The sequence below is a fragment of the Spartinivicinus marinus genome (genome assembly GCF_026309355.1).
Lineage (GTDB): Bacteria > Pseudomonadota > Gammaproteobacteria > Pseudomonadales > Zooshikellaceae > Spartinivicinus > Spartinivicinus marinus.
Genome location: NZ_JAPJZK010000001.1, coordinates 3779663 through 3895005, shown reverse-complemented (window position 1 = coordinate 3895005; position 115343 = coordinate 3779663). Strand labels below are relative to the sequence as shown.

Annotated in this window: 108 protein-coding genes, 2 tRNA genes and 1 other RNA gene (1 of these 111 cut by a window edge); 38 read left to right on the top strand and 73 right to left on the bottom strand. The window is 41.9% G+C overall.

The window, feature by feature from the left end; all coding sequences use genetic code 11:
• Positions 1–335: 335 nt before the first annotated feature.
• Positions 336–1637: a tyrosine--tRNA ligase gene (gene tyrS, locus OQE68_RS17740; RefSeq protein WP_180570340.1), complete on the bottom strand. Its 1302-nt coding sequence runs from the start codon at positions 1635–1637 to the stop codon at positions 336–338.
• A 287-nt stretch (positions 1638–1924) separates the two neighbouring features.
• Between tyrS and OQE68_RS17735 the strand changes: the two genes are divergently transcribed.
• Positions 1925–3550 (top strand): peptidoglycan DD-metalloendopeptidase family protein, encoded by a 1626-nt coding sequence (locus OQE68_RS17735; RefSeq protein ID WP_219340152.1) that lies wholly within the window; start codon positions 1925–1927, stop codon positions 3548–3550.
• On the top strand, positions 3547–4668 hold the full coding sequence (locus OQE68_RS17730) for an anhydro-N-acetylmuramic acid kinase (protein ID WP_180570341.1): 1122 nt from the start codon (positions 3547–3549) through the stop codon (positions 4666–4668). The genes OQE68_RS17735 and OQE68_RS17730 overlap by 4 nt, the downstream gene beginning before the upstream one ends.
• 71 nt (positions 4669–4739) lie before the next feature.
• Here OQE68_RS17730 and erpA read toward each other — a convergent pair whose 3' ends face one another.
• The 4 genes from erpA to argC all read right to left on the bottom strand — a co-directional run bounded on the left by erpA (position 4740) and on the right by argC (position 7538).
• On the bottom strand, positions 4740–5093 hold the full coding sequence (gene erpA / locus OQE68_RS17725) for an iron-sulfur cluster insertion protein ErpA (protein ID WP_180570387.1): 354 nt from the start codon (positions 5091–5093) through the stop codon (positions 4740–4742).
• Positions 5094–5241: 148 nt separating this feature from the next.
• Positions 5242–5724 (bottom strand): bactofilin family protein, encoded by a 483-nt coding sequence (locus tag OQE68_RS17720; protein ID WP_180570342.1) that lies wholly within the window; start codon positions 5722–5724, stop codon positions 5242–5244.
• Positions 5708–6487, bottom strand: a complete 780-nt coding sequence (locus OQE68_RS17715) for a DUF6776 family protein (RefSeq protein ID WP_180570343.1) — start codon at positions 6485–6487, stop codon at positions 5708–5710. The genes OQE68_RS17720 and OQE68_RS17715 overlap by 17 nt, the downstream gene beginning before the upstream one ends.
• A 16-nt stretch (positions 6488–6503) precedes the next feature.
• Entirely contained in the window at positions 6504–7538 is a 1035-nt protein-coding gene (gene argC, locus OQE68_RS17710; protein ID WP_180570344.1) for an N-acetyl-gamma-glutamyl-phosphate reductase, read from the bottom strand.
• A gap of 176 nt (positions 7539–7714) precedes the next feature.
• On the opposite strand from argC, the gene OQE68_RS17705 reads away from it, so the two are divergent.
• A complete protein-coding gene (locus tag OQE68_RS17705) occupies positions 7715–9484 on the top strand; it encodes a chloride channel protein (protein WP_180570345.1) in 1770 nt (589 codons plus the stop codon).
• A 21-nt stretch (positions 9485–9505) separates the two neighbouring features.
• Positions 9506–9934: a protoporphyrinogen oxidase HemJ gene (gene hemJ, locus OQE68_RS17700; protein WP_180570346.1), complete on the top strand. Its 429-nt coding sequence runs from the start codon at positions 9506–9508 to the stop codon at positions 9932–9934.
• 61 nt (positions 9935–9995) lie between these two features.
• Here the strand turns inward: hemJ and OQE68_RS17695 are convergent, their stop codons facing one another.
• Positions 9996–11237, bottom strand: a complete 1242-nt coding sequence (locus OQE68_RS17695) for a tetratricopeptide repeat protein (RefSeq protein WP_180570347.1) — start codon at positions 11235–11237, stop codon at positions 9996–9998.
• Positions 11238–11646: 409 nt separating this feature from the next.
• Positions 11647–12024: a hypothetical protein gene (locus tag OQE68_RS17690; RefSeq protein ID WP_180570348.1), complete on the bottom strand. Its 378-nt coding sequence runs from the start codon at positions 12022–12024 to the stop codon at positions 11647–11649.
• A 228-nt stretch (positions 12025–12252) separates the two neighbouring features.
• Between OQE68_RS17690 and OQE68_RS17685 the strand changes: the two genes are divergently transcribed.
• Positions 12253–12960: a hypothetical protein gene (locus tag OQE68_RS17685; protein ID WP_180570349.1), complete on the top strand. Its 708-nt coding sequence runs from the start codon at positions 12253–12255 to the stop codon at positions 12958–12960.
• A gap of 19 nt (positions 12961–12979) precedes the next feature.
• Here OQE68_RS17685 and OQE68_RS17680 read toward each other — a convergent pair whose 3' ends face one another.
• Positions 12980–14464, bottom strand: coding sequence for an AAA family ATPase (locus tag OQE68_RS17680; protein WP_180570350.1), 1485 nt, complete (start codon positions 14462–14464; stop codon positions 12980–12982).
• Positions 14465–14625: 161 nt separating this feature from the next.
• Here OQE68_RS17680 and OQE68_RS17675 point away from each other — a divergent pair, with 161 nt between their 5' ends.
• Positions 14626–14967 carry a histidine triad nucleotide-binding protein gene (locus OQE68_RS17675; RefSeq protein ID WP_180570351.1) on the top strand — a complete coding sequence of 114 codons (342 nt, stop codon included), beginning with the start codon at positions 14626–14628 and terminating at the stop codon, positions 14965–14967.
• Positions 14968–14992: 25 nt separating this feature from the next.
• Positions 14993–15643 carry a 2-polyprenyl-3-methyl-6-methoxy-1,4-benzoquinone monooxygenase gene (coq7, locus tag OQE68_RS17670; protein WP_180570352.1) on the top strand — a complete coding sequence of 217 codons (651 nt, stop codon included), beginning with the start codon at positions 14993–14995 and terminating at the stop codon, positions 15641–15643.
• A 116-nt stretch (positions 15644–15759) separates the two neighbouring features.
• Here the strand turns inward: coq7 and OQE68_RS17665 are convergent, their stop codons facing one another.
• Positions 15760–16182, bottom strand: coding sequence for an OsmC family protein (locus tag OQE68_RS17665; RefSeq protein WP_180570353.1), 423 nt, complete (start codon positions 16180–16182; stop codon positions 15760–15762).
• Between the two features lie 243 nt (positions 16183–16425).
• Here OQE68_RS17665 and crp point away from each other — a divergent pair, with 243 nt between their 5' ends.
• Positions 16426–17067, top strand: a complete 642-nt coding sequence (gene crp, locus OQE68_RS17660; protein WP_180570354.1) for a cAMP-activated global transcriptional regulator CRP — start codon at positions 16426–16428, stop codon at positions 17065–17067.
• A 107-nt stretch (positions 17068–17174) separates the two neighbouring features.
• Here the strand turns inward: crp and trpC are convergent, their stop codons facing one another.
• The 5 genes from trpC to rpe form a co-directional block, all read right to left on the bottom strand.
• On the bottom strand, positions 17175–17978 hold the full coding sequence (trpC, locus tag OQE68_RS17655; protein WP_180570355.1) for an indole-3-glycerol phosphate synthase TrpC: 804 nt from the start codon (positions 17976–17978) through the stop codon (positions 17175–17177).
• Between the two features lie 3 nt (positions 17979–17981).
• Positions 17982–19028: an anthranilate phosphoribosyltransferase gene (gene trpD / locus OQE68_RS17650; RefSeq protein WP_180570356.1), complete on the bottom strand. Its 1047-nt coding sequence runs from the start codon at positions 19026–19028 to the stop codon at positions 17982–17984.
• A gap of 10 nt (positions 19029–19038) precedes the next feature.
• A complete protein-coding gene (locus OQE68_RS17645; protein ID WP_180570357.1) occupies positions 19039–19623 on the bottom strand; it encodes an anthranilate synthase component II in 585 nt (194 codons plus the stop codon).
• Positions 19624–19636: 13 nt separating this feature from the next.
• On the bottom strand, positions 19637–21115 hold the full coding sequence (trpE, locus tag OQE68_RS17640) for an anthranilate synthase component I (RefSeq protein ID WP_180570358.1): 1479 nt from the start codon (positions 21113–21115) through the stop codon (positions 19637–19639).
• A 324-nt stretch (positions 21116–21439) separates the two neighbouring features.
• The gene (gene rpe, locus OQE68_RS17635; RefSeq protein WP_180570359.1) at positions 21440–22114 is read right to left on the bottom strand and encodes a ribulose-phosphate 3-epimerase; all 675 of its coding nucleotides are present in this window, start codon (positions 22112–22114) and stop codon (positions 21440–21442) included.
• Positions 22115–22284: 170 nt separating this feature from the next.
• Here rpe and OQE68_RS17630 point away from each other — a divergent pair, with 170 nt between their 5' ends.
• Positions 22285–23445 carry a DUF3530 family protein gene (locus tag OQE68_RS17630; RefSeq protein ID WP_180570360.1) on the top strand — a complete coding sequence of 387 codons (1161 nt, stop codon included), beginning with the start codon at positions 22285–22287 and terminating at the stop codon, positions 23443–23445.
• Here the strand turns inward: OQE68_RS17630 and djlA are convergent.
• From djlA to OQE68_RS17615, 3 genes are read right to left on the bottom strand one after another with little or no spacing between them, the layout of a single operon-like run.
• Positions 23403–24242, bottom strand: coding sequence for a co-chaperone DjlA (gene djlA, locus OQE68_RS17625; protein ID WP_180570361.1), 840 nt, complete (start codon positions 24240–24242; stop codon positions 23403–23405). The two genes, OQE68_RS17630 and djlA, sit on opposite strands and share 43 nt — an antisense overlap.
• A 13-nt stretch (positions 24243–24255) precedes the next feature.
• Entirely contained in the window at positions 24256–24963 is a 708-nt protein-coding gene (gene murU / locus OQE68_RS17620) for an N-acetylmuramate alpha-1-phosphate uridylyltransferase MurU (RefSeq protein ID WP_180570362.1), read from the bottom strand.
• Positions 24960–26024 carry an aminoglycoside phosphotransferase family protein gene (locus tag OQE68_RS17615; protein WP_180570363.1) on the bottom strand — a complete coding sequence of 355 codons (1065 nt, stop codon included), beginning with the start codon at positions 26022–26024 and terminating at the stop codon, positions 24960–24962. The genes murU and OQE68_RS17615 overlap by 4 nt, the downstream gene beginning before the upstream one ends.
• A 268-nt stretch (positions 26025–26292) precedes the next feature.
• On the opposite strand from OQE68_RS17615, the gene OQE68_RS17610 reads away from it, so the two are divergent.
• Genes OQE68_RS17610 through OQE68_RS30565 form a run of 8 tightly spaced genes read left to right on the top strand, consistent with a single transcriptional unit; the run spans position 26293 to position 34980 of the window.
• Complete coding sequence (locus OQE68_RS17610) at positions 26293–29112, top strand: LPS-assembly protein LptD (RefSeq protein WP_180570364.1); 2820 nt, start codon at positions 26293–26295, stop codon at positions 29110–29112.
• A 2-nt stretch (positions 29113–29114) separates the two neighbouring features.
• On the top strand, positions 29115–30401 hold the full coding sequence (locus OQE68_RS17605) for a peptidylprolyl isomerase (protein WP_180570365.1): 1287 nt from the start codon (positions 29115–29117) through the stop codon (positions 30399–30401).
• On the top strand, positions 30398–31396 hold the full coding sequence (gene pdxA / locus OQE68_RS17600; RefSeq protein ID WP_266195768.1) for a 4-hydroxythreonine-4-phosphate dehydrogenase PdxA: 999 nt from the start codon (positions 30398–30400) through the stop codon (positions 31394–31396). The genes OQE68_RS17605 and pdxA overlap by 4 nt, the downstream gene beginning before the upstream one ends.
• Before the next feature lie 15 nt (positions 31397–31411).
• Complete coding sequence (gene rsmA, locus OQE68_RS17595) at positions 31412–32212, top strand: 16S rRNA (adenine(1518)-N(6)/adenine(1519)-N(6))-dimethyltransferase RsmA (protein WP_180570366.1); 801 nt, start codon at positions 31412–31414, stop codon at positions 32210–32212.
• A gap of 27 nt (positions 32213–32239) precedes the next feature.
• A complete protein-coding gene (apaG, locus tag OQE68_RS17590) occupies positions 32240–32623 on the top strand; it encodes a Co2+/Mg2+ efflux protein ApaG (protein ID WP_180570367.1) in 384 nt (127 codons plus the stop codon).
• A gap of 17 nt (positions 32624–32640) precedes the next feature.
• Positions 32641–33462: a symmetrical bis(5'-nucleosyl)-tetraphosphatase gene (locus OQE68_RS17585; RefSeq protein ID WP_180570368.1), complete on the top strand. Its 822-nt coding sequence runs from the start codon at positions 32641–32643 to the stop codon at positions 33460–33462.
• A complete protein-coding gene (gene glpE / locus OQE68_RS17580) occupies positions 33459–33788 on the top strand; it encodes a thiosulfate sulfurtransferase GlpE (RefSeq protein WP_180570369.1) in 330 nt (109 codons plus the stop codon). The genes OQE68_RS17585 and glpE overlap by 4 nt, the downstream gene beginning before the upstream one ends.
• A gap of 22 nt (positions 33789–33810) precedes the next feature.
• A complete protein-coding gene (locus OQE68_RS30565; RefSeq protein WP_180570370.1) occupies positions 33811–34980 on the top strand; it encodes a tRNA nucleotidyltransferase/poly(A) polymerase-related protein in 1170 nt (389 codons plus the stop codon).
• 30 nt (positions 34981–35010) lie between these two features.
• Here OQE68_RS30565 and OQE68_RS17570 read toward each other — a convergent pair whose 3' ends face one another.
• Genes OQE68_RS17570 through tsaD form a run of 3 tightly spaced genes read right to left on the bottom strand, consistent with a single transcriptional unit; the run spans position 35011 to position 36994 of the window.
• The gene (locus OQE68_RS17570) at positions 35011–35538 is read right to left on the bottom strand and encodes a 2-amino-4-hydroxy-6-hydroxymethyldihydropteridine diphosphokinase (protein ID WP_180570371.1); all 528 of its coding nucleotides are present in this window, start codon (positions 35536–35538) and stop codon (positions 35011–35013) included.
• Positions 35539–35553: 15 nt separating this feature from the next.
• On the bottom strand, positions 35554–35913 hold the full coding sequence (folB, locus tag OQE68_RS17565) for a dihydroneopterin aldolase (RefSeq protein ID WP_180570372.1): 360 nt from the start codon (positions 35911–35913) through the stop codon (positions 35554–35556).
• 49 nt (positions 35914–35962) lie between these two features.
• Entirely contained in the window at positions 35963–36994 is a 1032-nt protein-coding gene (gene tsaD, locus OQE68_RS17560; RefSeq protein WP_180570373.1) for a tRNA (adenosine(37)-N6)-threonylcarbamoyltransferase complex transferase subunit TsaD, read from the bottom strand.
• A gap of 211 nt (positions 36995–37205) precedes the next feature.
• Here tsaD and rpsU point away from each other — a divergent pair, with 211 nt between their 5' ends.
• The 10 genes from rpsU (at position 37206) to OQE68_RS17510 (ending at position 51708) form a co-directional block, all read left to right on the top strand.
• Positions 37206–37421 carry a 30S ribosomal protein S21 gene (gene rpsU, locus OQE68_RS17555; RefSeq protein ID WP_163832384.1) on the top strand — a complete coding sequence of 72 codons (216 nt, stop codon included), beginning with the start codon at positions 37206–37208 and terminating at the stop codon, positions 37419–37421.
• Positions 37422–37470: 49 nt separating this feature from the next.
• Positions 37471–37920 carry a GatB/YqeY domain-containing protein gene (locus tag OQE68_RS17550; protein WP_180570374.1) on the top strand — a complete coding sequence of 150 codons (450 nt, stop codon included), beginning with the start codon at positions 37471–37473 and terminating at the stop codon, positions 37918–37920.
• A 101-nt stretch (positions 37921–38021) separates the two neighbouring features.
• Positions 38022–39845 carry a DNA primase gene (dnaG, locus tag OQE68_RS17545; RefSeq protein WP_180570375.1) on the top strand — a complete coding sequence of 608 codons (1824 nt, stop codon included), beginning with the start codon at positions 38022–38024 and terminating at the stop codon, positions 39843–39845.
• Positions 39846–39972: 127 nt separating this feature from the next.
• Complete coding sequence (gene rpoD, locus OQE68_RS17540) at positions 39973–41805, top strand: RNA polymerase sigma factor RpoD (protein WP_180570376.1); 1833 nt, start codon at positions 39973–39975, stop codon at positions 41803–41805.
• A 187-nt stretch (positions 41806–41992) separates the two neighbouring features.
• Positions 41993–42400: a YjfI family protein gene (locus OQE68_RS17535; protein ID WP_180570377.1), complete on the top strand. Its 408-nt coding sequence runs from the start codon at positions 41993–41995 to the stop codon at positions 42398–42400.
• Positions 42401–42412: 12 nt separating this feature from the next.
• Positions 42413–43051: a hypothetical protein gene (locus OQE68_RS17530; protein ID WP_180570378.1), complete on the top strand. Its 639-nt coding sequence runs from the start codon at positions 42413–42415 to the stop codon at positions 43049–43051.
• Between the two features lie 36 nt (positions 43052–43087).
• Positions 43088–43423, top strand: a complete 336-nt coding sequence (locus tag OQE68_RS17525) for a hypothetical protein (protein WP_180570379.1) — start codon at positions 43088–43090, stop codon at positions 43421–43423.
• 15 nt (positions 43424–43438) lie between these two features.
• Positions 43439–44071, top strand: a complete 633-nt coding sequence (locus tag OQE68_RS17520) for an OB-fold-containig protein (RefSeq protein ID WP_180570380.1) — start codon at positions 43439–43441, stop codon at positions 44069–44071.
• 39 nt (positions 44072–44110) lie between these two features.
• Entirely contained in the window at positions 44111–46228 is a 2118-nt protein-coding gene (locus OQE68_RS17515) for a flotillin family protein (protein ID WP_180570381.1), read from the top strand.
• Between the two features lie 101 nt (positions 46229–46329).
• Positions 46330–51708, top strand: coding sequence for a DNA repair ATPase (locus OQE68_RS17510; protein ID WP_266195766.1), 5379 nt, complete (start codon positions 46330–46332; stop codon positions 51706–51708).
• Between the two features lie 62 nt (positions 51709–51770).
• Here the strand turns inward: OQE68_RS17510 and OQE68_RS17505 are convergent, their stop codons facing one another.
• Both OQE68_RS17505 and OQE68_RS17500 read right to left on the bottom strand, forming a co-directional pair.
• Positions 51771–52559: a hypothetical protein gene (locus tag OQE68_RS17505; RefSeq protein WP_180570383.1), complete on the bottom strand. Its 789-nt coding sequence runs from the start codon at positions 52557–52559 to the stop codon at positions 51771–51773.
• Entirely contained in the window at positions 52556–54256 is a 1701-nt protein-coding gene (locus tag OQE68_RS17500) for an Hsp70 family protein (protein ID WP_180570384.1), read from the bottom strand. The genes OQE68_RS17505 and OQE68_RS17500 overlap by 4 nt, the downstream gene beginning before the upstream one ends.
• 441 nt (positions 54257–54697) lie before the next feature.
• Here OQE68_RS17500 and OQE68_RS17495 point away from each other — a divergent pair, with 441 nt between their 5' ends.
• Positions 54698–55078, top strand: coding sequence for an ABC transporter substrate-binding protein (locus tag OQE68_RS17495; protein ID WP_180570385.1), 381 nt, complete (start codon positions 54698–54700; stop codon positions 55076–55078).
• Positions 55079–55183: 105 nt separating this feature from the next.
• Positions 55184–56224, top strand: coding sequence for an IS481 family transposase (locus OQE68_RS17490; RefSeq protein ID WP_180572032.1), 1041 nt, complete (start codon positions 55184–55186; stop codon positions 56222–56224).
• A 137-nt stretch (positions 56225–56361) separates the two neighbouring features.
• On the opposite strand, the gene OQE68_RS17485 is transcribed toward OQE68_RS17490, so the two are convergent.
• A complete protein-coding gene (locus OQE68_RS17485) occupies positions 56362–58971 on the bottom strand; it encodes an ankyrin repeat domain-containing protein (protein WP_180570297.1) in 2610 nt (869 codons plus the stop codon).
• A 498-nt stretch (positions 58972–59469) separates the two neighbouring features.
• Between OQE68_RS17485 and OQE68_RS17480 the strand changes: the two genes are divergently transcribed.
• Entirely contained in the window at positions 59470–59910 is a 441-nt protein-coding gene (locus OQE68_RS17480; RefSeq protein ID WP_180570296.1) for a lysozyme inhibitor LprI family protein, read from the top strand.
• Between the two features lie 69 nt (positions 59911–59979).
• Here the strand turns inward: OQE68_RS17480 and OQE68_RS17475 are convergent, their stop codons facing one another.
• Together OQE68_RS17475 and OQE68_RS17470 are read right to left on the bottom strand one after the other, a co-directional pair.
• Entirely contained in the window at positions 59980–60288 is a 309-nt protein-coding gene (locus tag OQE68_RS17475; RefSeq protein ID WP_180570295.1) for a hypothetical protein, read from the bottom strand.
• Entirely contained in the window at positions 60281–60667 is a 387-nt protein-coding gene (locus OQE68_RS17470) for a hypothetical protein (RefSeq protein WP_180570294.1), read from the bottom strand. The genes OQE68_RS17475 and OQE68_RS17470 overlap by 8 nt, the downstream gene beginning before the upstream one ends.
• 256 nt (positions 60668–60923) lie before the next feature.
• On the opposite strand from OQE68_RS17470, the gene OQE68_RS17465 reads away from it, so the two are divergent.
• Positions 60924–61289, top strand: a complete 366-nt coding sequence (locus OQE68_RS17465) for a PilZ domain-containing protein (RefSeq protein ID WP_180570293.1) — start codon at positions 60924–60926, stop codon at positions 61287–61289.
• On the opposite strand, the gene OQE68_RS17460 is transcribed toward OQE68_RS17465, so the two are convergent.
• The 25 genes from OQE68_RS17460 to rlmE all read right to left on the bottom strand — a co-directional run bounded on the left by OQE68_RS17460 (position 61290) and on the right by rlmE (position 90389).
• Positions 61290–62939, bottom strand: a complete 1650-nt coding sequence (locus OQE68_RS17460; protein ID WP_180570292.1) for a sigma-54-dependent Fis family transcriptional regulator — start codon at positions 62937–62939, stop codon at positions 61290–61292.
• Between the two features lie 208 nt (positions 62940–63147).
• Positions 63148–65778: a type VI secretion system ATPase TssH gene (gene tssH, locus OQE68_RS17455; protein WP_180570291.1), complete on the bottom strand. Its 2631-nt coding sequence runs from the start codon at positions 65776–65778 to the stop codon at positions 63148–63150.
• Positions 65779–65929: 151 nt separating this feature from the next.
• Positions 65930–66943 (bottom strand): type VI secretion system baseplate subunit TssG, encoded by a 1014-nt coding sequence (tssG, locus tag OQE68_RS17450; protein ID WP_266195764.1) that lies wholly within the window; start codon positions 66941–66943, stop codon positions 65930–65932.
• A complete protein-coding gene (gene tssF / locus OQE68_RS17445) occupies positions 66907–68688 on the bottom strand; it encodes a type VI secretion system baseplate subunit TssF (RefSeq protein WP_180570289.1) in 1782 nt (593 codons plus the stop codon). The genes tssG and tssF overlap by 37 nt, the downstream gene beginning before the upstream one ends.
• Before the next feature lie 12 nt (positions 68689–68700).
• Positions 68701–69117, bottom strand: coding sequence for a type VI secretion system baseplate subunit TssE (tssE, locus tag OQE68_RS17440; RefSeq protein WP_180570288.1), 417 nt, complete (start codon positions 69115–69117; stop codon positions 68701–68703).
• Between the two features lie 86 nt (positions 69118–69203).
• The gene (gene tssC / locus OQE68_RS17435; protein ID WP_180570287.1) at positions 69204–70688 is read right to left on the bottom strand and encodes a type VI secretion system contractile sheath large subunit; all 1485 of its coding nucleotides are present in this window, start codon (positions 70686–70688) and stop codon (positions 69204–69206) included.
• Between the two features lie 25 nt (positions 70689–70713).
• The gene (gene tssB / locus OQE68_RS17430; RefSeq protein ID WP_180570286.1) at positions 70714–71214 is read right to left on the bottom strand and encodes a type VI secretion system contractile sheath small subunit; all 501 of its coding nucleotides are present in this window, start codon (positions 71212–71214) and stop codon (positions 70714–70716) included.
• A 68-nt stretch (positions 71215–71282) separates the two neighbouring features.
• Positions 71283–72935, bottom strand: a complete 1653-nt coding sequence (tssA, locus tag OQE68_RS17425; protein WP_180570285.1) for a type VI secretion system protein TssA — start codon at positions 72933–72935, stop codon at positions 71283–71285.
• A 25-nt stretch (positions 72936–72960) separates the two neighbouring features.
• A complete protein-coding gene (locus OQE68_RS17420) occupies positions 72961–73764 on the bottom strand; it encodes a SapC family protein (RefSeq protein WP_180570284.1) in 804 nt (267 codons plus the stop codon).
• 261 nt (positions 73765–74025) lie between these two features.
• On the bottom strand, positions 74026–74316 hold the full coding sequence (locus OQE68_RS17415) for a PAAR domain-containing protein (protein WP_180570283.1): 291 nt from the start codon (positions 74314–74316) through the stop codon (positions 74026–74028).
• Between the two features lie 427 nt (positions 74317–74743).
• Positions 74744–76831, bottom strand: a complete 2088-nt coding sequence (gene pnp, locus OQE68_RS17410) for a polyribonucleotide nucleotidyltransferase (protein WP_180570282.1) — start codon at positions 76829–76831, stop codon at positions 74744–74746.
• A 293-nt stretch (positions 76832–77124) separates the two neighbouring features.
• Complete coding sequence (gene rpsO / locus OQE68_RS17405) at positions 77125–77391, bottom strand: 30S ribosomal protein S15 (RefSeq protein WP_180570281.1); 267 nt, start codon at positions 77389–77391, stop codon at positions 77125–77127.
• Positions 77392–77538: 147 nt separating this feature from the next.
• Positions 77539–78480 (bottom strand): tRNA pseudouridine(55) synthase TruB, encoded by a 942-nt coding sequence (gene truB / locus OQE68_RS17400; protein WP_180570280.1) that lies wholly within the window; start codon positions 78478–78480, stop codon positions 77539–77541.
• Positions 78481–78483: 3 nt separating this feature from the next.
• On the bottom strand, positions 78484–78900 hold the full coding sequence (gene rbfA / locus OQE68_RS17395; protein ID WP_180570279.1) for a 30S ribosome-binding factor RbfA: 417 nt from the start codon (positions 78898–78900) through the stop codon (positions 78484–78486).
• Between the two features lie 26 nt (positions 78901–78926).
• The gene (gene infB / locus OQE68_RS17390; protein WP_180570278.1) at positions 78927–81479 is read right to left on the bottom strand and encodes a translation initiation factor IF-2; all 2553 of its coding nucleotides are present in this window, start codon (positions 81477–81479) and stop codon (positions 78927–78929) included.
• A gap of 26 nt (positions 81480–81505) precedes the next feature.
• A complete protein-coding gene (gene nusA / locus OQE68_RS17385; protein WP_180570277.1) occupies positions 81506–83002 on the bottom strand; it encodes a transcription termination factor NusA in 1497 nt (498 codons plus the stop codon).
• A 58-nt stretch (positions 83003–83060) separates the two neighbouring features.
• Complete coding sequence (gene rimP / locus OQE68_RS17380; RefSeq protein WP_180570276.1) at positions 83061–83516, bottom strand: ribosome maturation factor RimP; 456 nt, start codon at positions 83514–83516, stop codon at positions 83061–83063.
• Positions 83517–83666: 150 nt separating this feature from the next.
• A tRNA-Met gene (locus tag OQE68_RS17375) sits at positions 83667–83743 on the bottom strand.
• A gap of 74 nt (positions 83744–83817) precedes the next feature.
• Positions 83818–83903 (bottom strand) — tRNA-Leu (locus OQE68_RS17370).
• 2 nt (positions 83904–83905) lie between these two features.
• Complete coding sequence (secG, locus tag OQE68_RS30890; protein WP_180570275.1) at positions 83906–84421, bottom strand: preprotein translocase subunit SecG; 516 nt, start codon at positions 84419–84421, stop codon at positions 83906–83908.
• On the bottom strand, positions 84422–85168 hold the full coding sequence (gene tpiA / locus OQE68_RS17360) for a triose-phosphate isomerase (RefSeq protein ID WP_180570274.1): 747 nt from the start codon (positions 85166–85168) through the stop codon (positions 84422–84424). It abuts the gene before it with no gap.
• Positions 85169–85275: 107 nt separating this feature from the next.
• Entirely contained in the window at positions 85276–86619 is a 1344-nt protein-coding gene (gene glmM, locus OQE68_RS17355; RefSeq protein WP_180570273.1) for a phosphoglucosamine mutase, read from the bottom strand.
• 41 nt (positions 86620–86660) lie between these two features.
• Complete coding sequence (gene folP, locus OQE68_RS17350) at positions 86661–87497, bottom strand: dihydropteroate synthase (protein ID WP_180570272.1); 837 nt, start codon at positions 87495–87497, stop codon at positions 86661–86663.
• Positions 87498–87564: 67 nt separating this feature from the next.
• Positions 87565–89505, bottom strand: a complete 1941-nt coding sequence (gene ftsH, locus OQE68_RS17345; protein ID WP_180570271.1) for an ATP-dependent zinc metalloprotease FtsH — start codon at positions 89503–89505, stop codon at positions 87565–87567.
• Between the two features lie 263 nt (positions 89506–89768).
• Complete coding sequence (gene rlmE / locus OQE68_RS17340) at positions 89769–90389, bottom strand: 23S rRNA (uridine(2552)-2'-O)-methyltransferase RlmE (protein ID WP_180570270.1); 621 nt, start codon at positions 90387–90389, stop codon at positions 89769–89771.
• 261 nt (positions 90390–90650) lie between these two features.
• On the opposite strand from rlmE, the gene yhbY reads away from it, so the two are divergent.
• Entirely contained in the window at positions 90651–90956 is a 306-nt protein-coding gene (yhbY, locus tag OQE68_RS17335; protein WP_180570269.1) for a ribosome assembly RNA-binding protein YhbY, read from the top strand.
• A gap of 48 nt (positions 90957–91004) precedes the next feature.
• On the opposite strand, the gene greA is transcribed toward yhbY, so the two are convergent.
• The 7 genes from greA to grpE form a co-directional block, all read right to left on the bottom strand.
• On the bottom strand, positions 91005–91481 hold the full coding sequence (gene greA / locus OQE68_RS17330; protein ID WP_180570268.1) for a transcription elongation factor GreA: 477 nt from the start codon (positions 91479–91481) through the stop codon (positions 91005–91007).
• The gene (gene carB / locus OQE68_RS17325) at positions 91474–94698 is read right to left on the bottom strand and encodes a carbamoyl-phosphate synthase large subunit (protein WP_180570267.1); all 3225 of its coding nucleotides are present in this window, start codon (positions 94696–94698) and stop codon (positions 91474–91476) included. The genes greA and carB overlap by 8 nt, the downstream gene beginning before the upstream one ends.
• 59 nt (positions 94699–94757) lie before the next feature.
• Positions 94758–95888, bottom strand: coding sequence for a glutamine-hydrolyzing carbamoyl-phosphate synthase small subunit (gene carA, locus OQE68_RS17320; protein WP_180570266.1), 1131 nt, complete (start codon positions 95886–95888; stop codon positions 94758–94760).
• 302 nt (positions 95889–96190) lie between these two features.
• Entirely contained in the window at positions 96191–96994 is an 804-nt protein-coding gene (dapB, locus tag OQE68_RS17315) for a 4-hydroxy-tetrahydrodipicolinate reductase (protein ID WP_180570265.1), read from the bottom strand.
• A gap of 11 nt (positions 96995–97005) precedes the next feature.
• Positions 97006–98160: a molecular chaperone DnaJ gene (gene dnaJ, locus OQE68_RS17310; RefSeq protein ID WP_180570264.1), complete on the bottom strand. Its 1155-nt coding sequence runs from the start codon at positions 98158–98160 to the stop codon at positions 97006–97008.
• A 132-nt stretch (positions 98161–98292) separates the two neighbouring features.
• Positions 98293–100215 carry a molecular chaperone DnaK gene (gene dnaK / locus OQE68_RS17305; protein WP_180570263.1) on the bottom strand — a complete coding sequence of 641 codons (1923 nt, stop codon included), beginning with the start codon at positions 100213–100215 and terminating at the stop codon, positions 98293–98295.
• A 146-nt stretch (positions 100216–100361) separates the two neighbouring features.
• Positions 100362–101000 (bottom strand): nucleotide exchange factor GrpE, encoded by a 639-nt coding sequence (grpE, locus tag OQE68_RS17300; RefSeq protein WP_180570262.1) that lies wholly within the window; start codon positions 100998–101000, stop codon positions 100362–100364.
• 289 nt (positions 101001–101289) lie between these two features.
• Between grpE and recN the strand changes: the two genes are divergently transcribed.
• Complete coding sequence (gene recN, locus OQE68_RS17295; protein WP_180570261.1) at positions 101290–102972, top strand: DNA repair protein RecN; 1683 nt, start codon at positions 101290–101292, stop codon at positions 102970–102972.
• A gap of 102 nt (positions 102973–103074) precedes the next feature.
• Here the strand turns inward: recN and fur are convergent, their stop codons facing one another.
• Positions 103075–103476: a ferric iron uptake transcriptional regulator gene (fur, locus tag OQE68_RS17290; RefSeq protein ID WP_180570260.1), complete on the bottom strand. Its 402-nt coding sequence runs from the start codon at positions 103474–103476 to the stop codon at positions 103075–103077.
• Between the two features lie 91 nt (positions 103477–103567).
• Between fur and OQE68_RS17285 the strand changes: the two genes are divergently transcribed.
• Positions 103568–104026 carry an outer membrane protein assembly factor BamE gene (locus tag OQE68_RS17285; RefSeq protein ID WP_180570259.1) on the top strand — a complete coding sequence of 153 codons (459 nt, stop codon included), beginning with the start codon at positions 103568–103570 and terminating at the stop codon, positions 104024–104026.
• Positions 104027–104150: 124 nt separating this feature from the next.
• Here the strand turns inward: OQE68_RS17285 and OQE68_RS17280 are convergent, their stop codons facing one another.
• From OQE68_RS17280 to OQE68_RS17270, 3 genes are read right to left on the bottom strand one after another with little or no spacing between them, the layout of a single operon-like run.
• On the bottom strand, positions 104151–104465 hold the full coding sequence (locus tag OQE68_RS17280; RefSeq protein WP_180570258.1) for an RnfH family protein: 315 nt from the start codon (positions 104463–104465) through the stop codon (positions 104151–104153).
• The gene (locus OQE68_RS17275; protein ID WP_180570257.1) at positions 104458–104889 is read right to left on the bottom strand and encodes a type II toxin-antitoxin system RatA family toxin; all 432 of its coding nucleotides are present in this window, start codon (positions 104887–104889) and stop codon (positions 104458–104460) included. The genes OQE68_RS17280 and OQE68_RS17275 overlap by 8 nt, the downstream gene beginning before the upstream one ends.
• Before the next feature lie 45 nt (positions 104890–104934).
• Positions 104935–106305 (bottom strand): sodium-dependent transporter, encoded by a 1371-nt coding sequence (locus OQE68_RS17270; RefSeq protein WP_180570256.1) that lies wholly within the window; start codon positions 106303–106305, stop codon positions 104935–104937.
• Positions 106306–106481: 176 nt separating this feature from the next.
• On the opposite strand from OQE68_RS17270, the gene smpB reads away from it, so the two are divergent.
• Together smpB and ssrA are read left to right on the top strand one after the other, a co-directional pair.
• Positions 106482–106958 (top strand): SsrA-binding protein SmpB, encoded by a 477-nt coding sequence (gene smpB, locus OQE68_RS17265; protein ID WP_163832326.1) that lies wholly within the window; start codon positions 106482–106484, stop codon positions 106956–106958.
• Positions 106959–107022: 64 nt separating this feature from the next.
• Positions 107023–107393, top strand: a transfer-messenger RNA (tmRNA) gene (ssrA, locus tag OQE68_RS17260).
• 252 nt (positions 107394–107645) lie between these two features.
• Here the strand turns inward: ssrA and OQE68_RS17255 are convergent.
• Complete coding sequence (locus tag OQE68_RS17255; RefSeq protein WP_180570255.1) at positions 107646–108005, bottom strand: helix-turn-helix domain-containing protein; 360 nt, start codon at positions 108003–108005, stop codon at positions 107646–107648.
• Between the two features lie 224 nt (positions 108006–108229).
• Here OQE68_RS17255 and OQE68_RS17250 point away from each other — a divergent pair, with 224 nt between their 5' ends.
• Complete coding sequence (locus tag OQE68_RS17250) at positions 108230–108487, top strand: hypothetical protein (RefSeq protein WP_180570254.1); 258 nt, start codon at positions 108230–108232, stop codon at positions 108485–108487.
• A gap of 104 nt (positions 108488–108591) precedes the next feature.
• On the opposite strand, the gene rbp is transcribed toward OQE68_RS17250, so the two are convergent.
• A complete protein-coding gene (gene rbp / locus OQE68_RS17245; protein ID WP_180570253.1) occupies positions 108592–108864 on the bottom strand; it encodes an RNA-binding regulator in 273 nt (90 codons plus the stop codon).
• Between the two features lie 293 nt (positions 108865–109157).
• Here rbp and OQE68_RS17240 point away from each other — a divergent pair, with 293 nt between their 5' ends.
• Entirely contained in the window at positions 109158–109346 is a 189-nt protein-coding gene (locus OQE68_RS17240) for a hypothetical protein (RefSeq protein ID WP_180570252.1), read from the top strand.
• Positions 109347–109356: 10 nt separating this feature from the next.
• Here OQE68_RS17240 and OQE68_RS17235 read toward each other — a convergent pair whose 3' ends face one another.
• From OQE68_RS17235 to OQE68_RS17190, 10 genes are all read right to left on the bottom strand, one after another.
• A complete protein-coding gene (locus tag OQE68_RS17235; RefSeq protein ID WP_255490995.1) occupies positions 109357–109845 on the bottom strand; it encodes a DNA adenine methylase in 489 nt (162 codons plus the stop codon).
• Positions 109763–110101: a DNA adenine methylase gene (locus tag OQE68_RS17230; RefSeq protein ID WP_255490993.1), complete on the bottom strand. Its 339-nt coding sequence runs from the start codon at positions 110099–110101 to the stop codon at positions 109763–109765. The genes OQE68_RS17235 and OQE68_RS17230 overlap by 83 nt, the downstream gene beginning before the upstream one ends.
• Positions 110102–110251: 150 nt before the next feature.
• Positions 110252–111094: a hypothetical protein gene (locus OQE68_RS17225; protein WP_180570251.1), complete on the bottom strand. Its 843-nt coding sequence runs from the start codon at positions 111092–111094 to the stop codon at positions 110252–110254.
• Between the two features lie 85 nt (positions 111095–111179).
• On the bottom strand, positions 111180–111605 hold the full coding sequence (locus OQE68_RS17220; protein ID WP_180570250.1) for a hypothetical protein: 426 nt from the start codon (positions 111603–111605) through the stop codon (positions 111180–111182).
• Between the two features lie 81 nt (positions 111606–111686).
• Positions 111687–112082: a GFA family protein gene (locus OQE68_RS17215; protein WP_180570249.1), complete on the bottom strand. Its 396-nt coding sequence runs from the start codon at positions 112080–112082 to the stop codon at positions 111687–111689.
• Positions 112083–112226: 144 nt separating this feature from the next.
• On the bottom strand, positions 112227–112763 hold the full coding sequence (locus OQE68_RS17210; protein ID WP_180570248.1) for a hypothetical protein: 537 nt from the start codon (positions 112761–112763) through the stop codon (positions 112227–112229).
• Between the two features lie 235 nt (positions 112764–112998).
• On the bottom strand, positions 112999–113934 hold the full coding sequence (locus OQE68_RS17205; protein WP_180570247.1) for a contractile injection system protein, VgrG/Pvc8 family: 936 nt from the start codon (positions 113932–113934) through the stop codon (positions 112999–113001).
• A 26-nt stretch (positions 113935–113960) separates the two neighbouring features.
• Complete coding sequence (locus OQE68_RS17200; RefSeq protein ID WP_266195457.1) at positions 113961–114164, bottom strand: tail protein X; 204 nt, start codon at positions 114162–114164, stop codon at positions 113961–113963.
• On the bottom strand, positions 114133–114540 hold the full coding sequence (locus OQE68_RS17195; RefSeq protein ID WP_266195759.1) for a phage tail protein: 408 nt from the start codon (positions 114538–114540) through the stop codon (positions 114133–114135). Before OQE68_RS17195 ends, OQE68_RS17200 begins: the two co-directional genes overlap by 32 nt.
• Positions 114537–115343 carry the 3' portion of a phage tail tape measure protein gene (locus OQE68_RS17190; protein WP_266195758.1) on the bottom strand. Its footprint extends 1323 nt past the window's final position, so 807 of the gene's 2130 nt are visible here — the last part of the coding sequence; its start codon lies beyond the right edge, outside the window — the gene reads right to left on this strand; it ends in the stop codon at positions 114537–114539. The genes OQE68_RS17195 and OQE68_RS17190 overlap by 4 nt, the downstream gene beginning before the upstream one ends.

The window sequence follows — 115343 nt, the reverse complement described above, 5'->3', positions numbered from 1 at the left end:
AAGATGTTTTTGAAAAGTTTTTTCAGCGTTAACCTCGGTTCGAAAACCTCCGGCAGCTGCTGTCTTTCCTGCTCATCTCCAGTCAGTGGCGGTGCATTCTACTGATTGCCCGATTTATGTCAAGCTTATTCTTTCAAATATTTTTCAGCTCAAAAATATAAGGTTTAAATGCCTGCTTCAACACATATAAGCAAGCATTTATATATCTACTGATAGTTTTAGCTGGAAAAATAAGCACCACCTGGATAGGCGATGACTGCTTCTTTAACTTGATAAAGCTCATCAACTTTGAGCTTATTAAAGAGTCTATAGCACAGTATTTTAAGTATAATCCGTTACTGCCAACATACCAAATGAAAAACCTTTTTTCCTCTCTTGAGTAGATGGTACTTACCATACATACCAGAAGCCTTGGATATTACTGCTTCCTGATCAGCCACTTTTAGTCCATTTACACTAATAGCATTCTCTTTAATAAATTTGCGCGCTTGCCCAACAGTAACCTGTCCCCTTGGCGTCAAAGCCAAGCCAGTATCGACCAATAGCTCTGTCAAAGGTTTGCTATCATCATTAATAACAGTAGCAGGCATACCATCAAGCGCTAACTGACTTAAATCACTTTCAGATAGGTTAGAAATATCGCCAGCAAAAAGCGCATCAGAGATTCGCTTCGCTGCAACAACTCCTTCCTCGCCATGAACTAGCTTAGTAACCTCTTGAGCAAGAATACGTTGGGCAGACTTAGCCCCTTCAGCCTTAGCATCTTCATCTTCTATTGTTTGGATTTCTGCTTCAGATAAAAAGGTAAAGTATCTTAAGAATCGATACACATCTGCATCTGCAGTGTTAATCCAAAACTGGTAAAAAGCATATTGAGAGGTTTTTGTTGGGTCTAGCCAGATAGTACCCGCTTCAGTTTTACCAAACTTAGTGCCATCAGCTTTAGTAACTAACGGTAAAGTCAAACCATAAGTTTGCGCTTGATGCATCCGACGAGCTAGATCAATACCCCCAGTAATATTTCCCCACTGATCACTGCCGCCAATTTGAATCGTACAATTATGCCGCTTGTATAACTCAGCAAAGTCATAAGACTGCAAAATCATGTAAGTAAATTCAGTGTAAGATATGCCTGAGCCATCACGATCTATTCGCTGCTTTACTGACTCTTTCGCAATCATTGCATTAACAGAAAAATGCTTTCCAATATCTCTTAAAAAGGTCAGGACATCTAAATTTTGAGTCCAATCCAGATTATTCACAACTTCTGCCGAATTCCAGCCACAATCAAAATCTATAAACTGACTTACTTGCTGCTTAATTTTATCTGTCCAGCCAGCAACAACGTCAGGTGTATTAAGCTTTCGCTCTGCTGCCTTAAAACTAGGATCTCCAATCAATCCAGTTGCACCACCAACTAGGGCAAAGGGTTTATGCCCAGCCTGCTGAAAACGCTTTAACGCTAATAAGGGAACCAAACTTCCGATATGCAAACTATCTGCAGTCGGATCAAAACCACAATAAATAACTCTTGGTTTTTCATTCATATGATCAGCCAGCTCTTCTGCTGCTGTCATTTGAGCAACCAGCTGCCTACGTTCCAAGTCGTTAATCAGCGCATTTTGACCATCTGCCATTGTAATACCTTAGTTACAAACACTGAGCACCCCTTCTCCCCTGATAATACACTTGTTTTGTGACAACATTAGCTAGGAAAGCGAGCACTATTAATTAAATCAAAATTTGTTTGAATAGAGTAAAGAACAGAATAGTAACAAAAAAATCAAAGGAGTTGGTGAGAAAGTCTTTTGGACTCTGCAGGAATTTCTTGATAAAAATGCAGTCTTACTCTATCACTTAAAGAAAAATTGATTATAGAGTAAACACTTAGCCCCACCCTTGCATAAAACACTGTAAAAAAGTCATGAATAAGATTGATTCTGCACGTAGCAAGTGGCAGCGCTTCCCTAAGCCTCACTTGGCAATAGCTTCGACAGTTGCACTAGGGGTAGCGCTTTCGCTACTAAATGCACCCGCAGAGGATGAGCCCCTGGTTGGCAACAACAAGCATACTTACTCTTTAACTATTGATGGAAACACAACTAATGAAGCATCCCCCGCTATAGCAAACAGTACTGAAGCAAACACGACAAAAAAAGGCATAACTAATACAAAAGTTGTGCAATCACCTGAAAAAGAACAGGCCCCACTGGTCTCTTCAGAGCACTCCCCTGTAAAAACAGCAGTAGTAAAGCATAATTCAATTCAGCAAACTCCGACCAACTCCTCATTTACAGAAGGAGATGATTTACCCTCCACTATAGATTTAACTGAGCCTAACGATGAGTCTGTAAAGCACTTATTAGCTGTCAGCTCTGTAAATACTCTTGAAGCGACACAACGCTCAATAGCAGCCAGCCAAGATAGTTTTATTCACTCAACTAAAGATAAGAAACTGTCTTACATAGTGAAAAAAGGTGAGTCACTTTCAACTATTTTCAAAAAACAAGGCTTCAGCAGCTCAACGCTCTATAAAATCGTCTCCAGCAGTAAAGAAGCCAAACGGCTCGCGAATATAATGCCAGGGCAACAGCTGGAGTTTTTTATCAGCCCAGAAGGTGATCTCAAACAGGTTAAGTATGTTCGCAACAACCTCGAAAGCTTAATAATTACCAAAGTAGATAACAGCTATCAAACTGAGGAAATTATTCGCAAGCCAGCTATTCGGCAAAAGATATTAGCAGGTACGATCAGTTCTTCGCTGTTCAATGCTAGTCAAAGAGCAGGTCTACCCCACCGCTTAACGATGCAACTTGCTAATATTTTTGCATGGGATATCGATTTTGCCTTAGACATTCGCAAAGGTGATCATTTTAAGGTCATTATTGAAGAAAAGCATTTAGACGGCGAAAAAATTGGAGTTGGCAATATTCTGGCCGCAGAGTTCACCAATCGAGGAGAAACTTTCAAGGCTATTCGCTATACCGACTCAGATAATCACGCCAGCTACTATACACCTGATGGATTAAGCATGAGAAAAGCCTTTATTCGTACGCCTGTCGCATTCAGCCGAATTAGCTCCCGCTTTAATCCAGGTAGACGCCACCCAATCCTGAATAAAATTCGCTCACACAAGGGCGTTGACTATGCAGCTCCTACCGGCACCCCAATAAAAGCCAGTGGAGATGGTAAAGTTTACTTTGCAGGCAGAAAAGGTGGGTATGGTCGAGCGGTTATTCTACAACATGGTCAGCGTTATAAGACTTTATACGGCCATATGAGTAGAATTAAGAAAGGCATTAGAAATGGTGCGCGAGTAAAACAAGGTCAAGTGATTGGTTATGTAGGACAGTCTGGATTAGCCACCGGCCCTCACTTACACTATGAGTTCCGGGTTAATGGCGTTCATAAAAACCCATTAACGGTAAAATTTCCAAAAGCATTGCCTATTGCCAAAAAAGAGCGCTCTCGATTTATTCTGATTGCCCAGCAAATGTTGGCTAAATTAGAAAGTGGCGGCACAGGGTCTGTAATTGCTTTAAAAAAATGACAGCACTCAAACCTCACTACTATTTAGGGCTCATGTCTGGCACCAGTATGGATGCTGTGGATGCAGCACTGGTTTGCTTTGAACCAGAGTTTAAACTGATTGCTACTCACAATATAGAAATTAGTGATCAGCTTAAACAGCAGATTACTTTGCTGGCAGACAACAGTAATATTAGTGTAAATAGCCTAGCTCAAATTGATCTTGAGCTAGGCTTATTATTTGCCCAAGCCTGCAAACAGCTGATTAATAAATACGATATAAGTTACGAAGAAATTGTTGCCATTGGTTCTCATGGACAAACCATTCGCCACTATCCAGAACGTGGTTTTACCTGGCAGATTGGCGACCCTAATATCATCGCAGAAAAAACAGGGATCACTACAGTTGCTGACTTTCGCCGTCGAGACTTAGCGGCTGGAGGAGAAGGTGCCCCGTTGGTACCTGCATTTCATGCAAGTGTTTTTCGCAGTAGCCAGGTTAACCGAGTGATAGCGAATCTTGGTGGAATTGCCAACATCACCATTCTCCCAAAAGACAACACCCTACCAGTAACAGGGTTCGACACAGGGCCTGCAAATTCATTATGTGACCTTTGGATTAAAAAGCACTTAGATCAAGCGTTTGACCAGGCAGGTAGTTGGGCAGCAAAAGGAAATATAGACACCTCATTATTAAATTTATTACTGAGTGATAAGTATTTTCTTCAACCGCCCCCCAAAAGCACAGGAAGAGAACTTTTTAATTTAAATTGGCTGGAACAACACTTACAAAAAATACCCAATATTTTACCTGTCGATGTGCAAACAACTTTAGTTGAACTAACCGCTATCAGCTTAACCCAAGCGATCAAAAGTCACGGCTTTAAGGCTGGTGAGCTATACCTTTGTGGTGGAGGTGCTTTCAACGAACAACTGACTTGCCGGATAAAGCAGCACCTGGATAGCTACCAAGTCACTACAACAGAAAAGCTAGGTCTAAATCCCGCCTGGGTTGAAGCTGCTGCATTCGCCTGGCTTGCTAAACAAACACTGGCCCACCTACCTGGCAATTTACCATCAGTAACCAATGCCTCTGGAGCAAGAATACTTGGAGCCATTTACCCTGGCACAGTCATTTGAGTTACAGTCTTAAGCTATCGGGAATCTAAAAACAGGAGCAATAAAACCTGCATATAGGCAGGTTTTATTATTTAAATCGAGAAAGATGAGCCGCAACCACAGGTGGTTGAAGCGTTTGGATTATTAACTACAAACTGAGAGCCTTGCAGACCTTCAACATAGTCAACCTCAGCCCCAACCAAGTACTGGAAGCTTAATGCATCAACAACCAGCCTAACCCCGTCACGCTCTATTTGCGTGTCATCATCGGCCATATCTTCATCAAAAGTAAAGCCATATTGAAACCCTGAACAACCACCGCCTGTAACAAACACTCTCAGCTTCAACTGCTCATTGCCTTCTTCTTCAATTAGGCTTTTCACTTTTGCTGCTGCATTGGCCGTAAAGGTCAGGGGGATACCAGGATCAAAAGTCTCTGCTGTCATTTCCACTCCAGTCAGACAAATCACTTCTGGGTAACCATTATCCAAGTAACCAAGTAATTTGGTCAACTACAAAATTGCTATACGTACTACACAACCCTGCATTCACACTCAACACCAAAAGCCAAGTAGTACTTTCGAATTTATCCCTTTAGCCGGCTGACTCCAAAGCCGCTTTTGCCTGCTGCTTCAGTGCTGGCGATGAAACTGCCTGGTCTTTTTTACTGGCGACGACAGGCTTCTCTTTTTCTTTGCGTCGCTCAGCCACTTTGTTAGCTTTATGCTCCAACTTGCCATTAACTTGAGCGCCCATCACCATTTCAACTCGGTTGTAAAACACATTGCCTTCAATCAATGCTTTACTAGCCAATTCCAGGCGCTCACTAGCAAACACATCGCCATGCACTTTGCCATTAATAACCACATTAGGTGCTTTAATTTCACCTTCAATCATACCATTTTCAGCCAAGCGAATTTCACCTTCAGTGGAAGTAACATTACCTTTAATAATGCCCTCCACTTGTAGCATACCAGAAAAGGTAATATCACCAGCTACTGAAGTACAGTTTGCTATCAGAGTGGTATGACCGTGCTTTTCAACACTGATTTTTTTAGGTTTAGCCTTGCCCCACATTTAACTGGGTCTCCGTCTCAATCCACTTAACTCTTTTGGTTACCGTTTTTACCTTAGGCACCTTCGACCGGCCTGTTATTAATACATACTCAGGCTGGAAGCCAGCAGGTAAATCTATCACGCCGAAACGATCATCGGGCCCTGGGATATTCTGAAAATACTTAAAACCTAACTTTATATCTTGCTGAGAAATATCTGTTGAAACGCTTTTTAACGCCAGTTTTTGGGTTTTTCCTGATTTTTTCCCAACAATAGTAACGCTGACATGGCCCTGAAGTACGGCGTTATTTTCTGCCACTTGGGTGACCAACATCTTATATTGATAACGACGAGGGTGCGTAGTAGGTTTCAGGATAAACCTTTCTATTTGCAGCCCTTTGTCATTACTCTCTGGCGACATAATTTTTTTGTAAAAAGCCAGGTCTTGCTCTTGAGCAAGTTTGTCATTTTCTAACTCCCGAACTTGCTCCTTAAGCGCTTTTACTAGCTCCTGGTCAACTTGCTTTTCTCGCTTAAGCGATGCCACCTGCTGGCGTAACTGAGAAAGGTCTAGACGCTGCTCTTGCTCCATCAAACGTAGCTTATCCCTCTCTGCTATCACTTCCTGCTGAGAGCCCGTACCTACAAAAGCACCCAGTACATAACAAGATGCCGCCACTGCAAACAACAGCAACCAATACAAAATCCGTTGAAACACCCGTTGCACAGGATGATATGGCACTACAATTAACTTTTCCTGCTTAGACCCTTTAACTGCGGCCATCAAACCCCTCCACTCATTAAGGCATTAACCCTGGCACGAGCAAGCTTTGTGCCTCCTCAATGCCCAGCATAATATTCATATTCTGGATAGCTTGGCCAGCTGCTCCTTTTACCAAGTTATCAATAGCTGACAAAATTACCACAATTTCACCATTTTGTGGTCGATGTACCGCCATTCTGCAGGTATTAGTGCCTTTTACTGAACGAGTATGAGGGTGTTCACCTTGGGGGAGCACATCAACAAAAGGCTCATCCACAAAGCGCTGCTCATAAAGAGCTTGCAGGTCAATTTGTTTATTCATCACCCTTGTATATAAGGTAGCATGAATACCACGAATCATTGGGGTAAGATGAGGCACAAAAGTTAAACCAACTGGTTGACCTTTCGCCATTTGTTGCAACCCTTGGCTTATTTCTGGCAAATGACGATGCCCTGCAACACCGTAGGCCGCCATGTTTTCGCTTGCCTCACAAAGTAATGAGCCTACTTTAGCACCACGTCCTGCACCACTGACTCCAGATTTCGCATCCGCAATTAAATAATTAATGTCCGCTAATCCCTGTTCAATCAGGGGTAAAAAACCAAGTTGTACTGCCGTTGGATAACAGCCAGGGTTAGCAACTAGCTGAGCCTTTTTAATTAGTCCTCGATTAACCTCCGGTAAACCATAAACAGCTTGTTGCAATATTTCAGGACAGGCATGAGGGCAACCATACCATTGCTCCCATGCAGCAGGGTCACGTAGCCGGAAGTCAGCAGCTAGATCAACGACTTTAATACCTTCTCTTAATAGTTCTGGTACGAGTTTCATTGCCACCCCATTAGGTGTGGCAAAAAAGACCAAATCACATTCCGCTAGTGTATCGATTGCAGGATTGGTAAAACACAAGTCAACAAAGCCTCGCAAACTAGGAAACATATCAGCAACCGCTATGCCTTGTTCCGAGCGAGAAGTAATTGCATGTAATTTTACTTGTGGATGATTAACTAACAGCCGGATTAATTCAGCGCCCGTGTAGCCGGTTCCACCTACCAAACCTATCTTATACACCCCTTCAACCTCATATTACGAAATGGATGATTGGTTGGCATGATATAGCCTACAGCAGAATTTTAAAGTATTTTCTGACAACAGGTTTCGTATGCAGAGCCCAATTACCCAATTAGGATTTCAAATAACAGCCAACATGTTGGCAGCCACTGCGATGAATTCGATTATTTCATACTATGAATCAACAGCCGCTACTTCAAAGACTATTACAACGATTTCGCCACCAATTAGCAAATGTAGATGCCCTTCCTCAGCTGGCTATTCTTGGATTTATTGCAGGACTATTCACAGGTATTGTCATTGTGCTGTTTCGTGCCGCAGTAGAAATTCCTCTCAGCCTTTTTCTACCTTTTCAAGATCACGAAAATTTTGAGGGTATATCACCGTTATGGCGCAGCATCCTTCCTTGTCTAGGTGTCATTGCCCTCATAGTACTGTTCTCTCGCTTAGCAACTCAGCACCGTAAAGTAGGTGTTGCTCATGTCATTGAACGACTTAATTTTCATCAAGGGCACCTACCCTGGAAAAATTTCTTCAGTCAGTTTTTCGGCGGAGTTATTGCTCTAATGTCTGGACAGTCTTGTGGCCGTGAAGGACCTGCTGTTCACTTAGGGGCAGCAGGTAGCAGTTTACTAGGTCAGTGGCTAAAGCTACCTAACAATAGTATTCGCACCCTGGTGGGCTGTGGTAGCGCAGCAGCTATTGCAGCAGGTTTTAATACACCCATGGCTGGGGTGATCTTTGCTATGGAGGTCATCATGATGGAGTACACCATTGTTGGTTTTACTCCAGTGATTATTGCTTCAGTTACAGCTGCAGTAGTATCTCAGCTTGTCTATGGCGCTGAACCGGCTTTCATTGTTCCTCAGCTGCAAATGGGCTCACTAACGGAGTTGCCGTTAATGATTTTAGAAGCGGTTGTTATTGGTTCCCTTGCAGCAGCTTTTATTTGGCTGGTTCGATTTTTCTATCAGCTTAAATTTAGTTGGTGGCAAAAAATGCTTACCATTGGATTTACTACTGGTATTGTTAGTATTTACATCCCAGAAGTATTGGGAATTGGTTATGACACCGTTAATGAAATTCTAGTTGGCAACCTTAGCTGGCAACTTCTTCTACTATTACTGCCGTGCAAACTAATTGTGACCGCTGCAGCCTGCGGAGCTGGTATACCTGGAGGCATTATAGGCCCCTCGCTATTAATTGGCGCAACCTTTGGTGCTTTAACCGGGCTTGCCAGCTTTACCTTGTTTCCAACCAATACAGCAAGTGAAGGGTTTTATGCCATGCTAGGCATGGGGGCAATGATGGGTGCAGTTTTACAAGCACCTCTCGCTGCGTTAATTGCCGTATTAGAGCTCACCCAAAACCCTAATATTATCTTGCCTGCGATGCTCGTTATCGTAGTTGCAAACTTAACCAGCAGTGAAATATTTAAACAACCCTCTATCTTTACTGCTTTATTAAAAGCACAAGGACTAGACCCTACCAGCGACCCATTAAGCCAAGCCTTACGACGTATTGGCGTTGCTAGCATGATGGATCGGCGCTTTATTCGTTTACCAAGGCAGTGCAATTATGACGATGCTTGTCAGGCACTAGAAAGCCAGCCAATGTGGGTTGTGATTGATGAAAAACAGCCTGTTGCTATTTTGCTTGCAGCAGACTTAGCCCGTTACTTAGAAGCCAAACGCTTAAGCAAGTCAGATGAAACAGAAAATCCTGATGACAATGACGCTTTACTTGACTTACTTGCGTTACCTGGTCAACGAAAAGATATTATGCCCCTTTACATTCAAGCAACACTCCAAGAAGCCAGAGAAAAGCTCAAACAGACAGGCGTTGAGGCATTATATATTCAGAATGTTGGTGCACCGCTTATCTCACCAATTAATGGCATTCTTACCAAAGAAGATATCGAGCGTTATTACCACCTAAAAAAATAGCCCTAACAGGAGATAAAATACATGTTATATCTAGGTATTAAAGCCTTTCATATTATTGCTATGGTCTGCTGGTTTGCAGGGTTGTTCTACTTACCCAGACTGTTCGTGTATCACGCAATGGCTGAAGACCAAGCCAGCATTGACCGCTTTAAAATTATGGAGCGAAAACTCTATCGTGGTATTACCACACCTGCCATGATAGCCACTGTACTACTAGGCATATGGCTATTAAGTTTCAATTTCCAGGGTTTTATGTCAGTAGGTTGGATGCACGTTAAATTAACACTTGTTATTTTATTGATCGTTTATCACCTCACTTGTGGCTATTTTGTTAAACAGTTTCGTGATGATAAAAACCAAAAGAATCATGTGTTTTTTCGTTTTTTTAATGAGGCACCTGTACTACTGTTAATTGCCATTGTTTTGCTTGTTGAAATGCAACCATTTTAACCTAAAAAAATCAAAGCGAGTACTACTCGCTTTGATTGGTAGTTTTATAAAATACGCCTAATCAAAGCCCCCTCAACACTTGTCTGGCATCATTATAATTAGGATTAATTGATATAGCTCTTTTCAAGAAAAACTTAGCTTTTTCTGCTTGCTCTAATTTCTGATAAATAACACCCAACTGATAATGCATTTCAGCATTGTCACCCTCTTGACCAATAAACTGTTTAATTAAATTCAACGCTTCTTGAAACTTACCCTGAGCCTGATAAATCCAAGCCAAGGTCTGTCTAAATATCAACTTATGTGGTGCTAGTAAAATTGCCTGCCTTGCCCATTCTTCCGCTTTCGCCAGTTGATTTTTTTTCAAGGTTAATTTTGCCAAATTATTATACGCTTCAGCCTCAGTTGGACGAATAGCTACAATTTTTTGATAAGCATTTATTGCCTGTGTATCTGCTCCCAGCTGCTCATGCAAGGTTGCTATTTTCATCCAGGCTGTGGATAAATTATTTTGCAAACTTGTGGCTTGGTGATAAGCAGATAGTGCTTTGGTATATTGCTGTTTCTTTCTAAATAAATCTCCTAGCAAAATATATGCAGGCGCAAACCCTGGCTGGTAATCCAACAATTTATTTAAAAACTGCTGGGCTTTGCTTAAATTCCCTTCTGCCATGGCAATATGCCCCATTGCCAACCATGACTGAGCGTACCAAGGTGCAATAATCGCAGCCTGCAAAAAATGTAGCTTCGCCTTATCCAATTGATTATCATTAATGTATGCAACTGCCAAAGCATAATGCACTTGCCCATGATCAGGTTTGATTGCTAGGGCTTTTTTATACGAGTCAATTGCCAAGTCAGCACGCTTAAATACTTTAATATACAAATCAGCAGCATCAACATAAGCGGGAAAGTAACCAGGGTCTAAATACTGCGCTAATAAAAACTCTTTAAGGCTCATTTGAAAATCATGCACATAAAAATAGTACCGACCAAGTGCCGCATGAGCCGCAGCTAAGTCAGGTGAAACTGCCAACACATTATCAATCGCCTTTTTTGCTTGAATAGTATTATTTTGGCTAAAATAGCGATCTGCCTGCCATAGATAAAACCCATTAATTACTTCATTAAAATGCATCTGCTGGGCTGTGGATTCAAACAAATCTGCCTTACTAAAATCAGGAGGGGCTTCAATCTCTGGAGAAAAGCTCGCTAATGTATCTAAAATGGAGCTAGAATAACCAACAGCGAAAGGACTTAACAAAAAAAATAGTAAAAAACTTATATATTTACTGACTGCCATAGCGAACCCTCTTTAATAAGGGAGCTCCCTGCCACTCAAAAAACTAACTGACGAATACGGATAACTCCATTGAATCAAGCCTGGAAACAACTTACTTTTTCCCAGATTAAAGAGAGCAATGCAGCTATTACACCAACTATTTGACCTGCGCTATTCTCAACAGCTTACTATTTAGGTTTAATCGCTAGAAGTGTTTTTTGTAAAGAAAAACAACGGCTAAATAAGAATAAATAGCCACAGGGTTATTTATTATGACCAATGCACTTAGTTACTCTAATTATTAATAATAAAGAAGGTTAATTATATAGCTATTTTAACACACACTATCATTCAGCCAACTAAGATCAGAGAATAAACTGTATTGATATTAGACAGTTTCACATTGATTGAAAGGTAAACCTGGCAGCCTTTAATTTGGCTCTTCTTGTTTAGGCGCCTCATTATGAATATATCCCCACCCATTATCACTATAAGACCAGCTAGATCCATTTACTGTACTAAATCTGAAAATAACCAAGCCGCCCTTTGAGTCTGTAATTGAAAGTAAATAGCTTGGCTGCTTGTAATTATTTTTGGCGCCAGTTTCTTTCATTTTTTGCCAATAGTCACCATTAAAAAACCAACTATCTCCTGTAAAGGTATCCAACTTGATCGCTATGGGTTTACCTTCTTTAACTGAACTTGCTGTATAAACCTGGTATCGTCCTATACTTTCACTTGCCCAGCTAACAGGAGCAATTATCAACCACCCCAATAACAGCCCATACTTCCATAACCAGCTAACCATTCACCCTCACCTTCTAAAATAAGTTAACGCAATACAAAAGACATCTATTATTAATAATGCGCATATTCATTCCCGAAAACTATCCCGAATAATACCTACCCCTTTAACCAGTCAATGAAATGCAATTTTTGTTTTACACTTAAGCTATACAAGCCCCCTATAAAAAATGATAGATAATCATTTGAGAAGGGAATAGCCATAAAAGCCTGATTCGATGCAAATACACTTATGACCAATAATCCATCCCAACCAGAGTCTGCGGCAACAGCGCCAGATGCAGCTCTTAACGAATCCTCTACAACCAAGTCAGCAGTAATTGCTGAGCTTTATGATGATGGTCTAAACGACGCCTGTCATATTCTCAAACAGTTAGATTATGACTTGCTCAGCATGAAGCAAATCCCCTCTGATCAAGTGTTGGAGAAAGCTAAGAACATACGGGTCATCTGGTTTATCAGCTGTTACAGTTTAACTGTGCTGTTTTTATTATCTTTATTGGGCTTTTTCCCTTGGTGGACAGGTGGGCTTTTTGGGATTGGTTTATTTTTATTAAGCTTAACTTATGTAGACAGCTTTTTACCTAGTCAGCTAGGCGCCAATAGTTTTTCATTACTTACAGCAAAAAGAGAGCAACTTGAACTTGAGCTAAAAAAATATATCACCACCATTGAAGGTAGCCTTGGCTTTATTCACTTACTTCAGCCATTAAGCTACTTTAACAAAAATATGGAAAAGCATTATTTTATACGACTATGCAATGCATCCCAACAACATAAACTGATGAAACACCTAACGAATTACAGAGAGTTTCAGTTATATTACCAGTACCTTATTGAAGCCCTGACTGCTAACGAAAAGCGTGAAGCATGGATCAAAGCCCACCCAAACCCTGATGACATACAAGCAGAGCAAACAGATAAAACAGAAGCAGCTTGAATGCCTCTCTCACTCACGTTCAGTTTGCCAATACAGTTCTCTGACTGGCCCAATCCCTTAAATACTGAATCTCTTCTGCCATTACCACTGATAATGGACTAGTACCCTTAATGGCCGCCACCAAATGATGCATTTGCAACTGCTGCTGCTCAGCTGCGGCTGAATACAGAGCACCTACTACAGCCTGCTCTATTTCAGCACCAGAAAAGCCATCTGTAATATCAGCTAGCTTCTGCACATCAAACTCTTGGCAATCTTGATCCCGCTTTGAAAGGTGTATTTCAAAAATAGAGCGCCTGATTTCTACTCCAGGCAAGTCTACAAAAAATATTTCATCTAGCCGGCCTTTTCTAACTAACTCTGGAGGCAACTGAGAAATATCGTTAGAAGTCGCAACAATAAACACTTTGGTGGTACGCTCAGCCATCCAAGTCAATAAGGTGCCCAATACTCGACGCGAAGTGCCTTGATCATTAAGCCCTGTAGCAATACCTTTTTCAATCTCATCTATCCATAAGACACAAGGCGACATTAAATCAGCTAGTTTAAGTGCTTCGCGCAAGTTACGTTCCGTTTCACCAAAATACTTATTGTACAAAGCGCCAAAGTCCAGCCGAAGTAATGGCACTCCCCATACCCCAGCAACAGCTTTTGCTGCCAAACTTTTACCGCTACCTTGAATACCTAGCAGCATCACCCCTTTCGGTTGATCTAGTGACTGATCATTTTGCAAAAAAGCACTCTGCCTATCTTTCAGCCATTGTTTAAATCTTTCCAAACCTCCTACTTCAGAAAACTTAGCCGTGTCGTACTCAAAGCTTAAGATGCCCTCCATGTCCATCAAGGTAAACTTGGCTTTGTTAATTTCAGGTAAGTCATCGATGGTAATGGCACCATCATCAAAAATAACACCACGAGCTAACTGCCGAGCTTCACCTGCTGACAGGCCACGTAAATTAGCCACCAGCTTTTTCAAGGTTCTATTATCGGTTTTTACTTTTCGTCCACGATGTTGATTTGACCAATTAGCAGCTTCTTCACGCACAATATTTAGCAACTGGTCATCTGAAGGCAACGACAACTCAAAATGCGCCCCATAGCGTTTCAGCTCAGGAGGCAGCTCAAATCGATGGCTTAAAAACACAACAGTATGCTTAAGCTGATCATACTGGAGCGCTATCTCCTTAAGCAGTCGAATATTTTTTGGCTCATCATCCAAGTAAGGATGAAAGTCACATAACACATACAGTCCTGGATCAGGAGACTGCTTAATCAACTGTAACGCAGCCTCTGGTTTCTCAAACCCTTGGTCTTGATCAAGGTCAATCCCAAAGCCAAGTCGTTGTACACCCGTGGTAATTGCCCAAGAAAAAAGAGCTAACTGCCGTTTAATAGCAAGCCGTGTCATCAGCTGCAACACTCGAGGCTCTTCATAGGTTTCAACCACTACCAGAGCTACTCCTGAATCAAGTACCAAACAAAGGTCATGAATATCTGTTTTCAAGTGCCCCTCCTAAGTAACGCTAGGAACATCAATAATACACAACAGTTGCGTTTCCAAATGACTGTCGTAAACTGCTGCCACTCGTTTATAGTTACTTAAGGCAGCCAGTTGTAGCTACACTCGACAGTAACCACATTTGACAATAGCAAGGACCCATCACTGTGGATTGTTTATTCTGCAAAATTGCAGTAGGGGAAATCCCCTCTAATAAAGTATATGAAGATGATCAGGTATATGCATTTCACGATATTAACCCTGGCGCTCCAACTCACTTTTTAATTATACCTAAACAACATATTGCTACTCTGAATGATGCAGGTACAGAGCACCAAGCATTACTTGGCCATATGCAGCTGCTTGCTAGTAAACTGTGTAAAGAAATGGGGCTTGCTGAAGAAGGCTACCGAACCGTATTTAACTGTAATAAGCAGGCAGGTCAGACAGTATTTCATATCCATTTGCATGTATTAGGCGGTCGAGCCCTGCGCTGGCCTCCCGGTTAAACACTCACAATAGGAATGCAGTAGTATGTCCAAAGATGCAAGGCGACTCTCAATTCTTGATAAATTTATCAGTCAATCAGATCAAGTATTGCGAACCCTGAACCGGCATGCTCACCAGCCTTCAAGGCCCTCCCCAGCGGCTGGGGCCAAAGATGATGCATTATCTGAGTCAGAACAGCGTCATGCAGCAGGGCTAATGCGGGTTAACCACAGCGGTGAAGTATGTGCCCAAGCGCTTTATCAAGGCCAAGGGCTTACCGCAAAACTACCTGATGTTAGGGAAGAAATGGAACAGGCAGCCCAAGAAGAAGTTGACCACCTTGCCTGGTGCGAAGAACGGTTAGAGCAACTCAATAGCCAGCCGAGCTTATTAAACCCTGTTTGGTATGGTTTATCTTTTTCGATTGGCGCATTTGCAGGAGTACTTGGCGACAAGTGGAGTTTAGGGTTCGTTGCAGCGACAGAAAACCAAGTCTGCAAACATCTTTCAGGACATCTTCAGTCGCTACCAGCCCAAGACACCAAAAGCCGAGCGATTGTAGAGCAAATGTTGGTTGATGAAGCTTCTCATGAAGAAAAAGCACTGGCAGCTGGCGGCATCAATTTCCCTAAGCCCATTAAATTATTTATGACAGCCACTTCTAAACTTATGACAAAAACGGCTTATCATATTTAAAAATAGTCCTGCTAAGCTTTTATGAAATTTTAAATAAAGCTTGTTTCAAGACCAATAAAATATTTGAAGCATCTAAATAGTACAATTCAGATGCTTCTCTATTTAATCAGCAAAATTCAATCACCTGTTTGAATTTCATAATCATGACTGATTTCAACGCCTGCCTTACTTAGCATAATTGAAGCTGAACAATATTTTTCAGCAGAGAGTTGAACAGCACGCTTTACATGCGCTTCTTTAAGGTCTTTCCCCTTAATCACAAAATGCAAATGAATTTTGCTAAAAACAGCTGGCACCTCATCAACTCTCTCAGCACTAATATCTACATAACAATCAGACACTTGCTGTTTTGATTTTTGTAATATTGTCATCACATCAAAGGAAGAGCAGCCTCCTACCCCCAGTAATAACATTTCCATTGGACGAATACCTAAGTTACGCCCACCTTGATCAGGAGGTCCATCCATAACAGCCGTATGACCACTACCAGACTCACCTAAAAACATTACACCATCAATCCATCTTACTTTTGCTTGCATTTTGCTACCTTAACGTACTACTTTTGATAATAAAGAGATTGAAAGAACCACTTAAAAATTCATCCATATTAAGTAAAGTGTTAAGTTTCACGGCAAAGAAATGATCTATCTCCGTAAAAAGATGGACGAACATCATAATTTAAACACTTAACCTTTAATCAAACTAGAACAAAACGAATTTTGTGGTAATAATGAAAACTAAAAATAATAGGATGTTATTGATAATTTTTTTGGACCCGCTATATGGTTGCAATTACCCCAACACCAAAGATTAAAGATTTAGACAAGTTTCTTTCACTATGCCATCGTCGGCGTTATAGTGCGAAAAGCACCATTATATATGCAGGCGATAGTAGTGATTCTTTATACTACATTGTTAAAGGCTCGGTCACTATCCTGATTGAGGATGATGACGGTCGAGATATCATTATTGCCTACCTCAACGAAGGTGACTTCTTCGGTGAAATGGGCTTATTTCTTGACGAAAAAGATAGCTCAAGAAGCGCTTGGGTTAGAGCTAAAACCGAGTGTGAAGTCGCAGAAATCAGCTACAACAAGTTCCGCGAATACTGTGATGATGACCCAGAAATGTTATTTGCTATTGGCAAGCAAATCGCTAGTCGCTTAAGAAACACCACCCGTAAAGTGGGCGACTTAGCTTTTCTTGATGTGACTGGACGTGTAGCTCGCACTTTACTTGATTTATGTAAAGAGCCAGATGCAATGACTCACCCAGACGGCATGCAAATTAAAATTACTCGCCAGGAAATTGGCCGGATTGTTGGCTGTTCTCGAGAAATGGTCGGGCGAGTATTAAAAACCCTAGAAGAGCAAGGCTTAGTGTCAGTAAAAGGAAAGACTATGGTGGTGTACGGCACCCGTTAGCACAAAGCCAGCGAAATAAAAAACCCAACATCCTATCCAATAAATGGGCGACACTGAGTCGCCTTTTTATTTATTGTTATTGTTAACTTTTATTTACTACTAACCTTTTATTGATGACTAAAAAGTTCAGCTAGCTGCTCACCAGGCTCATCTGCTCTCATAAACGCCTCTCCTACCAAAAAGGCATAAACATCATGCGCCAGCATAGACTGGACATCATTTATCGTATGAATCCCGCTCTCAGTAACAACCAGCCGGTTATCAGGCAACTGCTTGAGTAATTTAAAAGTAGTTTCCAAACTCACATCAAAAGTATGCAAATTACGGTTGTTTATTCCCAGCAAAAACTCTCCAGATAGCCGCAGTGCTCGCTCAAGTTCAGTTTCATCATGCACTTCAACAAGCACATCTAAGCCTAACTTTTGCGCTAATTGATTAAGCCCTTTTAGCTGTTCATCACTCAAAGCCGCAACAATCAAAAGGATACAGTCAGCACCTAAACAACGAGCCTCATACACTTGATAAGGGTCAATAGTGAAATCTTTCCTTAATACGGGCAGGTTGCAAGCTGCTTTTGCCTGCTGCAAATAGCTATCATGCCCCTGAAAAAAATCCTGATCTGTTAAAACTGATAAACAAGTAGCACCGCCTTGCTGGTAGCTTTTTGCAATGACAGCTGGCTCAAATACTTCTCGAATCACTCCTTTACTAGGAGAGGCCTTTTTGATCTCAGCAATTACTGCAGGTTGCTTTGCCTTCACTTTAGCTTCAACAGCTGCCTTGAAGCCTCGACAAGCAGGAGCACTACTAGCTAGTTCGATTAACTGCTCTATTGGTTTTTTTTGTAAACGCTCAGCTATTTCCTCTTCTTTACGAGCGAGGATTTTCTTTAACACAGTTGGCGTATTCATGTATTACTCATCATCTTTCTGGGTTGCATAACGGGTGAAGCTAGCAAGCTCTGCCATTTTTTCTTTAGCCAGACCACTGTAAATGGCATCTTGTGCATCTTTTACCCCTTCAGCCAAATCATCTGCCAGCCCAGCTACATAAATAGCAGCACCAGCATTTAGTGCAATAATATCGGCTGCTTTACTAGCATTAGAGCCCTTTTGTTTACCCAAAGCATCTTGAATCAATGCATAGCTTTCTTCTGGGCCAGCGACTTCTAGGCCAATTAAGCTTTGACTGCTAATACCAAAGTCTTCAGGCTTAACTGTATATTCTTTAACCTCACCATTTTTAAGTTCAGCTACATAGGTTTGATTAGCAATCGAAATTTCATCTAAGCCATCAGCTGAGTGCACTACCATGACATGTTCACTTCCCAGACGCTTCATCACATTAGCCATATGTTTAGCCAATGGCTTGCTAAATACACCGATCACTTGCCGTTTAACTCTCGCTGGATTGGTCATTGGCCCCAGCATATTAAACAGGGTACGAACCCCCATTTCTTTACGGGGACCAATGGCATGCTTCATGGCACCATGATGTAAAGGCGCAAACATAAATCCTAGCCCTACATGCTCTACAGCACGAGCAATTTGCTCACTGGTTAGCTCCAATTTTATTCCAGCAGCCTCTAGCAAGTCTGCACTACCTGACTTACCCGATACAGAGCGATTGCCATGCTTGGCAACATGGCCTCCTGCAGCAGCAACTACAAATGCGGCGGCGGTAGATACATTAAAAATATTAGCCCCATCACCACCGGTACCACAGGTGTCGACTAAGTTTTCTACCTCAATTTCAACAGGAGTCACCAACTCCCGCATAACTTGAGCAGCACCGGTTATTTCATCAATGCTTTCACTTTTCATCCGCAGGCCAATCAAAAATGCAGCAATTTGCGCATCTGTTGCATGCCCTGTCATGATTTGTCGCATGACCAAAACCATTTCTTCGGTACTTAAATCACGGTGATCAATTACCGTTGCTATTGCTTGCTTTATATCCATAATAGGTACCTCAGCAGGTCTGTTGCAGGAAGTTATTCAGCAGCTCATGCCCTTGTCTAGTCATAATCGACTCTGGATGGAACTGAACGCCTTCTATAGCCAATGTTTTATGGCGAACCCCCATGATCTCATCCAACTCGCCTTGTTCTGTTTCAGTCCAAGCAGTTATTTCAAGACAGTCTGGTAATGACTCAGCTTCAAGCACTAATGAGTGGTAACGAGTCGATTGCAACGGATTTTCCAACCCTTGAAAGACTCCCTTATTAGCATGTTTAACGGGAGAAACTTTTCCATGCATAACTTGTTTAGCCCGTATGACCTTGCCGCCATACACTTGCCCAATACTTTGATGCCCCAAGCAAACACCCAAAATAGGGAGCTTACCTGCAAAGTGTTTGATCACAGCCATTGAAATTCCCGCTTCATTAGGTGTACACGGACCAGGAGAAATGACTATTCTCTCTGGATTTAGCTGTTCTATATCAGTAACAGTAATTTCATCATTTCGGTGTACTTGAACATCAGCACCAAGCTCTGACAAATACTGAACGATGTTGTAAGTAAACGAATCGTAATTATCAATCATCAGTAACATTGCACACCCCCAATTATTCCACTAAGCCTTTTTCAGCCATTGCTACTGCACTAAACATGGCACGCCCTTTATTGAGGGTTTCTTTCCACTCCAGGCTTGGATCCGAATCTGCCACTACTCCAGCCCCAGCCTGAATATAAAGTTGGTGGTTTTTAATTACTGCGGTTCGAATTGCAATGGCTGTGTCCATATTGCCATGCCAGGACAAATACCCCACAGCCCCACCATAAACACCACGCTTAGTGGTTTCTAACTCATCAATTATTTCCATTGCACGCACTTTAGGGGCACCACTAAGTGTTCCAGCAGGCAATGTTGCCTTGAGCACATCCAGCGCAGATAAATCTTCTTTCACCTGACCAATTACATTGGACACAATATGCATCACATGGGAGTAACGCTCGATTACCATTTGATCCGTCAATTTTACTGTACCAGTTTGCGCAACTCGACCAACATCATTACGACCCAAGTCGATCAGCATCAAGTGCTCAGCCAGCTCCTTAGGGTCAGCCAACAACTCTTTTTCCAAGGCCAAATCTTGCTCCTCGGTTTTACCACGCTTACGAGTACCAGCAATTGGCCGAACGGTCACTTGACCATCTTCCACATGGGCGAGTATCTCTGGAGAAGACCCCACCACATGGAATTCACCCAGGTCCAGGTAATACATATAGGGTGATGGATTTAGACAGCGCAGGGCTCTATATAAGTTTAATGGTGGAGAATGAAATGGTACTGTCATCCGCTGAGACAACACCACCTGCATCGCATCACCCGCTAAAATGTATTCTTTGACTTTAGCGACTGACGCTTCAAATTTTTCTTGACCCACCGATGATTTAAAGTCTGCTTCTGTCACTTCCCTTTTCTGCTTTGAAGTCGGTGCAGTAAACGGCTTGGAGTGTAAGGTTTCAACCAGCTCATGGAGGCGCTGTTTCGCAGAATTTAAGCTTTCTGTTTGGCTAGGATCAGCCATAACTACAAACAAAATTTTGCCTGTTAAGTTGTCAAAAATGACCACTTCTTCGGACAGCATGAGAAAAATATCAGGTGTATTTAATTCATCAGGTGGCGTGGTTTTTTGAAGCTTTGGCTCAATATATCGCACCGTATCGTAGGCAAAATAACCAACCAAACCGCCAAAAAAGCGTGGTAGCCCAGGTAGTTGAGGTACTTTAAATTGCGCTTGGTAGTCAGCAATATAGTTAAGAGGGTTTTGCTCTTGTCGAGTTTCTACTAGTTGGCCACTGACATACCGTTTAATTTCAAAGCCTGTTACTAGTATTTGCTCTTTGGCAGGCAACCCAATAATAGAATAGCGCCCCCATTTTTCCCCTCCTTGTACAGACTCTAATAAATAGCTAAAGGGTTGGTTGGCGAGTTTTAAATAGGTGCTAAGTGGCGTATCTAAGTCTGCCAGCACCTCATGGGTCACGGGAATACGATTATAGCCTGCAGCAGCCAGGCTGGAAAATTGCTCCGGGGTCATAGTGTCTCCTACTGTTAAATATCGTGATTAGTTTGCTTTGTTTTAAACAAGCCACCAATTACGCCATCGCCAGCTATGCACAAGGTCATCAGACATAGTTAGACATGGGTTAACAATAAAGCCGCTATGACTCACGCTTGTCTCCAGTTTACTGATTAAAAAATAAATGTTTTATCTATTAGCTACTACATATGCAGCTACTCAACTTAATCATACCCTATTAAAGTACCATGCTAGAAGCAACAAAAAATACAACAGCTTTTACTGTTTGTTAGCGACTCCAAACTAGCAGTTTTTGGTCAGTAGCTGCAGTAGCCACAATGCTTAAGCAGTGACCTGAGACAACTCAGTGCGCATGGTATCAATAACTGCCTTATAGTCTGGTGCGTTAAAAATAGCCGACCCTGCAACAAAAGTATCAGCACCCGCCTCCGCTATTTCCCGAATATTGCTTGTAGAGACACCACCATCAATTTCTAACCGAATATCCAAACCACTAGCATCGATTAACTGTCGAGCTTGGCGAATTTTGTTGAGGGTTTGAGGAATAAATTTTTGTCCTCCAAATCCTGGGTTAACTGACATCAACAACACCATATCAACTTTATCAATCACATACTCTAAATGGTCTAGTCGAGTAGCAGGATTAAATACTAAACCTGCTTTACAGCCACTCGCTTTAATCATTTGCAAAGAGCGATCAATATGTTCTGATGCCTCAGGGTGAAAGGTAATATAGCTTGCCCCAGCGTCAATAAAATCACCAATAATGCGATCAACAGGCTTGACCATCAAATGGACATCAATAGGAGCTTTAACTCCATAATCTCTCAACGCCTTGCACACCATCGGACCTATGGTCAGATTAGGAACATAGTGGTTATCCATCACATCAAAGTGCACCATATCTGCACCTGCTGCTAGTACATTGTCTACTTCTTCACCTAAACGAGCAAAGTCAGCAGAAAGAATACTGGGAGCAATTAAAAAATCTTTCATTAGTTAAGTTTCCAAGCAAATCAACATAGCGTGTTAATTTTAACTGATCCTCAACTAGAATTCATGAAAGAGGCAAAACCCCTATCTGTTTGAACTGAAAAGTGTTTAAAAAAACTTTCTGGATTACCACCGTCATAACAACCTGCTTATTTGCTGGGAGCTTTCCTCCTTTGAGCCTGGCCCAACAGCAGTCCAAAGCAGCCTCAGAAGATCCAACAGAATCTACAGTGGGATCAGAGCCGGCTGAACCAGAAAGCAATACAAACTCATCACCACCCAAGCCTGTAGTAAGACCTAGTCTGCCCTCTTCAGAACAAACCCTGTTTCAACTATTAAAAGAACGTCTCTCTACTGATGAAATTTTGATGTTACCTAAAGAGAAAGAGGGAGAAACATTTTTAGCTGCTTATTTACAAGAAAATACAGGCTCACCCAAAGGGGGGATTTTACTGATTCCTGCAGAAGGCCAGCATATCAACTGGCCCAAAACTATCCTGCCATTACGCAAAAAGCTGCCTGATGCAGGCTGGCATACACTCGCTATAATGCCAGTTCAGGGTAAACCACTTACGCCACCAGAAAGAACGTTTTTTCCTAAAGGTATTATTACATTAGCTAGTGGCCAGCAAACAACAGAAAGCCAAACGGAACCAGCAGTAGAACAACCAGGTGAGCAAGAAGAAGAATCCTCAGCCGAAACAGAAAAAACTGCTGACAGTGACAAAAAGCCAGAACAGTCTGAAGAAAATAAACCTGAAGAATCTCAAGCTGCCCCCCAGTCTTCTGAAAAAACAGAGCCTCCCTACGACCCCGTTAAAGACATGTACAACCGTATTAACCAAGGGCTAGATCATCTGGCTAAACAAGGATTGCTCTTTCAAGTGATAGTGGGACAGCGGGAAGGAGCACACTGGGCTCTAGCATTTATAGCAGAGCAGCAACCCAAAAATGTCCATGCGCTCATATTAATCAACCCCTCTCCTAGCCGGGCATTAGAGATGACTATTCCTAAACTACTAGAGAAGTCTCATTTACTAACTCTCGATATTTATATCACTCAATACCCAGGACCATCTCCCGAAGCCAACCAACGAGTTGCAGCCGCCCATCGCAGCAAAAACTATAACTACTTTCAGTATCGCTTGCCTGCCGCCCCTAATAGTCAAGAGACCACAAATGAATGGGTATTTAAACGAATAAAAAGTTGGTTGAAGCGCCGAACCAAAACCACAGAGCTTTCAACGCGCGCAAAAAAAAACAATAAACAGCTATCTATAGCTGCATTTGATCAAGAGTTAATAGTTTTTCGGTGGCTTTTGATTAGCTCATAAGCTATTTGAATTTCTTGGGTTTTTTCTTTTGCCAGCTGCACCATTTCCCCAGGCAACCCCTTGGCTAGTAACTTATCAGGATGGTGCTGACTCATTAAACGGCGATAGGCGCGCTTCAGCGTTTTGTCATCTGCACTTGGACTAACCCCCATCACTGCATAAGCATTATCAACTTGCTTTCCTAGCGAAGTTTTATTACGCCGCTGATAAAATTGCTGCTGAGCCAGGAAGCGCTGATGAATCAGCTTCAATTTTAGTGGGCCTATTTTTAATACTGCTGCAGCATCTTCCAGCACCCGCCATTCAGATTGAGTAATACGACCGTCTGCATATGCAGCTTGAAGCTGTAGTTCAATAAACATGTCTAACAAGCTTTGATTGCCTTTTAGCTGGCTGGCAAAATCGGTTAGCGCTTGTTGAACCGTCTGATTGTTACCCTGTTTACCCTGGTTAAATAATGCAATGGCTGCCTTACGCTGCTCCTGACTCAAACGCATATTAGCCATAACGGATGCTGCTTGCTGAATCTCCTGCTCTGATACTCGCCCATCCGCCTTGGCCAACTTTCCCATTACTAAAAATGTCGCTTTAAAGAAAGCGGTTTGAACTTGTTGTGCATTATTTTGGTAATCAGTTGACGCTTTAGGCGAACCATCTTGCTTTCCCCCTTGCAGCACCTGCCAGCGGGTTTGTCGGCTAAACGCCCATACCAAACCACTTAACATTAAAGCACCTAGCCAGCCGCCATAGCGCCAACCTATTAGTAAGGCAATTAACAACCCAACCCAACGAAACATTTTATAATTTCACTCAGTTACTATTTTTTTCAACTGCTGCTTTTTCAACTATTGCTGTTTTGGCCACCAAGTCATTTTCTAATTGCTTAAGCCGCTCAGGGGTTCCTACATCCAACCAATAACCATGATACTGCTCACCCGACACTAGCCCTTGATCAATCGCTTCTTTTAAAACCGGTGCCAATGGCCATTTAGCTTGGGGCAGTTTATTAAATAATGCCGGACTCAACACACTAATACCAGTAAAAGTAAAGCGCTGTGCTCTGCTTTTAAGTGTTACCAAACCATCTATCAATGAAAAATCACCCTCCACATTGTGGTCCGGATTATCCACCAACACCAAATGAGCTAAGTTATTTTCGGGTAAATGCAACTGCTCTAAAGGGTAGTCGCACCAAATATCACTATTAATCACAATAAAGGGAGCGTTTCCCAGTAGTGATAACGCATGAGTAATACCACCTGCAGTTTCCAGTGGCTCAGGTTCAGGAGAGTAGCTGATATTAACTCCCCAGCGGCTACCATCTTTTAAGTAAGACTCTATTTGCTCCCCTAAATAAGCATGGTTAATCACCAACTCAGTTATCCCTGCTGCAGCCAGCCGCTCCAATTGATACTCAATCAACGGTTTACCTAATACTGGTAGTAGCGGTTTAGGTGTTTTCAAAGTTAAAGGCCGCATTCGAGTACCAAGCCCTGCAGCCAAAATAATTGCTTTCATGAGATATCTAATGGCTCCTGTAGTATTTCTGGCTGGAACCAGGGCTGCGTAAATAGTTCAGGGAGCACTATTTCAGCAAACAACTGTTTCAGCGTTGCCAACTCTTCATATTGGGCTATCACCTCCATTACATAACCAATAACTACCGGCACGTCAGTTAAATAGCGATTTTTTTTATCTCTAATCGCTAACCGGGCAAATAAACCTAACACTTTTAAATGGCGCTGCAGCCCTGTCCAGTCGAACCACTTAACTATTTCAGCAAAGGAGTACGGCTGCAGTAGAGGTAGTTGTTGAACGGCTTGCTCCAACCAGGTCAATACCTGTTCTCTTGGCCAGCGGATATAGCAGTCTTTAAACAAAGAAGCCAAGTCATAACAAGCCGGCCCCCATACCATCCCCTGAAAGTCAATCACCGCTAACTGTTGCTGCCACACCATCAAATTACGACTGTGGTAGTCTCTGTGTACACAAGTCTTTGGCTGAGATAGCAACTCATTAATGATATGTTGCTTAATATTACTAATTGCTTCAAGTGTTGCATTATCTACAGAGATGTTGAGGAGTTTCTCGAGAAACCAGGGTTCAAACAAATCCATCTCTCGCATTAAAAAAGCATCATCGTATGATGGAATGGTTAACCCATTAGGCATCTGAGCTGCTTGAAACTTTGCCATATCAGCCACCGCTTGCTGATATAAGTCAGTTGCTGATAACTGATTAAGCTGATCTAGTAATAATGTGTCACCCAAATCTTCCAATAACAAAAAGCCATTGCTAATGTCATACGCATAAACTTTAGGCACCTTTACATTTTTTTTATATAAATACTCACTAATATCGATAAATGCTTTACAGTCTTCAAACTTTGGAGGCGCATCAACAGCAATTAGCGTACAATCTGTACTAGGCTGGATTCGGTAATATTTTCGAAAACTCGCATCACCGTATAATAAAACAAGTGGTACTTGATGATTTGTGTGATGCCAGTTAAATTGGCACTCTATGGTCGGCAACACCTGATTAAGCCAATTTGAAAGCACTTGCCGCCTAATATTCATACAGCCTTTTTACCATTTACAAATTTGCTAGTGATTGTTAATTAAGCTTATCTGTAGACCAAGTTTAGAAAACAAAATCTATAACTCAGGTCTCAATTGCAGAAATTCTTTATGCGTTAGATAGCTCCTACTAACACCCATAAATTATTATGCATTGGCTTTTGCTATGTATTGTTTATTATTTATAGCATTTATAAACTCTTGGGTTATTTCCTTGAATTGCGTCACTTGGCAATCTTATCCGACAGGAAGCCTGGACTGAATAGCGATGGCAGTAAAAAAGTTACAATTCACAAACAATATACACTGGCTACTAACAACTGGTTTGTTAGCTGGATCCACTAGCCTTACTCTCTACGCAGCTCCTCAAGGAGAACAGAATAGTGAGTGGCACTGTCTGCCCGGGGCTAACGGCCAAGGCTGGAATTGTAATGTCCAGTCAAAACCGCCAGGTACCGTCAAGCGTGCTCCACGCCCTCCTGAAAAAGCCGGTGCAGCAGATACCTCTGCTACAACTATTGCCAGTCAAGAGGAGCCTGTGAATGCAAGTCCAGTTCATGAAGGGGAGGCTTTTGGCCCACTTGCCTTACCTCAGCTTGACTGGGTGAGCCTGGACCAACTGACAGAAGAGCAGCGACAACAAGTCGCTCCCCAGTGTTCAGGTGCCTATATTGAGCCATTTAGGCTGGGTATGGACTATCAAGGCAACCCTGCCGACGCCCCTATTTACGCAGAAGCACAAGACTCAGAGTATGATCAGGATGGTACAGCTAAATTTACTGGCAAGGTATTAATTCGCCAGGGTTATCGTCAGTTACAAAGCGATAACGCCACCTTACATCAGAATACTGATACAGCAGAGTTTGAAGGTAACGTCATCCTAAGGGAGCCAAACCTGTTATTGGTAGGTCAGCAAGCCGCTGTCAACCTTCAGTCTGGGCGTATGGACATTAAAAATGCACGCTACCTTTTCCATAAAAACCACAGCCGTGGAGAAGCAACAACGATCACCCGACGCGAGGATGAGCTAGTTGTTTTAGAGAGCGCCAACTATACAACCTGCCCCCCAGACAGTAATGCCTGGACATTAACAGGTAAAGACATCACATTAAATAAATTTACCGGATTTGGTTCAGCAAAACACGCCACCATTCGTGTTGCTGGCATCCCAGTTTTTTATACACCTTACATTTACTTCCCCATTGATGATCGACGCCAATCAGGTTTCTTAGCGCCAACGATAGGCACCTCTGGGGATAACGGCTTTGATCTTACTACCCCTTACTATTTCAATTTAGCGCCAAATTACGATGCTACTCTTTACCCTCGTTACATGGCTGAGCGAGGCTTTTTGCTTGAAGGCGAGTTTCGCTATTTAACACCCAATAGTTCTGGTGAGGTAGGCGGCGCCTATTTAGGCAGCGATGATTTAAAAGATGGTAACCGCCAAGCAGGAGAGGATCGCTGGTATGCCAACTGGATACATGATCAACGCTTAACAGACCGCTGGAAATTTAATATTGACTACACCAAAGCCAGTGACAAAGACTATTTTAGAGACTTTGGCACATCCCTAGAGGTCTCTAGCCAAGACAACCTCAATCAAGCCTTTAAAACCGTTTATAACGGTGGTGATAACAAGCACAGCTGGACCTTCACAACGGCTGTTCAAAAATATCAAAATATGAGCAACACCAGTGATGACTCCTATGAGAAAGTCCCTCAATTTGAGTTTAAAGGTAACTTGCTGGCAGATAATGGCCTTGAGTTTGATTATCTAACTGATGTTACCTATTTCACTCGAGATAAAGACTGGAAGTACCAAGGCCAAGTTGCAAACCGAAGTCCTGAAGATATTGAAAATGACGTAACTCGTAGTATCTATGGTGAAGGAACCAATGAATTTACCAATGCCAAAGGCTCCCGCTTTTATGCAGAAACTGGTGTAAAATATAAGTTTGAATGGCCTTATGCCTTTGTTACTCCTGGCCTAAAGTTCAAACATGTCCAATACAGACTAACAAACCTAGACAGGGAAGATTTTGTTCCAAACGGTCCAAGAAACCAATTTAACCTGAAATACGACACCAGTCCTAGCACAACAACACCTGTATTCACCCTAGATAGTGGACTGCTCTTTGATCGTAAAGTCCTGTTTGGCGAGAGTCAGTTCACACAAACTTTAGAGCCTCGAGCCTTGTATGTTTACTCGCCAGAAAAAGGTGATCAAGAGCAAAACCCTGTATTTGATACTTCAAGTAACAGCTTTAGTTATGCGCAGTTGTGGCGAGACAACCGTTTCAGTGGCTATGACCGGCTAGGCGATGCTAATCAAATCGCTCTCGGGGTTACATCCCGCTTTATTGAAGATAACGGCTTTGAGCGCTTCAGGGTAGGTACAGGGCAGATATTCTATTTTAAAGATCGAGAAGTCCTTCTTGACCCTAACCACTTTGACACCACTAATAACCCAAGCAATGATGTCAATATTGACGAGAGTACACGCCGTTATTTAGATGACCAAAGAGCCTCTACATCACCATTAGCATCTGAACTGGTGTGGAATATTACCTCAGCACTTTCATTCAAGCAGGACTGGATTTACAACACCAATGAGGGGCGTAATGAAGAGTTTGCCTCTAGCCTTCGCTACCATCCTGACTATAATCGCCTGCTGAACTTCAGCTACCGTTTCCGTGACCAGGTAGACCGTACTCGTAAAGATGAAAATGGTAATGCCATTCCTGGCCAGTTTGCAGATGGGGATATTGAGCAGGCTGACCTGTCGTTTATCTGGCCAGTGGCATCCAACTGGAGTGCACTAGGTCGCTGGAATTATGATGTCACCAATAGCCGCCGACTTGAAGCGATGTTTGGTGCTGAATATGATAGCTGCTGTTATAAAATACGCTTTATTGGTCGTCAGTGGATTGATGGTGACGATGATATAGATAATGCAGAGACCGATAATGGTGTTTTTGTTCAGTTTGTCATGAAAGGTTTAGGTAACTTATTTGGCAGTAAAGTCGAAGGTTTCTTAGAAGGGATTGACGGTTACCGTGAACGGGAAGAGCGCAACAAGTTATAATTATGAAGTGGTATAAACAACTTATTTTAGCCACCTGTATTGGGATGGCATTTAACCCAGTCAGCGCAAGTGCAGAAACCCTCGATCGGATTGTTGCAGTTGTTGATAGCGATGTGGTAACAGCCAGTCAGCTGCAAGAGCGGCTGGCCATGGTGCGTCGTAAACTAAGGCAACGCGATACTGAACTTCCTCCAGAGGATGCCCTGACTAAGCAGGTTTTAGAAAAGCTGATTATTGAAAGCCTGCAATTACAAATGGGTGATCGTGCTAATATTCGAATTAACGAACAAACCTTAGGTGATACAGTTAATCGCATTGCTCAACGCAACAACATGTCACTAAGTGAGTTTCAACAAGCCTTAGCCCAAGATGGAATTTCCTTCGAAAAAGCCCGCGAGCAAATTCGTCGTGATTTAATTATTAATCGTGTTCGAAAACGCAGGGTTGCAGATAGGATTCAGGTGACTCAGCAAGAAATAAAAAACTTTCTGCAATCAGAACAGGGGAAATACCAGCTTTCCGCAGATTACCGATTAGGTCATATTTTAATTGCCCTTCCTGAGTCAGCAACACCCAACCAGGCTAACCAAGCGAAACAGAAAGCAACTACTGTCTACCAAAAGCTTAAACAAGGCGCCAATTTTGGTCAGGTTGCAGTAGCCGTATCAGATGGTCAAAAAGCCTTAGAAGGTGGCGATCTTGGCTGGCGTAAAGCTAATCAACTGCCGTCTTTATTTGCCAACCAAGTACAATCGATGAATAAAGGTGATATTAGTAAACCTATTCGTAGCCCTAGTGGGTTTCATATTATTAAACTGATTGCTAAACGTGGCGGTCAAGATAAGCTAATGCAAACCCAGTTTAAAGCTCGCCATATTTTACTTAAACCCAGTGAAATACGCTCTGAAAAGCAAACGAAGGCACTGGCTGACCGACTTTATTTACGCTTAGAAAATGGTGAAGACTTTACACAACTGGCCAAAGCCTTTTCTGATGACTCTGGCTCAGCTTTAAATGGTGGCAGCTTAGATTGGGTAAACCCAAATGATATGGTCCCGGCCTTTCGTGACAAATTATCAGAAGTATCTGTTAACACGATTAGCAAGCCATTTAAGAGTCGTTATGGCTGGCACATTTTACAGGTACTGGATACTCGCCAACAGGATATGAGCAAGCTGGTTCAAGAAAATAGAGCTCGAATTATTTTACGGAACCGCAAGTACGAAGAAGAGCTGCAAAACTGGCTTCGACAAATTCGTGCCGAAGCCTACGTAGAAATAAAACTGTGAGCCATTATTGCCCCCGGATTATTATCACCTCCGGAGAGCCCGCAGGCATAGGCCCAGACCTATGCCTTGCATTAGCAGCCCAGCAGTTTAACGCACAGCTTGTAGTAGCTGCAGACCCTGCCATTCTTACAGCACGAGCCAAACAATTAGGACTAGAAATCCAGCTACAGACTTATGAACCAAAGCAGCCTGCTAAACCAACTCCATTAAACCAATTATTGGTTTTACCAACTCAAACGCAACATACAGTCATACCAGGCCAACTCAACCCAGCCAATGCACAACATGTGCTAGATATGTTAGACATTGCAATTAAGGGTTGTTCTCAGCAGGAGTTTGCTGCAATGGTAACCGCCCCTATTCACAAAGGAGTTATCAATGATAGCGGAGTTCCTTTTAGCGGCCATACTGAATACTTAGCTTCAGCCACAAATACACAACAAGTGGTAATGATGCTAGCCAGCGGTAGCTTAAGAGTGGCGTTAGCAACCACCCACCTTCCACTTAAAACCGTATCAGCGTCTATCACACCCACACTACTTGAACAAGTCATTAGCGTGTTACACCAAGACCTTCAGCAAAAATTTGGTATCGCCCAGCCACATATTTTGGTTTGCGGCTTAAACCCTCATGCTGGTGAGGGTGGGCATTTAGGTACAGAAGAGTTTGAAATCATTACTCCAACACTCAATCGCTTAGCCAAACAATTTGGCTTTAACCTAACTGGGCCACTACCTGCTGATACTGCTTTTACTCAAAAACCTTTAGCTCAAGCTGATGCTGTTTTAGCTATGTACCATGACCAAGGACTACCTGTACTTAAATATGCAGGATTTGGAAATGCAGTCAATATCACCTTAGGCCTCCCCTTTATTAGAACATCGGTTGACCATGGCACAGCCTTAGACTTAGCAGGCACAGGGACAGCTGACCCAGGAAGTTTGTTTACTGCAATTGAGTACGCGATTAATATGTCGCAATCTCAACAAGGCTGAACTATTAATTTCTTTATGGCTAATCCCCCGACTTTTCACCACAGGGCACGCAAGCGCTTTGGGCAAAATTTTTTACATGATACCGGTGTTATTCAACGCATTATTCAAGCTATCACTCCACAACAAGACCAACACTTGGTTGAAATTGGCCCTGGCCAAGGAGCCTTAACCGCTAGCTTGGTAGCATCAGGCAGTGAAACTCATGTGATTGAGCTTGATCGTGATTTAGTACCAGGATTATTAGCAAGTTTCGCTAGCTACAACAACTTTCATCTACACCAGGGAGATGCACTCAAATTCGATTTTAAGCAACTAGCAGATCCCAACCAAAAAATCCGGGTAATTGGTAACCTACCGTACAATATTTCCACTCCTTTATTATTTCATCTATTTAGCTTTCGAGAACTAATTAGTGATATGCATTTTATGCTGCAAAAAGAAGTGGTAGAAAGGCTAGCAGCTCAGCCAGGCGAAAAAGCATACGGCAGGCTTGGTATAATGGCTCAGTATTTTTGCCAAATTGATTATTTATTTACAGTCAACCCTGGTGCGTTTAAGCCCGCCCCTAAAGTGGACTCCGCCATTGTAAAGTTAACGCCGCATCGATCAATTGAGCAGCCTGCTGAAGACATTAAGCAGCTCGAGCAGGTAGTAAAACTGGCTTTTAGTCAGCGGCGCAAAACCATTCGCAATACACTTAAGTCATTATTTGCCGCTGATGAACTTCACCAGCTTGCCATTGACCCTACCCTTCGTCCGGAACAAATCACTTTATCGCAATTTATTAGCCTGGCTAATTATTTGGCTAAACGCTAAACAATTTAAAACACTATACTTAATATCATGACAGATACTTGCCCTCATCCAGTTAAAATTGACGTGGTTACAGAATACTTGCCCCATGAATCTGAGCCTAATGAGTCTGAATTTGTATTTCGCTATACAATCACAATTACTAATGAAAGCAATCAAACCATAAAACTGTTATCTAGACATTGGATAATTACTGATGGAGAAAACCAGGTAGAACATATCCAAGGAGACGGCGTTGTTGGTCAGCAGCCTTCCATCGCACCAGGTACCAGCTATACCTATAGTAGTGGCTGCATTTTACCAACGCCGGTTGGTAGTATGTATGGCAGCTATCAAATGCAAGCTAAAGATGGTCAGCTATTTAATGCTCCAATAACTCCATTTACTTTAGCGGTACCCAACATAGTTCACTGATTAATACTGGGCGAACGATGGCTACTTATGTAATTGGCGACATTCAAGGCTGTTTTTATCAGCTACAGTGCGTACTGGAAAAAGTTAATTTTAGTCCAGCTGAAGATAAACTTTGGGTTGTAGGGGACTTAGTGAACCGAGGACCCAACTCACTGGAAACCCTACGATATATTTATAAACTGGGTGATAGCTGCAAAATTGTCCTTGGTAACCATGACTTACATTTATTAGCCATCGCTCACGGAGTGCAACCCCACAAAAAACAAGACACGTTAAGTGATATTTTAACCGCTCCTGATCGAGACCAACTACTCCATTGGCTACGTCATCAGCCGTTAGTTTATTACGATGAAGCTAACAATATGGCTATGGTACATGCCGGAATTCCTCCACAATGGTCTATAAAAAAAGCATTGGCTCGTGCCGCAGAAGTTGAAGAAGTATTACAAGGTGAGCACTTTATCGACTTTTTAAGTAATATGTATGGTAACCAGCCCAACCGCTGGGATAAAAGCTTAAAAGGTTGGCCACGATTACGCTTAATTACTAATTACTTTACCCGGATGCGCTTTTGTAATTGCCTGGGTGAGTTGGAGCTATCCGCTAAAGGCTCCCCCAAAGAAGGCCCTAAAGGTTATAAACCCTGGTACCTACACAGTAAACGCAAAGCCAAAGATACCACTATTTTATTTGGTCATTGGGCTGCTTTAGAAGGCAAAACTGAAAGTGAAAGCCATAATGTTTTTGCCCTGGATACAGGCTGCGTATGGGGCAATCACTTGACCCTAATGAATGTAGAATCCAAAAAAATCACCACCTGCCGATGTAAAACGCAATGAGTGAATTCAAACGAATTTCTACCACTGATGCTTTCAACCACTTGCAACAAAGTGCCATCTTTGTTGATATTCGTGATTTGAGCAGCTATCAACAGGCCCACATTCCCAACGCTACTCATGTAGATAATCAGGGCATTCATGATTTTTTAGCTAATGCAGAACTAGAAGATATCATTATTATCTATTGCTATCATGGGCATAGCAGTTTAGCAGCCGCACATTTTTTTGCTGATCAAGGTTTCAGCAATGTATACAGTATGGATGGCGGCTTTACTGCTTGGCAGCAGGACTACCCTGCTGTTTGCGAAAATACAATGGAAGAGTAGTATTCATTTAGTTAGTAGCCCTATGAAAGTATTTTTAGTTGGTGGCGCAGTCCGCGACCACCTGTTAGGTAAGTCTGTTAAAGATCGAGACTGGGTAGTTGTTGGCAGCACTCCAGAAGAAATGCTGGCTAATGGTTTTGAACAAGTAGGCAAAGACTTCCCGGTTTTTCTTCACCCTCAAACCCATGAAGAGTATGCATTAGCACGTACTGAGCGTAAGCAGGGAAAAGGCTACACAGGTTTTATATGTCACACAGCTCCTGACGTCACTCTTGAAGAGGACTTATTAAGGCGAGACTTAACTATCAACGCTATTGCCCAAACTCCCGATGGAGCATTAATTGATCCATTTCATGGCTATCAGGATTTAAAGCAAGGCATTTTACGACATGTGTCGCCTGCATTTACTGAAGATCCTTTAAGAATATTGCGTGTTGCTCGTTTTGCAGCACGCTACCATCATTTAGGTTTTACTATCGCACCAGAAACCATGTCATTAATGGTTGAGATGGTTAATTCTGGAGAAGCTAGCCATTTAGTAGCAGAACGAGTATGGCAAGAAACTGAACGGGCATTAGCTGAACCACACCCAGCCATTTATTTTCAAACCCTGCATCAGTGCGGCGCTCTGAATATTTTGATATCGCCTTTAACTATCAACCAGCCAACAATGCCTGCTGCAGCATTGAACACTTTAGATGCAGCAGTTACAACCACACAACCTGAGATTGTTCGTTTTGCAGCATTTATTATTAACCTGTTTGCCAGCAATGAATTAATTCAGCAGCCAACCGCCATCGGCCATTTTGAACAGTTTGCAGAAAATATCAAACTGCCTAACCAGTTTAAGGCAACAACAAAAGCAGGTATTCAATTATTACCTCATTTAACTACCACGCCACTTTCCGAAGAAATTGTTTGGCAGTGTTTAAAGCAAGCGGATGCTGTAAGACGACCAGAACGATTTACCCATATCATCACAGCTATTGAGATTGCCGCAAACGAGCTGCAGCAACCACTTATTTTAACTACTGATCAATTACTAGGTATTAGCCAACAATTTAAGCAAATTGATATCAAGCAACTACAGGCACAAGGCAAAAAAGGTAAGGCGTTAGGCCAGGCAATCGCTCAGCAGCAACTTGAAATCATCAATAAAGCACTCGCCCAAATATCTCATAAAACCATATGAATATGTCATATAGCCAAGTTACACAATCAGCTAAAAGCCATTTATTTTTGAAGGTAAAATTTGTTTCTCAATAGTGGTTGGTTTATCACCTAGCACTTCACCATTAGGGCCTGAAACTCGCAATATATCAACTGACTGTGAAACAAGAGTAGTGGTATTTACAGCTAGTCTATCCACGAATGTTAAAACGTCTCTAGCAGGTTGCTGGTAGTAGCTTTCCGTAATGAGTGCCGCAGGATCAAGCCTTTGGTTTGAAGGGCCACACCATAACAAATCCAGGTCTGCCACTTGCCTTGACTTACAGTCTTGTGGGGCTCTGCCAACTTGCTGTTCTGACTGCTTACACCATTCATTTAAAGCCTGTTCAGATAAGTCTGAATAGAAATACAAAACACCATTACAAAAATCAGCGGCATTTTTTACACCAACCGGTTTAGTCATTACCAGTCGGCTCAACCAAACCTGATTGAACCTTACAACCAGCACATTAAGAATTTTAGGAATTTGAGTCATTGGCTGCACATTACAGCCAATGCCGAGCAATACTGCTTGCTTCATTGGAATATCAATTAGTTAGTTCATCTGCTCACGGGTGCGGAAACACTCAACAGCGGCGATTCCGTTTTCAATAGCTTGCGGCTTACGAATTTTTATTTTAACAGCTGCAACCGAAAACTCAGTAAAGATCAGTCGAATTAACTCACCTGCTAATTTCTCCAGTAACTGAAACTGTTCTTTATTGCAGTATTGGGTGACTAGCTCTGCTACTTTGGCATAATCCAACGCATCCGTTAAATCATCAGATTGCATTGCAGCAGTGCAGTCTATATCCATTGCCAAATCAATAATTAATGGCTGAGGCTGCTGTTTTTCCCATTCATATACGCCAATAACCGTGGAAACCTCAAGCTGCTCAATTAATACTTTGTCCATTCAACTCTCGTCACTTCTACCAAATAATTACATCAATCAACTGAAAATATTAAGTTTCCACTGCAGTTAATGCTTCCATTGGCCAGCGTGGCTTTGGCTGAATAGGGTCCACTTCCTGCTCACCAGCCAAAAGTCGTTGGCAGCCAGCATAGGCAATCATCGCGCCATTATCAGTACAGAACGCTGGTCGCGGATAAAACAATGTAGCAGACTCTTTCGCCGCAATACTGGTTAACCTATCTCGCAGCATTTTATTAGCACTAACGCCGCCAGCAATAACCAAGCGCTTATGTTGAGTGGCTTGCAGTGCTCGACGACACTTGATCGCCAAGGTTTCAACCACCGCTTCTTGAAAAGCATAGGCAATATCAGCCAGAGTCTGCTGGCTTAAGTCACTGTTTTGCTTAGCTGCTTGAATTGTATTCAAGGTATAGGTTTTAAGCCCACTAAAACTAAAAGCCAAACCAGGCCGATCTGTCATCGGTCGAGGGAACTTGTAGCGCCCAGGTGTACCATCTTCAGCAAGCTTGGCAATTCGTGGGCCACCGGGGTAATCCAGCCCCATCATTTTCGCGGCTTTATCAAATGCCTCTCCTGCCGCATCATCAACCGAGTCTCCTAATAGCTCATACTGGCCAATACCATTAACATCTACTAGCTGGGTATGCCCACCTGAAACCAATAAGGCAACAAAAGGAAACGCAGGTGGCTGCTCTTCTAGCATAGGGGCCAACAGGTGACCTTCCATATGATGCACCCCTATTGCAGGGATATTAAGGGTATAGCTGAGTGATCGAGCAAAAGTAGCTCCAACCATCAAGGCGCCAATTAATCCGGGGCCATTGGTATAAGCCACTGCATCAATATCCTGCTTTGTGAGTGAAGCCTGCTCCAACACCTGATCTAATAAAGGCACAAGCCGCTGAATATGATCGCGAGAGGCTAACTCAGGCACCACGCCACCATAATCAGCATGCATGGCCACCTGACTAAACAAAGCCTCACCCAGCAGGCCTCGGTTACTATCGTAAACAGCAACACCGGTTTCATCACAGGATGTTTCAATACCTACTACTATCATCTTGCACTAATACCAAAAAACAAAAGCCAATAATAAAATAACCACACTGCAAATACGATTTAACTTTTGCAATTCTCTAAGGCCACTAACCTACCCTTTGCATTTCTTGACAGAACCCTTTAATATTCGCCACCTTCATCGTGGTCTAAACTGTGTGATGACCACTTACATTGAAACTAACCATAGACTTATAAAGGAAGGTGTAATCTGCATGCCTGCGGTAAAAGTAAAAGAAAACGAGCCTTTTGATATTGCCCTGCGTCGTTTCAAGCGTTCTTGCGAGAAAGCTGGTGTTTTGGCTGAAGTTCGTCGTCGTGAGCATTACGAAAAGCCAACAACTGTACGCAAGCGCAAAGCAGCTGCTGCTGTAAAACGTCACGCTAAAAAGCTACAAAGAGAACAGCGTCGTCGCGAGCGTTTGTATTAATTTTTTCATTCTATTGCCAATAACCTGTCAGATATAAGCAAACAACAACATGGCAAACTCAATTAAAGATCGCTTAGCTCAAGCCATCAAAGACGCAATGCGAGCCAAAGATAAACCTCGCTTAGCCGCCCTACGTCTTGCTTCTGCGGAGTTTAAACGCATTGAAGTAGATGAACGAATTGAGATTGAAGATGCCAGAGCAGTTGCCATTCTAGATAAAATGGTCAAACAGCGCCGGGATTCAATCAATCAATATCAACAGGCAGGCCGTCAGGAACTGGCTGAACAGGAAGCATTTGAAATTGAGATTATTCAAGAGTTTCTGCCAGAGCAACTTACTAATGCAGAACTTGACCAGTTGATTGCTGAAGCCATTGCAACCACAGGTGCAATGAGTATGCAGGATATGGGCAAAGTGATGGGTATTCTTAAGTCAAAAGTGCAAGGCCGTGCAGATATGGGGGAGGTGAGTAAATTAATCAAAAGTAAGTTAAGTTAACAGACTTACTACTTACCCTTGCCTACCTTTGACAGCGGCGGTAGATTTAAAACTACTGCCGCTTATCTTAACACCTAGCTCAAACATTTTCTGAAATCGTTATGGCGGGACTGATTCCTCGCACTTTTCTTGATGAATTATTAGCTCGCATTGATATTGTCGATGTGATTGCCTCCCGTGTTGAGCTAAAAAAGGCTGGTAAAAATTACACAGCACTTTGCCCCTTTCATCACGAAAAAACGCCTTCTTTTTCAGTTAATTCAAGCAAACAGTTTTATTATTGTTTTGGCTGCGGGGCAACAGGGAACGCGTTAAAATTTATTAGCGAATTTGAACACCTAGACTTTGTTGATGCAGTTGAAACATTAGCTCGCTCATTAGGATTAGACGTACCCAGAGAGCAACAGCATTATCAACAGCCAAACCATCAAGCCTATTATCAACTTCTGAGTAATGCAGCTGAATACTATCAACAACAGCTGATTAATCACTCTCAAGCCCAGTTGGCAAAAGATTATCTTAAATCACGCGGTGTTACTCACGCCATCTCTCAACAATACGGCCTTGGTTTTGCACCCGCGGGCTGGAGTAACCTGATTAATGCCCTTACCTCTCAAGCAAACAGCTTAACCAAACTTGAGGAAGCAGGACTGGTCATTCAACAACCAGAAAAACAGTCCTATTACGATCGATTTCGTAATCGCTTAATGTTTCCTATCAGAGATCAGCGGGGTCGAGTCATTGCATTTGGTGGCAGGGTATTTACAGATGAAAAACCCAAATACCTCAATTCACCAGAAACGCTTGTTTTTCAAAAAAGCAAAGAATTATATGGGCTCTACGAAGCTAAACAGCAAAACCGTCAGCTTACCAGCTTAGTGGTAGTTGAGGGCTATATGGATGTTATTGCACTAGCCCAACACGGCATTACTCAAGCAGTAGCCACTTTAGGTACTTCTGTTACAACCGATCATGTTCGCAAATTATTTAAGCAAACCAATGAAATTATCTTTTGCTTTGATGGTGATGAGGCAGGTAAAAAAGCAGCATGGCGAGCCTTAGAAAACTCTTTCAGCAGTATAGAAGATGGCTACAGTGCAAAATTTTTATTTTTACCTCAAGGAGAAGACCCAGACTCTGTTATCCGCAGCGAAGGGCCAAAGCAATTTCAACAACGCCTTGATAATCAAAGCCTGACTTTAACAGAATATTTTTTTCAGCAACTGGAATCACAAGTCAACCTGCATAGCTTGGAAGGCAGAGCTAAATTATCAAAGCTGGCTTCTCCTTACCTCAATAATTTAAAGCCCAGCACATTTAAACAGCTTATTGAAAATCGCTTAGCAGAGTTAACCGGTATAAGCCCCAGTAGCCCTACCCCCTCTGCGCTTTCAGCCCAACACTCAACACCAATTACAGTTTCAAAACCAACGGGGCAGATACCTTCTTATTCACAGCCTCAAACAGCCCAGGTAGTCCGCTCACCAGCTGAGACAGCGCTACTATTACTGTTTATTGAGCCGACCTTAGTCAGCCAGGTAAATTTTGATAATTTCCATGGCAGTGCTGCTGATCAAGCAACTCAATTACTCATAGATGCCATGCACTATTTTAAAAAAAATCTACTTAGCGACAATCAGCCTCAAGAATCAATTGGTGAGTTTATTGGTCACTATTATGGAACTACCGAAGGGAATCGACTCAAAGAAATCTTGAACAATTCTGCACCAGAAACGACTAAACAAACAAACCTGTTATTTATTGACAGTATTAAACGAGTACAAACCAAACTTTCGGCTGCCACTTCCAAACAACAGCTGAACGAACTGGCCAGCAAAGCCACTACACTCAACGATGAAACGAGCAAAGCAGACTATTTAAAAGCATTCGCACGACTACGGCAGCAAAAAAGCAATAATGATTGAAGAAAAAATGAAGGTTATTTTTCGATACTGCAAAAATACAGCTAAACTGCTAGAACAGCGCTTTAGAAATGGGCTATAATTTCGCTCTTACCGTCGGCACATCTGATTTCGTTGTTAAAGGGTAACTATGTCCGAAAATTCGCAGCAACAATCTCGCCTTAAAGAGCTTATCGCGCGCGGCAAGGAACAAGGCTATCTTACTTATGCCGAAGTAAATGACCACCTACCAGAGGATATCTCAGATCCAGATCAAGTGGAAGACATAATCCGCATGATCAATGATATGGGAATTACGGTTTATGAAGCTGCGCCCGACGCAGATACCCTGCTATTAAACGAAGCAGACACAGACGAAGCAGCTGCTGAAGAAGCTGCTGCCGCACTGGCAGCTGTTGAGCAAGAAGCAGGGCGTACTACTGACCCCGTACGTATGTATATGCGGGAAATGGGAACAGTTGAGCTACTAACCCGTGAAGGTGAGATCAGCATAGCCAAGCGTATCGAAGAAGGTACGCGAGACGTAATGAATGCCCTTGCGTATTTCCCCGGCTCGGTTCTAAATATTCTAAACGAATACGACAAAATCGTAGAAGAAGAAGGCCGCTTAAGCGACCTATTTAATGGCTTCATCGATCCAGACTCTGAAACAGCAGCAGCTGTTCCTGCAACAGAAGAAGAGGAAGACGAAGCACTAATAGCCGATCTCGAAGACGATGAAGACAGTGATGATGATGAGGACAAAGAAAGCGGTCCTGATCCAGAAGAAGCACGAATTCGTTTTACAGAGATACGAGAGCAATTGGAAAAAGTCATCTCTGCCACAGAAAAGCATGGCAGAAATAGCAAAGAAACAGGCACAGAGCTAGAGCAGCTAGCGGCTCTATTTATGCCAGTTAAGCTAACACCCAAACTATTTGACTTGTTGGTTTTTAGAGTTCGTAACGCATTAGAGCGAATTCGCTACAACGAAAAGGCGATCATGCATTTGTGTGTTCGTTCCGCAAAAATGCCACGCAAGGAGTTTTTAAAAGCCTTCCCAGGCAATGAAACAAACCTTGACTGGTGCGATACATTAACCAGTAAAAAAACAAAATACGCTGAAGGTATTGATATATTCAAACCTGAAATTCAGCGCTCTCAGAAAAAACTGTTGGCTATTGAGGAAGAGTTTTCCTTAACTATTCCTGAAGTAAAAGAAATCAATCGTCGCATGTCCATTGGTGAAGCTCGGGCACGCCGCGCCAAAAAAGAAATGGTTGAGGCAAACCTGCGTCTGGTAATTTCTATTGCCAAGAAATACACCAACCGTGGCTTACAGTTTCTTGATTTAATTCAGGAAGGCAACATCGGCTTGATGAAAGCCGTTGATAAGTTTGAATACCGTCGTGGCTATAAGTTTTCAACCTATGCCACTTGGTGGATTCGACAAGCCATTACCCGGTCAATTGCCGATCAGGCTCGGACTATTCGTATTCCGGTACATATGATCGAAACCATTAATAAGCTAAATCGTATTTCACGACAGATGCTACAAGAAATGGGTAGAGAACCAACACCGGAAGAGCTAGCTGAGCGGATGGAAATGCCTGAAGATAAAATCCGCAAAGTGCTAAAAATCTCGAAAGAGCCTATTTCAATGGAAACACCTATTGGTGATGATGAAGACTCCCACCTGGGTGACTTTATCGAAGATGCCACCATTGAATTACCCGTTGACTCTGCCACAATTGGTGGCCTGAGAGATGCCACTCGGGAAGTACTTTCTGGATTAACGGCAAGAGAAGCGAAGGTATTAAGAATGCGCTTCGGTATCGACATGAACACTGACCACACGCTAGAAGAAGTGGGTAAACAGTTTGATGTCACCCGTGAGCGGATTAGGCAAATCGAAGCCAAAGCCTTACGTAAACTGCGCCACCCTACTCGTTCTGACCACCTCAGAAGCTTCCTGGATGAGTAGTACCTGCAACACAAGCAGTTAATTTCAAATTTAAAACCAAAGGCACCTATCGGTGCCTTTTTTATTGTCTAAAATAAACTTGCACAACATCACACACTGACATATTATGTCGCTATCATATACTCGTAGTAACAAAAAGCTAACAATCAAGCTAGTTACTGCATTTTATCAGAAGTAAGGAACACATATGGATGTCACTAAGCTGGCAGAAAAGTTTAACGCTTTGTCATATCACGACACCTATCATTTCGACTGTCAGCCGATACCAGGCGCCCCTCCAGTGCTACAAGTCACTGTAAAAGAGCTGGATGAACTGCCGGTATACGTCACTATTACCAGCCAACAAATACTATGCATTGTTTATTTATGGACTGACCAAGAAGTTAAAGCTGGTAGTAAAGAAGCATTATTAAATACGTTACTAGAGCTTAATGTACCGATGCCACTGTCTTCTTTTGCTAAAACAGACGACAAGTATCTTATATATGGTGCTTTATCGCTACAATCCAGTTTTGAAGATATATTGCATGAAATTATTACGCTTCATGATAATGCCATGGAAGCCACTAGTGCCTTAGCAGAATATTTAGTGTAAACAAGGTGTATTATGAATCTAATTAAAGCTTTTTTAAGCAAACTAGAACAGTCACTCAGCAGCTTAGAACAACCCACGGTTCATTCAGCAGAAGAAATTAATAACATTATTAAAGAAAATGCTGCAACACTAAAAAAGCTTAAAGAAACGCTGACAAGTAAGCAACCGCTGGTAACGGAGCTAGAGCAACATAAAAATGATAAAGCCAAGCAGCTGGCACATTTAGAAAAAGAAATTGATCACTTATTATCAACCGGGCATGAAAGTAAAGCATTATTAAAATCAGAACAGAGCGCTACTCTTTCCGTTGCTTTAGAGGCTATAGAAGCACAATATCATGATCTAACCAGTCTGATTGAAAAAACCAAACAGGCTATTGAAAGAAGTGAACATGCGCTGATAGAAGCACAACGTGAACGACTTATTCAAACTAATATTGACGGTGTTAGTCAGATAAACCTCGCCGTCGCTGGACACTTACAGCAAACGGGTCAACCACTGGTTACAGCCAGCTGCATAAAAGACAAAGGGCTGACAAGACATAAAACTACAAAAAACAGTCAGCCATCTTGGTGTAATGGCACTATGCATAGCATAGCCCAAAATACCGAGGTTAAAACCATTCGTCAGTTAATGCAGCCCAAAACTTAACTTAATTAATTCACCTGACAAACATACGCATTTTTTATGACTAAAGACACCAAGCTTCCAGAAAAATGGCAACAGGAAAAGAAAGCGCTTAAAGCCGTACAAGTTGCTTTCGATTTGGGAGCTGAAATTCAGTTACAAATTCGTCGAGAAGCAGTCGATAGGGGCATAAACCCTTCAGATCGAGTTAGACAAATTCTTGGTTTGCCAGTTCATCGAAAACCACAACGGCTTAGGCTATCTATTTCACTTACAGAAGAGGATTTTCTATTTCTCGCAGACAAATTTAATCTCGACCCTGGTAATAAAGTAGAAATAAAACATTTGGCTGCAGAATTACTGGTAGAACATGTTTCTAAACCCCAAACTGAATAGCAAGGCATTTACTATATGGAAACCTTTTTAAACACCATCATTTCATTTCCAACTGCTATTTACACTACTTTATTAGGTATCGTCATTTGTTACTGGCTATTTGCACTTATAGGAATGATGGACATCGATATTTTAGATACTGATGCAGAAATAGAAGCCGATGGTGATGTAGAAGGTCTCAGCGGCATTAGCGGCTTAATGGTGACACTTGGCCTAACTGGCGTACCAATTACCATAATAGTCTCGTTCTTAGTACTGTGGGGTTGGTTGATCACCTACTTTACCTCATTATTTTTAATCCAACTTTTGCCTTTTAATTGGCTTAAATGGATAGTCGGTACAGGCATTATTGTAGTGAGTTGTGGTCTTTCTATTATTTTAACCGCACGCTGTATCAGGCCTATAAAACCTTTTTTCAAAAGTAATTATGAAAAGATTACTTTAGTAGGCAGAGAATGCACTGTTAGCACTAGTAAAGTTACTGAAAAGTTTGGCCAAGCTATTTGTGATCTAGGTAGTACTGAACTCATCCTTAATATCCGCCATAAAGAACCTAATACTATAAAAAAGGGTGATAAGGTGACAATTCTAGAACATAACCAAGATGAAAATACTTACCTTGTTGGTGACTTGGATATCAATAACTAACCCCCCCAAAATACATTCAATAAAACAAAGGAGTAAAAAATGGACCTATCTGGCGTAATCCCAATAGCAGTTACTATTCTATTAGTACTCATTGCATTTATTGCCACTGTAGTTGCGATAAATAAATTTTATGTCAAAGTCGAGCAAGGTGTTGCCATGATTGTTAACACCATGCGCCAAGAACCTGAAGTCACTTTCACTGGCAGGTTTGTATGGCCTGTTGTCCATAAAAAAGAATTTATGGACATTTCCCTTAAAACCATCGAAATCAGTCGTAAAGGCACCGATGGCTTAATTTGCAAAGATAATATCCGCGCTGATATCGTTGTCGCTTTTTTTGTGAGAGTAAACAAGAATGCTAATGACGTCTTAAAAGTAGCAGAGCGAATAGGCTGTAATCGTGCTTCTGATCAAACAACTTTAGAAGAGATGTTTAGCGCTAAGTTTTCTGAAGCACTAAAAACCGTGGGCAAGCAAATGGACTTTGAAGATCTCTATCGTGAGCGCGCCCAATTTAGAGAACAAATTATTGAGCAATTAAGCCCTCCTGATAATGATTTAGGTGGTTATGATTTAAGTGATGTAGCCATTGATTACATCGAGCAAACCCCTATTACCCAGCTTGATGATCACAATATCTTAGACGCTCAGGGGATTCGGAAAATTACCGAACTCACAGCGCAACAACATGTTCGTACAAATGAGTTGCAGCGTGAAGAAGAAATGCAAATCAAAAAGAAAGATGTTGAAGCCAAAGAAATGATTTTGGAGCTTGAACGTCAACAAGCCGATGCAGAGGCCAAACAACAGCGAGAAATTTCCTCGGTTAAAGCGCGGGAACAAGCTGAAATTGATAAAGTACAAGCAGAAGAACAGTTAAAAGCTGAACGGGCTCGTATCGAGACCAGTCAGGAAATTGAAGTCCAAGAACAAAACAAACAACGGGAAGTTGAAGTTGCCGAAAAAAACCGCGAGCGTGCTTTAGCCATTGAAACAGAAAAAGTAGAGCGGGTCAGACAGTTAGAAGTCATTTCCCGTGAAAAAGAAGTGGAACTGCAACGCATTGCCAAAGAAAAAGCCTTGGAAGAAGAGCGTAAAGCTATTGCCGATGTAGTACGTGAAAGAATCGCTGTTGATCGCACAGTTGCAGAAGAAGAAGAACAAATAAAAACCTTACGGGTAGTGGCTGAAGCGGATCGACAAAAACAAGTGACCGTCACTGATGCGGAAGCGGAAGCGGAGCAAGCTTTAGTTAAGCAAATTAAAGCTTCTGAAGCGGCAGAACAATGTGCACAACATGAAGCCAAGCAAAAACTCACTTTAGCACAAGCTAAACTGGAAATTTCTGAAAAAGAAGCGCAAGCCAAAATCCGCTTGGCTGATGGGGTTAAAGCAGAAATCGCAGCACCAGGGATAGCCCAAGCCGAGGTTGAAGAAGCGAAAGCGTTGGCCTTAGAAAAAACGGGTTTAGCAGAAGCCAGTGTATTGAAAGAAAAAATGCAAGCAGAAGCACAGGGTACAGAGCAGGTTGGGCTTGCTGAAGCGAAAGTGACCGCTGAAAAAATGGCTTCTGAAGCAAAAGGCCAAGAAATGCAAGGCATGGCTGAAGTAAGAATAAAAGATGCTGATGCTCTCAGTGAAGAAAAACAAGCCTTAGTACAAGTGAAAGTGAAAGTGGCTGAAGCGGAGGCCATTGAAAAGCAAGGCAATGCTGAAGCAGAATCGATTCGCCAGCGCTTTAAAGCAGAAGCCGATGGCTTACGCGAGAAGTTTGATGCAATGGCCAGTATGAGCGACGTTGCCCGTGATCATGAAGAGTTTAGAATGAAGCTGGATACGTCTCATGCTGAAAAAATGGCTGAAATTGATATCAGTAAAGACATCGCAGCCTATCAAGCACAAGTGCTGTCTGAAGCGATGAAACAAGCCAAAATTGATATTGTTGGCGGTGGTGGAGATTACTTTGACTCGTTTGTTAAGTCGCTTTCGGTGGGTAAAGCGATTGATGGTGCTGTAGAGAAGTCCTCAACTATCCAACAAGTGGCGGGTATTCTCACTCACTTTTTAGCTAATGCAACCAATAAAAAAGACACTGAAGCTGCTAAGAAACTACTTGAAACAGCTAAAGAAAAACTGCAACCCGGTGATGAGAGTTAATCACTAAATGTCAAGGGCAATGAATTATCACTGCCCTCTTTTCTCCTTGTTATAGTGTCTTTTTACAACATCTCCATTGCATGGCAAAGAGGTATTCTACAGTGGAAGTCAACTCAGCAGATCAGCAACTTGCCCAAGCCGTAAGCCAAGACGGCGCCTATGATATTTTACGCAAGCGGTTAGAAGAACAAGCAGAACAGTTAAAGCAAAAATCGGCTTCCCTTAACCAGCAACGCATTAATACCTTTGGTCAAACTCAATTAGAAGTGATTGGTCGTACCCGCGCCCGCACTGAAAATAATTGTGTTGCCAGGGATATTGTTCGCATTGGCAAAAAGCTGTTATTTGGTTACAACGTTTATATAGGCCTTAAACAAGAGACCAGTATAGAAGATGTTTTTGCATTATATCAGTTAAAAGAAGAAAACAATGAATTTCAGCTTGAAGAAGTCCCTATTAAAGGTAGCTTTTTAGACAGCACTAAATTCCAAGAAGATTTTAACGAGTTATATACCTACTACAAACAAGCAACACTTATTCAATTGCGTGTTTCAGAATCCAGTCTGCTGGCTGCTTTTCAAATTGGCAAAAAAATTACTGATATTCGCGTATTTCGCTGGCAAATCACCAAAGATCATATTCAATATGTTGATAACCGTGGTGAGCGTGATTTTACCCTTCCCCCTTCCCACGACTTTGAATGGACTAAAACCGGGCGAGAAGACCATGTACTTGGTGATCACCCCCATATCAATATTCTCAACAAACTGTTTGTTGAAACTATTAATGGTGATCTAACAGTAAAAATAGAAGACAATACCGATACAGGACAAGGGATTTACAGCGAACCAGTAGAAGATAAACACCAGTCGTTGGATGATGCTGAAGTCTGCTTTGCTGAGTTAGGCCAGTTAATTCTATTAAAAATAAAACCCTATCGGGAGCAGCAATGGCGCTATTTGGTGTATAACGCTCTGCTTGATACCGTTGTAAGAGTTGATCAAATTGGCCTGTCTTGTCTCCAGCTGCCTGAAGACCATGGCATTATTTATCCAGGCGGTTATTACCTGCCCGGCGGCGAACACAAAACTTTCAGCTCAATCAACACTGATAACCTAGAATACAAGCGCACGATAAAAGCCCCTAATGGCGAAGATGTGCTTTATGTGTTTTATGAAGCTGAAGAAGGCCGCTTTGTCCTTTGTTCTTATAATCTAATTCAAAAAGAGCTGGCCAACCCAATTGAGTGTCATGGCTATGGTTTGTACCCAGAAGGTAAAATGGTCATTTTTACGACAGCCAGTACTGAACCTACCCGGATTCACCCGATGCAGGTATGGCAAACCCCCTACTCTTCTGACGAACATGCAGCAGCCCAAGAAACCGCAGGCGGGTTCCTAGCCACTATTGGTAATGCTGAGCTGGTGCGTGCGGTATCCGACATTTTTAGCATATCTAAAGCAGTTTTACATTTAAGCCCCAGCACTAATGTCTATGAAGGATTAATTGCTCAATGCAAAGTACTGTTCGATAACTATTACTGGTTGGACGAAGCAGCTGTTGATCATCTAGCAAAAGATGTCCATACCATCGTTGAAACAGCAGAGATGGTTTTAGATGAATTTGAAAAAGTTCAGCACATCCAAAAAACAGCTAAAAAGGTTTTACAAGAAGCTGAAACCAAACAAACAGAACTCATTCGCAATCTGACTCCAGAACGTTGGAATAGCCCTGATTTATTTGTTAATGCCTTGGATAGCTTGAAAAAGCATAAAGGCCATCTTTTAACAATCCAAGACACTCGCTATATCAATCAAGCACGCTTACAAGTGCTTAATGAACTACTTGATAGCAAGTTGGCTGAAATCAGCCAGGCCACTGTCAAATTTATCAGTTCAGACCAAGCACTAATCCCTTATCATGAAAAAATCACAGAATTAGATACTAAAGCCGGCCAGGCTGAAAACGTTAAAACGTTACAAGATACCTTAGACACGATCGAAGAAACTGCCAGTGGGTTGGATTTACTGACCAATATGTTATCGACACTGGATGTTGAAGATGCTCCACAGCGCACTGAAGTATTAGAAACTATTTCGGAAATTTATGCCAAACTTAATCAAACTAAAGCCAGAGCCAATAACCGGCTGAAAGAATTAAGCAGCAAAGAGTCAGTTGCAGAGTTTGGTGCACAATTCAGGTTATTTTCTTTATCCATTACCAATGCCTTAAGCTTGACTGATACACCAGAACGCTGTGATGAAGAATTATCCAAACTGGCCATCCAATTAGAAGAAATTGAAACTCAGTTTGCCGAGCATGATCAGTTTCTTGCTGATATTTTGCAAAAGCGTGAGGAGTTGTACGATACCTTTGAAGCAAGAAAGCAAACTTTATTAGAAGAACGACAACGGCGAGCTCAAAGTCTTTACGACTCTGCTAAACGAGTATTAACCGGCATTGAGCGACGAAGCCAGACTTTTACTGAGTCAGATCAAATAAATACATTTTTTGCTTCAGATACGATGATTTTGAAAGTTCATAACCTGGTAAAGCGCTTGGTTGAACTGAAAGAGTCAGTAAAAGCAGATGAACTAAGTGCCTCATTAAAGAGCATTAAAGATCAAGCTCTAAAAACCCTGCGAGATAAACAGGATATCTATGAAGAAAGTGGTCAGGTCATTAAGCTGGGTAAACACAAATTCAGTGTTAACACCCAAACTCTAGATACCACCATCCTTCCCCGTCAGGATGGTTTGTATTTACACTTAACTGGTACCAATTTTTACCAACCACTTGTGTCGGAAGAGTTAAACCAATTAAAAACCTATTGGCAGCAAAGCCTGGTTTCTGAAAATGATCGAGTTTATCGAGCAGAATATCTGGCTTATCAATTTTTACAGGCAGCTGAACTGCAACAAGAAGACATGAGTCATGAAAAGCTGCAAAAACTATTACTTAATGAATCAGACTTGCTAAAAGCCGTTCGTGATTTTGCCAGCCCTCGATATCAGGAAGGATATGAAAAAGGGGTCCATGACCACGATGCAGTAAAAATTATTCAAAAGTACACCAGTCTTAAAAATACCCAACAGCGTCTTAGCTATTCGGCACGCGCCCGTGCTGCTGCAGCATTATTCTGGGTATACGGTTTAGATAAAGAGCAGAAAGTCAGTCTAAAAAGCCAAGGTTATACCGCAAAACTATTGATTGAAAACCTGAACAGCAACCAAGCTTATCTTCAAGCTAAAAACGCTATTGTCGAGCAACTACAACAATTTAATGAAAACCAATTATTAGCTTTTAGTGACTCAGAAATTGATAATGCAGCCAATTATTTAATTGAGTCATTGGGGGATAGCGACTTAAAATTTACAGTCAGTCAACAAGGGGTTGAACTTGCTCAACAGTGCATGCAGTTCCTTGAGAAAATTAATCATCGTCGTCAGTTGCTGGATACCTTAACCCAACTAAAAAGCCAGTTAAAAGAACAGTGGCTACTGGTCACTGCTTGGTTAGAAGCCTATAGCCAACAACAAGCAACCGACTATGCTGATATTATCCTGGCAGATGCAACCAGCTATATTTTACTAGAGCACGACATCTCATTTATGACCGTTGCCTTCCAGGCAGAACAGCAAATCAGCGACTTGCTAGGCGACCACCCTTTAATTAATAGCAGTACCTTAAGCTTTAATCTGGCAGAGTTTAATGATCGACTCACTCACTTTAATTTAGCCGATGTACCTGCATTTAAACGTTTTGGCGAACTACGCCACCAATTAATGGAAGAACAACGAGAGTCTCTCCGTTTAGATGAGTTCAAACCCAAACCTTTAGCTTCTTTTGTACGTAACAAGCTTATAAATGATGTGTATTTTCCTATTATTGGTGATAACTTAGCCAAACAAATGGGCACCATAGGTGATAATAGACGTACAGATTTAATGGGACTGTTATTACTTATTTCACCACCTGGTTATGGTAAAACAACTTTAATGGAATACGTTGCTAACCGGTTAGGGTTGATATTTATGAAAATCAACTGCCCTGCCCTAGGTCATAATGTATTATCCCTTGATCCACAAGAAGCACCCAATGCCACTGCCGCCCAAGAGCTGCAAAAACTCAATTTAGCTTTAGAAATGGGCAATAATGTCATGCTTTACTTAGATGACATCCAGCACACTCATCCTGAATTTTTACAAAAATTTATCTCCCTTTGTGATGGTACCCGTCGTATAGAAGGGGTTTGGCAAGGCAAAACAAAAACCTATGATATGCGTGGGAAAAAATTCTGTGTGATTATGGCGGGCAACCCCTATACCGAATCAGGAGAAGTATTTAAGATTCCTGATATGCTGGCCAACCGGGCTGATATATATAACCTGGGTGATGTATTAAGTGGCAGTGACCAGCAATTTAAGCTCAGTTATATCGAAAATGCACTTACCTCAAACCCAGTACTGGCACCACTTGCTAATCGTGACATGGCTGATATTTATAAAATAATTACCATGACACAAAATAAAGAACAGTCTTCCAGTGAATTAAGCTATCAATACAGTGCGGCTGAGCTGGATGAAATTATTGCCGTACTGCAGCGGTTATTTAAAATCCAGGATGTGGTACTTAAAGTTAACCAGGAATATATCCGCTCAGCAGCTACAGCCGATAAATATCGCACAGAGCCTCCTTTTAAATTACAAGGCAGCTATCGTAATATGAATAAGATGGCTGAAAAAGTGGTTGCGATTATGAATGACGAGGAGCTGCAATCGCTAATCGGCGATCACTATTTAGGTGAAGCCCAAACCTTAACCAATGGAGCAGAAGAAAACTTACTAAAACTTGGCGCTTTACGTAATAGTCTGTCTGATACAGAAAAAAGCCGCTGGCAACAAATCCAGGAAGAATTTCAGCGTATTCAATCGCTGGGAGGCGATGACGCTGATAGTATTACGCAAATGGCTAATCAAGTGGTCACTATTAATCGCAATCTTCAAACCATTAACAGCACACTGGCCAGCCAGCAAGGTACCAGCACCTGGCTAGAACAATTAACCGACCAATTACAAACTGTTGGTCAACACTTGCAGCAGTCTAGCCAACAACAAGATCAAAGCATGGCCATATTAAATAAGCAAGTTAATGGATTAGTTACTGTATTAACTCAAGTAGGTAAACAAATCACCAAAGTAGATAGTGGTGCTAAATTAGAAAATGGCATACAGACATTACGTCAAGCAATTACCGAGAAACAAGCTAATATTCAAATTGTTAATCAGCCAAGTGAAAACTTAGAAGATATTATTCGTACCTTAGCGATGACTATCGAGACAAGTTTTATGCCCGTAGTAACATCAATGAATCATAAAATTGGACTTGACCAAAATATACTACGTAAGGTGAACGAACTGACTCATCGTCTGCAACGTTACCAAACTCCAAAGACAGGATCAAAACCTGTAAAACCTTAGCTATTTACGAATGATTATTAGGCTTTATTACCATCGCTAAGCACTAAGGATGGTAATAAAGTCTAATAATCATCTTTTACTAGCTCAGAGCCTGCATAATAGCAGTCCAATGCCTGATTTTTACGACCAACCCGTTCAAAGGCATTACCCAGCAAGCGTAGTAAATAAGGGTCCTTTTTATATATGCCATAAGCTTTTAATAAACAATTAAGGGCTTTATCAAAATGGTTGTTTAACAGCGCTTGTCGGCCAGTCCAACATAATTCTATATAACGGTCTGAGAGCTGACTGGGTAAATCTTGCAAAAATTCAAAGCTGGGAAACTCCAAAGGTTGCTTGATTAACGCAAACAACCGTTCTATATCAGTTTCATTATAATGCTTGATTAATTGTAGCTGCTGCTCACCCCAAGCAAATTGTTGCTCCAGATAAACTAAAATTGTTGGCGGCAGATAGTAATTTTCCAATAAGAAACCAAACAATACATCACTAATAGTCTGTTTTCTATCAAGAGTCCAATGAGGTAAATCAGCCAGTAGTCGCTGCCATTCTTCCAGTTGGATTCGGCGCGGAAAATCTGCATATAAGATTTCCAGTTGAATAACAAAGTCATCCAGTTGGGTTACAACCAAGCTCTGTGCTTTAGGTTTTTGCCTACTATTAAACGGCAGTGACTGGTTTTGCAAGCCAGACTGGGCTTGCACTTTTGCATGTTCCAGCGCCCTACGAAGTTCTTCAAATAAAGCTTGCTGGGTCGCTAGATCCAACAATTTTAGTTTGCTGGCATAAGCATGCTTAATCTTTTTGATATCTTCAGTAGACTCTATGCCAAGAATGTCCCAACAACTCATAATAAATATAATTCTGCTGCTATTTCATCAAATAATTGGTTTAAGTCCCTATTCACCTGCCGTATTTTTTTAGTATCTTGTTGCGCTAGCACCGTTTCAAATTCCATTAATAGCTCACCAATATACTCACGCTGTTCACCCAGTGCTTGCTCATAAAGTCGCTCTCCCCGTGCCATTAATAAACGGTTCTCCATGCTATCACGTGGGTGGATTTTAATTTCAGATAAAGCAGCAAGCTTCGCGGCAATTTCTGCCGGAGTAAGCAAGCCAGGATATTCTTCAATAACAGTTGTCGCCTGTTGCCCCGTTGATACTACTTTAACCTCTACTTCTAAAATACCATTCACGTCGTAGGTAAAACGTATATCAACCGCTTCTTCACCAGCTGGTTTGGGGGGTACTTCTATCATTAAATTACTCAGCTTAATATTGTCCTTAACTCGTCGGCTTTCTCCCTGATAGATTTTTATATTTACTTTTGCCTGCTGGTCAGAGGAAGTAGTAAAACGCTCTACTCGCGAAGCTGGTACAACAGTATTACGTTCAAGAATGGGACTAAAAAGCCCAGAATCATAATAACCGACACGGCTAGATGACACTTCTACTCCCAGTGAATAAGGGCACACATCCGTCATGACTATTTCTCTTAGCGCCTGATCCTTTTGTTTTAACCCAGCCTGTACCGCAGCCCCCATAGCAACCACCTGGTCTGGATTTAAATGGCAACTTGGCAGTCGGCCAAACAGCTTTGCCACTAGAGAGCGAACCAATACCATTCGAGTTGAACCACCGACTAAAATCAGCTCATCCACATCAGCAGGTTTTATTTTGGCATCACGCAGTGCTCGCTCTACTGGCAGCCTAAGCCGGTTAATTAATGGCTCGCAGAGTTTTTCAAATTCGTCTCGGGTGACTGTGAGCAATGCCTGCTCATCATTATACTTAAACTGTATTGTTGTTTGATGATGAGTACTCAGTTGGTGTTTGGCTCGATTAACCTGACTCCGTAAATGGGTATAGGCTGCCTGGGTTAATTCCTCTTTATTAGCGTTAACTTTTTCACAAAAATAATTTAAAAGTACATCGAGAAAATCTTCTCCACCCAAGTGGTTATCACCAGCACTGGCATTAACTTCCATTACACCATCAAACAGTTCCAATACAGATACATCAAAGGTTCCGCCGCCTAAGTCAAAAATCATGTAATGTTTTTCAACATCAGGACTTACCATGCCATAAGCTAATGCAGCAGCAGTTGGCTCACTAATAAGTCGCTCTACTTTTAAGCCTGCCAGCTGACCTGCTAATTGAGTGGCACGTCGTTGCTGTTCGTTGAAATAAGCAGGCACACTAATAACCGCCTCTGTCACCTCGCAGCCTAAATAAGCTTCCGCATCCGCTTTAAGTGCTCGTAACACAAAAGAAGCTAAATCCTGAGGCTTAAATGTATGATTGGCTAACGAGTATTCTTTTTCACTCCCCATATACCGTTTGAACAACTCAACCGTAACGGCTGGGTGTGTGTATAAGCGTTCTTTAGCTGCCTTACCAACAAGCACCTCACCATTATCATCCAACCCCACTACAGATGGAGTTAAAGCATCACCCAACACATTTGGGATAACAACAGCCTGTCCATTCTGCCAAACACTTATCAAGCTGTTAGTGGTTCCCAAATCGATACCGATGATACTCATACTATTAATTCCCTATTCACTGAAAAACCAAAACAATAGCTACATCTGACATTCGCTTGGCCATGAACTACTCAAAAAGTACGCTACTTACTAAAAGAATAATTCACTAATGTAACAAAAAATCAGCGAGGGTAAGCAGAATTCAATCTAGTTTTAGCAATTTAAACGCCAGACCAATGTCAAAGAGAAGCGATATTAGAGAAACCCAAAATAGCACGCTTAATAAAGATAAGCAGGCAGCAACTAAACTGTGACTTAAAGCACGCATAACTCGGAAATCATTTTATTTCTACCATCAACACCACTAATAGCAGCTGCACCTAAAGTGTATAAAAACATATAAAAATAAATTTTGATTTTCTCGAAAAATTATCACCCGCTGATTATATATCAGTCACAATTCATTTTAGGGGTGAAGAGTGATGGTAACACATCTCCTGGGTGATCCGGTGCGATGACAACAGTCCATTCATATACCCATTAACCAAAAAACTATTTGATACCTATAAACAAAAATATAATGAAATACCAATAGAGTTTTCATTTTGTACTTACGATGCAATCTCAGCATGGCAGACTGCGGTTAAAAAAGCTGCTAGCTATACACCTGAAAAAGTATCACAAGCTCTAAAAGGGTTGGCATTTACTAGCACACGAGGCAACAGCTATATACGTACATTTGACGGTCAAATGGTAACTTCTGTTTATGCGGAAAAATTCAAGTACAGTCCAGAATACTCATTACCAATCATGAAACCACTAATAGAAATAAAAGCAAGTCAAACACTACTTTATGAAGATGAGATACAGGCAATTAGATGAATTAGTCTCGACCTAATCTGACATTTACTTCTTGCATAAGAGAGAGTTACCCGCTTTTCTTAAAGGCATCATCATCTTTAAATCAAAGCACAAAGGTAACTCTCAATGATCCATACTAGCAACCCCATCATTAAACACAAAGTTGGTTTATTAAATCTTGCAGAAGAGCTTGGTAACGTTTCTAGAGCCTGTAAAATTATGGGTGTATCGCGTGATACGTTTTATCGTTATCAAGAGCTTGCTGAGGAAGGAGGGGTAGAAGCGCTTGCTAACCAAAGCAGAAGAACACCGAACCTCAAGAACCGTGTTGATGATTCCACTGAGAATGCAGTTGTTGCACATGCTGTTGAGTACCCTGCTCATGGGCAAGCAAGAACAAGTAATGAGCTTAGAAAACAAGGTGTATTCGTTTCAGGAAGTGGTGTTCGATCTATTTGGCTAAGGCATAATCTAGAAAATTTTAAAAAGCGATTAAAAGCCTTGGAAGAGAAGGTGGCGCGTGAAGGTATCATTCTTTCGGAGTCGCAAGTCATTGCTCTTGAAAGAAAAAAACAGGATGACGAAGCCTGTGGTGAAATAGAAACCATGCATCCTGGTTACCTTGGCTCTCAAGATACGTATTATGTCGGCAATTTAAAAGGCGTAGGACGTATTTATCAGCAAACGTTTATTGATACTTACAGTAAAGTGGCTTTTGCTAAGCTCTATACCACTAAGACAGCGATCACTGCTGCTGATATGTTAAATGACAGAGTATTACCCTTCTTTGAGGAGCAGCAATTACCGATGTTACGAATATTAACCGATAGGGGGACAGAGTACTGTGGGCGTGTTGAAGACCATGATTATCAGCTCTATCTGGCAGTAAGCGATATTGATCACACTAAGACAAAAGCGAGGTCACCACAAACCAATGGTATTTGTGAGCGATTCCATAAAACGATTTTAACTGAGTTTTATCAAGTTGTTTTTAGGAAAAAGCTCTACACGACTCTTGATGAACTGCAAAAAGATTTAGACGATTGGACAAATTACTATAATATTAAACGAACCCATCAAGGTAAAAAATGCTGTGGACGAACTCCAATGCAAACATTACTGGATGGTAAGTCGGTTTGGGCGGAAAAGAATTTGGCTCAAATCTAAACTGACAGATGCCTGTAGAAAAGTGGGTAACTGTACGATCAGGTCTGAGCCACTACAAATTAGAAATCAACCTAATTAACCTCGACTCAGTGATTAATCACTGAGTCAGACTTACTCTAAAGTCCTGACTTTACAAATCATTCGTGAAAGGCATAACTTGCTAAAAATTCTGCTGTTTCTAAGTGCCCATGCTTCCTAGCATAATGTTCAGCAGAATGTAATTTTGAGCGAGCTTTAATATCCGCACCATTCTCTAATAGCAGTTTAACCATTGCTAAATGCCCTTTTTTGGCTGCGAGTGTTAATGGATGCCAAGTTTTTCTCAAACCAAAGTGGTTAGGTTTAGCACCTAACTCTAATAAGACTTTTGCAGCATTAAGCGAGTTCTTTTCAGCGGCTATCATAAGTGCAGTTTTTCCTTCATCATCTTCCGCTTCTAACTTAGCCTTATTTTCTATTAATAATCTAATTACTTCACTCTGATCATTTTTTGCTGCATGCATTAAAGCCGTCCTTTCATCCCATGATGTCGCATGGAGATTTGCACCACGCCTAAGCAAAAGCCCAACAATGGCAACTTCTCCATTAGCTGCTGCTTTCATCAATGGTGTATAATCTTGAGGCTGTGTATAGGACTCAATATCAGCTCCATATTTCAGTAGAGCATTAACAACTTCTGGATGACCAGCCCCGGCAGCTAACATAAGTGGAGTATTACCATACTCATTTAGCCTTTCAGTGCTTGCTTTATTTTTTGCTAGTAGTTCTACTGCCTTATAGTGGCCTGCTTCTGCAGCTAACATTAGCGGTGTTGTACTACGAGAGTAGCTATTAGATGAGTCAACCCTTGCTTGGTGCTGTAAAAGCACTTTAATAGCTTGAATATGCCCCTGGGCAGCAGCCAACATTAAAGACGTATTACCTGATTGGTCACGACTTTCTATATTACGTTTATCGTTGGTTAGCAGTAAATCTAAAATGTCTGCATGACCATTTTCAGCTGCCAACATCGCCGGTGTTTTACCATCAACTGTAGTCGAATTAAGCTCTGCACCTGAAACTAAGAGCGTTTCAACTATATCAAACTGCCCAGCACTGGCTGCTATCATTAATGGTGTTTGTTGTTTTTCTAAACGGGTATTAGGCGACACATTAATGGTTAAAAGATGCTCGACCCAGTTTGAGTTTTTGGTATTTAATGCCCAGCTCATTAAACCTCTTGCTAAAGTTCCTTGTGGAGCCTGCTTTATTATGTCAGCTAAAGCATCTGTATGGCGCTCTATATAGTCATTTGTCTGCTTACTGCTTAAACGGTCAAAAAAGTGCTGCCATTGATTGGAAGCAGTTAAGATTTTTGGAGGTAAATCTAATAAATACTCAGTATTGCGTGTGTTATTAATGGCTTCAGATACTAGATTAATACAATCATTCTGATGATCATTCCCTGTCGGCCAATAGTCAGGTACCAGGTCTATCAGGTCTTTTGCTGTTAACAGTCGTAGCTCCTGCTGAGGACTATTAGGTACAAAAGTTTGAATAAAAAACAACTCGCCTTTTTTAATAATTTCAGCAGTTGGCTGTTTTAAAGTCGTAAATGAAGCAACACTTAATTGGTTTGGGGCTAGTGATGAATTAGCTGAAAAATAAGCAAGCTCAGCAGTCTCTGATAGCCAGTTTTGAGTTTCTAAAAAACGTGTTAGTGATAAGGCTGCCAACGTTGTTCCTGGCTGAAGGCTTAGACTATCATCATTTAAAATAAATAAATCTTCGTGCTTAATGACATGAGATTCACCAGGAGCTAACCCAAGCTTACGATCCATTTGATCTAAAGCAGTTTCAATTTTTTGGTGTAGACTAGTGTGCTCATCAGTAGTAAAAATATCTGCACTATAATCTTCAAAACTAATAGGCTTTGAAACAGCCTCCCCTCTTAAGGTTTTATATTGTTGCCAGGCAGACTCAATTTCTTCATTTAAAGGTTGCAGTAAGCTCTCAATTACAACTCTAGGGCTTAATTTTTCGAAAACTTCACGATAAGCTGCTTTGACATTTTCAGAAGTCACTGCAACTTCTGAAGTATAACGATCTTTAATTTCTCTCAAACCAAACTGTTTAGCTAACGCATTCATGTATGCATTTACATAGTGAATTTCATAAGTTTTTTTGGGGTTATGTTGCTTTCTAACAAAACCAGCAATTATTTGCTCAATTGATTTTTCTTTTGAATATTGCAAGCTCTCTGCTATGCCACCTGCCGCTAGTGCAAGCTCTCTTGCAGTGACGAGAATATTGGATAGGGTACCTTCTGAACACACCGTAACCCCTTGAGCTAAATTTTGTAGTGCATTTTTCCGAGTATGCAAAGGTATTTTATCATTTTGAAAGAGCCCTACCAGTTCATCCATTGACTCTTTTCCCATACCATATAAGGTATCAATCATAGGACCAAAATAAGCCGGGTTATCAAACAACCGATTTTCTAGTGTCGAAAAAGCCTGGTTACAGTCAATCTGCCAATCCTGAGCAAGCCGTTTTAGGGCAGTTAAATTTTGTCGGTACTCTTGTTCAAATTTAGAAAAATCAGGAGAGTGCCGGAAACTTGATAAGTCTTTGTGTAGATTAGGGAGATACCGAATACCTATACTTTCAGAATCATTCAATCCCTGCTGTGAATGATTAGGGTCGTAAGTAGGCTGATATACATTGTTAAAAAAGGTGGAAGAAAATGATGATACAGCTTGAGGCATAGTGACTAAGTTCCGTATAGTGCCAATAGAAGCATAAAAAAGTAATACCATAATCAGAGCAAGTAATTACTGATATTTATCTAGCAACTTCTTACTCTGAGCTGTTTTTATTGTACGACAATAAAAGGGTAAAGTGTACTGCGCTAGATCCTACAAAGCTTAAGGACACCTCTAATATGTAGCCGTTATGTTATTTTTTGTTACATGGTTGTCAAAGGTATTATCCATAGTGGATCATCATCACTGCATAGACACACAGGTCAATAGCCAATACATCAACTAAGTCAGTCTAGTCATCTACAGCCTATGGTGATAATGATGATAGGATTACCCAGTCTGCGAATTATTATGCTTGTTTCTAATTATTGCAATTTAATAACTAAGATGTCTTGAAAATAGCAGGGTTCTGTTATAGTTTCACAAAAAGTAACTTTTAGAGTAATAGGTTTTGTTACATAAGGCTAAGATGGTAAGATGGATATTTAAATGGAGAGCAAGATGGTAAAAATAACTTCTTTTATCGACATAAAAAGAGTTTTCGCGGCCACAATATTCTCGGCATTGACAATAACCCCCTCAGCAATACTAGCTGACCCTATTGCGGATATTAAAGCGTCATTCTCAAATACTACCTGTCACAAGCAGTATGAAAAGGATGGTAACCAAGATAACTATTGGGCATGTGCAGAAAAATTATTTCAGCAGGCAGACAGCGAGCTAAATAAAACTTATCAAAGCTTAATGAAAAATGGATTTGAAGGACCTCTTGCAAAAGATAGCCGTAATGCACTAAAACACTCACAGCGCGCGTGGATCAAATTCCGTAATGCTGACTGCGACAGAATTGGGGTAGTAGCTCGTGGCATTTCGAATGTTGATGTCATGTTTTGTAATATCTACCATACCAAGCTACGAACCATTCAATTAAGCAACTATTGATTGATGGTTTTTCAACATTGATAAAGTCACTGCTAGCTAACAATTTAAGTGTATGAGGTGTACCGAGCCTCACTCAATTGTCTCTATAATATTCATGCTTTGCTTTATGCTCGTGAGTTTTTTTTCATTTTCTTTTAAAAACATGTTGAACTCTTGAATAATCTCAGGGTGCTTTATTGTAGACAAATGAAAAGGATTTAACACATAAGGCAAGTCTGGATCTACTATTAAAGACTTCAATTTAACCATGCGTTGAAGATGAAAATTTGCTACTGAAAGCTCCATATCAGCTCCATCTACTCGCCCTAATATAACCATCTCTAACAGATTAGGAGCATCGCTAGATCGATAAATTGTTACCTTTTTTTGATCAATCAATTCCACGTCCTTTGTTCATTGGCAAAACCAACGTTCCCCCAATGGTAGTCACCACTGTTTTACTATAAACAACCCGCACATTTTTCTTCATATTTGGTGTCCACCAAGGATGATCTGGATATAAAAAATCAAGTGTTTTTTCTATCAAAAAACTTTCCTTTAAGCGTTTAATTGGTAGCGAATAATATTTCAATCTATATCCTTTTTTATCAGCAAAGAGGTCAAAAACAACCTTTGCATAGCTCTCATTTTCTTTAGATTTAGTAAAATTATAATGAGGGTAGTACATTGTATTTTCTACACCAACAAGATATTCTTTCCCTTCCGAAAACCTTCCAATAATAAAACACATTAAAATGATAACTTTTAATCGCTGCATATACTTTTTAAATGAAAACCCAGTTTTTTGAGTATAGTTGAAGTATGGATACCTTTGATTGATAGAATTCAACTTAGACGGGAAGCGTACGTCTAAACAATAGATGCACAAGAGTAGCTAATCTGCTAAGAGCTAGTACCTAGAATGCTTGAGAACGTGGAGCTGGAGGCATATCGCAGGTTTGTTGCTATACTCTTATCTAGGCACTTCAAAACCTTTTTGAAAACAACTGATCTTTGTTGAAGATATAAGAGAGATGATTATTAGTACTCCATCCTTCCATGAAAAGCGGCGGTCTATAAGGCGTGAAGTTAAATGGCAAGCCGCTCTCAAAGATGATGAACAAGGCCGAACGATTCCTGCTATCACAGTTAACATTTCAAAACATGGTGTATTGATAGCAACAGAGGGCTATTTTAAAAAGCCCCAGGTTATTTCATTAACGGTTCAAGCACTAATTCAAAACAAAAAAATAGTAATCAACACCATGGCTGAAGTTCGCCACGTGCTAGCAAAAGAAGATTTTTTTCAATTAGGTTTGCTGTTTACAGAGATTCAACCCGAAGACCAAGCATTCTTAGCCCATTTTGCAGAAGGCTCAGATGTAGAGGGTATTGGTTAGTTATCCATCTCGCTTCCCTTTAGTCACTATTTTATAGCGATTAATTTTTTCCACTAATGTTCGTCTTGGCATATTGAGTACTTCTGCAGTACGAGTTTGGTTCCAGTTATTGGCTTGCAAATAGCGTTCAATTAAAGCACTTTCATAGTCCTGAACTGCTTTTTTTAAGGATTGTTTAACAGGTAAATTTTCCAGTGAGAAGGTTTGTAATTCTGTGCCAACTGACTCTGCTGATTCAGCATTGCAGACCTGTTCTGGTAAGTGCTCTGGTAAAATAGCTGTACCTGACTCTACTAATAATACTGCTCGCTCTATAATATTCTGCAATTGCCGAACATTACCAGGGAATGAATAGCTTTTAAGTATTTCAATTGTGGATGGGGCTAGTCGGGCGGGTAAATTACCATAGTTTTTCGCATATAGCCGGATAAAATGCTTTGCTAATACAATAACATCATCCCCCCGCTCTCTTAAGGCAGGGAGAAAAATAGGGAAAACACTCAATCGATAGTATAAGTCTTCTCTAAAACTGCCCGCAGTTATCTTTCCCTCCAAGTCACAGTGGGTAGCTGCAATAATTCTCACATCCACTTTATGGGACTGAGTGGCCCCTAATGGCCGTACTTCCCCTTCTTGCAAAACTCTTAACAACTTTGCTTGCAAATTTAATGGCATATCGCCAATTTCATCTAAAAATAGCGTGCCACCATTTGCTTCATCAAATAATCCTTTTTTATCAGTAGTTGCACCAGTAAAACTACCTTTTTTGTAGCCAAATAGTTCACTTTCCAACAATTGCTCAGGCACAGCCGCACAGTTCTGAGTAATAAAAGGTTTGTTACTACGCTCACTATTATTATGAATAGCTCGGGCAAACACTTCTTTACCAGTGCCAGTTTCGCCTCTTAACAAGACATTAACGGGCGAGGCAACCACCTTATCCATTAAAGCATATGCCTGCTGCATCGTCTGGCTTTCACCAATAATTTGGTAGTTATTTAAACGTTTACGACTTTGCTTTAAGTGTTTATTTTCTTTTTCAAGCTGCTGATTGGTTTCACCCAGTAAATCAATTAACTTTTTATTGGCATCAATTAAATACGCATTATTTAATGCCACTGCAGCATGGGCTGCAAAGGATAAGGCTAATGCTTCCATAGCAACAAATGAAGAAGGCTCCCCCTGCTGATTTCTGGCATTGGCTAATAGCAGCACCCCCAAGGTTTTTTCTTCATGATCACGCAACGGCACCACCATTAACGAACGGGTTTTAGTATCATAACGTTTATCTTGTTCATAAATGGATGAAAAATCGAAGCCTATAAACCCCGCATAAATATCATCAATCAACTGTGGTTTACCAGTTAATGCAGCAAATACACAGATATTATCTGTGTTAAACTGACCAACCGATTGCAGAGGAATACCTTCTGTTTCGTTGACCTCTTGTACTTCATCCAGCCATTTGGCTACTTTTAGATTTAAATAGGTTTTCGTCACATCCAAAACAAAAATAGCCACACCTTCTGCGGAAATCACTTCGCCTGCATGAATAACAATTTTTTTTAATAATGCATTAGTATTTTGCTCAGTGGCAAAAGCAGTGGTTGATGCAAGTAAAGCTTGAAGTTGAGTTTGATGGTACTGCACGGTCTCCATACCTCATAAATAAAATTTTTGATTCTATACCCTTCTCGAATGATTTTTAGGGTTTGTTGTCGTCACAATTCACCTCAATCATTTATAAAAACATAAACTCATGGGGTTTCATCGCTCGACGGTCGCCCCGAAAAGCCATTCGCTTTGGCTACAATTACCCTGCTAATGCAGGGTAATTAGACTCAAGTAGAGGTAAAATTTATTGTGGGGTTACGATAAACTCCTTATTTTCACTAATGCTGACTTGTAATTGACTATATTGTTCGTGCTCACCTGCCAAGTTTAGCAAGCAATCGGATATTTTCGGTAAAAGGGCACCATTTATCAGCTGATCAATATTTCTGGCGCCAGCTTCTACTTCTGTACAACGGGAAGCCATTTGCTCGATAAAGTCATTTCCATACACCAACTCAAGCTTCTGCTTTTCTTGCAGCCTTTTACCCAGTTTTTGCAGTTTAAGCACAACCAGATCCTCCATTACTTCCTGACCAATGGGGAAGAAAGGCACTATTTTCATTCTGGCTAACAGAGCAGGTTTAAAATGAGCACTTAAGGTTGGTCTAATTGCTTCAGACAACTCTTCTTGGGTTGGTTTATTACCACCTTCACATAGTTTACAAATAATGTCAGAAGCTAGGTTACTAGTCATAAAAATAAGGGTGTTTTTAAAATCAATTTCTCTGCCCTCACCATCTGACAAAGTACCTTTATCAAAAACTTGATAGAACAGGTTCATGACTTCAAGATCAGCTTTTTCCACCTCATCAAGCAATACCAAAGAATAAGGTCGTTGTCGTACGGCTTCAGTTAATACGCCACCCTCACCATATCCCACATACCCTGGAGGAGACCCGACTAAGCGCGATACCGTGTGTTTTTCCTGAAATTCTGACATATTAATGGTGGTCATAAACCGTTCACCACCAAAATTCAGATCAGCCACATTCAAAGCGGTTTCAGTTTTACCTACACCACTGGGCCCAACCAGTAAAAAGACACCTGTCGGAGTATCTGGGTTATTAAGCCCTACTTTAGCTGCTTTTAGCGCCTTATCTATTTCAACCACCGCATGGTTTTGACCTTTCACCCGTTGCTGCATTTGCTCCACAAAGTTTAATGCTCCAGCAGAGGTGTCAGCCAACATTTTACTGGCAGGTATTCCTGTCCAGGCTGCAATCACCTGGGCAATCACTAGTGGGCTCACTTCATAATTGACCAATGGAAATTCTTTTTGTAGCTCAGCTAATTCATCTTCAGCCTGCTGTAAAGACGCCGTAATTTCAGCTACTGTTAATTCAGGCTCTCCTTCTTCTTCTGTGGCTTTTTCTGCCTCTTGTGCTTGGTACAGTTTGTCTCGCCACTCCAAAATTTCATTAACTTTATCCCGCTGTTGTTGCCAGAGGTCTTTTAACATCACCAAGTGTTCTGAAACTTCAGTAACTTCATCATTTAATTCATTTAGTCGGTCTTCTGTTAAGCGCACCCCCAGCTGCCGATCTCGTTCAATCCCTAAGCGCTCACGATCTAGAGTGGCCAATTTAAATTCTGCATCCTCAACTTGTGCGGGCTTAGAAGCCAGGCTGACTTTAATTCGGGCACAGGCTGTATCCAATACATCAACTGCTTTATCAGGTAGCTGACGACCTGAAACATAACGATCAGATAACCTAGCCGCGGATTCTACTGCATCATCCCGCACATACACCCCATGGGTTTGTTCATAAATACCTTTTAAACCACGTAAAATAATGGCTGCTTGATGGGCATTCGGCTCGTCTAATTTCACCAACTGGAAGCGACGGGCTAAAGCAGGATCTTTTTCAAAATATTTTTTATATTCTGACCAGGTAGTTGCAGCAACTGTGCGTAAATCTCCTCTGGCTAAGGCGGGTTTTAATAAGTTAGCCGCATCACCACCCCCTGCTTGGTTACCTGCCCCAATCAAAGTATGGGCTTCATCAATGAATAAAATAATAGGCTTAACGGAAGTCTGAATTTCATTAATAACGGCTTTTAGTCGTTTTTCAAACTCTCCTTTAACACTGGCACCGGCTTGCAGTAAACCCATATCCAAGCCTAACAGGGTGACATCCTGTAATACCGAAGGCACATCGCCTTGAACAATTTTTAAAGCTAAACCCTCAACTACAGCTGTTTTACCAACACCCGGCTCCCCTACACAAATGGGGTTGTTTTTGCGACGACGCGACAAAATATCAACCATTTGTCGTATTTCTTGCTCACGACAGAATACTGGATCTATTTTTCCATGCTGCGCTTGCTCAGTAAAGTTGATCGTATATTTACTTAAAGCACTTCCCTCACCAGACTGATGGCCTACTGATTGCCCTGCGGTAGCACCTTTGTGATCATCTTCCCAGCGACCTTGAATCAACTGCTTTAACTCATCAACAGGGATTGCTCTTAGCACATCGTAATAAGCGTGACGGGAGAAGCGCAGCTCATTATCTAAAATGGCACAAATTAAAATGCCTGGGGTAATGGCATCCATTTTCAGTGCGACATGGGCTAATATATACGCCTCTTGCAACCAATCCTGTAAAAAGCGTGATAATACTGGGCGACCATGGTGCCCTCCACGCATATCCTGCTCTCGCTGCACGGCTTTTTCCAGCTGGCTTAACTCAATTTCATAATGCTTCAGAATTTTCTGAACTTCACCCTCTTCCTCAGCCATTAACTCAAGCAGTACATCTTCTGCAGTAATCTCGTAGCCTTCGCGGGCCACACAGCGACTGGCGGCATTTTCCATTGCATTACGACTCTCTGGCGAGAGCGCAGAAATGATAATGTTGAGATCCAGCTTCATATACTTAATACCTTACTTAGACTCATTCAAATCAAAAAAAGTTGTAACATTTCTAGGCTAGCAGATTACTTAACAACTACTTATTGACAGCTTACTAAAAGCCTGTGTATGTGGTGCACTTTGTATAAATATAAACGTGCTTTATGCACACTTATAAAAATGCACCACTAGGAAGAACCACTTCATAATGGCTATCATCATCTATATGCTCTCCTAGCCAAGTTGACCAACCCAGTTTGCAGGTTGAGCTTTCTTTCAACTCTAACTTAGGTGCTTCATATTTTCGTAAACCAAGCTTAATGTCGTATTCCAGCTGATCGCGTTGAATAAACCGAATTAACTCATGCAAAGGTCGATAGTAGTCCCCAGTAGGTAAAAAGCGTTCAAACTTATCCAAGGATAAATCTTTAATAACCACTCGAAACTTTCCTGAGCGGTCTCTGATTGAGGCACCAAGCACCAGGTTCATACCCACTTCGCAGTTAGCAGCACCTAAGCTATTGAGCTGGTCATCGCTGATTTTCACCACACGCAATTTACACTGCTCGATATAGACCGCCCGATGGCGAAAATAATGCCGTATAATACCTGACATTATTCCTGCCGAATGACTCTTCATGCTCAACAAACCTAAATAGGGTAGTAAGCGATGCCAATGCAAATGGGTTTGTTGTCTTAATTCAATATCCCCCAAGCCAATTAGGGAAAACATTTGTTGAGAAAAAGAGTCCAGCGCACCTTTTTCATAGTTCAGATAATAACGGTATTTTTTCCAACACTGGTAAAGCTGTTCAATAAACCGATGATTAAATACATCCATAAAATCCCGAATAGGGTGATTTTCGGGATCATTTTGTACAATTTGCTCACTATAAAAAGCAGGTAATGGCGAGGCAGGGCCATATAGCCCCATCATATTAACAGTGAGCAGAAAGTGTTCGAGGTTACCAAGATGGTGCTTTATTTCAGCTAAATCACTGGGCGGAAAAGCTAAAGTAGCATTAGCACGAAAACGCAATTGTGGCGCTTCACCAGTTTGTTTTTCAGTTTTTGGCAAGTAGTGGCTATTTAATAAGTGCACCACTTGAAAGAAAGCATAATGCTTCCCTTTTGCCAGTAAGTCATCCATTAAAGAATGGGTTGTTGGCCTATTCTCGCTTCCCACTGGTAAATCTCTCCATTCTCAATTCCAACCACTTCTAACATATGAAATGAGTTTAATGATACATACAAGGCAAAAAACTCATTTAATACTGAAGCAAACTGATACATATCCCCTTCATTAGCAAATTTGCTTTCCCGTAAATGCAAACGGGTTTTTATACCTCTTATCGGTAAGCCTTTATATAGCCGGTCAATATTAAAGTGCTCAATTTCTTCAATGCCTTCTAAACGGCTTTTGCTGACTTTAGCGTACTGCCGATCATAATAACTACGGTAGTCATAAGTCGATAACACACTTCGCAACGCCGCCACATTAACCAGGGATACATAATTCAACGACATATTGGAAATGACCCGCCAATGAAAGCCTTTATCCAGCGGAGGGGTAAATGAGTGGGTAACTTTGGTAATATTTGAAAAAGGAGCAAACTCAGGTGTTTCCCCCATAGTTTGTTTGATATCACCAATAGACAACTTTTGCGGTAAATCCCGATTACTACAGGTTAGGTCTACCGAAATGGTTTCAGCCTGGGGGGATAAGTCTTCATCATTATGAGAAACAAATGATAGGTAAGTATCTACACCATGCAGGTTCACCGAGCTTTTTAGCCGGGTTCGATAATAAATATCCTGCTGACTACCGCCTAAACTGGTGGCATGATCAAATGATTCAAACGGTTTATAATCACGCCGTAGCCGGTCACTGTGCCCCCAGCCCACGACTTTATCAATACTATAAATTTCATAATGCAGAGGATTATCACCTGATGGTTGAACCCGATACTCTGTTCGCCGCTGATCCATCCGTAATGGCGTGGCATCATGATTAAACAAGTTGACTACTGGTGTACAGAATAACTGAATATTTTCCTTTTTAGGTACATTTTGTCGTTCAATACTTTGATCAAAATACACATTAATGGAAAACTGTTTGGCCTGCTGCAACAGATCACTAATGCTTTCATTTTGATACAGTTTATTCAGTTGCCGAATATCAATAAATGAATATTTTTCAGGTAAGCTAAAATACTCTTGAATTAATCGATAACCCAAAAATGTATTATCAGAATAAGGTAATAAGGCTTCATTTTCAGCAAATCCCACCGGGTAAACAGCAGACTTATCTAGTTGAAGAGCAACTATTTCTTCATCATTTTTTAAAACAAACTCAATCTTTGTAACATGCCGGATAAACAAGTGATACAACGTCAAACTAATATTAAAGTCACCGTGTAAAAACAGCCTTAAATAATCAAGGTCAATTTCACTTAATACCGCATTACCCGCTAACTGAAAATCCAGTTGAATGCTACTACCAACCGCCTGTTGACGATAGCTTAAATTGGTCAACGCAAAGGGGTAGAGATCTATATCATAAGCGATTTTAAAGGTACAACGAGTACCATCCACTGGAGAAGAAGCAACTTTGGCTCCCCGTTCAATCGGGTATTTATCGGAAATACTACTGTCTGGCCGGAACTGAATAATACTCATGGACGGCACCGGCTTAAGAAAGTTTGGCCATAATAAACTCATAACTGAGTGCGATAGCTCAGGTAACTCATCATCGAGTTTTTGGCGAAGTCGGCCGGTTAAAAAGGCAAACCCTTCTAACAGCCGCTCCACATCAGGGTCTTGCTCTCGCACAGATAAAAACGGCGCCAGTCGTGGGTTTTTTTCAGCAAACTCTTTACCCAGCTCACGTACCGCAGCCAGTTCGTCTTGGAAGTACTTATTAAAAGCCACAGCTACCTCTTATTATCCCTTAACTGTCGCATGTCCCGTCCCAGCCAACTCCGTTTCAAAGGTAATACGGGTTTTCTGGTCTTCTAATTGAATATCAGCCACTATATGAAAGCGAAGGACCAGCGGGTTTTCTGGGTCATCATAATGTTTCACCCGAATTGACGATAACCTTGGTTCATACTCAGTTAAAAACTCTTCAATTGCTTTTTTTATTTCGCTGATTGCATCCGGAAACTGCGATACCAAATCATTAAAATCAGGCATTCCATATTCAGGTAATGCCATCACACTGCCTTCCCGTACATTTAACATTTCTTGCACATGGGCCAACACTGAGCGATGTAACTTACGCTCATCAAAGGCCATGGTGTAATGGCTTTTGGTTTCCGCATTTTGGATTCGCTCAAATAGACGCAGTTCTGAGGCCATAATACATTCCTACAGATATAGCATTGCCAGAAAGTAAGAACGGCCCTAAGGCCGATCTCACTTTCTGACTAAATAACACGCTATTGTTAGGTTTTATCCAGTTTACCCACTAGCGATAGAGTAAAGTCAGCACCCATATACTTAAAGTGTGGTCTAACTGACAAACCAACCCGATACCAGCCTGGTTCACCTTCAACATCCGAAACAGTGACTTTTGCTGCCCGTAATGGCCGACGACTTCTGACTTCGGGAGATGGATTTTCCTGATCTGCAATATACTGGCGAATCCAGTTATTCAGTTCACGTTCAAGGTCAGAGCGCTCTTTCCAGCTACCAATATGCTCCCGTTGCAGTACTTTTAAGTAGTGAGCTAAACGGTTAATGATAAACATATACGGCAACTGGGTACCTAACTTATAGTTCAGCTCAGCAGCTTTACCTTCTGGACTATTTCCAAAGTTTTTAGGTTTTTGCACAGAGTTTGCCGAGAAAAAGGCGGCATTATCACTACCCTTACGCATGGTTAAGGGAATAAAGCCTTCATCAGATAATTCAAATTCCCGCCGATCAGAAATCAACACCTCAGTGGGGATTTTCATTTCGATATCCCCCATTGATTCATACAGGTGGACTGGTAGGTCTTCCACTGCACCACCACTACGGGGACCGATAATATTAGGGCACCAGCGGTATTTTGCGAAACTATCAGTTAATCGAGTTGCAAATGAATAGGCCGTATTACCCCACAAATAATCTTCATGGCTGGCAGAAACATCTTCTTTGTATTCAAATGCCTTCACTGGATTTTCTTCAGGGTCATAAGGTTGACGCAGCAAGAATCGAGGCATGGTTAAGCCTACATAACGAGAGTCTTCCGACTCTCTAAAGCTGTGCCATTTAGCAAACTGGGGGCCTTCAAAGATAGATTTTAAATCTTTCAGGTTAGGTAATCCTTCAAAATTATCTAAGCCGAAGAATTTAGGGCCTGCTGCTGCAATAAAGGGTGCATGGGCCATTGCAGAAACACTTGCGGTATTTTGCAATAATTTGACATCCGCAGCACTGGGAGAAAATTCATAGTTAGCTATGATTGCACCTACCGGCTGGCCACCAAATGTGCCATATTCTGCCGTATAAGCTAATTTATATAGCCCAGATTTAGTAATTTCTGGTGCATCTTCAAAGTCATCAAATAGATCTTGCTTTGAAGCATTTAATACTTCAATTTTTACATTTTCGCGAAAATCGGTACGGTCAACTAACAGCTTCAACCCTCGCCATGCAGACTCCATGGACTGAAATTTTTCATGGTGTAAAATCTGGTCGACCTGTTTACTGAGCTGGGAATCAATTTCTGCAATCATCCGGTCAACTAGGTTTTTATTGACTCGCTCTTCTTTATTTTGCGGCTTGAGCAGCTCAGAAATAAAGGCGCTCACACCTTTTTTGGCTACATCATAGCCATCATCTTCTGGGCGCATTTTCGTTTGCTGAACAATAGTATCCAGCAATGAGCCACCTTCCAGCTCTTGGCCTGCCTGTTCCTGTTTAGTTTCTGGTGAATCAGCCATTGTACTCTCCTAGCCAACTAGTCACTTACTCTGCAGTGTCGTCAATACCCAACTCTTTTAAGATGGTTTCCCGAGAAGCAGGATCAGCCAAAGCGCCCTGAATTGCTTTACGAAATGCAGGCACATTACCCAATGGCCCCTTTAAGGCAACTAAAGCACTTCTTAGCTCTAATAGCTGATTAAGCTCAGGTACTTGTCTAACAATGCTCTCTGGCTCAAAATCACGCATATTTTCAAAACGTAAATTCACCTCTAATTCGTCGTCCTCAGTGGGGTTGTCAACCAAGGTGCTGGCTACTGCTAGATCAAGTGAGATTTTCTGGCTTTTTAATACATCATTGAAGTTATCTTTATCCACATTAAAGGGCTTACGCTCTTCAATTAAACGGTCATCTTCACGATGGGTGAAATCGCCTACCACCATCAGCTTCAGGGGTAATTCGACTTCTTCTTGGGCATCACCAGTTTCAGGCTTGTAAGCGACATTAATCCGCTCTTTCGGTGCTACTGAACCCTCTTTAGCCATCTTTCATTTCCCTCTAATTACTTTACCTATCAATCACAAATACTTTGGTCAGTCACAAAAAATTGGGGCTATAAATCAAAAGCTGCAGCCATATCAAAGCAGCATAAACGTGCTTGCAGCTGTTCCACTCGGGCCTTATCCAAATCTTTATTCGATAGTTTTTTATAACACTTTAGCAACATTACTGTCGTTTGTATGGTTAATTCGCTATCCCAATGATAACCATTGTTTTCCGCAAGTTGCTGATCAATCGCTTCTAATAAAGGACAGGCTAGCTCATATTTTTTTAAATCAAAGCAAAACTGTGCTTGTTGCAGCTGCCAGTAGGTTCGCTCCCGCCCTGATGCTGACTGCTGAATACCTTGCTGAAACACTTTCAATGCTGCGGGAATTTGCTTTTGCTTCACCAACTCTTTTGCATCTTTATAGGCTGTCAGCCATGGAGCTTCCTGCTGAGAAGCACCTGTATTTGCAGCATCGCCCCCGCCACTTAACGCACTGTTAACCGTTGTTTTAATCCAGTCTCGGGTATCATCATCTGCAAATGGGGTTTCATCTTTAAATTGCAGTTCTGTCAGCTCTGGGTATTTTTCCAAAAATAAACCTAGTTGAATCACCACAGCCCGACTAGCCTCAAAAAAACCCAGCTGTTGCAATGCCTCTGCAACTAAACGATGACCATCCAACCAAAAAGGTGCTTTCGACAGGCTCACTTCGATATCAGGAATTAACTCTCGAAACTGACCATTTGTCAGCATTTGCTCATACTGCTCACGTTTATCTTTTGGCACTGGCATTAACTGGGTATGGCCATTTTGATGGTGGGGCAATTGCCAGATATTCATCCAGGTTGCTTGTCGATTAAGTTCATAAGCTAATGGACTATCCAATTTAGCTTGGCGAAGATAATCCGCTATCTGACGTGTTCTATCCTGGACCTGACGAATGGCTTTCTGGCAATCTCGCTCATTGGCAATATCCCCAGTGATTGGTGCTAACGCAGCAGCAGAGCTGGCAGTGGCCGTTGGAGCAGGTGAAGGTTTAGCTGGCTGAGAAACAGCTGTTGGTGTTGCTGCATTCTCGGTTGTATCGGGTGGAGCTTGTTCTGATGCTGCTTGTTCAGGGGTTGTTTCAAGTTTTGGTGCTGGCTTGGGTTCTTCAGGCAACGAATCCAACTTCTCAAGCAATAGCCTCCTTAAATCACCCATGGCTGGTGCATGATCACCCATCTTATCGGGCAATGAAGACTCCAGTTGTTGAATAATATCAACTAACTCACTCAATTGTGACCGGTCTGCTGGGTTAGGCTGCCATGCTTCAAACGGCGTAACTAAATCATCGACTAACCATTCGATTGCATTTCCTCTGGCACGCATTCTTTTCTTCGGGGGAAACATTGTATCCCACAACGAATCACACATTGTGGCCACTACTTTAAAGCCAGCTATAACGCCAGCTAACTGATGCTGCTCATACAACGCCCGTGCTAGGTAACAACCAATTAAAATATCTTTAGATTGATTAGTCAGATGATCTCTGCAAGCTTCAACCACTTTACGCCAGTTGGCTGAACCTTGATCAGTCAGCGAGCCAACTTTGCTAACTTCCCCTTCTGCTATTTCATAGCTGGCAGCATAACGTGCTTCACTTGCAGGAGGAGCAGTAGCTGGTAATGGTTGAGTAGCAAGCGCCAACCATTTCTCTACATCCAACGCGCTCATGCTCTATCAGTCCTCTTTATTCCCTTTAGCTTCTTTTACTGCTTCTGTTACTTTTACTGCTTTCACTTTTAGCTTGCTTTGCTTTCCTGATAGTCCTTAACGCTGCAGTCTTATCAACTAATAGACTTAAATTGCTGAGAGAGCTTAAATGTTCATAAATCAACTGCATATAATTGGTTACAATTAATTCTCTAAGTTGTGATTCAGGTAAAGTTTGTAGTTTTTTCTTACTTACAACCATAAAACCAGTGAGGGATAAATTATCACCTTTATGCATATTTATTTGAGCATTCATTGGTTCAAATAAATCGAGAGTCTTCAATTTCTGACAAAAAGTTTGCGTTGAACCACTGGCTTGTTGAAAGTGTTTTAAAAAATCAACTTTACTTTGTAGGTACTCACTACTCTCACCTTGTTCAGTAAATAATTCTTTGCCTTCTGTATCACCAGCAGTGGTTAACATAGGCGCAGCATCATCAATACATACGACCAACTCATTATTATTCTCTGGTACATCTGCCAAAATAAACGGATACCGTCGGATATAGGCAGGAACATATTTAACAGTCCAGATACCTTTGTCATTAACAAACAGGTTCACCTGATGCTCCAAGCCTAATAGAGCACTGGGTTGGATCTGATCTTCATGCTGAACAAATACTATCGGGTAAAACTTGCAAGCTTGATTAAACTCAATATCTGCGAGGTAGACCGCGTTAACTGATTTAGCAAAACCATATTGATTATTTTCAACCAGCTCAAGCTGATGGTGATCAGCAGCTCGCAGCGGCACTATGTGTTGATAAAACGCATACTTTTTCTGGTTCATCCTCTGTCTTCTTTGCTTAATTGGGGTAGACGCATATACGCCGCAAGCCAATAAATCACTAGTAGTGTATCCTATCTTTCCAAAGGGTAGACCATCAAGACAGCTTAATCCTAATAGATCACCATTCCCAAAAGCATCCAATTAATAAAGGTAATAAAAGGGCTACCAGTTTGTAGTTCAAAGATTAGGTTCTAAATGACCAGGCAAGTGACTATTTAGCAGTCATTTTCATTGCTAAAAACTAGTTACAAGCAGTATAAGTTAACCACCAATAAAAACGTCACTACTGCCCATCGCGACGGAGCCTCCACAACTAATTCTATCTCCCACTCGACCAGCAGCAGAGCCATTAATCATGACAGAGGATGAACCTGCAGCTAAAGAACCAGGGTGAGGAGGACAGTTAGGGCAGCCATGGGGCATATACATATCACCCGCTTTTATTGCTGGCCGGCCATTAATTAAGACATTGGTACTACCAGTGATAGATGGACGAGGCGGAAAACAACCATGTCCTGTACAAATATCACCAAGCCGTGTTGCTGCCGGCATAATCACGCTCCCAGACATTTTCTACTACGCAAAACACTGATATCAAGTTATTCACTGGTTATATTGATTCAATGAAGAATTTATTGCTGATATAGGAATATTACCAGTAATGACTACACCTTTTTATACTACTTATGTAGAACATTAAAATAGTCAATTTGACGAGTAAAGGTGATGCTAAATGGGAGAAAGACAGAAATGATAAGGTGGTTAGTTTAATACACGTTCAGTATAAATCTAAAAAAGCAAAAGGGTCTTGCGACCCCTCAATTACTCAAACGATGGCAGGGTGCCTCTAAAAATAGTAATTTTTTCGTGAGAGCAAGACAGCACCGCACGGAAGGCCACAGTGTATTAGTAATACATGAGGATCTGAGTACGGAGCTAACACAGCTATCGCGCAAAAAGTGCATTTTTAGAAGTGCCCTTAAGCTGTTTCAAGATTTTTCATGGTAAGCTTAATCCGACCACGATTATCAATATCCATTACCTTGACATTGACTTCCTGGCCTTCCTTTAAGTAATCACTTACTTTCTCTACGCGCTGGTTAGAAATCTGAGAAATATGTACTAAGCCTTCTTTACCTGGTAACACACTAACAAATGCACCAAAATCGACTACACGAGTCACCTTGCCTTGATAAATCTGACCTATTTCAGCTTCAGAGGTAATTTCCAATACCCGGTCTTCAGCTTTTTTGGCAGCGTCTTTATTCTCAGCAAATATTTTTATTTCACCGCTATCGTCAATGTCCACTGAAGCGCCAGTGTCTTCACAAATTGAACGAATAGTTGCACCACCTTTACCAATAACATCACGGATTTTATCCGAGTCAATTTTCATTGTTAGCATAGTGGGTGCATGTTCAGATAGTTCTGTGCGGCCTCTGCTGATGACTTTATTCATTTCTTCAAGAATATGTAAGCGAGCATCTCTTGCTTGCTCTAAAGCTAATTCCATAATCTCTTCAGTAATGCCTTGGATTTTAATATCCATTTGCAGTGCAGTAATCCCTTCAGAAGTACCCGCCACTTTAAAATCCATATCACCTAAGTGGTCTTCATCACCAAGAATATCCGTTAATACTGCAAACTTGCTATCTTCTTTAACCAGCCCCATCGCAATACCTGCAACGGGTGCTTTTAATGGTACACCAGCATCCATTAACGCCAGGCTGGCACCACATACTGAAGCCATTGAGCTTGAGCCATTTGACTCAGTAATTTCAGATACAACACGAACGGTATAAGGGAACTCATCACCCTTTGGTAACATTGCTTGAATACCACGACGCGCTAAACGACCATGACCAATTTCACGACGTCCAGTACCACCCATTCGACCACACTCACCTACAGAATAAGGTGGGAAATTATAGTGCATTAAGAAGTTGTCTTTTTTCTCACCTTCAAGAAAATCGATAATTTGCGCATCTCTGGTGGTACCAAGGGTGGTTACCACTAATGCTTGGGTTTCACCACGGGTGAATAAGGCTGAACCATGAGTCTTTGGCAATACACCAACTTCAACATTCAATGGGCGTACTGTTTTAGTGTCACGACCATCAATTCTTGGTAAGCCATTTACAACATTTTGCCTGACCAGCTTTTTCTCTAATGAGCCAAACGCAGCAATAACGTTGTTTGCAGTCACCCCAGCTTCATCATCAACATATTTTTCTATTGCTTGGTCACGCAAACCTGACAGACGATCATAGCGCTGCATTTTTTCTGTCACTTTATAAGCGTCTATTATCATCTGCTCAAAGTCAGCTTTAACCGCATCAGCCAGGGAAATATTTTCTTCAGCAGGCTGCCATTCCCATGGTGTCACTTGAACTTCCTGAGCAAATTCTTTAATGGCTTGAATAACAACCTGACACTCTTGGTGAGCATAGAGCACAGCCCCAAGCATTTCATCTTCGGTCAGCTCTTGCGCTTCAGACTCAACCATTAATACGGCTTCTGAAGTACCCGCTACCACCATGTCTAGCTCAGAGCGCTCAAGGTCTTTAAAACTTGGGTTTAAAATATAACCACGCTCTTCAACAAAACCTACCCGAGCAGCACCAATAGGGCCACTGAATGGCACACCAGATAGTGCTAACGCAGCTGAAGTACCAATCATTGCTGCAATATCAGGATCTTGTTTTTTATCAGTAGAGACTACAGTACAAATTACTTGTACTTCATTCATAAAGCCTTTTGGAAATAATGGGCGAATGGGGCGGTCAATTAAACGAGAAGTTAAGGTTTCTTTTTCACTTGGCCGTCCTTCACGCTTATGAAAGCCACCAGGAATTCTGCCTGCAGCATACATTTTTTCTTGGTAGTGAACAGATAGCGGGAAAAAATCTTGGCCTTCTTTCGCTGTTTTTGCAGCGACTACAGTGGTAAGTACAGCTAGCTCACCAATGGTAACCATCACTGCACCACTAGCCTGCCTTGCTACTCGGCCAGTTTCCATGGTGACAGTTTGATCACCAAATTGAAATGTCTTCTTTATTGGATTCACAGGATTATCCTTCTATAAATATCTAAAAATTCTTATTAATACTAAAAATTCTTACTAATAGTTGTTATTAGCTCTGTCTATACCATTTGGCTAGACCTTTCTGTAATGATGCTCATCATGCTGGCGGGGATGCAGAGGTTATAGCCAACGTCGGCGATTTTAGGTATGTCAGATAAATCTATTTTTTAAAAACGAAAACACCGCTAAAACAAAAATGTTTTAGCGGTGTATAGTACCGACTAAGCCTCATTTTACAGGCAGCCGATTGGCGCATAGCTTTACCTACGCCTGAATTACCGGCGCAGACCTAAACGCTTAATCAGAGTACGGTAGCGCTCAACATCTTTTCTCTTTAAATAATCAAGCAACTTACGACGTTGGTTAACCATACGAATCAGACCACGACGAGAGTGGTGGTCATGAATGTGAGTTTGAAAGTGAGATTGCAAACCTTCGATATTTGCAGTCAGCAAAGCAACCTGCACTTCTGGTGAACCAGTATCACCTTCTTTAACTTGATAATCTTTAATAACTTGCGCTTTTTTCTCAGCAGACAACATTGCAATTTCCTCAATATGCAGTAGTCAATTTATTAATGCTTTAGTTGCATCAGTTTACAAAAGCAGCCATGCATATTTACAGCCGCTTACATGCTTGCCTGATAATCATAGATACCAAGCGAGCGTATTCTAACAAAGAATCAATTCTTATCCAGTAGTGTTTACAACATTTGTTTTGATAAGTCGCCTAGGTGCAACTCGGCCTTCGTCATCAATTTCACCAATTCCGATAAACTGTCGCTGCTCACCTAAATAAAGCCGAACCCAGCCACTCGTTGGTGCCTTAGATACCGTGACTGGCTGCCCCTGTTGTACATAAAAACCTGTCGCTTCGGTAAGAAGCACTTCAGGCCAATGCATCACAGCTGTATCGACTGGTAATAGCAGCTCATCTAAAGCCTGATGACCACCTTCATCACGTATTTGTTGTAACTGCTCAAACGTGTACAGCTGCTCTTCATCATAAGGCCCTGCACTAAAACGGCGTAGCTCACTAACATAGCCACCACATCCTAGCTGCTCACCAATATCTTCAACCAAAGAACGAATATAGGTGCCCTTACTGCAAAGTACTTCCAGTTTTAATTCAGGAGACTGGTACTGTAATTTTTTCAGTGAATAGATACGTACTGTACGGGCTTTTCGCTCTATCTCTACCCCTTGTCGGGCTAGTTTATAGAGTGGCTGGCCATCCACTTTAATGGCCGAGTACATAGAAGGTATTTGCTGAATTTCACCCATAAACTGAGGCAGCACACTATCTATTTGCGCTTCAGAAATATCAGCCACTGGTTTTTGCTCAATTATTTCACCTTCCGCATCACCTGTCGTGGTCTTTGCGCCCAGGGTTGCAGTGGTCCGATAGCCTTTATCAGCATCTAATAAATACTGAGAATATTTAGTAGCCTCACCTAAGCAAATAGGTAACACCCCTGTTGCCAGTGGATCGAGACTTCCCGTATGACCAGCCTTAGCGGCACCAAATAAGCGCTTTACTTGTTGCAACACTTGATTGGAAGTCAAACCCTGAGGTTTATCAGTCAGAATAATTCCACTAACAGGCCTGCCCCGTTGACGACGACGCCCCACTACTTACTCCGCTTCTTGATTGGTATTATCTTGTTCACCAGACTCAGCTGAACGATGCTGGCCATCAGCAGCCATCGCTTTATCTATTAAACTAGATAGATACCGCCCTCTGCTGATGCTGTCATCATAATAAAAGCTGAGCTGGGGTATTGTTCTTAGCTTGATGGACTTTGCGAGCACTGAACGCAAGAAGCCTGCCGCATGATTTAATACCGCTAACTTTTCATCGACTGGTTGCTGGTCATCTATTGCCAAGAAGGTGACATAAACTTTTGCATAAGCTAAGTCTTTAGACACTTCTACTGCACTGACCGTGACCATACCCAAACGAGGATCTTTAATTTCAAGCTGAATCAGACTGGCTAGCTCACGCTTAATCTGATCAGAAACACGCTGGGTTCGGCTATATTCTCTTGCCATTCAAATATTGCTCTCTAACTCTTACTTTAAAGGGAACGCTCCACTTCGATAGACTTATAAACCTCTATCTTGTCGCCTTCTTTAACATCTGTGTAATTCTTAACGCCAATACCACACTCCATACCATTACGGACTTCATTAACGTCATCTTTATAACGGCGCAGCGACTCAAGCTCTCCCTCATAAATAACGATGTTATCCCGCAATACTCTGATACGCTCATTACGGAAAACAATACCTTCAACCACCATACAGCCCGCAATCAAGCCAAACTTAGGTGACCTGAAGATATCTCTTACTTCTGCCACACCAACAATTTGCTCTCTAAATTCAGCTTTTAGCATACCTGTCAGAGCTTTCTTCACATCATCAATGATGTCATAGATAACACTGTAGTAGCGCATATCAAGCTCTTCAGTTTCAACAATTTTTCTTGCCGTTGCATCGGCACGAACGTTAAAACCAAAAATAACGGCACTAGAAGCAAGTGCTAAGTTGGCATCTGTTTCAGTGATTCCACCTACGCCACTTGAGACGACTTTTACTTCAACTTCTTCATTACCTAAATCAGTTAGTGCAGAAGTTAACGCTTCCAGCGAGCCTCGTACGTCAGCTTTAAGGACAATATTAAGTGTTTTCTTCTCATCACTGCCCATGCTGGCAAACATACTTTCCAGCTTAGCCGCTTGTTGACGAGCCAGCTTCACTTCACGGAACTTACCTTGCCTGAATAGGGCTATTTCACGTGCTTTTTTCTCGTCTTTAACAACAAGTAGCTCATCACCCGCATCCGGAGTACCGTCAAGGCCTAAAATTTCTACTGGAATGGAAGGGCCTGCTTCTTTTACCTGAACACCGACCTCATTAAGCATCGCGCGCACACGACCATACTGTTGACCAACCAGCACGTTATCACCTTGGCGCAAGGTACCATTCTGAACCAGTACAGTGGCAACTGGTCCACGCCCTTTATCTAAGCGAGACTCAACAACCACACCACGTCCAGGTGAATCTGGAGCTGCTTTTAGCTCAAGTAATTCAGACTGAAGCAGCACACCTTCCAGTAGCTCACTAATACCATCACCAGTATGAGCTGATACAGGGATCATTTGGGTATCACCACCCCAGTCTTCAGGGATGACGTCTCTCGCCGCAAGCTCGTTTTTAACACGATCTGGATCAGCATCAGGCTTATCCATTTTGTTGATCGCTACAACAATTGGCACTTCTGCCGCTTTAGCGTGTTGAATGGCTTCCTCTGTTTGTGGCATCACACCATCATCTGCAGCTACAACCAAAATAACAACATCAGTTGCTTTTGCACCGCGCGCCCGCATTGCTGTAAATGCAGCGTGACCTGGGGTATCAAGGAAGGTAATAAAATTATCACCTGACTTCACATGATAGGCACCAATGTGCTGAGTGATGCCACCTGCTTCACCTGACTGAACCCGACTCTTACGGATGTAGTCCAGCAACGAGGTTTTACCATGGTCGACGTGCCCCATAACAGTGACTACTGGTGCACGATTAGCTTCTTCACCAATAGTCTGCTTAAGCTCTTCTTCCAGGCTATCTTCAATAGCATCAGCTTTAACCAACTTCACTTTGTGGCCCATTTCTTCTACCACAACTGCTGCAGTGTCCTGATCTATTACCTGGTTAATAGTAACCATTGAGCCCATTTTGAACATGGCTTTGATTACTTCTGCCGCCTTCACTGACATTTTCTGTGCTAGCTCGGCAACAGTAATTGTTTCAGGTAGGCTAACCTCATGAATAACCGGTTGAGTTGGCATCGCAAAACCATGAACATTTGGCTTTGAAGCAACCAGTTTCGGCTTTTTAGCCTTACCCTTTGAATCTCGACGACCAGCCGGCTTTCTCCGTCCTATACCTTCATCGTCGTCGAAACTATCTCCTCCTCGCTCAAAGCGACCACGCCCTTTACGTTTACCTGCAGGAGCAGATGCTTTGTCTGGGCCACCGCCTTTTTTACCTTTACCTTTGCCACGACCTGCATCAGCCTGCGCTTCTATATCAGCGGGCGTTGTTGTAGGCACAGCCGCTGGAGCTGCATCAGGGCGTTTTTCCCGCTTAGGCTTTGATGGCTTAGTATCTTGTTGACGAGCACTTTCTTGCTGACGGCCCCCGTCTTTTTTCTTACTGGCTTCAGCTTCTGTTTTCGCTTTTTTCTCTTGCTGGCGCTTTTCTTCGACTAACTTCTCTTGCTCAGCTTCTTCAGTAAGGCGTTTTTTCTCTGCTTCAATTTCAGCAACAAGATTTCGCTTTACATAAGTCCGTTTTTTACGAACCTCTACATTAACTGTTTTGCTTTTACCTTGACCAGAAACCTTTAGCTGACTTACTGTCTTACGCTTAATGGTGATTTTTTTCGGCTCTGCGGAAGAACCACCATGACTTTGTTTTAAATAAGCTAATAAAGCTTGCTTTTCTTTATCTGATACAACTTGCTCTGGACTGGTTTGTGGTAATCCAGCCTCACTCATTTGCTTTAATAAACGCTCAACTGGAGCGCCGACTACTAAGGCTAGTTGTTCTACTGTCACTTCTGCCATCAACTAATCTCCTCTCCCCGTGGTTATTACTGTTGCTGCCCGTCTTCAAACCACGGTGCTCGCGCAGTCATAATTAATTCACCAGCTTGTGTCTCATCAATGCCTTCAATCTCTAACAAATCATCAATTGATTGTTCAGCAAGATCTTCCATGGTGATAATTCCTTTACTGGCCAGTTCATAGGCCAAGTGTTTATCCATACCATCCATTTCTAATAAATCTTGCGCTGGCTGAGCACTTTCTAGCTGTTCTTCAGAAGCAATTGCCTGGGTGAGTAGTTTGTCTTTTGCCCGTTGACGCAGCTCGTTGACAATCTCTTCATCAAAACCATCAATCTCTAACATTTCTTCCTGCGGCACATAGGCCACTTCTTCAAGGCTGGTAAAGCCTTCTTCAACCAATAGCTCAGCAACTTCATGATCAACATCCAGTTGCTGAACAAACTGGCCAACAATATCACCTGTCTCTTGAGCTTGCTTTTTACTCGCCTCTTCTTCAGTCATAACATTGAGAGTCCAACCAGTTAGCTCACTAGCTAGTCGAACGTTTTGGCCATTACGACCAATTGCCTGTGCCAGGTTATCTTCTGCCACTGCAATATCCATTGCGTGAGTATCTTCATCTACAATAATGGAAGCTACCTCAGCAGGAGACATTGCATTGATAACTAACTGAGCGGGGTTATCGTCCCAAAGTACGATATCAATCCGCTCGTTCCCCAGCTCTCCTGATACAGCCTGAACCCTAGCACCGCGCATACCAACACAAGCACCTACGGGATCAATTCGACCATCATTGGTTTTGACGGCAATTTTCGCTCTGGAGCCTGGATCCCTAGCTGCACCTTTAACTTCAATTACTTCTTCTGCTATCTCAGGCACTTCAATCTTAAATAGCTCAATCAGCATTTCAGAACAGGCTCGGCTCAGCATTAACTGTGGGCCACGATTTTCTTTACGAATATCGTAGAGTAAGGCTCTCACTCGCGTACCAACCCGAAAAGATTCCCGAGGAATTAGCTGGTCTCTAGCTAATAAAGCTTCTGCATTATTACCTAAATCAACAATAATATTGTCACGCGTCACTTTTTTAACTGTGCCACTAACCAGATCACCTAATTTCTCGCGATAAGCCTCAACAATTTGAGCTCGCTCAGCCTCTCTTACTTTCTGAACAATAACCTGTTTAGCCGTTTGGGCAGCGATTCGGCCAAACTCGACAGACTCAATTTGTTCTTCCCAGTAATCACCAGCATGCAATGAGGTATCTTTCTCCTGAGCTTCATCAACTGTTAATTGTGTGCCTGGACTGTCAAAATCTTCATCTTCCACAACAGACCAACGACGAAAAGTGTCGTAATCGCCTGTCGCACGATTAATAGCAACTCTGACATCCATCTCAGAGTCATAGCGTTTTTTGGTTGCAGTTGCCAAAGCAACCTCTATTGCCTCAAAGATGACTTCTGGCGGTACCCCTTTCTCATTGGATACCGAGTCGACAACTAACAGAATCTCTTTACTCATGTTACGCCTCGCATTTTGCCCAAGCTGCCCAGTAGCGCCTGACTAGAGAAAATCTTTATCAAAACTCAGGAACAATATTAGCCTTTTCGATTGAAGTTATTGGCAATAGATATTCATGCTCATCAACTTGTAACACAATATCATCTTCTTCTATGCCATTGATCCTGCCAACAAACTTACGCTTCCCCTCAAAAGGGGCATTTAATTTCAAACTGACTTTGCTACCAGTGAAGCGTTGAAAATGAGCTAAGTTGAACAGTCGCCGATCAAGTCCAGGTGAAGAAACTTCTAAGGTATATTCACCAGTAATTGGATCTTCAACATCAAGAATACTACTTACTTGACGACTAACCTGTTCGCAGTCTTCTAAGCTAATGCCAGCCTCACTTTCAATAAAAACTCGTAGTTTAGAGTGCTTACCTTGGGTGAAAAACTCAATTCCCCAAAGCTCAAAGCCTAAGCTATCAATAGCTGGCTCGATCAACTCCGCTAACGCATCATGTTGTTTGCTCACTGTTTTATACCTGTTTAGCAGGCCTTCATGGCAGCAATAAAAAAAGGGCCTAACGCCCAATCTCAAAATACAGCAGCAGTCAGCTTTTACTGAGCTGAACTCTTACTACAGTTAATAAAAAACCCCTTAAAAAAGGGGTTCTTATAAATATGGTAGCGGGGGCTGGATTTGAACCAACGACCTTCGGGTTATGAGCCCGACGAGCTACCAGACTGCTCCACCCCGCAATAGCGACCAAAATTATATCAGTTATAAACTCATGGTCAACTGTTTGAAAAATAAGATATGAAACTTGAACTGCTGGTGCCGAAGGCCGGACTTGAACCGGCACGGCTAGAAGCCACTACCCCCTCAAGATAGCGTGTCTACCAATTCCACCACTTCGGCTTTTACTGTTCAGAATTCACTTCAGATGAAGGGCTTTCTGTTGAGTCTACTGTAGCTGAGGTAGTATCTGATCCAGCTTGTTCAGTACCAGCTTGATCTGAAGAACCACTCCCCTCAGAAGCGGGGGTAGATTCTGCTTCATTTACCCCCTCTGCGTCAAGCGCTGGCACATCGTTTTCTAAAGATTTTTTCTCTACACTCTCATCTAAAGTAGGCACATCGGTTTCAACTGCAGGCTGTTCAGTAATGACGGTGCTCTCTAACGGATCAGTAACACCTTCATCTGCCTTATGTTTTGCAAACAATGCTAAAGAAAAACTCGTAATAAAAAATACGGTTGCCAGAATAGCTGTCACTCTTGTTAAGAAGTTACCAGCTCCCTGACTACCAAAAATGGTTTGCGATGCTCCGCCACCAAATGACGCACCAGCCTCTGCCCCCTTACCTTGTTGTAATAGGATTAAGCCAATCAAGGCTAGCGCAGCCAATACATGACCAATTAAAATTAATGTCTCCATTTAATTACCTGCAGCTCGACAAATCGCAAAAAACTCTTCAGCCTGCAATGAGGCACCACCAACTAAACCACCATCAATGTCAGGCATCGCAAAAAGCTGCCCAGCATTATCCGACTTTACACTACCACCATACAACACTTTAACACTATCAGCCCGTTCAGCGAGCAGCTCTCTAAGCTGAAACCGAATAAACTCATGCATTTCTTGAGCTTGTTCTGGTGAGGCTGTTTCTCCAGTCCCTATTGCCCAAATTGGCTCATAAGCAATAATGAAGGAGCCTCTTAATTCTTCTAAGCTCAATGCTTGCAGTTGTTTTTTTATCACAATTTGAGCGTTACCTTGCTGCCGCTCTTCCAGTGACTCACCAATACAGATAACTGGCACCAACCCACCAGCTACAACTGCCTTACACTTTTCAGCCACTTGCTGGTCTGTTTCTTTAAATATTACCCTTCTTTCAGAGTGCCCAATAATGACATATTGCACTCCAAATTCCTGCAACATTTTAAGTGAAACTTCGCCTGTGTAAGCACCCACAGAATACTCTGAAGCATTTTGCGCACCCAATTGAATATTGCTACTTTCAATTAACTGTTCAACTTGTGCTAAATAAGGTGCAGGCGGACAAATTACAATAGTTGTTGCTTGCTGCCCAACCAGCTGCTTTTTAAGCCCACTAACCAAGTTAGCATTAGCAGCTAAGCCGCCATTCATCTTCCAATTAGCAATTACAATTGGTGTTCGCATGATACCTACACTGTTTTTGGGGCAGGAATGTTACCCCATGATTCATTCGCAGACAATAAACAAAGTTATTATCAGTACTTTATAGCTTAGGCCAGGTAGTAGATTTTCTACTCAAGTACAACTGCTTCTTTAACTGCGTCCGCAAGCTGACTAACTAACATATTAACTTTTAGCTCGTCCTCACCTTCAACCATTACCCGAATAACAGGCTCCGTACCAGAAGGCCTTAACAAAACTCTTCCCTTTCCTGACAGCTCAGCTTCTACCTCGCTTACAGCAGCTTGAATCTGAGTATTTTTGGCAATATCTACTTTATTTGTCAGTTTAACATTAACCATTTTCTGAGGGAATTTACACATCTGCTGCTTTACTTCAAACAACGATAACTGCCTTGATTGTAATGCTTTTAAAACCTGCAAAGCAGAAACAATACCATCACCAGTTGTTGCTACATCTCGACATATAATGTGGCCAGAAGACTCTCCACCTAAATACCAACCCTTTGCAAGCAGCATTTCATTGACATAGCGATCGCCCACTTTTGCTCTAGCAAAAGGTATATTCATTTCTGACAAGGCTAGTTCCATACCAAGATTCGTCATCAAGGTACCAACTACTCCTCCATGCAGTACTTGTTGGTGAGCCTGACTACTGGCAATAATAAATAACAGCTCATCACCATCTACAGCTTGCCCCTGATGATCAACCATCATCACCCGATCACCATCGCCATCAAAAGCAATACCTAGATCAGCTTTTTCTTCTATTACTTTTTGCTGCAAAGCAGTTAAATGGGTAGAACCAACTCCCTTATTAATATTGATACCATTTGGCTCTACTCCTATCGAGACAACTTCAGCCCCCAACTCTCCAAAAACGGCAGGCCCAACATGATAGGTAGCTCCATTAGCGGCATCAACAACAATTTTCAACCCACTAAGATCAAGATTACCTGCTACCGTGCCTTTGCAATACTCAATATAACGCCCTGCAGCATCATTAATTCGAGTCGCCTTTCCCAGCATACCAGAGTCAACACATTTAACCTCTTGCTCCAGCATTGCTTCAATGGCCAGCTCGACATGATCGCCTAGTTTTGTCCCAGTAGCGGAAAAAAACTTAATACCATTATCTTGGTATGGATTGTGGGATGCACTAATAACAATACCAGCATGCGCATTAAAGGTTCTGGTTAAATAAGCAATGGCAGGCGTTGGCATCGGCCCTAGCAAACTGACATCAACACCAGCGGCTGATAGTCCTGCCTCCAAAGCAGCCTCAAACATATAGCCAGAAATACGCGTATCCTTACCAATCAAAATTTTGCCTCTACCCTCTTGGGCAAATACTTTCCCTGCAGCCCAGCCCAGCTTTAACATAAAGTCTGGAGTAATGGGGTATTGTCCAACCTGGCCTCGAATACCATCAGTTCCAAAGTATTTTTTTTTCATCTTTGCAGCCACAAATAACAGTTAAAATAAGAATTCCTATACTAATTTGCCCCTTGAATAGCCTGGACTAATTTCAAGCAATCTACACTCGCAGCTACATCATGCACTCTAAAAATACTACCACCTTGCAAGTAGCACCAAAGATTAACTGCCAGCGTACCATACAGTCGATCATCCACGTCTTTATTCAAAATAGCGCCAATCATGGATTTTCTTGACACTCCAATCAATATTGGTAACTCAAGTTTTTTCAAGTCTGCTAAATGCTTCGCCAAATTAAAGTTATGCTCTACAGTTTTTCCAAAGCCAAAACCCGGATCAAGAATTAATCGTGACCGACTAATTCCAATTGCCTCACAAGCTTTGATCCGAGTAAGCAAAAACTGTTTTACATCATCAACCACAGAGGAGTAGTAGGGATTTTCCTGCATACTGCCTGGCTCACCCTGCATGTGCATCAAGCAAATTGGCAGACTGGTATTAGCTGCAGCCTGTAAAGCGCCATCACACTGCAAAGCCCTCACATCATTTATCAAACCAGCCCCTTTATTCTCTGCTTCAGTAATTACGACTGGGGTACTTGTATCTACTGACACAACCACATCAAGCTGCTGGGTAATTTTCTCGACAACAGGAATAACTCGATCCAACTCTTCAGCAACACTAACTGGCTTTGCACCAGGTCGAGTTGATTCCCCTCCAACATCAATGATGCTAGCCCCCTCTTTTACCATTTTCTCAGCTTGAGCCAAGGCCTGATCCAGGTATTTATAGGAACCTCCATCATAAAAGGAGTCTGGTGTTACATTGAGAACCCCCATTACATGAGGGTGGCTCAAATCAAGAAAGCGATTACCACAAGCTAATAGCTGAGTCATGGTGTGATTTCAGAAGTTTATTTGTTACTTAGAAAGGAGGGCTCAAAGTAAAAAGCAAAGGCGAGCATTAATGCTCGCCAGCGGGTCCACCTATAGAAGGGTCTGGTGCTTTTGTTTCTTTATCTTGAGGCTTTTTATCAAGATCAGTCACAGCACCTCCTCCCGATGAATCTCCATCATGCCAGCCGGCTGGGGGGCGAGGTTTTTTGCCAGCCATGATGTCATCAATTTGCTGAGTATCAATAGTCTCATACTGCATCAATGCTTCAGCCATTAAATCCAGTTTATCTCTGTTTTCCTTTAGGATTTTTTCTGCTGTCGCATAGCACTCATCAATCAAAGAGCGCACTTCTTCATCAATAATACGTGCAGTTTGAGGCGATACATTCAAGCGTGAGCCTCCCTGGCTACGCCCCAAAAAGACTTCGCCTTCATCTTCATCATACATCAAAGGACCCAGCTTCTCAGACAAGCCCCACTTTGCGACCATGTTGCGAGCAATTTGAGTTGCACGCTGGATATCATTGGATGCACCGGTAGTAACACCGTTTGCACCAAGCGTCATCTCTTCAGCAATTCGCCCACCAAATAAGCTACATATCTGACTAGTTAGTGCTTGCTTACTTTGACTGTAACGATCTTCCTCAGGCAAGAACATGGTAACGCCCAACGCTCTACCTCTTGGAATAATAGTCACTTTATAAACAGGGTCATGCTCAGGTACCAAGCGCCCAACAATCGCGTGACCAGCTTCATGATAAGCAGTATTTAGCTTTTCTTTCTCGCTCATCACCATGGACTTGCGCTCAGCACCCATCATAATTTTATCTTTAGCCAGTTCAAATTCTTTCATTGAAACAGTGCGATTGTTTGCTCTTGCAGCAAATAAAGCCGCTTCATTAACCAGGTTGGCCAAGTCAGCTCCGGAAAATCCAGGAGTACCACGAGCAATAATCGATGGATTAACATCATCTGCTAAAGGTACTTTCCGCATATGCACCTTCAAAATTTGCTCACGACCACGAATATCTGGCAACGGCACAACTACTTGGCGATCAAAACGACCGGGCCTTAATAGCGCGGGATCAAGCACATCTGGACGGTTTGTTGCGGCAATGACAATCACACCTTCATTACCTTCAAAGCCATCCATTTCCACCAGCAATTGGTTAAGGGTTTGCTCTCTCTCATCGTGACCACCACCAAGACCAGCACCACGATGACGACCAACTGCATCAATTTCATCAATAAAGATAATACAGGGTGATTGCTTCTTAGCCTGGTCAAACATATCCCGAACCCGCGAAGCACCGACACCAACAAACATTTCGACAAAGTCAGAGCCAGAAATAGTAAAGAATGGTACTTTTGCTTCACCTGCAATAGCTTTAGCCAAGAGTGTTTTACCAGTACCTGGTGAGCCAACCATTAATACGCCACGAGGTATACGACCACCTAAGCGCTTGAACTTACCTGGATCACGCAAGAACTCTACCAGTTCTTGAACATCATCTTTGGCTTCATCAACACCAGCTACATCAGCAAAGGTAGTTTTAATCTGATCTTCACCAAGCAAGCGGGCCTTGCTTTTACCAAAACTCATTGGGCCACCACGACCTCCCGAACCACCTTGCATCTGACGCATGAAAAACATGAATACAGCAATGATGACTAAAATTGGGAAGCTAGCAACTAGCAGCTGAGTCCAAATACTTTGCTTTTCTAATGGTTTGGCTACTACTTCAACCTGATTAGACAACAAATCATCCATTAACTTGTTATCTTGAATAGTGGGAGGAAGGTTAGTCTCAAAACGTTCACTACCGTTCAATATACCCGTTACTGTAAAACCATCAATAACGACCTTACTAACCTGTTTATTTTCTACCAAATTGACAAACTGTGTATAGGTCAGCTCTTTGGTTGATGACTGCATGTTGCCGAAGTTTTTAAATACTGTCAGCAATACCAACGCGATTATTAGCCATAAAACTAAATTCTTTGCCATATCATTCAACGGGCTACCCTCTTCGAGCGAACAAGCCTAACAGTCACTCGGTCTGTTTGTAATTATGCGGCTAAGATAAAGAAGTTGGCTGTATACTTACTTAACGTTTCTTTAAAGCTGCACAGTATTTTACAATCGTTCCACGAGCATGCTAAACAATAGCACTAGCCAAAGTTTATGGTGCTATACCTTACTACAGATCCATTACTTGAAACAGTTTCTCATCTATAGTTTAGCGCTATTAACTCTATTACCGAAGCTGATTAACCTTTAAACCCCTTTCCAAGCAGATAAACTTCACGTGAACGCGATCTTGATGCTTGTGGTTTTCGAGTTACCACTGAAGCAAAAACCTCTCGCATCGCCTTAAAATATTGATCAAATCCTTCACCTTGGAATACTTTCGTTAAAAAACACCCCTTCGGTTTCAGCACTTGCAAGGACAAGTCCAGTGCTAGTTCAGCCAAATACATAGCTTTAGGCTGATCAACGGCCTTCATACCACTCATATTGGGGGCCATATCAGAAATTACAAGGTCTACTCTATCAGCACCAATTGAAGCCAAAATTTCTTTTAAAACGGCCTCCTCAGTAAAGTCACCTTGAACAAAGCTAACATCAGCAATAGGGTCCATTGGCAAAATATCAGAAGCGACAACTTTGCCTTTATCCCCGATCAACTGCGCAGCCACTTGAGTCCAACCGCCAGGGGCCGCCCCCAAATCAACCACTGTCATGCCAGGCTTGAGTAAGCAATCTTTTTGCTGAATTTCCAGCAACTTATAGCTGGCTCGGGAGCGGTAGCCATCTTTTTGTGACTGCTTTACAAACTGATCAGAAAAATGTTCTTGTAGCCAACGATTACTGCTTTTTGACCGCCCCATAACCTACAATTCTCATTAAAAAATTATATTGATAAATAAGTGGTAGCATTATAAAAGCAATAGGAGAGCCTTTAACAGCCAAACTACCATGCTTCAAAATTTTTGGTTTACTCTTACTCACTATTTCACTTGAGCCACTATGCAACAACCTAACAGTTCTTGTATTATCCGCGACCTTATTTGATGGTGTATGCTTCTTAATTACAGTATGCTCCTCTAGTTTATCATGAGAAATCACTTAAGTTTTACGGAATCATTTACATGGCTTTAACCGCTGCACAAAAGAAGCGCTTTCGCACCATCGGCCACAATCTCAAACCAGTGGTTACCATTGCTAGTAATGGGCTGTCAGCAGGGGTTTTAGAAGAAACCACTCGAGCCCTAGCTGATCACGAACTAATCAAAGTTAAGTTTGCAGTGGGAGATAGAGAAGCAAAAAAAGCATTTATTGGTGAGCTTTGTAAAGAAGTCGGTGCTGAACTGGTTCAAACCATCGGCAATATTGCACTCATTTACAAACCAGCCAAAGAGCCGAATCCAGCATTATCAAACTTATTACGCAGCTAAAAAAAAACCCCTGCTCAAAGGGGCTTTTTTATTTATCAACAGAATAGTTTATAGGTGCTTAACTTCTGCAACCTCATACTCAGTGTCACCAGCAGGCGTCTTAACCAGAACAACATCCCCTTCTTCTTTACCAATTAAGGCTCGAGCAATAGGAGAACTCACGGATACTTTATTACTTTTAATATCCGCCTCATCTTCACCCACTATCTGGTATTCCATTTCTTCATCTGAGTCTAAATTAATCAGCGCAACTGTAGTACCAAAAAACACTTTACCCGTTTTAGCAATTTTGGTGACATCAATTACCTGAGCGCTTGATAATTTCGCTTCTATTTCATTGATCCGTCCTTCAGTGAAGCTTTGCTGCTCCCTAGCTGCATGGTACTCAGCATTTTCCTTAAGATCACCATGCTCTCGAGCATCGGCAATTGCTTGAATAATTCTTGGGCGCTCAACCCCTTTTAGTCGTTCTAACTCATCCCTTAGGGCACGTTCACCCTGGACAGTCATTGGAACCCTATTCATTCATAATACCTTTGTGCAAATCCTGTAGCCGACGAACTGTTCGCTCAGGGCCAAATTGAATTGCCTGAGCAACAGCCTCAGCTCCTGCTAATGTAGTAGAGTAAGGCACTTTATGCTGTAACGCTGATCGCCTAATCATATAAGAGTCAGCAATAGCTTGGCGCCCCTCGGTAGTATTGATCACTAGCGAAATTTCGTCATTTTTAATCATGTCAACTAAGTGCGGACGGCCTTCAGTCACTTTATTCACTCGCTGAATTACCAGGCCAGCTGACTCTAAAGCTTTTGCTGTACCAGCAGTTGCGTAAATACTAAAGCCTTGAGCAATAAGTGCCTTTGCCACACCAACCGCTCGTGGCTTGTCTTCATCTCTAACACTGATAATAACTTTGCCTTCTGTTGGCAGCATAGCATGAGCAGCCAGATGTCCTTTAGCAAAAGCTTCTGCAAAGCTATCCCCCACCCCCATCACTTCACCTGTTGATTTCATTTCAGGCCCTAAAATCGGGTCCACACCTGGAAACTTATTAAATGGAAAAACCGACTCTTTCACACAGAAATAAGGGGGGATTATTTCCTCAGTAAAACCAACTTCTGCTAGCGACTTGCCAGCCATTACCAGTGCTGCCACTTTCGCTAACGAGCGGCCTATGCATTTTGAAACAAATGGTACCGTTCGTGAAGCCCTTGGGTTGACTTCAATGACATAAATTTCGTCATCCTGAATTGCCAGTTGCACATTCATTAACCCAACTACGCCCAGCTCAAGCGCCATTCGCTTCACTTGCTCGCGAATCTGATCCTGAAAATCTTTGCTGAGACTGTAGGGAGGTAGAGAGCAGGCAGAATCACCAGAGTGTACGCCCGCTTGCTCGATATGTTGCATAATGGCGCCAATCACCACAGCTTTACCATCACAAACCGCATCAATATCAACCTCAATGGCACGGTTCAAGAAAAAGTCTAGTAAAACCGGACTGTCATTGGAAACCTGAACCGCTTCCCGCATATATTTTTGCAGTTCTTCTTCATTACTTACGATTTCCATCGCTCGACCACCCAGCACATAGGACGGACGAACCACTAAGGGATAACCAATTTCCGTAGCAATGGTGACAGCTTCATCAGTACTTCTTGCCGTGCCGTTAGCAGGCTGCTTGAGTCCTAACCGCTCAATCATTTGCTGGAAGCGCTCACGATCTTCCGCACGGTCAATCGCTTCCGGAGTAGTACCAATAATAGGCACACCTGCCGCTTCAAGGCCTCTAGCCAATTTCAGAGGTGTTTGTCCACCATAATGAACAATCACTCCTTGCGGCCGCTCAACTTCAACAATTTCCAGCACATCTTCTAAAGTGACTGACTCAAAATATAGTCGGTCGGACGTATCATAGTCTGTTGAAACCGTTTCAGGGTTACAGTTAACCATAATGGTTTCATAACCATCTTCCTTGAGCGCCAGCGCCGCATGAACACAGCAATAATCAAATTCAATACCCTGACCAATCCGGTTTGGCCCACCACCCAGCACCATGATTTTAGGCCTAGCGGTTGGTGCTGCCTCGCACTCCTCATCATAGGTCGAATACATGTAGGCAGTGGAAGAAGCAAACTCAGCTGCACAAGTATCTACTCTTTTATAAACAGGGCGCACTCCAAACTTCTGACGATGCTCGCGGAAGCTCTTTTCACTAATCCCTAATAACTTGGCCAAGCGCGCATCAGAAAATCCTTTACGCTTCAATTGGAAAGTCAGCTTCTCATCAATCTCATGAAGCCCCAGCTTAGCAACGTTCTCCTCAACTTTAACCAAGTCTTCAATTTGCACTAAAAACCAGCGATCGATCTTCGTAAACTCAAAGACATCATCTACAGATAGACCTGCTCTAAATGCATCTGCCACACGCCATATTCTTTCTGCTTTTGGAGTTATCAACTCAGACTTTAACGTTTGCAACGCATCTTCAGCATCCAAGTTCTGCATGGAGTCAAACCCATCGACCCCCACTTCCAAACCTCTCAAGGCTTTTTGCACAGACTCTTGGAAGTTACGGCCAATCGCCATCACCTCACCGACAGACTTCATTTGCGTGGTCAATCGAGCATCTGCTTGAGGGAATTTTTCGAAGGCAAAACGAGGGATTTTAGTGACTACATAGTCGATTGCAGGCTCAAAAGAGGCAGGGGTTGCACCACCAGTGATATCATTCTTCAACTCATCCAGGGTATAACCTACTGCTAACTTAGCCGCTACCTTAGCAATTGGAAAACCAGTTGCTTTAGAGGCTAGTGCAGAAGAGCGAGAAACCCTTGGGTTCATTTCAATGACTACCATCCGACCATTGTTAGGGTCCATACCAAACTGTACATTTGACCCTCCAGTCTCTACGCCAATTTCCCTAAGCACAGCAACCGATGCATTTCTCATCAGCTGATATTCTTTATCAGTAAGCGTTTGTGCAGGTGCAACCGTTATTGAGTCACCGGTATGAACGCCCATCGGGTCAAAGTTTTCAATCGAACAAACAATAATGCAGTTGTCGTTTTTATCCCGAACAACTTCCATTTCGTACTCTTTCCAGCCAATCAGCGATTCATCAATTAAAAGCTCATTGGTTGGTGATAAATCCAAGCCTCGCTGACAGATTTCTTCAAACTCTTCACGGTTATAGGCAATACCACCACCCGTTCCACCCATAGTGAAAGACGGACGAATAATACAAGGAAAGCCAACTTCAGCCTGCACTTGATAAGCTTCTTCCATGCTGTGAGCAATACCCGCTTTTGGCGTTGCCAAACCAATGGCTTTCATTGCTTCATCAAAGCGGTGACGATCTTCAGCTTTATCAATAGCATCATGGTTTGCACCGATCAGCTCTACTTTGAATTGCTCCAAAATACCATGACGGTGCAAATCCAGCGCACAATTAAGGGCCGTTTGCCCCCCCATTGTTGGCAGCAGTGCATCCGGTTTTTCTTTTTCAATGATTTTAGCGACTGTTTCCCAACGGATTGGCTCAATATAGGTAGCATCCGCCATCACAGGATCAGTCATAATAGTAGCGGGGTTAGAGTTAACCAAGATTACTCGATACCCCTCCTCCCGAAGTGCTTTACAGGCTTGAGCCCCCGAATAATCAAACTCACAAGCTTGGCCAATCACAATTGGCCCAGCCCCTAAAATCAGAATACTTTTGATGTCAGTCCGCTTTGGCATGGCTATCTCTACACTACAAAACTAAATGGTCAGGGTTACCTATCTACTTCCACTACCTATTAACGCCGAGCTTTAATTAGCTCTATAAAGTGGTCAAATAGTGGTGCTACATCATGGGGGCCTGGACTTGCTTCAGGGTGTCCCTGAAAGCTAAATGCTGGCTTATCAGTTAGGTGTATTCCCTGTAGCGAGCTGTCAAATAATGACTTATGAGTTACTTTTACATTTTCAGGGAGGGAGCTTTCTTTTACTGCAAACCCATGGTTTTGACTGGTGATCATAACTTTCGTAGTCATCAAGTCCTGAACTGGATGGTTTGCTCCATGATGGCCAAACTTCATTTTTTCAGTTTCAGCACCAGCTGCTAGCGCTAGTAATTGATGTCCAAGGCAAATACCAAAGACTGGGATTTCAGTCTTCAAGATAGTTTGAATTGCTTTAATTGCGTAGTCACAAGGTTCAGGATCACCAGGCCCGTTAGATAGGAAAATACCATCAGGGTCCATTGCTAATACTTCATCAGCAGGCATGGTTGCTGGTACAACGGTTAGATGGCAACCACGGTCAGCCAGCATCCGCAAAATATTACGCTTAACACCAAAGTCATAAGCAACTACATGATAGGGCTGAGTATCGTGATCAACATGAGCATTGGCATCAAGCTCCCAAGTTCCTTCAGCCCAGTCATAGTTTTCTTTGGTAGTTACTTCTTTAGCTAAATCCATTCCTTTTAAGCCAGGAAAGTCTTTTGCCAAAGCAATTGCTTTGTCCTCATCTAAGTTTTCGCCTGCTATAATGCAACCGTTTTGTGTACCTTTTTCTCGTAATAAACGAGTTAGCCGGCGGGTATCAATTTCAGCAATCGCAACAATATTTCGCTCAGCCAAGTAGTCCGATAAAGACTGCTCATTTCGCCAGTTGCTAGCTAACAATGGCAAATCACGGATAATCAAGCCACCTGCCCAAATTTGGGAAGATTCTTCATCTTGTTGATTAGTTCCGGTATTTCCAATATGAGGATAAGTAAGCGTAACAAGCTGGCGGGCATAGGAGGGATCAGTGAGAATTTCTTGATAGCCTGTCATTGCAGTATTAAAAACTACTTCACCACTGGCGTAACCTTCAGCGCCGATGGCAACCCCTCGAAAAATACTGCCATCTTCGAGAGCGAGAATTGCTGCCTTAGCCAATGAAAATCTCCCCTGTAAATAAATTAACCAAACATTTTTGTAGGCCATAAAAAAGCGAGATGTAACAAAATGTTTCATCCCGCTTTTCTGCGAGCAGCTATTTTTTTGGGATATTTAATATCGCCTTTTAAATAACTTACTCATTGATAAAGAGCTTTAAGGCTTGCGCTATTTAATGAAATAAATATAGTCGACAACTGACTTAATTATAACAATTACCAACTACGTACAAACCTTAACCGTTCAGTCGGCACAAATTGACGGAATTTTATATGAACCCATCTGTTTGGTCTAGCAAAAATTTAATTTAATGCCAGCACATCCTGCATATCATAAAAACCGGCTGGTTGTTGCTGAAGCCATTTCGCCGCTCTCAGTGCTCCCTTAGCAAAAGTTTGTCGGCTACTGGCTTTATGGGTAATTTCCAGGCGCTCACCTTCAGTTGCAAACATTACTGTGTGCTCGCCCACAATATCGCCTGCACGGACAGTGGCAAAACCAATCGTCTGCGGATCACGTTCACCTGTGATACCTTCACGCCCATAAACAGCGCACTGAGACAAATCTCGACCAAGGGCATCTGCAACTGCTTCACCCATTCGCAAGGCTGTGCCTGAAGGCGCATCCACTTTATGACGATGATGAGCTTCCACAATTTCAATATCAGCCTCATCACCCATGACTTGAGCTACCAGTTGCAGCAACTTCAAGCTCAAGTTAACTCCAACACTAGTATTTGGCGCTAACACAATAGGAATAGCATTCCCTGCCTGTTGAATTTGCTGTTTTTCTTCATCAGAAAAGCCAGTGGTACCTATGACCATTGGCTTTTTATGTGCCTTACAAATTTCCAGATTAGCTAAGGTGAAATCAGGACGAGTGAAGTCGATTACTACGTCAACCTGACTGATCTGCTCTACAAGATTATCAACTACAATCAGACCAACTTTACCAACACCCGCCAACTCACCTACATCAACACCAATCAAGCTACTACCAGTTCTTTGTACAGCCAGGGTGAGTTCAACTTGTTGGTCATTCTGGCAAGCTTCTACCAATGCTTTACCCATCCGACCAGATACACCTACTACCCCTATTCGGGTCATGCTCACTCCCCCTAAACCTTCATGTCACCAAAGAAGTTTTTGACATTTTCAAACCACGAAGTCTTTTTTGGCGACTGCCGATGATGGCCTTCTGCTTCAAAGGAATCTTGAAGCTCTTTTAATAACTCTTTCTGTTTGACTGTTAGATTTACTGGCGTTTCCACCACTACCCGACACAGTAAGTCACCTTGAGAGCCTCCACGAACAGGTATTACTCCTTTATTCCTTAACCTGAATAGCTTGCCAGTTTGGGTTTCAGGTGGCACTTTCAATTTGACTCGACCATCCAAGGTAGGCACCTCCAGCTCTCCACCCAAGGCCGCATCAATGATGCTAATCGGCACTTCGCAATAAAGATGTTTACCGTCTCGATGGAAAATAGGGTGATCCTTAACATAAACTTGCACATACAAGTCGCCAGGAGGTCCTCCATTAAACCCAGCCTCACCTTCACCCGCTAAGCGAATTCTGTCGCCACTATCAACACCTGCTGGCACCTTAACCGATAGCGTCTTATATTCTTCCGTTCGTCCAGAGCCATGGCATGAATGACATGGGTCTTTAATTACTTTCCCGCTACCATGACAAGCAGGACAGGTTTGCTGTACAGAGAAGAAGCCCTGCTGCATTCTTACCTGGCCTATACCACCACAAGTAGTACAGGTTTCAGGCTTAGAGCCTTTTTTCGCACCTGAGCCATCACAAGTACCACACTCCACCTGGGTAGGAATGCGAATTTTTTTGCTTACGCCTTTAACCGCCTCTTCTAGCTCTAACTCCAAGGAGTAGCGTAAGTCAGCTCCTCGCTGAACACTACTCTGGCTACGACCACCACCGCCGCCGCCACCAAAAATATCCCCAAATACGTCACCAAAAATATCACTGAAGCTACCAGCGCCTCCCGCACCAAAGCCGCCAAACCCTCCAGCACCTTGGCTAGGATCAACCCCTGCATGGCCATACTGATCATATGCAGCCCGTTTTTGAGAATCGGATAAGATTTCAAAGGCTTCATTAACCTCTTTAAACTTATTTTCAGAATCCTTATCGTCAGGGTTACGATCAGGATGGTACTTCATCGCCATCCGGCGATAAGCTTTTTTTAGATCCCGCTCCGAGGCATCTTTGGCAACCCCGAGCACCTCATAGTAATCACGCTTGGCCATAAACAATAACCTGCCAGTTAGTTCACTGGTTAATAATAATTCAGTGCAGTCTCCTTATCACAGAAACAACAACGCGGGAGATCCCTCCCGCGTTGGTCAGACTGCTATAGACAACACGTTTGCCAAAGGCAACTACTTATTGTCATCTTTAACTTCTTCAAACTCTGCATCAACAGCGTCTTCAGCTTTTTTATCGTCTGCAGCTTCATTTTGCGGCTGCTGTGCCTGACCATCTGCTGCTTGCTCAGCATACAGCTTTTGTGCCAGGTTAGCTGAGGCATCTGTTAGCGCCTTTGTTTTTGCTTCAATCGCTTCTTTGTCATCACCTTTCACGACTTCTTCAAGTTCGCTAATGGCTTTTTCAATATTCTCTTTTTCGTCCGCAGTAACTTTGTCTTTTGCTTCTTCTAAAGTCTTGCGAGTTGCATGAATCATAGAGTCAGCTGTGTTACGAACACCGATTAGCTCTTCGAACTTACGATCTTCCTCAGCGTGGGCCTCTGCATCACGCACCATTTTATCAATTTCATCATCTGACAAACCGCTAGATGCCTTGATAACGATAGATTGCTCTTTATTTGTTGCTTTATCTTTCGCAGACACATGCAAAATACCATTTGCATCAATATCAAAGCTTACTTCAACCTGTGGCACGCCACGTGGTGCAGGAGGAATATCACTTAAGTCAAAGCGACCAAGCGACTTATTTTCTTGCGCACGCTTCCGCTCGCCCTGACAGACATGAATAGTTACCGCTGTCTGGTTGTCTTCAGCTGTTGAGAAAACTTGAGACTTCTTGGTTGGGATAGTTGAGTTTTTCTCAATAAGAGGCGTCATCACCCCACCCATTGTCTCAATACCCAGAGTCAGAGGCGTTACATCAAGCAGCAGTACGTCTTTAACATCACCCGCCAATACAGCAGCCTGAATAGCAGCACCCATGGCAACTGCCTCATCCGGGTTTACATCTTTACGTGCTTCTTTACCAAAGAATGCTTTGACCTTCTCTTGAACCAACGGCATCCGGGTTTGACCACCCACTAAGATAACTTCATTAATTTCAGAGATATCTAAGTCAGCATCTTTTAAAGCAATGCGGCATGGCTCAATTGACCTTTCTACCAACTCTTCAACCAAAGACTCTAATTTAGCACGAGTTACTTTTACATTAAGGTGCTTCGGTCCTGAGGCATCTGCAGTAATGTAAGGTAAATTGACATCAGTTTGCTGGCTAGAAGAAAGCTCAATTTTAGCTTTTTCTGCAGCTTCTTTTAGGCGCTGCAAAGCCAATGGGTCATTGTGCAAGTCAATACCAGACTCTTTTTTGAACTCATCAGCCAGGTAGTCGATCAAGCGTAAGTCAAAATCTTCACCACCCAAGAAAGTGTCACCATTAGTTGATAACACTTCAAATTGATGCTCACCATCTACCTCTGCAATTTCGATAATAGAAACGTCAAATGTACCGCCACCTAGGTCATATACAGCAATAGTGGAGTCACCACGTTTTTTATCTAAGCCATAAGCCAGCGCAGCAGCAGTTGGCTCATTAATAATTCGCTTTACTTCTAAGCCAGCAATACGACCTGCGTCTTTAGTCGCTTGACGCTGAGAGTCATTAAAGTATGCAGGAACGGTGATAACTGCCTCTGTTACCGTTTCACCTAAATAGTCCTCTGCTGTTTTCTTCATCTTTTTCAAAACTTCAGCAGAAATTTGTGGTGGTGCTTTCTTATCACCTTTTACTTCAACCCAAGCGTCACCGTTATCAGCCTCTACAATTTTATAAGGCACCATTTTAATGTCTTTCTGAACGACATCATCTTTAAAGCGACGGCCTATAAGACGCTTAATTGCAAATAAAGTACTATCCGGGTTAGTAACCGCCTGACGCTTTGCAGGCTGCCCTACCAGCGTTTCACCTTCATCAGTAAATGCAATAATAGAAGGGGTTGTGCGCGCACCTTCAGCATTTTCGATAACTTTTGGATCACCATCCATAATGGCGACACAAGAGTTTGTAGTTCCTAAATCAATACCAATTATTTTGCCCATTTCAACTCTCCCCTCTCTGCCATCCAACCAGCAGAGACATGAAATACTCTAGCGTTAACTCGATTATCGCTGTTTGCAGGTTGGGTAACTTTGCCAGTGATAACCACTAAATCTTGCTTTTGAATATGTGTGCTATTTAGTTAATTTCAAGCTTTTTCATCAATTTTTGTTGCACTTGCTTTAGACACAACAACCATTGCAGGGCGAACTAAGCGGCCATTTAAGGTGTAGCCTTTTTGAATAGCAGCCAACACTGTGCCAGGCTCTGCATCTTGGCTCTCTTGCATAGCCATTGCCTCATGGAATTGAGGGTCAAAAGGCTCCCCAACAGGATCAAGCTGCTCAATATTAAATTTCTTAAGAACGTCCAAAAACATCTTCAGGGTTAGCTCGATACCCTCATGCATTGCTTTGCTGGCTTCTTCTCCAGTGGGTGTTGCCGTTTCTAGTGCTCGCTCTAAACTATCAACAACTGGTAACAACTCATTTGAAAATTTATCCAAGGCAAATTTATGTGCTTTTTCAACATCCTGTTTTGCTCTTCGCTGTACATTTTGCATTTCAGCCTGCGCACGTAAGACATGCTCTTTTGCTTCATTAGCTTCTGCCAGCGCAGTACCTAACTGCTGCTGTAATGCTTCAAGAGAAGCTGCATCCTGGGCCTGTTCATCTAAAGAGCTTATTTCATCAGAACCGGCACCTAGCTCTTCAGCTTGCTGAGTATCAACTTGATCATTGCTAGCAACCTCTTCTTGCTCATTCGGTACTGACTTCTCTTCACTCATCCCAGGTCCTCCTCAAAAGTAATCATTCGCATAAGTTTTATGCCCTAAAACCTCTTACTGGTGCTATATGGGGTTAAAGGTTTAGGTTTCAACCAAGTACTAGCTTCTTTTTTTGCCACATTTTTCTTCCAAAAAAATCATCACATGACTTGACACAAATACCTGTATAAACGTATATACTGTAAAAATAAACAGTTAGCGATTTTTTGATAAGCGCTTATGTCTTTCAGCCAAGCAAAAGCTTGGCTTTTAAGAGATATAGCTTTTATTAGCTAAGAGGGCTATATACATGCTGACCCAACTCGTAATAAAAAACTTTACCATTGTCGATCAGCTAGAAATTGATATTCCCACAGGCATGACTGCAATTACCGGTGAAACAGGAGCTGGGAAATCTATCATGCTTGATGCCTTAAGTTTGGCTTTAGGGGAGCGTGCCGATTCAACTGTAGTTCGCAACGGCGCTGCTAAAGCAGAAATTCTTGCCACATTTGAGTTGAGCAACTGCGTTGAAGCGCAAACCTGGCTAAAAACCAAACAGCTTGAAAGTGAGTACGAAAATGAGTGCATTTTACGTCGAGTAATCAGCCGTGAAGGGCGATCACGCAGCTACATTAATGGCAGCCCATCCCCACTACAAGACTTACGAGAGCTTGGCAGTTTATTGCTGGAAATTCATGGCCAGCATGCACATCACTCTCTACTCAAAAAAGACTGTCATCGCCAGCTATTAGATGAGTATGGCCAGCTTACACATCTTTATCAGCAACTTGTTACCACCTATAAAAAATGGCAGCGAAAAACCCAGCAACTTGAGATTATTACACGTCAGTCCGAAGAGCAGCAGGCCAAGCAACAACTACTCGACTATCAGCTTAGCGAATTAACCTCTCTTGAGTTACATGAAGGAGAAGTAGGCGCCTTAGAAAAAGAACAAAAACTATTAAGCAATATTGACGCTTTACAACAAAACTGCCAACAAGTGATAGATATTTGTAGCGAAAGTGAATCGACCAATTTATTGCAATTACTTAATCATTCACTACAAGTGCTTTCCAGTTTAAACACTGACAACCCACAATTATTAGAAGCACAACAACTATTAATCAATGCCCAAATTCAAGTTGAGGAAGCAGAGTCTTCTTTGCAACAAGCCATTCATCAGTCACAAGCCGATCCACAGCATTTACAAGAAATAGAGCATCGACTGAGCTGCATATACGATATTGCTCGCAAACATCGCACTCACCCCACTGAACTTGTCGCATTGCAACAGCAATTAGAAAATGAATTAAATCATTTAGCAGCCTCTGATGAGTTAATCGCTGAACTGGAAACGACAACCAAACAGTTAGCTGATGAATATTTTCAGCTGGCAGTAAAACTCTCTAAAAAAAGGCAGCTAGCTGCAAATAAACTGAGCAAGGCCGTTACATCAGAAATCAATCGTTTAGGTATGCCTCAAGGTCAATTTGAGGTAAAAATAGACGCAATATCCAGCGCCAAACCATTACCCTCAGGCCTGGATAGCATTGAGTTTTTAGTAACAGCCAATCCGGGGCAATCATTAAGGCCCATTCAAAAAGTTGCTTCCGGAGGTGAATTATCCAGAATTAGTCTTGCTATTCAGGTAGTCACAGCGCAAACCAGTACAACCCCAACACTCATTTTTGATGAGGTTGACGTGGGGATTAGTGGAGGTACCGCCGAAGTGGTTGGCTCATTATTGCGCCAAATTGGCAATCAAGGACAAGTGTTGTGTGTTACCCATCTACCTCAAGTAGCTTCACAAGGCCATCATCATTTCAATGTAAAAAAAGCAATAAAAAATAATACAACATTTACTCAAATTGAAGCTCTAACCCCTACCGGGAAAGTATCTGAAATTGCTCGACTACTAGGCGGGGTAAAACTAACAGATCAAACCCTAGCTTACGCAGAAGAAATGCTACTTAACGCACAAACAAGCTAATTTAAAAATATTATTAATATTTGCCACACTAGTTCTTTAACACAATTTAAAAAGCCGACTTACATCGGCTTTTAATCATTTACACAAGCTTACTCTATTTTATTATTTTTTGGGCCTTACATAGAGCACCAAGCTATGGTCGATTAACTCAAATCCATGCTTCTCTGCAATTTCATGTTGCAGCCGCTCGATATCCTTGTCACAAAACTCAACAATTTCACCAGTTTCCATACAAACCATATGATCATGATGATCCCCGTGCGCTAACTCAAAAACTGAGTGACCACCATCAAAGTTATGTCTGACCACTAAGCCAGCACTTTCAAATTGAGTCAAAACCCGATAAACAGTTGCTAGCCCAACATCCTCATCAGCATCCATTAGTGCTTTATATACATCTTCTGCACTCATGTGACGCTGTTCATTACTTTCGAGAATTTGCAAGATTTTTACACGTGGTAAAGTAACTTTGAGGCCCGCTTTTCGTAACTCTTGATTTTCCACAACCCTATCCTATATAAACAGTGCACTTAGCAGATGCCAAGAAGTAAGGTATTATCACATTTTGACCCAAGATAGTGGAAGTCTATCCAAGATGCAAAAGACCATAATGCGACTCATAATTTTAGTAAGCTTAACATGTTTATCTGCCTGCTCTTTATTTAGTGACAGCCAGCATCAATCTATCAGTTTCCCTGGCGTGCATAAAATTGATATTCAGCAAGGCAATGTTGTAACCCAAGAAATGATTAACCAGCTCAGACCGGGTATGACTAAACGTCAAGTACGTTACATTATGGGAACCCCCCTATTAGTTGATACTTTTCAACAGGATCGGTGGGATTATATTTATAGCTATCAACCTGGAGGAAAGTCACGTGTTCAAGAGACACTCAGCCTTTATTTCTCTGATGGTAAGCTCAGTCATTTCACGGGAGACTTTCGGCCAGAGCCACCCCCAGCAATTGAACAGCCACAGATTTCAGCTGAGCCGACAGAAGAGGCCTCGGCAACACCTATTGAAGAAGACGTAATTAAAGATATTATTGAATAATTATTTGCAACCTAACTGCTATCTTATCTAAAGGCAGTTGAGTAGATAGAACACAGATAAATAAATAGACCTGGATACATACTCGCGATTTATCGAGTTAATGTATCCTGCCACTACCAATATACTACTGCTGCTCAGTCTCTCGTTTTTGCTTGGCTTGGGCAGCACGCTTTTTCCTGACCTCCTTGGGATCGGCTATTAGTGGACGATACAGTTCAACCCGCTCCCCTTGTTCTAGCACTCTTTCTTTAGGTTTAGGTACTACCTTACCTAATATACCAAACTTACAACTCTCCCAATCAATTTCAGGAAAAGCTTGATCAATCCCTGACTGACGAGCAGCATCGTAGGCTGTAATCCCTTTTTCAACCGTCATAGCAATAATCTTTTGCTTATGAGGCAACGCATATGCCACCTCTACTTGAATTTCTTCAGCCATAATACTCTTTTGCTCGCTTACAAAAAGCATCTACCATGGTGTTAGCAGCTCCATTAAACAAGCTACCTAGCGTAGCTTCCATCATCTTACTTGAAAACTCAAAGTGCAGACTTAACGACACCTTACAGGCACTCTCTTCTAAAGGAAGGAAATCCCACTGCCCAGTTAAGCTTTTGAAAGGCCCTTCTATCAGCTCCATATGAATAGCGCTGCCATACTCAAGCCTATTACGAGTTGTAAAACTATGTTTAAGCCCACCTTTTGCTAAGTAAAGGGTTGCCTCTACTAGCTCGTCAGTTTGCTGATGAATGGCTGTATCGACACACCAAGGAAGGAAATGAGGATAAGATTTAATGTCATTTACAAGATTAAACATTGCCCTGGCCGAATAAAGGACCAGGGCTGAACGACTGATTTGTGTCATATTGTTTATGACAATCCAAATAATTACTGGCAAATAAATACGTGATTAACTAAATGCTTTATACAACGTAGTCACAAATATCACAAGTACAGCCAAAGGAGAAAGCACTCGAGCAGCAGCACGCCAGGTGTTAAAGCGAACTAAGTTCTGCATAGCCAACTCATTCAACACAACGGAACGTTTTAAGATCCAGCCAGCAAATATTGAAATGAGCAAACCTCCCAACGGCAACATAATATTGGCTGTTAGGAAATCTAACAGATCAAAGAAGTTTTTATCAAACAGCTTAACTTCTGACCAAATATTAAATGAGAAGACTGTACCTAAGCCAAGTAGCCACACAATCAAGCTGAAACAAATCGTTGCAGTTAACCGAGAAACATTATGCTGCTGAACAATATAAGCAACCGCTGGCTCAATCAACGAAATAGCAGAGCTTAGCGCTGCAATCGAAACAAGCAAAAAGAATATCGTACCGAAAATTTGCCCACCAGCCATGCTACCAAAAGCTTGTGGTAACGAAACAAACAGTAATCCTGGCCCCGCACCGGCCTCAAGACCATTTGCAAATACAATTGGGAAAATAGCCATACCGGCAACTAATGCAACCAGTGTATCCAATACCGCAATTGTCAATACAGTACCACCAATTGATGCCTGCTTGGGCATATAGGCTCCATAAGTCATAATGGCACCCATTCCTAAACTTAACGTAAAGAAGGCATGCCCCATTGCAACCAGGATCGCTTCACCAGTCAGTTTGCTGAAATCAAAGGCAAATAAAAACTTTAAACCCTCTCCAAACTTATCTGTACTGGTTATGCTGTACCCAACCATGACCAGCAACAAAACAAATAGCGCAGGCATCATAATGCGCACACTGTTTTCCAAGCCTTTATGAATACCTCTGGCAATGATGATGGCCGTTAAAATCATAAACAGGGAATGCCAGAAAATTAATCGGCCTGGGTTACTGGTAAGATCACCAAACATTTCCCCTGTTTGCTTGGCATTTACACCGTTAAATAACCCCATACCAATATCGGCAGTATAGTTAAGTGCCCAGCCTGCAATAACACTGTAAAAAGATAAAATAAGAAAGCCAGCCAGTACGCCCATCCAACCGACCAAGCTCCAGGCCCTAGTTGATCCAGACTCTACCGCTAGGTCACCCATCGCATTAATAGGATTACGACGAGCATGACGGCCAATTAATACTTCTGACATCATGATGGGTATTCCCACCACAGCAATACATGCTAAATACACTAAAACAAAAGCACCTCCCCCGTACTCCCCAGTGATATATGGAAATTTCCAAATATTCCCCAAACCGACTGCCGACCCAGTAGCAGCCAAAATAAAAGTCCACCGCGTGGCCCAAGTCCCACTTACAGCCTTATGCGCTTCAGCCATGTGTAACCTCTTGTAGTTGTAATTGGCGTATTAACCCCCATAAAGCATAGCGAGCTTAGTGCTAGCAACGCTTAACAGGTTAAGATGTGGCATTTTAGTCATTTACCCCTGTCAAACAAGAACATATACCACAGAGTGATAGCACATTTTGTTATATAACCGTATAATATACCACTATGGTAAAGAAACAGAAAAAGTCTGGTCAGTCCAGCAGTACAATTGTTCTCAATAAAAAAGCTCGCCACGACTACCATATCGATGAACGGTTTGAGGCGGGAATAGCCTTATCTGGCTGGGAGCTAAAAAGCCTGCGTGCAGGTAAAGTACAACTAGTGGATAGCTATGTCTTACTTAAGGATGGTGAAGCCTGGCTAGTAGGTGCCAATATTACTCCTTTAAGCACAGTATCTACTCATGTTGTAGCAGACCCGCAACGAGACAGAAAATTACTACTTCACCGCAAAGAACTAGCTAAGTTATTTTCTATTACCCAACAAAAAGGGCAAACCTGCATCTGCACAGCTCTTTATTGGAAAAAACACCTGGTTAAGTGTGAAATTGCAATTGCCAGAGGTAAAAAGGATTATGACAAACGAGCAGCAGAGAAAGAAAAAGACTGGCAGAAGCAAAAGCAACGGCTTATGCGCCACTAGTTTTATTTTAGGGTTGAAACTTACTGTTAAAACCCTTATCTTACCTAATATCCATTAAGGTTTCGGGGGCGATTTGGATTCGACGACGGTTACGAAACCTTCAGGTGCATGTCGAGATGGCAGCCAATCTCGTAAATCAAAAGCTGCAAAATAGTAATCGCAAACGACGATAACTTCGGCGCTCAAGGCGCTCTAGCTGCTTAATACCCAGCTAGCGGTTGTAATTGGCTTACTTGTTGGCTGGTTTCAACTGTCAATTTAAACAAGGTCGCTGTGAAGCATGCCTGAGGCGGATCAGTTAAACTAATTTTCAGGCTCGCTTGTTACATCCTGATCGTCGGGTTGTTTTGAGCTAACTAAATAGACGAATCTAAACATGTAGAGCCGAAGGCAGAGAACTGGCGGACGCGGGTTCAATTCCCGCCGCCTCCACCAATTTCATTTATCAAACGGTCTTATATTTACTTAAATATCAAAGAGTTAACATACAGACTTAACTTCAAACCTTAACACCAAGATAGCCTAAATCACCCTGTTTTTAATGCCGGGTTCCCCACGTGGAACCCATGATTTCCCCACACCTCCCCAAATAGTTATTTATAAATCAAAGAGTTATCATCGTGGGTACTTTTAGTTCTCCCCTCATACATTTATAAGCTTTCACTCAAATTTGTACCCTTCAATAAATCACTTATGACTTCCAAGTTGCTCCTCAAGCCATAGCCGATCAATTGTTAAAAGAAAGCTTTCAACAGTTTGTGGCTTGGTTTTGTGGAGCTCAGATAGTTTTGCTACGACACCTTCAAGGTTTGGAATATCTTCATAGCCAGTAGCCAGCCACTCCAAGTCAATACCAAGCAACCGACCCAGTGCAACAGCTTCGTGCAATCTAAGATTGCCGTACCTTATTCGGTCATAAATTTGTGTTGGGCTAAGCCCTACCTTCTGCCCTATTTGCTCAACCGAAAGCGAATGGCTATTGATGGCGTGCCTAAGTCGATCTCCAATTGCCTTTACTTCCTGGGTTACTTTGGTACTTCTTTTCATAATTTTTTCATTATGAACCTATTGCGAATATTTACTATGAATTTCACTCCTGGTTTTGGCGAAATGCCAAAAAATTAACGCAATAAGCCAATGCCATTTGGCAAATTTCTAAATGATTAATTATTGCTCAGAGTAATATGATTTACATCACGTATGATTACTTGTAATTTCTCTTATCAACGGCTTGGACGTAAGTGCTTAAGTTAGTGCCTTAAGGATGAAACATGTCTTTTAGAGTGAAACCTTGGGGTAATTTTCAAGAAGAAACACAAGTTGCCGAGATAGCAACTCAAGGTATAAACAAAGGAGAAAGCAACGATATTATCCAGACATCAACAGGTATATATCTAAAGCCAATTAAGGAGGTACAAAAAGCAGTGATTTTAAAAGAAGAATTAAATTATCTAAAAAATTATGTCTATTTTATTAATCAACATTCAAAATTAATTATTGATCATTTATCTGCTTGTTTAAATAGCTAGTTATCAAGTATAAGGAAAACCTTTACATCAGGCACTTTTTAAGTCATCCAATTTCCAAGTAATGGCAACCTCCCTATTGGGAGGATTGCGTAGCTAAACTAAAATTAATACCTTCTGCGTTGAGGACGACTATTAGTTTTAGGCTGCGCTTGATTAACTTTGATGTTACGACCTTGCAAAGAGCTTCCGTTCATTCCTTTGATGGCTGCATCCGCTTCAGAATTATTTTCCATTTCAACAAAACCAAATCCTTTAGACTGACCCGAGTCACGATCAGTGATAAGGTCCACAGTTGCTACAGTACCATAAGCTGAAAAAGCTTCTTTTAAATCATCGGCTGTTACACTATAAGACAGGTTGCCAACGTACATTTTCATAAACTTTCCTCTATTTTGTGTGTTGGTAGAAATAGCACTATCGAAAACCAAGCACACAAATTACTCGATAGAGAAAACCATTCTTAGATGATTTGTTAGAACTCCGTAACACTTATCTAATAATTAAGAGTTAATTAGATACGGCATACTACTCTATATTAGCACTTTATACTAACTTTCTTCTAAGCTTCATACTCGTCCGTACAGACGCAGATAATCAATTCATCTGCTTGCTGGGTGTTTAGACCAGAGTTAGTCTGGACATGTAAACAAACACCAGCAAGGAGAGCACTATGAAACCAGCCACCCCAACAGAAGAGCAACGCTTACAGCAATTCATCAAAGAACTAACAGCCTTGTCTAAAAAGACTGGTATTGTTATTGAAGCAATAGGCGGTGTTAGCATTTTGGAGCCTGAAGAATTGAGAGCGTTACGATATTTAGGTGAGGTGGGAACTGGTGATATTGAGCCTAGGTTTTAACCTGGGCTGATTAATTACAAATAATTAATTCTTTTGATTGCTTTCTGTTATTACCTCCTATCGTGTAGTTGATTTTAACCTCATTAATTTTCAGTCCTTCAAACACTTGCCGTATATCAGGGTGATCATTAATGCTAACCACAAATCGGCCTTTGCTGGTTTTGGCTAGTTCTGCTATGGCTTCGTATTGGTCAAAATCAAACTTGTTGTCGTAGCCATTCGTTTCCCAGTAAGGTGGGTCAAGGTAAAACAAGGTGTGTTCCCGGTCGTAGCGCTTAACACATTGCTGCCAATCCAGATGCTCAATCGTTACCCTGGCTAGTCTCAAATGAGCTTGTGAAAGTGTTTCTTCTAACCTGGTTAAATTTAATCTCAGTGGCGTGGTGGTACTGGTACCAAAGTTTCTGCCAGTTGGCTTAGCGCCAAAGGTTAGTTGTTGTAGGTAGTAAAAACGCGCTGCTCGCTGAATATCGGTTAACGTCTCTGGTGGTCCATTCAAACAACTGACGACTAACCAAAGCCCACTTAAATTGTCGGATAAATTCTTCAAGGTGATGTTGTACCACCCTAAATAAATTAATCACGTCCGAGGAGGTATCATTAAGCACCTCAGCTTTTGAAGGTTCCTTCATAAAAAATAATGCTGCTGCGCCACAGAACGGCTCAACATAGCAAGTATGATCAGGAAATAATGGTAAGATATGCTTAGCTAAACGGCGCTTGCCGCCCATCCAGGCGAAGATAGGTTTAGACATGGAGTCTCCTTCTACAAGGGAAAAAGCTACTTACAAGTGCCCTGCAAGTACAGGTAGACTGGTAAAAATATTAAAATTATTAAGAAAAGAGTTTTCTGTGAGGCTAACGACTAAGCACGCCGATGCGAAGAATCCACGTGGAGCGCCTTGTTAGCTTTTTTTTGCACGGTTTCTAAGCCACCCAAACAGACCAATTATTAGACCAACAAGAGCGCCTATTACGGCTTTAATACCAACTTGCCCCCAATCGATTCTAGAAACACTTGAAGGAACTTTTTCTATAATGCTTTCCTGGAAGTCAGATGGATTTGAGTTAACTATACTGCTAACCCACTCATGAGAGGCTTTCTTGCTCCATTCTAAGTCTGACTCTTCTGCATATGAATAAAGAAATAAAACTTTTCCCTTAATATGTACGAACGTTGCTGTAACGACTGAAACAAAGGGAGCTGGATTGCCCATTTCATCTTTCATATCATATTTAACTAACGATGAGTAAGAGAGCGTACGGTCTGTTTCCTCATGCACCGGCATAGGTACCATCTGCGATATAGAAAGAGCAAGATCAACATCATATTTTTCTTTAATTCCTTCATTCATTTTTCCCATTAGCTCAGGCAACTGAGCTTCGACCTTCTTCATTAACTCGGAATTTTGAGATTTTATGGTTTTTTTAAGGGCCTCAAAATCTGAGCTTGTTACAGCTATGCTTATTAAGCTTTTGGCCGTTTGTACTGTGAAGCGTCGAGGCAATTCAGGTATTTCGTCTCTCAACACCATATCGACGAAGCCATCAGGTATAAATGTAACAAACTCTTCGTTCATAGGTGCGACGAATTGTTTTTGAACCTCATAAAGAACTGCCATTTCAGGTGTAACAGCACTATAACCTTCAGGCACAGGAATATTTAAATCGACCCCTCCTACTGATATTTCACTCGCCCAGATGAGCGAAGAGGAAAGAAGTAGTAATGCAAAAATGATTGATCTCATTTATATCTCCGTGAGAAAAGCTAACGCCGCAAGCAAAGGTGCGCGTTAGCGCGTCCATCCCGCAGGGCGCTGCTGCCTTTGCTTGTTAGGTTTGTGCTTTGCTATAACAAATACCATAAATATATACTTTTCCCTGCTTATATTCACATGAAGTAATGTCATCATGCCAATAAACTGTAGAAGCACCTGAACTACTAAAGTTGGAAATCAAATTTTCAAATAAATAGTAGATTGTTGAGAACAACAACTCGTTATCTTGTAGTACTTTATCTAAGGCAGGGTAACCTGCCTTACCCAACTCATCTTGAATTTCACCAACCTGCTCATCATCTTCTTTTAGATCTGAAATCAGCTGATGGTATTCGTCCTCTAGAAGCTCGATGAACTCTTGCTCTTTAATGGAGAGTGAATATGTCCATTTGGTCATTTTTGCCCGAGCCGAGCTCAAACTCATTTCTGGCAAACAAAAAATATCGATTGGTACTGATTTATCGTCAATCTTAAGATTCAATTCAATACCTCTAGAAAACCTAACCAGAGTGAAGCGACTGTTTGGCAGTCCCTCTGGCTAGCTCTGTTATACATTGGCTAGCTAATCATGTGGGTGTTCACTGAATTGCTTGGCATTATCACCAATTTTTAGCCAGCCTGGTTTTTCAGAAACAAATTCGTGGAATTTATTTTCAATTTTAAATTCACCGTCTATGCAATTTGCATTGATTGGAAAGGACTCCATACCTGACAAGACTTCACCAAGCGCTGTGCCGCAGAGAGAGCAAAAACAACGATCATATTTATATGGTGGCTGCGCTTTATAGGTTGTTATTTTGTCTAGGCCAGCAGTAATTTGAAAATTATCGGCTTTTACGAATGCCAAAGCGCTTGCACCAACCTTACGGCAGCGACTGCAATGACACATACCTAGCATGCTTGGCTTTTCAGACAACTCAAATTGAACTGCTCCGCAACAACAACTTCCTTCTATCACTTGCTACCTCCTCGTAATGTATAACGCCTTGCTCACCGGCACATACTGTGGAGAGCTTTTTTGTGGAAAAATGGATCGGATCGTAGCGACAGACACAAAAACGAGCGTAGCAGTATGTGTCCGCGTGAAGCAATTTGTTAGGCATTAGTTTGGACTGCCATGTTTTTTCATTAACTTTCGCTGAAGATCAGCCATTTTTTGGTGGAGCCTCATTAGCTTCGGGGTTGCTTCCAGTTCACCATGATAATTTGCGAGATCTCCTTTGTTCATTTCTGCGTAAATTTCATCCGCTGTTTCAATGTACTTTTTGGTGGTCAGCCCCTTTGCTATAGGCTTACGAATATTATTGACTTGACGACCTTGGTAAACCTTACTCGAATCATGAACGAAGATCGTATACTCAAAATATTTTGGTTTTGGTGTGAGATCTATGATTTCACCTGCATCATTTTTCCATACAGAGTGAAATTCAGCCTCGATCATTACGCTTGGCCACTCCCAAATTGACCACCCGAATAGCTGACTCCCGCCATGCTCAGCAACATGTTCACTTAAGATATTAAAGCAGTCCCTCTGGTCGGCATCCTTCAATGGGCGCAATGGAATTTTTACAGGGAGCGCATCAGATAATCCTGAGCAAAACTGAATTACGTGCTTTCTTTCAATATCTGGCAGCTTCATGATTTAGATTGCCTAACTATTAATGAACGTCACTATGACGTGATACATTACGTCGTAGTGAAGTTTAACACCCCAAACTAATTGATCAAACTCACAGTTTTATATCCAGATTAATATTTAACTATTCTTCACAAATAAGCTGATTTTTAATAGTATGAATGGTTTTTAGCTTTATATTATACGTCAGAGCGATGTAATAAATTGTGTCATGCTGACGTATAATTCCCTTTACACTTCACTTAATTAAATCAACACTCGTTGTATACCCTGAGGCACTAACTGAATGCTTTGCCTGTTTAACTACCCACCGACCATCAACACCAGTCCTTACACCTTGAATAATCACTGGCCGTTCAGCTATTAATTCAGGATTACCTACTACCGTTATGCTTAAACTGGCTTCTGTATCATTTAACCCACTTAGCTTCGCTTTAGCACTGGCCTTGGCTGCTTCCTTGGTTGGATATACCATTTTAATAGTATAGATCGGTTCACCATTGCCAACCTTTACATGCTCTGTCTTACCACCTTCAGCACTGTGATACTTAGCCATCACACTTTTATAATATTGTCTGTCAGGGGCTTTTAAATTCCATTTATTAATTTTAGAAATTGTTATTGCTGACAGTTGCTTACCAGTTGCTGTTTTGGTTTTGCCACGCTCAACAAAGACTAAATGCTCCATCATTGGCTTAACAATTGCCCCATGATCTAACGCCATACGACTTAAAAAATTAATATCTGATTCTTCAGTCTGGTCTATATGGTCAATGACAATAGAGGTAAATACTTCTGCAATTTTAGGCTTCAACCCATTGTCATTAGCTACGGTGGTAACTATATCTACCAGTTTTTTTTGATGCCATGAACGTGACTTAGGGCTACGGAGTTGATCCCTTAAGTTAGCTCCTTTCGCCTGAATGGTCATCTGATTAGGTGGGCCAGAGAGTGATACCTCATCAATAATGAAGTCACCCATATGAATATTCTGGATGGCGACTGATAGCTTGGTGCCTTTGGCGGGTATCGGTAAGTTACCTTCAGGGTCAGATAACTTAAGGGTGACACGATCAGATTTAATGCCCGCTTCGTCGGTAAGCTCTAAGCTAATTAAATGTTGTTTAATATCAACGGCCAGATTGGCAATTAATACTTGATAATCAATAAGCACGGTTTATGACTTATAAGAATGGAAAGTTAAGACCAAAGGGTTTCTGCAGTCTGATTTTGAGGGGTTAGCGCTGGCAATAAAATATTAATTCCTGCTGCTAAAACAGGCCCCTTTTCTACTAACCCTGGATTAGCATCTAACACCTGCAGCACAAAACTTTCTTCACCATAATACTGCTTACAAATCCAGTCCAGGGTATCACCGTCCTTTGTTCGGTATACTGTCGCCATAGTAGGTTATGCTCACGCTGAATTCAATCTTACGGCAAACGCCTTCCTTATCTGGGTAGGTGCCACTTTCACTCACTTGGGTGATACACCAATAGCCGAGTATTTCGCCAGTACCCGCTACCAAAATAAAGGGCGCACCTGTACCCGCCAGCTCAACCATATGAAGTAGGCTATCACGACTGCCATATTGGCCAGGGTACATGGTGCCACTTAAAGCCATCGTTCGAACGGTTTCCCCGGTATACTGCTGCTGAGGATAACCCCCAATAATAGGCTGGCTGGCCCATGTAAACTGCCATTGTTGACGAAGCTTTTGATAGCTGGCAGTCTTAATCGAGAATATAAAATCACCCAGCTTGAGTAGTGTATAACTCATAGAGCAGCCGCCATATCCATATCATAAAGCGCGCCTCGCTGTCTGGCTTCAGCTTCCTGCTCACGCTCTTCTAAAGCATCCTTCACTTGCTGTGTAACTTCTTCTGCCGACATACCAGGGGCTGCATTGATGGTAATTGGTGCGTTTAGGTGGGTGGTGACATTCATATTCTTTTGCTGGTTGATTTGCTGTAGCCGCTTTTCTATTTGCTTAGCATTAACGGCTTGTGTCTCTTGTATCTGGGCTCTGCGTTGCTGCGTTCGCTGGTTAATTTTTCCGGCAACTGTTTTCTTTTCTTCCTCATCATCGCCAGTAAACCAACGTTTAATACCTTTTAGCTTCTCAATGGCTTTATTAATCCACTGGAATTTACTACGGAGCCAATCAATCGCTGGTTGCCAGACCTTCATGAATAGCTTTTTAGCTGAAAAACTAGAAAGCCTAGTTTTAATGTTATTTACCCCTGAGCTAAATGCATTAAGCACAGAATCCCAGAGATTACTAAAATAGTCTTTGATCTGGTCCCAGTTAGCGATTAATAAACCAAGAGGTGTACTAGTAAAGAAGTAGTTTTTAATAGCCTCCCAGGCTACACCGAATATTGCTTTGACTCTCTCCCATAAGTTACCAAAGTAGTCTGTGATTGGTTCCCAATTAGATATCAGCAAACCTAGTGGTGTAAAATTGAAAAAGTAGTGTTTAATGGTTTCAAATGCTGAACTACAAGCATTAGCAACAGTATCAAATGTATCACCTAAAAATGTGGATACAGTACTCCAGTGGGTAATAATTAATGTCGCACC

Excerpts from the sequence above, each read along its gene's own strand:
- tyrS (WP_180570340.1), bottom strand. The coding sequence starts at position 1,637 with ATGGCAGATGGTCAAAATGCGCTGATTAACGACTTGGAACGTAGGCAG.
- OQE68_RS17735 (WP_219340152.1), top strand. The coding sequence starts at position 1,925 with ATGAATAAGATTGATTCTGCACGTAGCAAGTGGCAGCGCTTCCCTAAG.
- OQE68_RS17730 (WP_180570341.1), top strand. The coding sequence starts at position 3,547 with ATGACAGCACTCAAACCTCACTACTATTTAGGGCTCATGTCTGGCACC.
- erpA (WP_180570387.1), bottom strand. The coding sequence starts at position 5,093 with ATGACAGCAGAGACTTTTGATCCTGGTATCCCCCTGACCTTTACGGCC.
- OQE68_RS17720 (WP_180570342.1), bottom strand. The coding sequence starts at position 5,724 with ATGTGGGGCAAGGCTAAACCTAAAAAAATCAGTGTTGAAAAGCACGGT.
- OQE68_RS17715 (WP_180570343.1), bottom strand. The coding sequence starts at position 6,487 with ATGGCCGCAGTTAAAGGGTCTAAGCAGGAAAAGTTAATTGTAGTGCCA.
- OQE68_RS17705 (WP_180570345.1), top strand. The coding sequence starts at position 7,715 with ATGAATCAACAGCCGCTACTTCAAAGACTATTACAACGATTTCGCCAC.
- hemJ (WP_180570346.1), top strand. The coding sequence starts at position 9,506 with ATGTTATATCTAGGTATTAAAGCCTTTCATATTATTGCTATGGTCTGC.
- OQE68_RS17695 (WP_180570347.1), bottom strand. The coding sequence starts at position 11,237 with ATGGCAGTCAGTAAATATATAAGTTTTTTACTATTTTTTTTGTTAAGT.
- OQE68_RS17690 (WP_180570348.1), bottom strand. The coding sequence starts at position 12,024 with ATGGTTAGCTGGTTATGGAAGTATGGGCTGTTATTGGGGTGGTTGATA.
- OQE68_RS17685 (WP_180570349.1), top strand. The coding sequence starts at position 12,253 with ATGACCAATAATCCATCCCAACCAGAGTCTGCGGCAACAGCGCCAGAT.
- coq7 (WP_180570352.1), top strand. The coding sequence starts at position 14,993 with ATGTCCAAAGATGCAAGGCGACTCTCAATTCTTGATAAATTTATCAGT.
- OQE68_RS17665 (WP_180570353.1), bottom strand. The coding sequence starts at position 16,182 with ATGCAAGCAAAAGTAAGATGGATTGATGGTGTAATGTTTTTAGGTGAG.
- crp (WP_180570354.1), top strand. The coding sequence starts at position 16,426 with ATGGTTGCAATTACCCCAACACCAAAGATTAAAGATTTAGACAAGTTT.
- trpC (WP_180570355.1), bottom strand. The coding sequence starts at position 17,978 with ATGAATACGCCAACTGTGTTAAAGAAAATCCTCGCTCGTAAAGAAGAG.
- trpD (WP_180570356.1), bottom strand. The coding sequence starts at position 19,028 with ATGGATATAAAGCAAGCAATAGCAACGGTAATTGATCACCGTGATTTA.
- OQE68_RS17645 (WP_180570357.1), bottom strand. The coding sequence starts at position 19,623 with ATGTTACTGATGATTGATAATTACGATTCGTTTACTTACAACATCGTT.
- trpE (WP_180570358.1), bottom strand. The coding sequence starts at position 21,115 with ATGACCCCGGAGCAATTTTCCAGCCTGGCTGCTGCAGGCTATAATCGT.
- rpe (WP_180570359.1), bottom strand. The coding sequence starts at position 22,114 with ATGAAAGATTTTTTAATTGCTCCCAGTATTCTTTCTGCTGACTTTGCT.
- djlA (WP_180570361.1), bottom strand. The coding sequence starts at position 24,242 with ATGTTTCGTTGGGTTGGGTTGTTAATTGCCTTACTAATAGGTTGGCGC.
- murU (WP_180570362.1), bottom strand. The coding sequence starts at position 24,963 with ATGAAAGCAATTATTTTGGCTGCAGGGCTTGGTACTCGAATGCGGCCT.
- OQE68_RS17615 (WP_180570363.1), bottom strand. The coding sequence starts at position 26,024 with ATGAATATTAGGCGGCAAGTGCTTTCAAATTGGCTTAATCAGGTGTTG.
- OQE68_RS17610 (WP_180570364.1), top strand. The coding sequence starts at position 26,293 with ATGGCAGTAAAAAAGTTACAATTCACAAACAATATACACTGGCTACTA.
- OQE68_RS17605 (WP_180570365.1), top strand. The coding sequence starts at position 29,115 with ATGAAGTGGTATAAACAACTTATTTTAGCCACCTGTATTGGGATGGCA.
- rsmA (WP_180570366.1), top strand. The coding sequence starts at position 31,412 with ATGGCTAATCCCCCGACTTTTCACCACAGGGCACGCAAGCGCTTTGGG.
- apaG (WP_180570367.1), top strand. The coding sequence starts at position 32,240 with ATGACAGATACTTGCCCTCATCCAGTTAAAATTGACGTGGTTACAGAA.
- OQE68_RS17585 (WP_180570368.1), top strand. The coding sequence starts at position 32,641 with ATGGCTACTTATGTAATTGGCGACATTCAAGGCTGTTTTTATCAGCTA.
- glpE (WP_180570369.1), top strand. The coding sequence starts at position 33,459 with ATGAGTGAATTCAAACGAATTTCTACCACTGATGCTTTCAACCACTTG.
- OQE68_RS30565 (WP_180570370.1), top strand. The coding sequence starts at position 33,811 with ATGAAAGTATTTTTAGTTGGTGGCGCAGTCCGCGACCACCTGTTAGGT.
- OQE68_RS17570 (WP_180570371.1), bottom strand. The coding sequence starts at position 35,538 with ATGAAGCAAGCAGTATTGCTCGGCATTGGCTGTAATGTGCAGCCAATG.
- folB (WP_180570372.1), bottom strand. The coding sequence starts at position 35,913 with ATGGACAAAGTATTAATTGAGCAGCTTGAGGTTTCCACGGTTATTGGC.
- tsaD (WP_180570373.1), bottom strand. The coding sequence starts at position 36,994 with ATGATAGTAGTAGGTATTGAAACATCCTGTGATGAAACCGGTGTTGCT.
- rpsU (WP_163832384.1), top strand. The coding sequence starts at position 37,206 with ATGCCTGCGGTAAAAGTAAAAGAAAACGAGCCTTTTGATATTGCCCTG.
- OQE68_RS17550 (WP_180570374.1), top strand. The coding sequence starts at position 37,471 with ATGGCAAACTCAATTAAAGATCGCTTAGCTCAAGCCATCAAAGACGCA.
- dnaG (WP_180570375.1), top strand. The coding sequence starts at position 38,022 with ATGGCGGGACTGATTCCTCGCACTTTTCTTGATGAATTATTAGCTCGC.
- rpoD (WP_180570376.1), top strand. The coding sequence starts at position 39,973 with ATGTCCGAAAATTCGCAGCAACAATCTCGCCTTAAAGAGCTTATCGCG.
- OQE68_RS17535 (WP_180570377.1), top strand. The coding sequence starts at position 41,993 with ATGGATGTCACTAAGCTGGCAGAAAAGTTTAACGCTTTGTCATATCAC.
- OQE68_RS17530 (WP_180570378.1), top strand. The coding sequence starts at position 42,413 with ATGAATCTAATTAAAGCTTTTTTAAGCAAACTAGAACAGTCACTCAGC.
- OQE68_RS17525 (WP_180570379.1), top strand. The coding sequence starts at position 43,088 with ATGACTAAAGACACCAAGCTTCCAGAAAAATGGCAACAGGAAAAGAAA.
- OQE68_RS17520 (WP_180570380.1), top strand. The coding sequence starts at position 43,439 with ATGGAAACCTTTTTAAACACCATCATTTCATTTCCAACTGCTATTTAC.
- OQE68_RS17515 (WP_180570381.1), top strand. The coding sequence starts at position 44,111 with ATGGACCTATCTGGCGTAATCCCAATAGCAGTTACTATTCTATTAGTA.
- OQE68_RS17505 (WP_180570383.1), bottom strand. The coding sequence starts at position 52,559 with ATGAGTTGTTGGGACATTCTTGGCATAGAGTCTACTGAAGATATCAAA.
- OQE68_RS17500 (WP_180570384.1), bottom strand. The coding sequence starts at position 54,256 with ATGAGTATCATCGGTATCGATTTGGGAACCACTAACAGCTTGATAAGT.
- OQE68_RS17490 (WP_180572032.1), top strand. The coding sequence starts at position 55,184 with ATGATCCATACTAGCAACCCCATCATTAAACACAAAGTTGGTTTATTA.
- OQE68_RS17485 (WP_180570297.1), bottom strand. The coding sequence starts at position 58,971 with ATGCCTCAAGCTGTATCATCATTTTCTTCCACCTTTTTTAACAATGTA.
- OQE68_RS17480 (WP_180570296.1), top strand. The coding sequence starts at position 59,470 with ATGGTAAAAATAACTTCTTTTATCGACATAAAAAGAGTTTTCGCGGCC.
- OQE68_RS17470 (WP_180570294.1), bottom strand. The coding sequence starts at position 60,667 with ATGCAGCGATTAAAAGTTATCATTTTAATGTGTTTTATTATTGGAAGG.
- OQE68_RS17465 (WP_180570293.1), top strand. The coding sequence starts at position 60,924 with ATGATTATTAGTACTCCATCCTTCCATGAAAAGCGGCGGTCTATAAGG.
- tssH (WP_180570291.1), bottom strand. The coding sequence starts at position 65,778 with ATGAAGCTGGATCTCAACATTATCATTTCTGCGCTCTCGCCAGAGAGT.
- tssE (WP_180570288.1), bottom strand. The coding sequence starts at position 69,117 with ATGGCCTCAGAACTGCGTCTATTTGAGCGAATCCAAAATGCGGAAACC.
- tssC (WP_180570287.1), bottom strand. The coding sequence starts at position 70,688 with ATGGCTGATTCACCAGAAACTAAACAGGAACAGGCAGGCCAAGAGCTG.
- tssB (WP_180570286.1), bottom strand. The coding sequence starts at position 71,214 with ATGGCTAAAGAGGGTTCAGTAGCACCGAAAGAGCGGATTAATGTCGCT.
- tssA (WP_180570285.1), bottom strand. The coding sequence starts at position 72,935 with ATGAGCGCGTTGGATGTAGAGAAATGGTTGGCGCTTGCTACTCAACCA.
- OQE68_RS17420 (WP_180570284.1), bottom strand. The coding sequence starts at position 73,764 with ATGAACCAGAAAAAGTATGCGTTTTATCAACACATAGTGCCGCTGCGA.
- OQE68_RS17415 (WP_180570283.1), bottom strand. The coding sequence starts at position 74,316 with ATGCCGGCAGCAACACGGCTTGGTGATATTTGTACAGGACATGGTTGT.
- rpsO (WP_180570281.1), bottom strand. The coding sequence starts at position 77,391 with ATGTTGTCTGCTGAGAAAAAAGCGCAAGTTATTAAAGATTATCAAGTT.
- rbfA (WP_180570279.1), bottom strand. The coding sequence starts at position 78,900 with ATGGCAAGAGAATATAGCCGAACCCAGCGTGTTTCTGATCAGATTAAG.
- infB (WP_180570278.1), bottom strand. The coding sequence starts at position 81,479 with ATGGCAGAAGTGACAGTAGAACAACTAGCCTTAGTAGTCGGCGCTCCA.
- nusA (WP_180570277.1), bottom strand. The coding sequence starts at position 83,002 with ATGAGTAAAGAGATTCTGTTAGTTGTCGACTCGGTATCCAATGAGAAA.
- secG (WP_180570275.1), bottom strand. The coding sequence starts at position 84,421 with ATGGAGACATTAATTTTAATTGGTCATGTATTGGCTGCGCTAGCCTTG.
- tpiA (WP_180570274.1), bottom strand. The coding sequence starts at position 85,168 with ATGCGAACACCAATTGTAATTGCTAATTGGAAGATGAATGGCGGCTTA.
- glmM (WP_180570273.1), bottom strand. The coding sequence starts at position 86,619 with ATGAAAAAAAAATACTTTGGAACTGATGGTATTCGAGGCCAGGTTGGA.
- folP (WP_180570272.1), bottom strand. The coding sequence starts at position 87,497 with ATGACTCAGCTATTAGCTTGTGGTAATCGCTTTCTTGATTTGAGCCAC.
- ftsH (WP_180570271.1), bottom strand. The coding sequence starts at position 89,505 with ATGGCAAAGAATTTAGTTTTATGGCTAATAATCGCGTTGGTATTGCTG.
- rlmE (WP_180570270.1), bottom strand. The coding sequence starts at position 90,389 with ATGGGGCGGTCAAAAAGCAGTAATCGTTGGCTACAAGAACATTTTTCT.
- yhbY (WP_180570269.1), top strand. The coding sequence starts at position 90,651 with ATGGCTTTAACCGCTGCACAAAAGAAGCGCTTTCGCACCATCGGCCAC.
- greA (WP_180570268.1), bottom strand. The coding sequence starts at position 91,481 with ATGAATAGGGTTCCAATGACTGTCCAGGGTGAACGTGCCCTAAGGGAT.
- carB (WP_180570267.1), bottom strand. The coding sequence starts at position 94,698 with ATGCCAAAGCGGACTGACATCAAAAGTATTCTGATTTTAGGGGCTGGG.
- dapB (WP_180570265.1), bottom strand. The coding sequence starts at position 96,994 with ATGACCCGAATAGGGGTAGTAGGTGTATCTGGTCGGATGGGTAAAGCA.
- dnaJ (WP_180570264.1), bottom strand. The coding sequence starts at position 98,160 with ATGGCCAAGCGTGATTACTATGAGGTGCTCGGGGTTGCCAAAGATGCC.
- dnaK (WP_180570263.1), bottom strand. The coding sequence starts at position 100,215 with ATGGGCAAAATAATTGGTATTGATTTAGGAACTACAAACTCTTGTGTC.
- grpE (WP_180570262.1), bottom strand. The coding sequence starts at position 101,000 with ATGAGTGAAGAGAAGTCAGTACCGAATGAGCAAGAAGAGGTTGCTAGC.
- recN (WP_180570261.1), top strand. The coding sequence starts at position 101,290 with ATGCTGACCCAACTCGTAATAAAAAACTTTACCATTGTCGATCAGCTA.
- OQE68_RS17285 (WP_180570259.1), top strand. The coding sequence starts at position 103,568 with ATGCAAAAGACCATAATGCGACTCATAATTTTAGTAAGCTTAACATGT.
- OQE68_RS17280 (WP_180570258.1), bottom strand. The coding sequence starts at position 104,465 with ATGGCTGAAGAAATTCAAGTAGAGGTGGCATATGCGTTGCCTCATAAG.
- OQE68_RS17275 (WP_180570257.1), bottom strand. The coding sequence starts at position 104,889 with ATGACACAAATCAGTCGTTCAGCCCTGGTCCTTTATTCGGCCAGGGCA.
- OQE68_RS17270 (WP_180570256.1), bottom strand. The coding sequence starts at position 106,305 with ATGGCTGAAGCGCATAAGGCTGTAAGTGGGACTTGGGCCACGCGGTGG.
- smpB (WP_163832326.1), top strand. The coding sequence starts at position 106,482 with ATGGTAAAGAAACAGAAAAAGTCTGGTCAGTCCAGCAGTACAATTGTT.
- OQE68_RS17255 (WP_180570255.1), bottom strand. The coding sequence starts at position 108,005 with ATGAAAAGAAGTACCAAAGTAACCCAGGAAGTAAAGGCAATTGGAGAT.
- OQE68_RS17250 (WP_180570254.1), top strand. The coding sequence starts at position 108,230 with ATGTCTTTTAGAGTGAAACCTTGGGGTAATTTTCAAGAAGAAACACAA.
- rbp (WP_180570253.1), bottom strand. The coding sequence starts at position 108,864 with ATGAAAATGTACGTTGGCAACCTGTCTTATAGTGTAACAGCCGATGAT.
- OQE68_RS17240 (WP_180570252.1), top strand. The coding sequence starts at position 109,158 with ATGAAACCAGCCACCCCAACAGAAGAGCAACGCTTACAGCAATTCATC.
- OQE68_RS17230 (WP_255490993.1), bottom strand. The coding sequence starts at position 110,101 with ATGTCTAAACCTATCTTCGCCTGGATGGGCGGCAAGCGCCGTTTAGCT.
- OQE68_RS17225 (WP_180570251.1), bottom strand. The coding sequence starts at position 111,094 with ATGAGATCAATCATTTTTGCATTACTACTTCTTTCCTCTTCGCTCATC.
- OQE68_RS17210 (WP_180570248.1), bottom strand. The coding sequence starts at position 112,763 with ATGAAGCTGCCAGATATTGAAAGAAAGCACGTAATTCAGTTTTGCTCA.
- OQE68_RS17200 (WP_266195457.1), bottom strand. The coding sequence starts at position 114,164 with ATGGCGACAGTATACCGAACAAAGGACGGTGATACCCTGGACTGGATT.
- OQE68_RS17195 (WP_266195759.1), bottom strand. The coding sequence starts at position 114,540 with ATGAGTTATACACTACTCAAGCTGGGTGATTTTATATTCTCGATTAAG.